Raw genomic sequence first — 89,406 nt, forward strand, 5'->3', positions numbered from 1 at the left:
TAGACTGTAACACTCACGTATCAGAATTCTAAATAACCACGTTGAAAAATACTCTGGATTTCGTAATTGACTTATTGAAAGAAACGCCTTACATGAAGTTTCCTGAATGGCATCTAGCGCATCTTCTTTTTTACCAACATAAGAAAGAGCTTTATAATATAGCATTTTTTCCTCTTGATATAGCAAATCTTCAAAAGCCCTAGCATCTCCATTAATGGCCCTTTTTACTATATGTAAATCATGTTTCATAGTGTAATCTCCCCCTCCTTTCACTATTTAGATTGATTTGGACATATAAAAAGTTTCAACTTATTCATTTTTTTGGATTTATTTTTTTGATTCTATTATGAAGGGTTACTATTTCTGTACTTAATATGTAAGCAAATACTTTTACACAAAAAATTGTTATACAAATTTTTTTTGCATTCAAAAGGGAAACACAGTGGTTTCCCTCTTCATAAGTCTTTTTGTTTTTTCCTTTATTTATAATACAGCTCAGCGTAGTTATTTTAAAAAAAAATGGACAAGCTTCTGTTTGCTCTGTCCATTTCCCTTAAAAAAAGTCATTATTATTGTAACTAATTACCATTACTTCTCTACCTTATAAACTAACCAATCCAAGAAGATCTAATAAAAATACAATTCCTGCTAGTGAATTGTTTAATATATGTACTAATATGGCATCTAATATATTTTTCCTTCTGTAATAAGCCAAGAAAAAAACGACACCCAAAAATCCATATAAAAGAAAAGAAACAATATCTGTTGGCGTATGCAATAGCCCAAAAATGGTTGAAGTAATGATTAAAGGTAACCAAAAGCTTTGCTTTTTAAATAATAGATTCGTACCTATTCCTCGGAAGGTTAATTCTTCGGTTATCGGCACAATGATGCTTATTGATAATATAAAAAGGACAGAAAAAAAGACAAAGGAATCTGCAGAAGGTCCCGTTAAAGCCATTAATGCTTCATCATTTGCTGTCATTTCTGAACCGTAAATCATTGTGATTAACAGTGTACCAACTATAGCTATGACCCGTGCGATTAAAAAGAATAAAAGGGCGAATCCTATGTCACGTAATCCTATCTTTTGAATCTTTTCTTTCGAATACTTTTTATACTTTTTCCATAAAAAAATAATAATAAAAACAGAGAGTACTATATACAGAACACCTAGTATACTATTCGTTAATGTTGAAAATTCACTTTGTATTCCTATTAATGTACCTACCATTAGCATAGGAGCAAGCGCTACTACCATAAATCCAATAAATTTTAATATGCTTACAAAAATTGATTTCTTATTTCTATCTTGTTCTAATTGATTGATTTCTTGTTCCATAATACATTTCTCCTATTCTATCGATGCCAATAACCGGTAGCAGTATAATACTTAGCTACCCTAGTAAAGCCATTTTTGTTTTTAATTTAACCATGATTCTGTAGATGGGAAAAATAGATTCCTAATCTTCCTTTTCAAGTTTATTTGAAATCTTAGTCAGAATGGCATTTCTTTCTCTTTGGATGTTAATAAAGCTAATCCCAAACCATACAACAAAAACGACTAAAGCCATATATATCTTGAACGGAAAAAACATAAATAGATAATGCCAAAGCCCCGTTAAATATAATGATAAACCCATTAAAAGAATCGCCCAACTATTGAAAGATACTTTATTTTCTCCTCCTTATCAGAAACCCTTCTCATTTCAATATAATATAACAATCATTTCAAATTGTGGTTGATTTTTCAATCATTTTTTTTAAGGTGTTGATTCATATCAACAACGAATTGACATTCCCTCCTGTATTAAGGAACGTCTTTTATTAACTACCATCATTGTTTTAATGCCTTTCTCTAATGAGATGAAGTATATAAACTTGTGTGTATTACTTTAAACCAATGGATATGTAACAATAAGAAAAACACCTTCAAGTTCTTTAGGTTAACAATAACCAATTTCTGCTTAAAGGTGTTTTATATTTGTCTCATTTTTTTGGATAAAATCTCAAAGGTGTATTTTCCCATGAATCAGAAATCGTATTTTATGAAGCTTACATATTCAGACTACCCGTCTAAATTAGTTCCGTTGCTCTTAATTACTTCTTTGTACCAATTAAAGCTTTTCTTTTTAGAACGTTCAAATGTTCCTTGACCTAAATCGTCAACATCGACATAAATAAATCCGTATCGTTTACTTACTTCAGAGGTTGAAACACTGATAATATCAATACATCCCCAGCTTGTGTATCCCATAACCTCCACACCATCTTCAATCGCTTCTCGCATTTGAATAAAGTGTTTACGTAAATAGTCAATTCGATAATCGTCTTCAATCTGACCATTTTCATTTATAGTATCGATAGCCCCTAGACCATTTTCTACTACAAATAAAGGTACTTGATAACGGTCATACAATTTATTTAACGTAACTCGTAAACCAATCGGATCAATTTGCCAGCCCCAATCAGATGATTCTAAATAAGGATTTTTCAAACCAGAAAATAAGTTTCCTGGAGCTCTTTCCCCTTGTGGTCCAGCACTTTCTACTAGCGACATATAGTAACTGAATGAAATGAAATCTACCGTATTCTCAAGTAAAATCTCTTCGTCACCAGGTTCAAGGTGCAGTGAAATACCGTTTTCTTTGAAGAACCTATTCATATAGTTAGGATATTTCCCTCTCACTTGAACATCTGTATAGAAGAAATTCATTTGTTCTGCTTGTAATGTTTTTAGTACATCTTCTGGGTTGCATGTCTCTGGATATGTCTCAAGTCTCGCTAGCATACAACCAATTTGTGCTCCTGGAATTATTTCACGACAAGCCTTTACTGTAAGGGCACTTGCAATGAATTGGTGATGCAGCGCCTGATAGATAGACTGTTCCATGTTCTCGTGGCGGTCGTGTAGCAAACCACCTGCATTATAAGGTGCCAACGCGATCGCATTAATTTCGTTAAAGGTTAACCAATATTTCACTTTATTTTTATATCGGTTAAAGACCGTTTCCGCATATTTAACAAAAAAATCAACTAAGCGGCGATCCGTCCAGCCATTATAGCGTTCGATAAGTGCAACTGGCATCTCGTAGTGAGAGAGCGTAACTACTGGTTCAATATTGTATTTTAGTAATTCATCAAAAACGGCGTCATAAAATGCAAGACCTTCTTCGTTTGGTGTTAAATCATCACCATTTGGAAAAATCCGTGGCCAAGATATAGATAGGCGGAATGATTTGAATCCCATTTCTCCAAATAGTGCAATATCTTCTTTATAACGGTGATAAAAATCCACTCCCCATCTCTTTGGGTAGTTCCCATTTGTAGGATCATTTAATGCTTGGTTATATTGCTCACTTGTAATATGAACGGAATTGTCTCCATCTCTTTCCTCTTTAGGAATATATGGAATCATATCAGATGTTGACAGTCCTTTTCCTCCAAGGTTAAATCCACCTTCTAATTGATTAGCTGCTGTAGCTCCACCCCATAAAAATCCTTCTGGAAACTCTTTAAACATACTTCTTCACTCCTTTTAATTGGTTAAATCTCTTCGCCTCTTTTGATAATGCCTGGCTCTCGGTTGAAATCTAATCCATCAAAATCATGGCTATTTGTAATAATGATTACTGTAACTAGGTTATATCCTTTTGCTTCAATTTCCTTTTGATCGAACTTAACTAAAAGTTCACCTTTATTAATTTTTTGTCCTTGCTCCACCATTGTTTCAAAATGCTCGCCTTCTAGGTTAACTGTTTCAAGACCGATATGAATTAAAACCTCCACACCTTGCTCTGAGCGAAGCCCAATAGCATGCTTAGTCGGATAAACCACTACTACCTCTCCACTAAATGGTGCAACCACTTCCCCATTTTCGGGCTGAATAGCAAGCGTTGGTCCCATAACAGCACTTGAGAATGTTTTATCTGGAACACTCTCTACGGGAACGATTTTCCCTTCAAGTGGGCTATATAGAATTTTCTCACCCGTCATCACTTTTTTTTCTACATCTTGGTTGGGAGCTTCTTCTTTTTTTCCTGCCTCTACGTTCGGGATATCTTCAAAACCTAGGATAAGAGTAGCAATAAAGGCAACAACAAAAGCAATTAAAACAGAAATGAGCGCGTATACTACGTTCATTGAATCACTTGGGTCAATATAGACAGGGATTGCCTGTAATCCTTGCGCAACTAGTCCAAAACATTTGACTGTAAAAAAGACGGCAAATCCTCCACTAATTGCTCCAGCAATCATGGTTGCATACATTGGTTTTCTTAGTCTTAAGTTCACACCAAAGAGTGCCGGTTCCGTTACACCTAATAAGGAAGATAACCCGGAAGAAACAGAGATTGATTTTAGCTTCTTATTTTTTGTACGTAAAGCTACCGCAAAAACGGCTCCAGCCTGTGCCAAGCTATTAATAAAGTTTAGAGGTAAAATGGCAATATCATATCCGTTTTTACCCATATTCTGAATAATGATTGGCAAAAAGCCGTAATGCATACCCGTTACGATAAAGACTGGTAAAAGGGCACCTAAAACAATACCAGCAAATGCTCCACCATGTTCAAATAACCATCCAATTCCAATTCCTACATAGTCCCCAACAATAAATCCGATTGGACCAGATACGATTAGTGCAAAAGGAATCATAATGAGTAAAACTAATGTTGGAGTTAAAATGATACGTAAGATGTTTGGAATGACTGCGTTAATGTATTTATAAACATAGCTTAAAATCCAAACGGTTATGATAACGGGGATTACGGTCCCACTATAAGCATAAAAAGGGATGTTTAATCCAAGAAATTGCAATCCCTCTGCACCACTTGCTAAACCCGCTGTCATAGTCGGATATAATAGGGATCCTGTGATAGCGAGTGCTAAAAATTCACTCACTTTAAATCTTCTAGCCGCCGATACTGCTAGTAAAAATGGTAAAAAGTAAAAAACAACATCTGATACAATCGTTAATACTTGATAGGCGTCACTTTCTACCGATATCCACCCTAGCACCTGTAGTAATGCCAGAATTCCTTTCATCATACCAGCACCAGCTATTGCAGGAATAACCGGTGAGAACACTCCTGAAATCATATCGAGAAAACGGCTGACTGGGCCTTTCTTTTCTTGTCCTTCCTCATTAGATGAATCAGATGATGATTCTATATTGCCAACAATGGCTTCTACTTCCTTAAATACATTTGCTACTTTGTTTCCAATAATGACTTGGAATTGTCCATTTTGGAATTGGGCACCATATACATCTGGTAGTTCCCTAATAGCTTCAATATCTACTTTTCCTTCACTCACAACATGAAAGCGAAGTCTTGTTACACAATGCCATGCACGTTTTATATTTTCTTTACCGCCCATTTTCTCAACGATAAATTGGGCTAATGATGCATTATCCATACTCTTTCCTCCTATTTGTAAAATCCCCTTTAATAGATGAAGCATTAAAAAAACCTAAACGCTTCCTAAAAAACATAGCGTAAATGTATGTCCTTTAGATAACGTTTAGGTTATGCCTGATTTAACAGTTACACCCTAAATCATTTCTTTGATATTAACCTCGATGTCATTCTTTGAATATGAAGGATCAGATAGGTCATTTCATCTTTAGATATTTTCCATCCGTATTCTACCTGTAAATATTTCTTAATTTTGACTACACATTGATAAATATCCGGATATTGCTTCGAAACTAAATTAAATATAGAACCAGCCGAATCCGTGGGAATCGCATTTTCATCTAGGTGCCTTAAAATGAAGTAACGCAAGTGGGTAATAAACCTAGAATAATTTAAAGAATCCTCATCCAGCTTCATCTGAAATTGATAAGAGATAATTTCAAGAATCTTATTGGTCGTCTCTGTTACTTTAATCGTTTCTGACATCTCTTCATTTTTCGATTGCGCATTGACAAAGTGCAGAGCAATGGAAGTAGCCTCTGACTCAGGCAACTCTTGCCCCGTTTGCTCAAAAATCAACTTAACGGCCGCTTCGCCAACTTTAAATTCTTTTTTGTATAGATTTTTCACTTCCCAATGAAGTGGGTTTTTCAGATATAACTTATTTCGTGCACTTTCTACTGTAAAATACAAATGATCAGATAGAGTAATAAGAAATGCTTCATTAAATTTCTTTCCTAGTATGTTCTCTCCTAAAGAGATAATCTTCGTCGTTAAGTAAATAATCTCAGGTGGTATCTCATTTAAAATATTTAGAATCGGATGCTCTTTTGAAGACGAATTTAAAGAATACACTTTATCAACCATCTCTTGATCGATTTCATCGTGCTTTTTTTTGTTAAATCCAATCCCTCTTCCCATCACGACAATCTCTTGACCACTTTGATCAACAGCTAGGACCACATTATTATTAAATGTTTGTAGTAATTTCATTTCCATCACCTACCTTTACCCGTTATCATTTAATTTTTCCAAATAACGAAAAAAAAACCAATTATAAATAATGAGGACATAATAATAGCATGGACTCATAATTTATAATTGGTTTCGCCTGATCGAATCAGTGACAATCCCTCTATTTGATACTATAGTACCACTATAAGTAAGCGTAGTCAATACAGTAAAGCGAATATCGATGTTGGTAAACATACCCTTTATAGCTTGTAAAATGCCCTTTCTCTTAGCTCAGCAAAAGATTTCATTCTCCCACTTCATCCTATTGGAGTCTCCGTGCCTTGTGTCCGCTAGCTTGCGCCATTCATAGGGAATCTATCCTTTCAAAAAACCCTCCTTTTAAGGAGGGTTCATGGTTCGTTCTTGATGTTTGTATTCATTACACATCATTTTAATTTTCTCTCATGTGGTGATTTTAAAACCGGTTTTATCCCGGTCTCCACATGATACAAGGGCAAACAAGCAACTATTTACTCATACGTACAAATCGTTTACAACCTACCTAATAATCAGATTAGCTATCTAAACCGTTACGTCTGTAAGCAAATACAAAAACCGTCGCTGCTCCTATTAACCAGCCAAAGAGGACAGTACTATCTAACAGATTCCATTGATAGTGACCATCAGCAAAGAGACTGCTTGCGAAATTAGTTAAGACACCTGTGTACGTGTAGTCAACGAGATAAGCTAAATCTTCCTTCAAGAACTTCAATACAGGAACCGATGTAAAAATAAGTGTAACTGGCATGGCCATAACAGCAGCCTGTGCTTGATTTTTTGATAAAATCCCTACTACATATCCAATTAATAAACTGATTATACTGGCTACCGTAGTCATAACAAGATAGCTTACGAACGGAACCTCACTAAATGCGACTCCACTTGCTGGGATCATGAGTATATTCGTAACAGTAAGAATCATAAGTGGTGGAATAACCGTCCCAATCATATATTCAACACCGTTGACAGATGATGTCATTAAGACACGTAACGTATTCTTCTCTTTTTCCTCTGCTAACGGGCTACTGCTCATCGAAATACCGGAAATCGCAATATTAAAAACCATACCAAAACTTAAAACAAAGGCACCCGTAGAAAAAAACATCCCCGCTTCATTGACATCAACCTCTGGCATCAGCCGCCTCATCGCAAAAGCAAAAACAAGCGCTAACACAGGGCCAATAATGACACCCGTATTATTTAAAATCGTCTGGAACTTCATACCAATAATTGCGTTGATTTTTCTTATTGAGATATTCATAGTAACTCCCTCCCTGTTACTTCTAGAAAGACCTTCTCTAACGTCGGTTCACATGAATGAATCGTCATTAGTTCGTCCTTTGCCATCCACACGCGAATCCTTTCCGTCGTTTCATTTGAGTGAGGTAAAACAAAGGCCTGACCATCCGTAAGTTGGATTTTATACTTTTTCTCCGAATGATATTTAAGACAAACTTCCTTTGGAGGCCCGTGCTCAACAATTAATCCCTCATTCAAAAGAGCAACTCGGTCACAGAGCTTCGTTGCCTCATCCATATTATGTGTCGTTAAAAATATCGCCGTACCATTCTTTCTTAATTCAAACAGAAGCTCATGAACAGCCAAAGCTGTACTTGGATCTAAACCACTCGTAGGTTCATCTAAGAAAAGTACCTTCGGTTGATGCAATAAAGCACGTGCTAACACTAAGCGTTGGCCCATTCCTTTCGATAATTGATTTGCAAGCTTATGTTTATGCTCTTCCAATCCGACTCTTTCTAAAAGTTCAGTGATCCGTTCTTTTTTTACATTGAGTATTTTTGCAAAAACCTTCAAATTGCTATAGACGGTCATCTTTTCATACAGACCGCTATTATCGGTAACAATTCCGACCTGCTCATAAATATTTTCATTAATCTGTTCGACAGGTTTCCCCAGTACATTGGCTTTCCCTGAGCTTTGGGCAAGCTGCCCAGTTAATATTTTAATGGTAGTTGTTTTTCCTGAGCCTGATGGACCAAGAAACCCAAAAATTTCACCTGCTTGAACCGAAAAAGAAAGGTCCTTTAAGGCCGTAGCTTCTTTAAATTTTTTTGAAAGGTGCTCTACTGCTATCACTTTCTGCTTTTCCATGTACGATTCACTCCTTCTATTATCTTTTTGATAGTTCATCAAACATTCTAAAAATAATTAAGTTCGAGTTGATTTAGCTTAGAATGTCTATCTGCCTCTAAGTTTAATGAGAAGTGAGGGAAAAGTCGTAAATATCCGTTGAATCGTACTGTAAAAGGCTCAATTGTAACGAAAAAAGGTTGAAATGTATGCATCTCAACCTGAATGGTACGCTAAAACGTAATTAAACTTTTCATTTCCTCTAACCGATTACGGGAAAGTGGCAGCTTGGCATGAGGATTTCCTTTCAAAATGAGCGTATAGCTATTTTTTGAATAACTGATTAACTCGGAAACACGTTGTAAGTTCACTAAATACGAACGATGACACCTGAAAAAACCAAAGGTTCTTAGCTTCTCCTCTAATTGATTCATCGTTAAATCGGTAGGGAAGGATTCGTTATCGATTCGAATATGACTGACACTATTTATGCTTTCAATATAATCAATTTCATCTGGACTAAAAAAAATCGTTTTATCAGCCATTTTGCAGGTCACTTTAAACACATTTTTTGGTTGATTGGTTTCATTTTCCGGCTTATCCTGAGAAGTAACATCCGACTCTTCGACATAATCGGTTTTTTCTAAGCCGATTAAATGATTATAACGATATATTTCACCGCTTAATAACAATAAATCCTCGACGTAATTTGAAGTAATCAACGTCGCAATTTGATTAGAGCGCAAATGTTCTAAGGCTTTTAAATACAACTCAATGCCTTCGTCCGTTAAATTGTTTAAAGGGTCTTCTAATAAAATAAGCTGAGGTGAAAATAAATAAAGTCTATATAAACTAACTCTTTTTCGCTGTTCTCTTGTTAGTCTTTTAATTTTTGTTTGCCAAACATCCGATAAAGAAAAAGTCGCAATATATTCTTCTAATGGCTTTGTAAAACCTGCGATTTTTTTATAAAATTTTAAGTAACTCTGTACCGTCAAGCTTTCATACAGACCATCATCACTTTTTTCACTTAGGATCGAATCAATCTCACGTTCAATTTCCCCACTCGAAGGAATTTGTTTGCCCTCTATTAAATCAAACAATATCTCGCTTTCTTCACCAGACATTTTAATCCCAATTCGAGCGCTCTCTTTCACCTCTAAATTGACATTCTTAATAATCGTGCGATTTCCTTCTTGTTTTAAGACATTCACTAGTTTAACTAAGGTCATCTTCTACACACTTTCCTGATTATTTAAGAGCATTGAACCCATTTCATCATTTCTATCTTTTAATGGTAACCGAGCGATTAGGTTTTTGATCTCCACTTTAGGTAGATGCTTTCCCAAGGGCTTGTCTTCAGCTAACTCTGACTACGCAGAGCTTCGTCAGAGTGGATCTTCAAACGGCGCTTATCCTTTGGGAGTCACTACCTACCGTTACAATCAACGAATTAATTCATATGAGCTTTCAGGACATTTTTATCATAATGGTTCAGTTTCGTTCACTTATAGAGAAATGATGAAATGAACTCACATTAAAAAATTATCATCCATTTATTTCTTTATATAGCCGTTTCGTATGATGAGACGAACTAGCGTTTCAAGGTTTTTTGGTAAACTAGGAACTATTCGGCTGTTTATTGATTCATATATGTATGATTTCTATCCAATCAATTGGGATTTCTACAAAAAATTTATTTCCCTTTTCTCCCTACTTCAAACCACTAAAAGATAGCTTCTTCATTATTTATAGTTACGACGTTATCTCTTCCTATTATACTAGCTACTACAGAGAAACAACAAAATTTGTGATAACAGCAATTACTTTAATGGATGAAATTTAAAGAAGGTGATGGTTCTTTTTTGTCATGGGAATTTTTATTCTTATTAACCCCTAAAAATTCATCACACTTGGAAAACGGTCACATAGCTTGTAAATGGTTCAAAGTGTCTTGCTTTTTGAAAATGAAAATGATGGCATGACAACACCCTTTCGCTCACACAAATCCCGGATTATTTCTCCGATACTCTTTTTGTATTTTCCATAAATTAATCTTTCTTCTGTCCTTTGTTGCAAACACTATGTGAAACTTACTATTCCATCTTATATGTGCTAAACTATTCATGTCCTTCAAGGGGCATTACTTCTTCTGTTGCGAGATGAAGTGGTCGGGAAACCAACTTTGTCCTACCATGTGAAGTGCGGATTTTTTAATACCTCGCTTGAAGCTTTTTAGAACCCCGGCATAACTAGGGGTTTTCAAAAACACAAAAAAGTAATCGCCTTTTGATGATTACTCCTAGTACTTTATTGATTAAATTCACCACATATACCACAACGACAGTACTCAATAAAATCTTTTTCTTGTCCTAAATAAATTGTCTTATCACACAATTTTTACATTCATAAGGAGAATATAAATCAATACCGTATTTATTATAAAACTCTGGAAGTTCTAAATAGGTTATCCATAAAACCCGCTCATAATCAGATTGACTTTCTAAAAAAATATCTATTTCTTTCTCCTTCATATTTTGAAAATCACACTTTTTCATCCTACATAACCCTCTTTAATAAATTCGATTCCACCTTAGTTTTCATACGTAGGTCCTTCTGTTTGTATCTAATAAAGCACCACCCAAGTAGTTAAAAAGTTCATAGTACTAGTTTCAAGGTTACTTTTTTCCAAAGTAACCTCAAAAACACTACGCCGTAACCCTTTGTAAAAGGACAAACGGCTTTTTCCTTTTTCAAATGCAAAGCCTTTCTTTCACTTTATAATACAAGAAATTAGCATATTAAATTTACGTTTTATAGAAAGAATATTTTTACTTATTCTTTTATACTACACGTGTTTCACAGACCTTTAGAATTCCCAACCATAACCCAAGAAATAAAATGATTGTTGAAAGAATATACGCGAATTAACGTTCGATTATCCTACCAATACCCATTTTACGTCCATCTATTAGTCAATACTTGAATACTTAAAATAAGTTTACCTGGTGAAATTTTAAATATACTTGCTGTTAAATAAAATATAAATACAACAGATTATATAAAATTAAATATAGTAGCAGATAATAAGTTTTTAAGGTCACCATGTGGTCTTGAAATATAAATTATAATATTAAACTATCACTGCAATTATAAACGATCTATAAAAAGTTGATGCAACTTTTATTCATAACCTGCAGGTTTATAAATCATATTGTTATCCTCCTTGTAATACATTTTTGCAAGAAAACCATTATTAATATAAGTATTTAGAGTAAGATTCATAATTTACTACAGTTTTCAAATAAGGTTTCTTTTCGTTTGAATGAATCAATAAAAAAACATATCTCTGCAAAAAATAAAAGAATTTTAATAAATTCCCATCATACTAAATCCACTCCATTAATTAATTGAAAGACTCCTGTTAACCCACTCTTAATAAAATTTAAAGAAAGATGAAAAGAAACCATCTATTTTTAAGCATTTATTTACCTTCAACCATTTAAATTTACAAAAAGTCCCTCAAAAAAATCCTTTTAGTGAGATTTTTGTATATTAATTACATAATTACGATTATAATAGATTTATCCCAAAAATAGAGGAGGCACATTTATGAAGAAATTAATAAGCACTATTACATGTTTATCACTCATTACAGTAGCACCATTAGGAGCTTTTGCTCAGTCGCAAGGGAAGGGAAATACAAATATTCAACCAACTGACCTTGAACTACTCTATTCAAATGAAGGTTATGATGAAGGCCATTTCTTTGGTAGTGAAGAGTTAGAAATTATTGAAGATACTACTGAGAGTTTGATTTACGAGTATGAAGAAGAAGGAATTAGGTATCATGTCATTGAAACAGAGACTCAAGAAGGTACTACTTTCATTATTAATACTCAAATCTATAAATATACTGATAATAATCTTGTATTAGTGGATGAAGTTGAAACTGCTATAGTAGAAGGCACTACTGAGGGTGAAATTATTATAATTCAAGACAATGACACTGAAATTATTGACACAAGTATACATGAGGAAGTAGAAGAAGAGCCTTCTTTCGGTATTATGAGTGGAACTCGAGGAGGATCATACTTGGCTCAGGTTAGATGGGTAGATTCAGGTAATAGTAAAAAGCAGGCTTGGGCAACTGTTTACCCAGGTAATCAAAAGAAAACCACATCGACAAATAGTAACTTCAAAACTTTTAAATCCCAAGCCAACACAGTTAAATCTAAGGAAAATAACTTAATTACGCTTGGTGGAAAAGAGATTATAAGTACAATAATTGGACTAGCTAATTCAGGCAAAATTATTAGTATGAAAACATTGCAGACCGCCCTCAAGTTAGTAAAAAGATCTATGCCTATTATTTCCATTGCATCTGCAGCTATTCAATATGGCAATGCTATAAAAAAAGCGCGTGCTACACACAAAAAAATATAATAACAATCTATTAAAGAAATCATCAATGTAGTTTTTTTATTGATGATTTCCAAAATTTACTTTTATCTAAAAGGATAAGGTAAATTTTGAAATCGACTTTGACTCCCATTAATATTTAAAACATCGATTCTCAACTGATTGATTACATATTAAACTTCATCATTATAATCGCGCTCAAGACAAAATATGTTTCTCAAGATATCAACATTAATGGTAAAGCAACATATTCTCTCTGATTAAGAATTAGATAAGATACACCATTAAATTCAGTGGCATCCCTAGCTTATCAAAACTAAAATATTAAACAATTAAACTAACATTTTGGGGGATAAATTTACTGTGGGAGAGAAATTACAAGTTGTTAAACCTATTTGCTATATAAATAAAGTGGTAATTTATAGTTATACTTTTATAATTATTATTACATATTTATCATAGAATGAAATTTACGTAATTTGTTATAGGCTATCTTCAATAGTAAAGTCAGATATACCCGATATTTGTCTATTAATATAGAATTTATTGAATAAAGTGTTACACTCTTAAAGTTATGTGTTTAGTGAGATAACTTAAGTGAAAATAAAAAAACACCCTATCGTGTTTTTCTGCAAATTGCTATAAATGCTTGATTGTTAGATGGCATATCTATAGAAACTTCTACTTTTAAAGGAATAACTTTATAAGGAGAAGTTTCGTCCCTTTTAGATCCTCTGTAATAAAGTTTATGGCGTGCTCTTTTGTAACAAATCTTTTTGCTTCTATCAGAGAGGTAGTGAGAAGGTATCCTCCCCAGTTATTTTTCCGATTCCATAAGACCATATCTCCATCATCATCTGGTATTAATTATTGTCTAATAGGTGCGATTTGCTACTGCAGATACTCTTCTTATCATCATCTTGTCCCCTTTAGGTTTTTATTACCTATTTATATGCAGTAATATCATTTAATAGAGTTAAATAATACCTATATAAGGAAGGAAAATGAAGCATATTTTTCTTTGGTACCACCGTTTAAAAATGACAAAGGGGTACCCAGCCGTTTCATGCCCCTTTTAATGGAGTAAGCTTGACTAACAGTGCGTCCCTTAACCTTTTACCCTCACTTATGATAAGGTTCCCCACCATTTATCCGAAACGCACGGTAGATTTGCTCTAATAGGATGAGCTTCATGAGCTGGTGCGGGAAGGTCATTTTTGAGAAGGATAGTTTTTCGTTTGCTTTTTGTAGGACGTTATTGGATAATCCTAGTGAGCCGCCGATAATAAATGTGACTTTGCTTTTGCCGTAGGTGGCGAGGCTGTCTAGCTGCTGGGCGAGCTGCTCGGAGGTGGGCATTTTCCCTTCAATGGCGAGGGCAATGATGTGGGAGTCATTCGGGATTTTGCTTAGAATTCGTTTGCCTTCCTTTTGCTTGACCTGCTCCTCTTGAGCTGGACTTAATGATTCGGGCGCTTTTTCGTCGGGTACTTCTATGAGATTCATTTTGGCGTAGGCACCAAGACGTTTTGTATATTCATCCATTCCTTGCTTTAAATATTTCTCTTTTAATTTTCCTACTGATATAATCGTAATATTCACAGTGTTGATAGCTCCTTAAAATAATTATCCACAATAGTTATCCACATATCAACAGCTCGATTTTAATTTTCCACACTAACGATGTATTTCGCTGGATTTTGACAAAATTCGCAGTCTGTGGATAAATCATGTTGGTTTGTTAATATTTCTATATTAGGTGCTGTCTCTTCTTCATCTATAATCATTTCCATCGCAAGCTCTACATGCTCGCTACATGCTATATGCTTCATCATTTGTTCTTCCCTTCTTTCTCATTTTTCCATTATAACATGTCTATTTTATGCTGTGGATAGCTTTTCTCACTTCTACTACTTTTGTTTATCCACAGGTCATCATTTAATGCTATTCCTTATATTTCGACTTTTATTAATCCGCTCTTCGTAGTATTAGCCTTTTACATAAATATATTTTTACATCCTCTAAACTTTGCCGTAAATATTTTGAAGAAAAGTAAAACATACTGGGTCAAAACTATTTTAGATATCCTCTTTAACGAAATTAGATGCAGCTGCATAAAAGACAACGCGAAAAGGACCTTCCTTCTTTTGATTAAGAAGGAGGGCTGTTGATTTTGAAGAACAGCTTTGTAATGACGTAACTTAGCGGACACAAGACACGGAGACTCCAGTGGGAAGTAGTGGCAATAACGAAATCCACTTTTAACTAAAAGTTAGTTCGGCAGCACCCCACCGGACGCGAAGTGCCTTGAGGGAGCGTTTTGTCACTGCCTCTAGACTCATTACCTGCTAAATTGTTGCACTTAAGATTGACGTTTTCTACAAAGTCGCTACTGTATCCCTTTTCAACTTTCATAACATCACCTAAGATACTTTTGCACCATCGGTAGCATTAAGTGGTCTGCTATATTTTCAATATATTGACGTTCATACGATTTGCGTAAGATGAACATTCGATAGATAAGTAGAGCTGGGCCGATGTCGGCTAGAAGGTCTAGTTTGTCTGATTCAATACGATGATTTTCCTTTAGGAACGGCTGAAGGATTAACGATAAAGCGGATCGATGCTTTTCGTAGAAATCACTATGAATTCCCTGCTCCAGCTCCTTATTATGTGGAAGGGCAGAGCCGATTGCGGTCATTGCCTGCTGATAAAGCTCGTGCTCATCCTGAAAGCTAAAACAAAGCAAATCAATGATTTGTTCGCGTAGGCCTTGGTCTTGGTTGATTTTATCAATAATCGTTTCAAAAGGGTTAATTGAGGATATTGCTTCAATGACGATTTTTTCCTTTGATGCCCAGCGTCGATAAATCGTTGCTTTCCCGACTTTAGCTCGTTTTGCAAGTGCCTCTATCGTTAAGGAATCAAATCCAACCTCTGCTAGCAGCTCTATTGTTTTTTCTATAATAATCTCGTTTCGAGATAAATCCAATGGTCTTCCACGCTTGGTCTCTTCATCATGGTAATCAATTACCTCACTCACTGCTGACCTCCCCCTTATCATCTAAACTGTTACTTTCATCTTATCAGTTTTTTTACAAAAATAAAATACGAAACGATTGCGTTTCATTTAAAGTGGTGTTAAGATACTTTAGGAAACGACACCGTTTCGTAAATGTAATGAATAGGAGGAATGTATGTGGAAGTAGGACATACAGAGCAAATAAATGCAAAAAAAGACATGCCAGAAATAAAAGTGGTGCCGCTTTTGGCTGTATTGCTTTCTGGTGCATTTGTTGCGATATTAAATGAAACGATTTTAAATGTCGCGTTAAACGCGATTACGAATGACCTTAACGTAGCATATAGTACGGTGCAGTGGCTCGTGACAGGATATATGTTAATCATTGGGACGCTGATTCCAATTTCCGCTTACTTTATGCAACGCTTTACAACTCGTCAGCTATTTATTACAGCGATGTCGTTGTTTACGATTGGGACGATTATTTCAGGAATCAGTCCTACCTTTACCGTTCTGTTAATAGGTCGACTTACTCAAGCTGTTGCCACAGCAATTATGATCCCATTATTAACGAACGTTATTTTATCGGTTATTCCGATTCAGCGCCGTGGTGCTGCGATGGGAATGGTTGGTCTTGTGATTATGTTTGCGCCAGCGATCGGACCGACGGTTTCGGGTTTAATCGTAGAAAATTTATCTTGGCGCTGGTTATTTTATTTAGTCATTCCGATTTCTATCATCTCCTTACTATTTGGGATTAAAATTTTAAAAAATGTCACCGAGGTTTCGAAGCCAAAGCTCGACATTCTTTCGTTTATTCTCTCAACACTTGGTTTTGGAGGAATTGTTTACGGATTTAGCGCAGCAGGAAAAGGCGATGCTAGCTTTACCGATCCAATTGTCTTAGCCTGTTTGATTGTTGGATTTGTTTCACTAGGATTATTTAGCTGGAGACAGCTCAAGCTAGATAAGCCAATGCTAGACATCCGAGTATTCCGTTATCCGATGTTTTTGGTTGGTTTGTTACTCGTGATGCTAGTGATGATGACGATGTTCGCTATGATGCTTGTATTACCAGTATATATGCAAGGCGCGCTCGCATTTACGGCTGTCGCAACTGGGTTAGTTATGCTACCTGGTGGATTAATTAATGGAGCGATGTCACCAGTTATGGGACGTCTTTTCGATAAATTTGGTCCACGCCCGATTTTAATTCCAGGAACGATTCTGTTAGCAGTGACGGTATTCACCTACCGCTTCTCTACGCCAGGAATACCTATGTGGGTCATTATTATTCAGCATGCATTGCTGATGATTTCTGTCGCTATGATTATGATGCCTGCACAAACGAATGGCTTAAATCAACTTCCGACTAAGCTTTATCCACATGGTACAGCGATTGCGAATACATTAATGCAGGTGTCTGGAGCGATTGGTGCTGCTTTATTTATAGCGATTATGGAAAACGGACAGCAAAACTTCCTATCGACGATTGCAAACCCAACCGAGCCTGATATGGTTGAAGCGATGACGGTTGGTTCACAGCTAAGCTTTTCAACTGGATTCTACTTTGCTATTGCAGCCGTTCTTTTGGCATTCCTTGTGCGAAGAAGTAAGCCTAGCAGTGATATGGATTAATGAAGTGAATAAAACAAAAAGCAGATACTTCGATTCTCCGAGGTACCTGCTTTTTTTGATGTGGTTTTCAATTAATCAACCTCAATAAAAAATCTTCATCGCCATTTTACCGGAGACGAAGAATTATTTTTTAAGACTTTGTGCTTTCATTAAAAGCTTTGCTGAGCCTCGAGGGTGATATTGACGGTTTCTTCACTTCCATCACGGTAATACGTAATCGTTACTTCCTGCCCGATTTCTCGTTCGGTGTAAAGGAATTTACGTAAATCATGGGTATCGCCAATTTCTTCCCCATCTATTGCCACAATGACATCATACTCGGCTATGCCTGCGCGGTCAGCTGAAGACATCGGAGCAATGCTCGTGACGACGACGCCACTTCTTACATCATTCGGCAGATTCAAGGTTTCCTGCCAATGATACGATTGAATTTGGTTGAGTGAAATAATGCCAACCCCTAGCTGTGGACGTCTTACCTCCGAATACATTTCTAAATCCTCAATAATGGGGAGAGCAATCGCAGTCGGGATCGCAAAGCCTATTCCTTCTACAGCTCCTTGAGCGATTTTCATCGAATTAATTCCAATCACTTGGCCCTCAATATTTAATAAAGCTCCACCACTATTTCCTGGATTAATAGCTGCATCTGTTTGTAGTACCTCTGCATGCCAATCGACCTGCCCATCTCCATCTATGTCGACGGGAATACTTCTTTCGGTACCACTAATGATTCCTTGTGTAACAGAGCTCGAGAATTCTAATCCAAGTGGATTACCAATCGCAATCGCTGGCTCTCCTACACGAAGCGTATTAGAATCGCCGAAGTCTGCTACCGTATCCACCTCGGCACCATCAATTTTAATGACGGCCAAATCGGTTAGTACATCCTCTCCAACAACCTCTGCTTCTACTCTTGTTCCGTCAGATAACGAAACCTCAATCTGGGTCGCTCCTTCAATCACATGCTGATTCGTCACCACATAGGCTTCGTCATCGGTGACTTTATAAACAACTCCTGACCCGGTTCCTTCACCAGACATTCCTAAAAAGCCTGATTGCTGAATGTTAATAACCCCGACCACTGCATCAGATACAGTGTCGACAATTTCAGTAATGTCTGTATTGACTGAATACGATACAGATTGTAAATCACTAGGCTCATTTGGGGTGACGATTTCATTTTCTACATTTGCTTGCTCGCCGCCTGATTCATAAGGCAGCCAGCCTTGATCCGCTAAAAAAGGCAAAGCAAGTAATACTGCCGCAGCTCCGACAACCGCTCCAATAAAAGCCGGTATTACCGAGCTACTTTTTCTTGGTGTTCGACTAGAACGCTCTGAGACATGTTCATCATAATAGCCCATGCCCTGACCTCCCTTTATATCAATCTCCTACTATTCTTAACATACAATAATCACTGAAAAAAAACGAAGAATTTGCTTCACGAATGATCGACAAAATGCTTCAACTTTTTTGAAATAAGTACGTAACTGTAAAGATACTACAAAAACGTTGAATATAAAGCGTTCATTACGTGTTTCCCTCATAATCGCTTATTCTATGTAACGCTTTCGCTCTTTTTCAGCTTACATAATGTTATTATTACCGTTTCTAATTTATTTCAAACTAGACAACGGTAAGTGCGGTTGGAATGATCGGGTCGGTATCATAGAGCTCAAATTGCTCATTGACAGCTTGATTTTGCTGTTGAAGCACCTGCTCACATGTTAAACGCGCTAAGTCCTTCATATTGTTATCCATACTAAGGTGCGCTAAATAAATTCGTTTCGTTTCATCGGTAATAACCTCGCTTAAGGCCATCGCGGCATCCTCATTGCTCACATGACCGACATCGCTGAGGATGCGTCTCTTTATGCTCCAAGGATATCGACCCATTTGCAGCATATTGATATCATGATTTGATTCAAACACAAACATATTTGAGCCTTTAATGGTTCCTTTAATTCGGTCACTAACATAGCCCATATCGGTTGCTAGTGTTAGCTTGCGACCTTGGTGGTGAAATACATAAAACATCGGCTCGGCCGCATCATGAGAGACGCCAAACGATTCGACCTCTAAATCACCGAAGCTTTTACTTTCACCGATTTCAAAATGGAACTTTTGGGCGGTTTCTATTTGGCCTAGATGTCCCTCCATTGCTTGCCACGTTTTTGCATTCGCATATATCGGTAGCTGATGCTTTCTCGCAAAAATACCGACCCCTTTTATATGATCACTATGCTCATGCGTGACGAGAATTCCATCTAGTTCCTTAGGGTCTCGATTAATTTGTGTAAACAGCTCATTCATTTTTTTTCCACTAAGACCAGCATCAATTAATAAACGATGCTGATCGGTTTCTACATACATAGCATTTCCTGTACTACCACTTGCTAGCACACTAAATCTTAGTGTCATACTTCCTCACTCCAGTTTCCTCACATAAGGCTATTAAGCGAACAGAATGTGTCACAGCTTATTTCTCTAGCGATTTCCCCTTTAGAGAACTATTCGTCTGCTTCTTCGTCTTCGCCTTCTATGATTTCCTCTATATCTTCGAGCTCTTCATCCTCTTCTGCACTGCTTAACTGCTGAACATCACTTTCGATCGCATGAACTAAATAAATATTTTCACCGATTTCAATTCGCCACATCGGTGCATAAACAAGGTCCTCATTTTCTAACGGAATGCTACTATAATAGCCATAATCGATATTTGTAATTGTATCATTCATTTTCAAAAATTGATTGTTCAAAAGTACCTCTAACGCTTTTAAATAGGAAATGACTTCGTTCTCGCTTCCTATTCGAGAGAATTCATTGAGGCGCTGCTGATAGCCTGTTATTTCTCTTTCCTCATTCAAATAAAGAATAAGAGGTTCATAGCTGTTTGAATAGGCGGTATGCTCTTTATAGGTTTGGAAAAGAAGAATTTCATTTTCCTCTTCCTCATAGCTTCCATAACGGTATTCAGCACTAGAAATGATAAAATTGGTTAAAAAATCTCGTAAATCGACCCCGAATTGATCCTCAGATAAATAATAGGGCTCATCGAGAACGGAATGAATAACCTTTTGTTCATCATCGATAAAAACGGCAGTTTGATTTTCTAACCGGCCTCGTAACGCATCGGAAATTTCTACGTTTTTGCCAATAATATGATAATCCTTACTACTGACCTCAGGTATTTCCCCTTCAATCGTAATGTTATTTCCTTTTAAGCGCTCTTGAATCGTCACCTCAGGAATGAGACTAATCGTATTCAAACGCTCTTTTTCAATGAGCTGATAGGTCAAAAATAGATTAAGAAAGAGGAAGGTAATAATTAGTATCGTTTTTGTTTTACTCCAATTCATTTCCTTCCTCCTCGTTTATAGCAGCTTCAGCTTCCTTTAAATCCGGCTTAAACCAGCGTCCATCATACTGAATAAACCATGCAGGGACGAGCGTTACATATGAGGTATCTCGCTTTCTCATATCATAACCGACCATCACCTTACTCACTTTTGAAAGATCAAAGGTCATCTGCTGATCCATAAATTGCTGGTGCATAACCTCTAGTAGCTCCTCACCTGAAAGAAGCTTCACTTCACTAGAGTGAATAATATTACTTGGCTGAGATTCAATCGCAAACAACGGCCTTGAATAGCCAACCGTTTGCCCACCCGTACGAGTGACCGTCAGCTTCATTAAATCCTCATCCATATATCGTAAAACAGGAAGGTGATTCACCATCATCCGGAAGACAGCTTCCTCTCGTCCATCTAGAGAGGTCCAGCTCCATAGGTGATAATCATCGGTAAAGCCACCGTGTCCATTGATATAATCAAAGCTTGATTCGACTATCTGTCTAGAGCTTGGCTCAGAGCTATCCGACAATACGGGATAATGGAAATCCATCATATCCTCCTGACGAGTGACCTCCAAAATACGACTTCCATCCGTATAAAAGGTTCCGCCCTCTTGAATGGTAGGATTCACAACCGATGGGTTTGGAAATAGTAATCTTTGAAAGAAATCGATCGAAATCGACCTCGTTGTGTAAGAATACGTTCGTGCCTTCACTCGCTCTGTTGGTATATAAATTTGCTCCGCATAATTGTCGGTTTCTAACAGGTCTTTAATCGGCTTGGCTGGCTCAAATCCGTCCATCGAATCTAGCACGATCGATTGGAACATATTGCCGTCTAAAGAGCTTCTTAATACATAGGTCATCGGACCATTAGTTGAATATAGCTGAATAAATAGTTGTCCTTCCTCTGTAAAAAGAAACATCCGGTCTACGGATTCTAATGGAATAAAAAGCTCTTCCTCTTCCTGACGAAATAAATCCGTGAACACATCAATCGGAATATTCGTTGGGAAAATAATCTCTAGGCCATCTTGGTCACGCATTGGAAAAAAATTAGAGTTTGTTGAAACTTCTCCCTCTATTAGCTCTTGAAAAATTCTCGGATAGATTTGCTGATATTCATCGCTTTCTATCGGAATCAAATAGTTTTCATTGTCATTGTGCACGACTAAGCTTTCAGGCTTAATAACCTCTCTTAGCTCTTTCTCTTCATTCGTTAAAGGTTCTGTAGGTGAAATGTTATTACTATTCAACCATTCAATATCCGGCTGAAACGTCCACATTTCCCAAGTTAGTAATAGACTTAGAGCAACTAGCCCTGTTAATAGCCAATTTTTTGTCTGTTCGTGGCTCACCTACTCCCCTCCTTTATAGTTGTGAAAGGTAGTGTAAAGAAGATGGTAGTCCCCTTCCCATACATGCTTTCTACCCAAATTTCACCTTGATGTGCCTGAACAAGCTCCTTAGCAATCGCTAAGCCAAGGCCTGTTCCGCCAATGCTTCTCGCTCTTGCCTTGTCCACTCGGTAAAAGCGGTCAAAGATTTTACTTTGACTTTCTCTAGGAATTCCCATTCCTTGGTCGGCAATGCTCACATGGACATTTTGACCAAGCTGCTCCATCCTAATCGTGACATTTCCTCCATCTGGCGAATATTTCATCGCATTGGAAATGATATTATCTAAAACCTGTGTTAGCTTATCACGGTCAATTTTGACATAGGCTAACTGAGCGGAAATCTCGCGAATAAAGTGAATGTTGCGCTTGGATGCAATCATATCAAAGCGATCGATCACCTCATGAAGATACATCGAAAAATCAACGGTGCTTAAGCTCAATTGATAATCACGGCTATCAATTTTCGATAATTGCAGCAGGTCGTTGACAAGTCGGATCATTCGCTCGGTTTCATTTTGTGTCACATTTAAAAAGCGTGGTGCCAGCTCTTTATCGTCAATTGCTCCGTCCTCTAATGCTTCTAAATAGCTTTTCATCGTCGTAAGAGGCGTCCGTAATTCGTGAGAAACATTGGCGACAAACTCGCGACGCTCCTGCTCGATTTGCTCCTGCTCGGTCACATCATGCAGGACAGTAATAATTCCGTTAATCGGCCCATCATCTTCTTGAATGACAGAGAAATTCGCTTGTAGCATATAATCCTTTTTTTCATCACTAAAATCCAATTTGAGCGATTCATCATGGTCAAATAAATCATTTACCTCATAGGAATCGGTTAGCTGCAGAACCTCTGTAATCGGCTTACGAATCACCTCATAGGTTGCTTTCCCTAATAGCTCCTCGGCTCTTTTGTTCATCAATATGACGACCCCAAATTCGTCCGTCGCAATCACACCATCAGTCATATGCCCAAGCACAGAGCTGAGCTTCTTTTGCTCTCGGTCTCTTGTGGTCGTTGCTTCATGCAGCTTTGAGGTTAAATCGTTAAAGGAAGTGGCTAGCTGACCAATTTCATCATGGCTATACACTTGAACCTTTCTCGAAAAATCACCGTGGCCCATTCTTAAGGTTTGCTTTCTCATATCAATGATCGGTGCTGTAATCGTTCTCGTCAGCATAATCATTAAAATGACCGTTATTCCTAGTGCAATAAAGGTACCCGTTAATAAAATCGTATTAATTTGCTGCATCTGGTCGTAAATATTTTCAATTGATGCTTCAATATAAATCGCCCCGATTGTCGCCCCATTCGCTATTCCTGGCTCTTGAATCGGTGCGGTCATTACTTGTACGCGATCACCTGTCTTCGGGTCTCTGAGCAGGTTTTCTCCAGAAGTGCTTCCGACCAATGCACGCTTAACTAGTACCTCTCCGCTCTGCTGCCCTACTAAATGCCTTTTTGATATATCAGAGGTTGCCAATACGACCTGATTGGCGTTGACGACCATTACCTCTGCATCCTCTGTCGTAAAAATATCTCGAAGCACTGAGTCAATTTCACTACCGATGCTGTCAGAGTCACCCTCGGTCATAATTTGCCCTAGATTATAGGAAAGAAAGCGCGCCTGCTCAGTAAGAGCATCAAAATGACTACTTCTTAACTGATCCTCTAGCTGCTTCGTAAAATAAACCCCCATAATCTGCATCGCAATGAGAATTAATAAGACATAAATAATGATTAATTTAAATTGGATCGATTTAAAAAAACCAACCTTTTGCTTCATTTAGGTTTGCTCCATCGGCTCCGGTGAGGCTAGATAATAGCCGACACCTCTTCTCGTAATAATCCAGGTCGGGTAGCTTGGATTGTCTTCCACCTTTTCTCTTAATCGTCTCACCGTTACATCGACGGTACGAACATCACCAAAATAATCATAGCCCCATACCGCTTGCAATAAATGCTCTCTCGTCATAACTTGTCCTAAATGCTTTGCTAGATAATGGATTAATTCAAACTCACGGTGAGTCAGCTCGATCGTTTCTCCACGTTTTTTCACCTGATAAGCATCTGGATAAATCGTTAAATCACCAATTGCTAGCTCTTTTTGGGTCGAGGTTTCATCTGCGCTTACCTTGTGACGGCGTAGGTTTGCCTTCACTCTCGCCAATAGCTCTCTTGTGCTAAAGGGCTTTGTCACATAATCGTCTGCTCCAAGCTCTAGCCCTAAAACCTTATCTATTTCTGAATCCTTTGCGGTTAACATAATAATCGGAACATCCGATTTCTTTCGGACCTCACGACATACCTCCATACCATCCTTATGCGGAAGCATAATATCAAGTAAAATAAGGTCGGGATCAAATGTATCTACCTGAGTTAAAGCGTCTACGCCATCATAGGCACAGACGACTTGAAATCCTTCTTTTTCTAAATTAAATTTTAATATATCTGCAATTGGACGTTCATCATCTACAACTAAAATTCGTTTATCCATCTTAATCAACGCTCCTATTCTAAGCTATTGTTCAGCCTTCATTCTTTTAGTTTATCACAATTTATGAAAATACTTCATGTATCGAAATCGCTTCCTCATCACTTCTTTATGAAACGACTTTTCACCTGCTAAAATTATCTCTTTTTCAGAGCTTTTTTGCCACTTTGAAAAAACGCCTCTGCTTTTATAAACAGAGACGATGATAGACGTTCTTCAATAAAATGTATATAGGCCGTGCTAGGTCATGACAGAATCGCTCGTCTATGATCGCTTATTTCAATCTTACAGCGAAGCTTTCGGCTATAATCTTTTCTATTTTAGCACGAAGCACTACCGAAGAGTGGCCCTTTCAGAAAATGACATCAAAATGTAAAATCATTACCAATATTTATCGGTTTTCATTGATATGCTAGTAAAAAAGAGCCCTCACGAGAGAGCCCTTAACTGAAATTCATTGTTATCCTTCCACAATTTGATAGTACTTTTGGAGCTCTCCATCTATTTCAACGAGTAAGACATCTTCTCTTTCCTTTGCTGAATACACCTTTGTACCGACAGGAAGCTTATTCGACGCACCGTCCTCGAAGTTTTGATACCTTTCATGCTGTTCGGTAATTTCAAAGAGTTCGGCATCCTTCGTTAAGTCTAATTCATCGACCCAACGAATATTCGTCTGATAAATAACCTCTTCATATTGAAAAATGTCGGCAGCTGGATCGCCTTCTAATACATCACTTGCTGTAATCTCCCCTGTTGATACCACTATCTCTTGGTCGCTGTTCAACGAGCAGTTTGACAAACTTAATAGCATCATAATTGATAATGACAAAACCTGTAACTTCACCCTTATTTCCCCCTTTTCCATATATAACGGGATTTCAATAAAAAAGGTTTCAAATGGATTGGAAATACATTCAATGATTGTGGATCCTTTAATTCAATGGGAGATACTTCTCCATAAGATAGATGTAAAAAGAAATTTAGACAATAAAAAAAGCATGCGTCTTATGCATACTGAGTAAAATTTCGCTATTTAACTGATACTTGTGAAAAAATGGTGGCTTGGGACGGAATCGAACCGCCGACACATGGATTTTCAGTCCATTGCTCTACCGACTGAGCTACCAAGCCTCAATATGTATTAAAGAAATCATGGCGGTCCGGACGGGACTCGAACCCGCGACCTCCTGCGTGACAGGCAGGCATTCTAACCAACTGAACTACCGGACCTTATGTATTTAATGGTGACCCGTACGGGATTCGAACCCGTGTTACCGCCGTGAAAGGGCGGTGTCTTAACCGCTTGACCAACGGGCCAATACACTTACTTCATAAGAGTAATGGTGAGCCATGAAGGACTTGAACCTTCGACCCTCTGATTAAAAGTCAGATGCTCTACCGACTGAGCTAATGGCTCATTAAACTAGCTTGTCTCTGTCTTAGCGACAAGATTTATAATAGCACAGACAATATTCGACTGCAAGTATTTTTATAAAATAATTTTAAGTTTTTTTCTGTCGAATTCATGCTGTCCCGATTTTCTCCATAAGCATATCGAAAACGATGCGAAAACGCAAGGATTTACTTGCGTTTTCGCGATCTTCTCTATTAAGCAAAAACTCCACGAACTAAATTCGTTTGGTTTCGATCTGGACCTACAGAGAATACCGTTAATGGAATCCCTGTAAGCTGAGAAACTCGCTCGATATAATGACGAGCATTAACTGGAAGCTCGTGAAGCGATTTAACACCTGTAATATCCTCTGTCCAACCAGGAAGCTCTTCATAGACAGGCTCACATTCGGAAAGTACCTTTAAGCTTGCTGGAAATTCCTCGATTACTTCTCCACGATATTTGTAGGCTGTACAAATTTTTAACGTTTCAATGCCCGTTAATACATCAATAGAATTTAGCGATAAATCGGTAATTCCACTCACTCGACGAGCATGACGAACAACAACACTATCAAACCAACCAACACGACGCGGTCGTCCTGTCGTCGTACCATACTCATTTCCTACTTCACGAATTTGCTGACCAATTTCATCATCTAATTCCGTTGGGAAAGGTCCATCTCCTACACGAGTCGTATAAGCCTTTGAAACACCAACCACATGATTAATTTTCGATGGTCCTACACCAGAACCAATCGTTACACCACCAGCGATTGGATTCGAGGACGTAACAAATGGGTATGTTCCTTGGTCAATATCAAGCATAACCCCTTGCGCGCCCTCAAATAATACACGGCGCCCATCGTCTAATGCATCATTTAAGACAACGGATGTATCACATACTAAATGAGCAATTTGTTGCCCATATTCATAATATTCATCAAGAATTTCTTCTTTTGTAAAACCACTCGTCTCATAATATTTCTCAAAAAGACGATTTTTTTCTTCTAAATTACGAATGAGTTTTTCTTCAAAAACCTCTTTATCTAATAAATCAGCAATTCGAATTCCAATACGAGCGGCTTTATCCATATAAGCTGGACCAATTCCTTTTTTCGTTGTTCCAATCTTATTGTCACCTTTACGCTCTTCTTCTACAATATCCTGTTTTAAGTGATACGGTAAAATCACATGTGCACGGTTTGAAATTCGTAAATTACTAGTATCAACATCACGTTCATGTAAATAAGCAAGCTCTTCTACAAGTGCCTTTGGATCAATGACCATTCCATTTCCAATTACACACGTTTTATCTTTATAAAAAATACCAGAAGGAATAAGATGTAGCTTGTACTTCACTCCATCAAAAACAATTGTATGTCCTGCATTATTCCCACCTTGATAGCGAGCGACAACCTCTGCTTTTTCAGAAAGGTAATCTGTAATCTTTCCTTTTCCTTCATCGCCCCATTGTGTACCAACTACAACAACTGATGCCATCTGCTCAACCTCCGCCCCGATGTCAAAACCGAGTAATTTTAAAAAACCATTGATAAGTATATCAATTCTCGCTATAGAAAGTCAATAAACCCGAACATTATTGTATATATTTTTTCATTTTGTTCGTATAGCGAACTTTCTCTTATTAACGGCTACTTGGTGATACAGTTTTTGAAATCGACCAGAAAAAGAAGCCTCTGAGACAGAACCACAGAGGCTTTTCAATCATATTCAGTCTTATCTATGCAGCACGTTTTTTCCTAATAAGGAAGATGCCTGCTCCAATCAGGGTCATACATATTCCAAGGACAAGCCACATGTACACATTTGTAGCGGTGCTAGGGAGGGTTCCATTTTTATCTTCAGAAGGAGATTCTCCCTTCTTCTCCCCTACGTTCGGTCCATTTACCTGTTTAGGTGGATTATTATCATTCTCACCTTGACCACCTCCTGGGCGTGGAGGTGTTCCTGTATTTCCATCGTCATCATTTGGATTTTCTGGAGTCGGATTACCTGGTAATTCTGGATCCTCAGGTGTTCCTGGTATCTCTGGACCTCCTGGCACTTCTGGATTTTCAGGTATTTCAGGTGTCTCTGGTCCTCCTGGAATTTCCGGTTCCACTGGTACTTCTGGAATTTCAGGGTCGATTTGTTCTTCTCCTTCATAGATGAAATCCCATATTGGTGAACGTGTTAGACCACCAAAATCATCTGCTACGGTTACATACCAATAATAACGGTTGCCTATCGTCAAATCTTCCCAAATGGTTTCGGCAATTTCACCATTTTTTACGCCAGTAACCACATCGATTTCCGTTTCTGAATAGACATTTACCGTAAAGGAATCGGTTGCCACTCTTTTTTCTTGTGGCTCTAGCCCGAGTGAAATCGTAAACTCATCTTTTCCAGGGTATACAACTGGGTCATAAAAATTATATTGATCTAAATAGGGTGAATAGGTTTTAACATGAATTTGGTTATTCACTGCATCGACATGTAGAAGACGAATAAAGCCCTGTCCTCCTTCAGGTCCACCTTGGTAATCAGCAAGAATTTGATAGACGGTTCGATCCGGCTCTCCATCTCCGTCATCATCAATCTCATCAATAACCATCTCTGAGCTATGATAATGTCCAGAAAGAACCATAACCACATTTGGATTTGGTTTGACCACCTCTTCAAATAATAAATCTCCTATCGGCGAACGAGTTCCTGTTGCGAGTAGGTATTCATGGAAATTTAAAATAGCGATTCGCTCTGGGTGGGCTTGGAGCACATCATTGACCCACTGAATTCCTTCCTCCTCTATACCCCAGCCTAAGTAAACCATGATATAGTCATTTCCACCTTCAGATATTAAATCATAATGTCCACGGTTATTTTGATAAGAGCCACCATAATAAGGTTGATCCTTAAATCGATCTTCGCCAAAATAGCGTCCGTATGCTTCGTAGTCCCAATCCTTGTTTCCGACATCATGATTTCCAGCAAGTACTCCATAAGGAATAGAAGCATCTTCTAACACACTCATATAGCGATCGACATTTTCCCACTGGTACTCTTCATAATGCTTATCAACTAAATCTCCTGTATGGAAGACATATTTTAAATTAAGCTCTTCCTTTGAAGCAGCTAACCAGTCTACCATACTGCTAAATATATGAGGATAGCTTTCTGAATAATATTGTGTATCAGACAACCAAGCAAACGTATAATCATATTGTGTCGTTGCTGCAATTTCATCCTGAACAAGAACATTTACTTCTTGATTCTCCACATACGATTTTGCTAAAACTTCTGCTCTTAGCTCAAAATCTTCTTCCTCTGCTATTTTGACTACCAATGCATCCCATTGATGATTCTCAATATTCCATGCATACATCGTTACTTTACGTCCTGGTAACGAAGCGCCATTCCATACAAGCTCGATTTGCGAATCATAGCTTACACTTTCATCTACCTGAATGGCAAAGCGATGATATGGAAATTGCTCTACTGAGTCTGTCGTGACATAGGACTGATCCATTTCTGAAGCGGCTTTTCTTTCCTCCTCTGTAAATGGAACCTCACCTTCTGGTGCTTTTTCATTTGGAGGCTCAATATCGACTGCATTTTTATAAGCTGACACATGCTCCTCATCAGCTAATGTGTAGCTAAAGCCTTCTTTAAAAGTAACGGTCATATCATCCTCTGTCGGATCACTTACTTGCACTCTCAAATGAGCTCCTTCACTAATTTGCTCTGGATCATTTGGATGTTCCTCTACAACAGAAAATACGACTTCTTTTTCCGCTTCATTTCCCACTAAATCTCTCGCGATTACCTTTAAAGTATGTTCACCCGGAGATAATTTTGCAGATGAAGCAGCATAAGGCGTTTCAATTTGTGTACCATCAAGGAACACGACAACTTGGTCGACTCCGGCAATAGCATCCTCCGCTTCTACATGTATCGTAAAAGCTCCTTTATACTCGCGTCCTTCTTCTATTGAGGTAGAAATAGTAGGTGCTGTGTTATCGGTTAAAATCGTGACCTCTGTCTTTTCATTACTTTGCGTGTTTTCAGCCTCGATTATATGTGGTCCATCCTCTAGAAGCGTAGTATCAAACGTATAACCTTGTGCGCCTAAGAATTCTTCACTAATTGTAAAGGTAAAATCTTCAAATGGTCTGTACGTACCATCATCACCTAAATCAATCAGCTCCTGAGGGTCTGAAAATACTGGATCTCTTAGTACCGTACCATCGGATAAAACGAGTCGAACATTTTTGACATCAAAATCGTTACGATTCTCTGGAGATTCTATATCAATCGGTGATGCTTTACTGCCTGAATAAATCGATATAACATTCTCTCCCATTTTCAATCGGTCGGCAGAGATCGGAATCAATAATGTCGTAAATTGACCATAACCATCATCAAAAATTTCTAAAATATCTCCGTCCATTACGACACCATTTTGGAAAAAGACATTTGTGCCTCTAACCTCAAAAGCAAAGTAAGCATCGTGCTCAATGACTCGGCTTGTTTCTAATAATGGTGTACCATCAACAGATATTGTTAAATCTTCAACTGAATCTTCTCTCTCTGCGGCTTTTAAATGATAAGTGCCGCTTAATACATCTCCCTCGTTTACATTTAAACGAAGCTCATCTGTCCAGTTACTTTCTACCTCGATCGTATACGTCTCACTTGTCGTCGTATTCGTCCCATCAGAAGCTACAAAGTAATACTCTAATGTTTTAGCTCCAATCAAGTTTGGTTTGACGATTTCGTATTCATACAGAGGTGCAATTTCATTCGTTAAATTAACCATCTGAAACTCACTATGGCGATCGGTTTTAAAATGGACCTCTGCTCGTTTAATCTGCTGATTATCGTCCATCTTCGCTATTAATGAAACCTGCTCTAATTCACTAACCTTTTCCACCGCTGTCTCATTTGAAATGGTCGGTTCTACCGTGTCCTCTTCAAGCTGAATCGCTTGGCGTGGCACTTGCCAGCTTTCCACAAAGCCCGGAGTTCCATTAACAATGGTCGAGCTCACTTTATCCATAAAATGAGTGCCATCCGTTGGGAATCGGTACACGACTCCTTTATCTGGGGCTGCATCTCGCTCACCATTGTCATTATAATAAGCAATAGAGATTAAATCTCCCGTTTTCGTCTTTATTCCCACACGACGCTCTGCTCCATTAGCCATCCCGCTATTGTGCATTCTAAATACTTTCTCATTCTCAACTAAATTTGTTCCGTAATTTCGATTAAAATCATCAATCGTTAAGTGTCCATTTGCTCCATTTATAATCCAAAAAACGATTGCCTCTTTTGGAGGAATGACGATGTCCTGATTTGCTGGATACCAATCTAAATAATTTCCAGCCGGATACTCATAATGGATTAAATAATCTTCAAAGGAAACCGGTTGATTGGTGTTATTATACACTTCGATAAACTCATAGGCATCAGAGGATCCGATATTGGCCGAATCAGGAACAAGCTCTGTCACAAGCAACTCTGGTACAGCGGTTGTATCTACTTCGTTCCCTGTTACCTCAAAGGAATACAGCTCTGTATTTGCTAGATTGACACCATCACTTGCTTCGATTTGATAATAGACAGATCCTGCTTCGAATACATACATCGGTAGTTCTACAGCATACTGGTCATCGCCTGTGCCGTTCATTTCCATTCTCGAAAAATCATCTGTATCACTTTGCTTATAAAGCAAATGAACCGATTGCACACGAACATTATCGGTTACCGTTGCCTCAAATTGGATGGAATCACTTTCACCGTCTACTTCTCCTACTATTGGTTCATGAATAATCGTCGGCGCTTCATTGTCCATTCCAACTTCAATCGCTTTCTTTGGAACTTGTCCTTCTTGAATTTGACCAGGAGTAGCCCTTTCATTCAAACCGACCTTTTTCATGCTAGTCGTGTTAGGAACGGCTTTATAGACAATACCTTTGTCAGGTATCGTATCATCAAATCCAGGCTCATCGAAATAAGTAGCTCTAGCTTGCTCTTCTCCACCTCTGTAAGAGATTGATAGCGCTCGTTCAGAGCTATTTGCCATTCCATCTGAATAGACAATGCTTAAATCTTCCAATTCTAGATTACTACCATAATGACGGTTAAAATCCTCAATTGATAGGTGATTATTTACGCCATTATGAATCCAAATCGTATGTGGTGATTGTGCTGGAATCGCTCCCTCAGAAGGAAGGCTCCATTCAACGACACGACCATTAGGATAGTGATAATCTAATTGTAATTGACTAAGCTGTATCGCTTCAGTCGTATTATTATAGATTTCAATAAACTCATAGGCATCAGATGATCCAATATTAGCCGAATCAGGAACCAGTTCAGTAATGAACAATTCATTAAACCTAGACGGATCCTCTTCTGGTGCTTCCACGACTGCTTCATACATTCCTTCAGCAGGGAACGTAGCATCGTTACCATCGATTGTTACCTGTATTCGATAGAAAAAGTCAGGAGACCAAAACAGATTCTGGTCAAGCACGGCTCCCCATGCTTCTCCTTCAATATGTACTAAGGCTATTTCTTGAACTTCCATCCCTTTACCAGTTTGAAAGAATAGTTTACCACTCTCTACTTGATTTCCCTCTGGAATATCAACAGAAATAGTAAGTGCATCCTCCGCATTTATAAGAGTGATGGGATCATGATGAATAGCTCCTTCCTCTGCTACTTCTAATTCCTGTGACTCGTCAGCTATGTCCGCTTCCAATTCTTGATGGTCGTCGCTCTCTTCATTTTCACTTTGCTCTTGCTCATCATTTAAAACAGGAGACGAAGTTGATTCATCATCAGTTTCTATCGTATTTTCTTCTTCTATTTCTACTACTGAATCATTGGAAAACATGAGTAATTGCTCGGTGTCTTTGCTCGTTATGATGGCTCCTTTAACATCAATCGGCTGTTCTTGGTTAATCTCAATCATTTCTAAATTTTGCTTGCCGATGAAGTTCACTAGCTCTTCTTGGTTTTTTTCTTGTTCATTAAGCCAAACTAGAACTTCTTCACCAACCCCGAGAGTACCTTCAGGAAATTCAATTTTGATTCGTTCCTCTGGGCTTTCCTCAAATAAACTTACATCTAGCTGTGATAAATCTGCGTTCTCATCCGTTTCATTACTTAAAATGAAATGCGTAAAGCCTTCTTCGAGATGTGTAGCTCCTTCTAAAATGGTGACTGTACCCGATTTTCCTTCCGCCTGTATGTAGTAATTAGGAAATGGGAAAAACAGTTGAAACATAAGGACAACTAATAATCCAATTGCTATTGTTTTCTTTTGGCCATTTTTTGGCATCTAATCCCCACCTTTGAGATAAAATTTCTTTCAACCTACAGCCTATCATCTCAAGTTACAGAAGCATTTTAACGAAGTGTTAAAAAATTGTGAAAATTCCACTTATAATCTTTACGTTACATAAAAAAAGCCCCCTGTGAATGTCTCCATCCAGAGGGGGGAACCGTCGTTATATTAGGCTCCAGGCGGCATGTCTCGTTCATCGTGTCGCCTGTCTAAGTTAACAAACTTATTATATTCCTTAACAAAAGCTAGCTCGACAGTTCCGACTGGACCATTTCGCTGCTTGGCAATAATAATCTCGATAATATTTTGATTTTCAGATTCTTTATCATAATAATCATCACGGTATAAAAAGGCGACAATATCAGCATCCTGCTCAATACTTCCTGATTCACGAATATCGGACATCATCGGCCGTTTATCTTGTCGGGATTCTACTCCACGAGAAAGCTGTGATAAGGCGATTACAGGTACCTCTAGCTCCCTAGCAATTGCTTTTAGTGTACGCGATATTTCCGATACCTCCTGCTGGCGGTTTTCACCGCTGCGACCATTTCCTTGGATGAGCTGAAGATAATCAATCATAATCATACCTAGTCCTCCACCTTCTTGCTTAAGGCGGCGACATTTCGCACGAATTTCACCAACCTTTATCCCTGGTGTATCGTCAATATAAATACCGGCTTTCGCTAAACTTCCCATCGCCATCGTCAGCTTTTGCCAATCCTCAGAGTTCAATGCACCGGTTCTCATGCGCTGCGCATCAATATTACCCTCCGCACAAAGCATACGCTGAACTAATTGACTTGCTCCCATCTCTAAGCTAAATATCGCAACATTTTCACTCGTTTTAGTAGCAACATTTTGAGCAATATTTAAGGCAAAGGCGGTTTTACCTACAGATGGACGGGCCGCAACAATGATTAAATCATTACGCTGAAAGCCTGCCGTCATTTTATCTAGCTCCATGAAACCAGTTGGAATTCCGGTAATATCACCTTTATGGTTTTGAAGCAATTCAATATTTTCATAGGTTTCTACTAGTACATCTTTAATCGATACAAAAGCGCCCGTATTTTTTCTCTGCGCAACATCTAAAATCGTCTTTTCTGCTTCATCTAAAATGGCATCGACTTCGTCCTCGCTCGTATATCCTTCCGCAGCAATATTAGTCGCAACACGAATCAAACGTCTTAGTACCGATTTTTCCTCTACGATTCGACTATAATATTCCACGTTCGCTGCAGTTGGTACGGCATTGGCCAAATCAGCTAAATAGGAGACACCTCCTATTTCATCTAACCATTTTCGATCCTGGAGCTCTGAAGTCGTTGTAATTAAATCTACTGGCTCTCCTTTTTCAGCTAGCTCAAGCATAATTTGATAGATTCTTTGGTGAGCAGCACGATAAAAGTCTTCAGGTTGCAGACGCTCAGAAGCCGTTACCAAAGCAGCATCCTCTAAAAAGATGGCTCCTAATACGGCTTGCTCTGCTTCTATATTTTGTGGAGGCGTTCGATCTGCAAATAAATCACTCATGCTACTCTTCCTTTCAACTTATGCATCTCACATATTCGTATTTATTGTTCAACAACATGAACCTTAACTGTAGCGACCACCTCTGGGTGGATTTTAATCGGTACATTCGTATATCCTAACGAACGAATCGGATCATCTAATTGAATTTTTCGTTTATCAACCTTTAAGCCCATATCAGCAAGTGTTTCAGCAATTTGTTTAGTAGAAACGGCACCGAATAAGCGACCACCATCACCAGATTTAGCGGTGATTTTCACATCTGCTGACTCTAGCTTTTCTTTATATTGATTGGCTTCTTCTAAAACTTCCTGTTCTTTCTTTTTGACACTTTTCTTTTGAGCCTCTAAGCCCTTCACATTGGAGTTTGTCGCCTCAACTGCTAAATTTTTTGGAAATAGGAAATTTCTAGCATAGCCCTCTGAAACGTTTTTAACTTCCCCTTTTTTGCCTTTTCCTTTTACATCACTTAAAAATATAACCTTCATTTTAAGTTCCTCCCTCTATCACTTCGTCAATGACACTATATAATTTTTCCTTGGCTTCTTCAATTGTAACATTTTCTAATTGTGTGGCTGCATTCGTTAAATGCCCGCCACCCTCTAGCTGCTCCATTATGAGCTGCACATTTACTTTTCCTAAAGAACGAGCACTAATACTCACTCGACCATCATGTCTTCTAGAAATAACAAAGGATGCTTCGACGCCCTTCATCGTTAATAGTGTGTCTGCAGCCTGAGCAATCGTCACCTGTGAAAAGACCTCATCCTCTTCGGCTCTCGCAATCGCATAGCCTTGACGATAATACTCCGTTTGTTCCACTAGCTGCGCTCGCTTTACATAAGAATCTAAATCTTCTTTAAGCAAATTTTGAACTAAGGTCGTATCTGCCCCATTCGTCCTCAAATAAGAGGCTGCATCAAAGGTTCTAGCTCCCGTACGATTCGCAAAGCTTTTCGTATCAACGACAATTCCCGCTAATAAAGCCGTTGCCTCTAAGCGGTCGAGCTTTAATTGCCTCGGCTGATACTCTAGCAATTCAGTCACAAGCTCTGCAGTCGATGAAGCATATGGCTCCATATAGACGAGTACCGGATCATCAATAAACTCCTCGCCTCGACGATGATGATCAAGAACGACAATTCTATCAACCTTGTCTAGTAGCTTTTCTTCAATGACCATACTTGGCTTATGTGTATCCACAATAACGAGCAAGGTTTTTTCAGAAACCACCTCTAATGCTTCTTGAGGAGTAATAAATTGTGACCATAAATGGTCGTGGACTTCGACTTCTTCCATTAAACGACCGACATCATGATTGACATCGCTAGGATCTAATACCACATATCCTTCTCGTTCATTAACATCGGCTATTTTAAGTACGCCAATCGCCGCTCCCACTGCATCCATATCTGGATTTTTATGTCCCATCACCATTACTTGATCACTATCAAGAACAAAGTCTCTTAATGCGTGAGATATGACTCGCGCTCTGACACGAGTTCTTTTTTCAACCGCATTTGATTTTCCACCATAAAAGCGGAACTTACCATTTTTTTGCTTAATCGCCACCTGATCACCACCACGCCCTAGCGCCAAATCTAAGCTTTGCTGAGCTAAATTCCCTAAATCGCGTAGTGAGGTGTCGCCCATTCCAATACCTAAACTAATCGTTAATGGTACACGCTCTTTTCCTGATATTTCTCGGATGTGATCGAGCAAATCAAATTTATTATTTTCTAATGTCTTTAACACTTTATAGTTCATAATGGCGACAAAGCGATCAGACGAGGTTCTTCTTAAGAAAATCTGGTGCTCGTGAGCCCACTGATTAATCGACTGCGTTACTTTACTCATTAACTGACTACGAACCTGTTCCTCTAAGCCTTGTGTGACTTCATCATAGTTATCTAATAGAAGATGAGCGACGACTGTCTGTGTATTAACAAACATCTCTCTTGTCTCTTCAATTTCCGTTACATCAATAAAGTAAAAAAGTCGTTCGTCCTTTTGCCTCATTGCATGGTAAAAGAATTCATTGATTCTAATGATTTCTTCATCAATATCGTCTTCAATCAACTTCGATAGCTTTTCGTGTACCTCGTGAATTTCCTTCCCCATTAAATCGCCCTCAAACATCCGATTAACAAATGGATTCACCCATTGAATTTTTAAATCTTCATTATATAAAAGCATTCCAACGGGCAGGTTCAACACCGCTTCTTCTCCAGCCTTTTGCACTCGATAAGAGAGGGTGGATACATATTCCTCAAGATCTTGGTTGTAGCGTTTTTTCGTATACCAAAAGAAAAAGGCAAGAGCGACCAATAGAAATGCACTGATTAGTCCTATTCTCCAGTTATAAAACATAGATACGGCTACAAGCATAGTCGAAAATACAAACATAGCGACTATAAAATAACCATACCACTGCTTTTTTATAAAATTCGGCATAAAATGGTCAGCTCCTATTTATTCTTCTTCGTAACATATGACCTCAAATCAAACCCAAGGTCGATAATTCCTAAAATCCTCACGATTTCTGATAAAGGGGTTAGAAAGGAGACGATTAAGATTAAAATGGGCAATGCGATTGATTGTTTCTTTATATGAAAATAATAAAAAATAAAGCTAAGGCCTTGGATAATCATAACAAAGCCAAACAATGGATATAAATTCGTTACGAATAAAAAGAGGGTCGAGCCTTCTTCAAATCCGATGAGCAATAAAAGCATCGTAATTAAATAATACCATATGAAAAACCGTGGAAATCTCCAATCTCGAAATGCTGGTAATTTTTCAAAAGGAATTCGTAACCTTTTTAAAATGGCTTGATTAACGATTACAGTTATGACCGCAATCGTACACCCCATAACGACGAGCATTAATGGAGCAAAATAATGAATCGTATCAATCATCTCATAAAAAGGCTGCAAATTGTCCGTGTTTTGTCCGATTGAACTAAGCATCGCTTCAGAAACATTTATTTGCTCTCTGAGCGATTCCTTAATAAAGGACATCGGGTTCTCTCCCATAATAAAGAAGGTGGCCACATAAAGACCTAACATCCCGACAGTGAAGGAAAGACTTGCGCCAATTAGCACTGAAAAGCTTCCTTTTTTACGACGATAAAGCTCTCCCATTACGACACCACTCGTTGCAAAGAAAAGAGCTAATAATAACCCTGATAATCCACCAAATATAAAAGCAAGAATACAAGAAACAAACCAAACGAGCAGATTTGCCTTAAGTGATGTTCGAATTCCGTACACGATAAAAGGTGTGGGTAAAAACCATAAGGTCAGGATAAACGCAAACGGAACGATCGTTGTAACTAAATAAATGACAATAAAAAGGGCCGCTATCATGGCTCCTTCTACCATCAAACGTGTTTGATTCACAAATTCACCTCATTTGTTATCGCAGAGGTTTTCATACATTTAGGCTTACAAGTTAAGCTTCTAAAAACCACTGATTTTCACATTACTGATTATTACCCATCAAATAAATCCTATTATTTAATGGATATTCACGATATTTATCAACTAGTATACCCATAGTCATTGATTTTTGGTCAAAGAACGATTCGTTTGTTTTAAATGAGTATACTAAACTCGTGCTTCTTCATTTTTATCTTTGTCTATTTTAGCTCATTTAAAGAAGAAGGGAAAGTGATCAAGCTATGACTACGGCTTCCAGGTTTTGCTTCCTCCTTTTTGAATGCTTTCCTTTTCTTTATAGACTTTTTTGCCATTGAGCTAACTCTTTATAGGTTGGTTGTAGAGCATTCGTCATTTGTTTGTAAAGCGAATACGTCTTTTGATAGACTTCATGCTTTATTTGATTTGGGTCGTGACGGTGTAGAGTTCCAACTATTTCCTTTACAGCATGTAGACTTTTTAAAGTTCCTTCTCCATATTGTCCTAAAATGACCGCGCCTAAGCACGAGCTTTCATAGCTTTCTGGAACGAGTACCTCTAAGCCAAAGATATCAGCAACTAGCTGTCTCCAAAAAGGGGAACGAGAAAAGCCTCCGGTCGCCTGTAAACAACGTGGTGTATCAATATGCTTCTCTAAGGTTTCGTAGACCATATATAAATTAAAGGTGATTCCTTCCAAGACCGCCCGAATCATATCAGCTTTTGTATGGTGAAGAGATAGCCCTACAAATGAACCTCGCGCATCGGCATCCCATAAAGGAGCTCTCTCACCGGTTAAATAAGGGAAAAACAATAAACCATTAGCACCAGGAGAAGATTGGCTAGCGATTTGAAGTAAATGATCATAAGGGTCTACTCCTAAGGTTACAGCCTCTTCCGCTACATCACGTGCTAGCTGCTCCTTCACCCACCTTAAGACGATTCCTCCATTATTCACCGGTCCACCTATTACCCAATAATCATCTACTAGCGTATAACAAAAGCTTTTTCCCTCATTATGAGTTAGGGGCTTGCGTACAACCGTCCTAAGCGCTCCACTAGTTCCTATTGTTAAAGCGAAAACACCTGGAGTAATCGCATTGACCCCTAAATTAGAAAGAACTCCATCTGTCGCCCCTATATAGAATGGGGTTTCCGCCGGTAGGCTCAATGCCTGCTCATATTGCTTATGAAAGGAGGTCAGTTTGTATGTAGTTGGAACGAGTCTTGATAGTTTGGAGGAGTCTATTTCACATACTGCTAAAGCTTCATCATCCCATTGACGGTTCTCCAAATGAAATAAGCCTGTTGTAGAAGCCATTGAATACTCAATCACATATTGACCAAATAACTTGTAAAAAATATATTCCTTAATCGATATAAATTTATCGGCCGATTGAAACATGTCTGGATATTCGTTCTTTAACCATCTTAATTTAATAAAAGGGGACATCGGATGAATCGGTGTGCCTGTTCTTTGATAGATTTGTAATGCTTCGTTTTCCTCTAAGCTGTCCATGACAGAAGATGCCCGTTGGTCCGCCCAGGTTATTAATCGAGTAAGTGGCTCCCCCTCTTTATCAACAGCCATTAAACTGTGCATCGCAGAGCTAAAGGAGACAAAGGATATCGTAATAAGCTGGTCACTATGTATTTGCTGACATTTTTTCATAACGTACTGAACTGCTCTAAAAATTTCCTTTGGATCTTGCTCAGCCATTCCGACCTTTGTAGAAAATAACGGATACTCAACCGTCGCTTGATTAATAGCGCTTCCATTTCCGTTAAATAAAACAGCCTTTGTACTTGTCGTGCCAATATCAACACCAATCATATAAGAATCTGTCACAATGTATCTCCCCCATTTATAGCAGGAAAAACCCCCAAAGCAACTGTTGAGAGTTTTTCACTGTCTATTTATTACGATTTTTTGAGTCTACCCAAAAATCCAGCAAGAATAAATCCGATCAAAAACATAATCATACATATTAGCCATTGGCCAAGTCCAACAGGAATTCCGGGAAAGATGACAAAAAGAGAACCGGCCACGCAGCCAATCATCACAGCATAGGTGGTTGTTCGATGATGCATAAAGAAATAGCGAACGAGCTTACTCGTAATTAGTAAACCGACTAACACACCAAGTCCCACGACAATTAGAACAGGAAAATGAAAGCTTGAAACAGCATCTAAAATAGTCACATATACACCAAAAATAAGAAAAACTAACGTACCGCTAATTCCAGGTAAAATTAAGGCAGAGCTTGCTAACCATCCTGATACAAAAAGCAATAAATAGGTTTGTGGTGTGATGTTTTCAATCACTTCCATTTGTCCTTCGCCAATAAACGCTGTAGAAGCAACAATTAATCCACCAACTAGTAACAAAAGATAATGCTTCCCTCGAAATCCTGATTTATAATCTACATCTTGTAATAAAGAAGGTATAATCGCTAACACTAACCCCATAATCATATAAAAGGTAGGTAAGGTATAATGAGTGATTAGCAGTTTAATTCCAAGAGCTCCAGCAACGATGGCGGTACCCATTCCTAGACCAACATTGATTAAAAAGAGAACATGCTTTTTCCATTCTTTTGTTGTAATTCCATGGATGCTATTAATTAATCGTTCGTATAATCCGATAAGCAAAGCCATTGTTCCACCGCTAAAGCCAGGAACAATCTCTGTAAAGCCAATGATCATTCCTTTAAAGTAAATTTTCCAATTCAACTATCGTCAAATCCTTCCTCATTGTGAATATGTACAAACCTCTCATTATTTTATCATAGTTATCATTGTATGAATGATTTAAAATCTAACGATTCTCGTCAAAAATAATGAATTTTATCCAAAAGCATAATCATCTATTTAACGTTTTTTCATTAAAAATCCTACCTCTTAGACCGATGAAAAATATAGAGAAGACGCTCTGCTGTATAAATAGAAGAAAAAGGTACGATAATGAGAAAACCACAAGTTTCATAGCTAATCATAGGTCGATGAAAAAAACTCATTATTATGAAAAAATGAAAGCTCCATTCTTTTCTTATCTACTATAAGACGTTATGATAGAAATAGGTTAATCTTTGTTCGAACTGATATGAAGGAGGCTTCACTCTTGAAAAAGGCACTGCCGATTAAAAAAATACTCATCGCTCTAGTGTGGATATTAATTGTCGTTTTATCTATTATTTATTTTTCACACTTAATGCCCATCCTTATCGCCCTGCTATGCGCTTTAATTGTTGAACCACTCGTAAGACTATTGCAAAAATGGTTAAAAACAGAAAAAAGGATACTTCCTGTTACGATTGTTTTTATTTTGTTTGTTTTAGTTTCAACATGGATTATTTATTTTATCATTACAAGGGTTTATAAATCATTCTATGAATTTTCCTTACAAATCCCTCAATATGCCTTAGAAATACAGAGATTCATTGATGGGATTATCATCAATATAAACGAACTTATTGAAGAGTTTCCACAAGCGAATGTGGTCATAAGAGAGTTAGAGAACTCTTCTGCTAATATTTTTGAAACAGCCGTACAATTAACATCGAAATTAGTCACCACTATCGGTGTTGGACTACAATCGATTCCTAATATCTTATTTGTATCATTGATTTTCTTAATTGTCTTTTTCTTAATCAGTCTTGACTTGCCGAGGCTTAAACAAACCTTCTTCCATTTATTCAAGCCGGAAATATCGAAAAAGCTTCAATATATATCACAAAAAATGGGTAAGGTCTTTTTAGGCTATTGGAAAGCTCAATTTATTTTAAGTGTAGGAGTATTTATTATTACATACATTGCTCTACGCTTTATCTCACCGGAGCTCGCGTTATTTATGTCCGCTATCATATGGGTCGTTGATATTATTCCTTTATATGTTGGCCCTGCTCTTATCCTCGTTCCTTGGGGAATTGTTGCCATGATTTTAGGGAATGTATCACAAGGAATTCAATTAATCGTTCTGGCATTCGTGCTGCTCATTATTCGTAGAATCATTGAACCGAAGGTATTAGGCGATTCGATTGGTCTTGCTGCCTTGCCAACGGTCATATCCATGTATTTTGGGTATATCTTTGCTGGAGTCATTGGTTTAATCATCGGGCCGTTCGTCTACATTGCCATTCGCTCAGCAATTGAAGCAGGATTATTCGATTTAGCTAAAGGAGAATTAGAGGAAAAAGAGATGAAGGACTCTCCTCAATAAACAACAAAAAAAACTGTTGCTTCGTTACTATACGAGCAGCAGTTTTTTTACGGTTGGTTTCTTTTCCAATAATAAATGGCTAGCTGAGTTCGATCACGAACCTCAAGTTTATCTAAAATAATCGATAAAACATTTCTAACCGTACCTACACTTAGAAATAATTGCTGGGCAATTTCTTGATTCGATAAGCCTTGAGCGATTAATTCAACCATATCATTTTCTCGCTCTGTTAATTGATTGAGTCTCTCTTTACTTGGCTCCATAATCGTTTTTAATACATCCGCATCTAGAACTGATGCACCCGCTTTCAATGCTCTAATTTGCTCCGCTATTTTTTCTATAGCAGAGGATTTTAATACATAGCCTTCCGCTCCAGCATTTAAAGCTAGCCTTATATTTTTTTCGTCCTTAAAGGTCGTTAGCATCATAACGAGAATCTCCGGCCATCTTCTTTTAATTTCACTCGTACTGTCAATTCCGTTTTTTACCGGCATTTGAATGTCCATTAAAATCATATCTGGAGCTTGCTGCTCACAAAACTGGATGGCTTTTTCGCCATTCTCAGTAATACCAAGCACCTCAAAGTCCTCTTCTTGCTGTAATAACAACTGAAGGCTTTGACAAACAAGAAAATCATCATCGACAATTAATAGCTTCAAGGTCTAAATCCTCCCTTCTATCGGCAATACACAAACGAGTAAGTATCCCTGTGACCGATTAACGGTTAGGCTTCCATTTAATGTGCGTGCTCGTATTTGTAGACTTCTAATCCCACTTCCATTTGAGTTAAATGGTTCATTATTGCCATTATCCTGAATTCTTAATCGCACAAGCTTGTCGGTAACATCTAATTCTACTTTTGTTTTTGTTGCATTACTATGGCGAGCCACATTCGTTAATGCCTCTTTTAAGCATGCTTCTAGCAATATCCACGCATGGATAGGGGTACGCTCCGTATTTCCTCGATAAGAAAAGCTAACGACAAGCGGTTTAGCTTCCTTTACAATCCGCTCCAGCCTTTCAATTCCTAATAAGGTGACAGGGGCCATATTATGAACGGTTTCCCGAAGTCTACTTGTGCTTCGCTCTAGCCTCTCCTTTACCTGCTGTAGCATGAGCTTGGCTTGGTCCTCATTCTTCGCTTTCTCAGCGGCCTGAAGAGCAAGAAAAGCTCCTGTTAAATCATGTCCGAGATGATCATGCAATTCTCTTGAAATTCGATTTCTTTCTTTTATTTCAGCAGCTTGTGCCACTTCATGATAAGCTTCTAATAAATCGGCTTTTACATGCTCTAATTCATATCTTGCCTTTCGTTCGATATCGGCTTCAAGCAAATATTGCTGACGATTTCCTATAAAGTAATATGACAAATAGCCAAAGAGGATGGCTAATAGCAAAAACCAAAAAAGAAGTCCGGTAAATTCAGCCATCAAAACGATGATTAACGCTATAGGGAGGAGCATATAAATGCCTTTTCCTTTTAAAGATGCTTCAAATAGAGGTAGAGAAAGACCAAGAGCATAAGCTGGGTCAATTGTAAGATAGAAGATACAAATAACAATATCGAAACCAAGTGACCAATCTGGTAAAACAAATCGATACCGAAGACTAACCATTAATCCTAAAAGAATGATAAAAACAAAGCCTACTAGTCCTTGATTACTAAGTAGCCAAAGGTGTGTAAGAGCTAATAAATTTAATAACCGCCAAATATTCACAAAGCGATGAGGATTATCTAACTTATTCATCACACACACCTCTATTTCTAATGAATTCTTTTTATACTTCCTACTATTAAAAAGATTAGCGCATATAACCATAGCATACCATTTATAAGGAGAAATTCCATAAGCTCCTCGCCGATTGCAATCCATGTCAAACCCTCTGATAACCAATAGGTTGGAAAAATAATAGCGATGTTTTGTAATAGCTCTGGCATCATATCTAGCGGTACGAGAATCCCTCCAAGTAGCGCTATTAAACTAATTAAGGAAATAAATATAAGAAAAGATGTCTCCTTGCTTCGATAAAACGAAATCCAAAATAATGCGAACGCAAGGGATGTAAGACTAAACGATAGAAAAAGGACCAATAAGAGATGTGGTTTAAAAAGCTCCTGTCCGTATAAAAGTCCACCGTAAACGATAACCACACACTGCACGATCATCAGCACAAAATAAGCTAACAGATTTTGCGATAAATATTGTAAATGTGTGATAGGCGCTACGGCTAGCCTTTTGACGACACCGCGTGAACGATCCTCTAGTATGATACTTGTTAAACGAATGCTCACAAACATCAGGAAGATTCCAAAATATTGATATCCAAAGGGCAACAAGGGCCAATAATCTGCAGCTGGCATGAACAGACATAGGATAGGCAGAAGCAGCAGAAAGATAAGATTTACTTTGTTAGCTAAGCTCCTTTTGAGCGCATATTGAAATAAAATCAATGAAACCTTCTCCTTCCTAAAAAATACATGATGATAAAGGTGGCTACAATCGCTCCAAATAAGATACTGACTGGAAACCATGCGCCCTGAATATCACCATTACGAACCTGTTCAATTGCCGCTACTGATAGAGATAATGGATTAACATAATCGTTAATAAAGGTAAAAATCGGCTGATCTGGCATCGGGAAAAATAGCCCTGCTAAAATAATAAACCCTACCCCATAGACTTCACTCAACCTCTCTGCCACTTTAATGTTGTTGACTGAAAACATGAAAATTAAGCAAACAATACTTGATAGAAGTGCCATCAAAGCTACTACAAAAACCGACCAAAGCCAGCTTCCCCAGTGTACGCCTAAAACTAAATCACTATAGATAATGAGTATCGTACCAAGCAAAATGGAATAAGCCGTTCCACACAGAGACAAAGAAAAAGCATAAAGCGAACGATTAAATGGAATAACCTGCATCCTCGCTTTTCGTTCTGAAAACAAATCATAATGAATATAGGACATAACAATTGCCCCACCAAATAATTGAAAAGCGAGTGTTAAAATCACAGCCTGCTCATCAATAATAAGACCACCATTTTCGGTTGTAGTATTACCAAAAATAAAAGAAAATACGGTTATTAAAAGTAGTGGTACGATTAATAATAAAATTAAAGAAATATAGTCTCGTAGCAATCTCAAAATAGTAAAAGGTACAGTGGATAAGACACGCATTACTGCTCGCCTCCATCTCTAAGCTTTTTACCAGTCAGTGTTAAGAAAACATCCTCTAAATTGGGCTTATCTGCCTGGATAGCTAATATCGCTGAGTGCTCCTTAATGATGGATAAAATACGGTCGAAATGTCCTGAGCCTGCTGTTGCAATAATCGTCATTTCATTTCCATCAGTCGTTACACTCTTCACTCCAGCCAAATCTTGGATGACCAGAATAGGAACCTGCTCTATATTCGTGACTTCAATTTTCATTTTTTCTTCATGCTGAATGTTTTTGATTAAATCCTTTACAGTCCCTTCGGTAATGATTTGACCTTGGTCTACGATTACCACTCTTGAAGCAATTGCCTGAACCTCTTCCATATAATGAGTCGTATACAAAATCGTCGTTCCTCGCCTTTGTAATTCTTTGACCGCCTCTAAAATATGGTTACGTGATTGTGGGTCGATACCAACTGTAGGTTCATCCATAATAAGAAAATCGGGACGATGAGTGAGTGCACAAGCAATATTTAAACGCCTTTGCATTCCTCCAGAGAATTTTGTCGGTAGCTTATTGGCATGCTCAGTTAAACCAACAAAGCTCAAGGCCTCCTCTACTCTTTGTTTCCGCAAAGCTCCTTTTATTCCATAAACACCTGCAAAAAATTTCAAATTTTCCTTTGCTGTTAGTTCTGGTAAAATCGTAATCTCCTGTGTAACGAGGCCGATTCTTTCCTTGTTTTTATTTTGAAACGGATTTTTTTCATCCTCAAAAAGAGCAATCGTCCCGCGATCAATTTTCTCCATTCCTGTTAAGCTTTTTATCAAGGTTGTCTTACCTGCTCCGTTCGGGCCCAGTAAGCCAATAATTTCTCCTTGCTGTATATCTAAATCAATATAATCTAATACGAGCTGATTTCCATACCTTTTAAGAACGCCTTTCATAGAAGCAATGGTCATAAACAAATCACCCTTTGTTTTTCATTTGTTGATTTTAGTATGCCAATTTCTAAAGGTGTCTCCTAGTTACATTTGTCATTACATTCAACTGGGGTTGTACGGGTAAAGGAAAATCGTTGATGTACGTTTAATTTTTACAAATAAAGGTATTTACTATTATATAGAATGAATGTAGGAGGAATACTGATGAGTCAGATTACGATTGATATGTTCATTTATTTCTTAATAGCCGTTGTTGCCTTTTCACTAATCATGTTTGCTTATACCTCCATTAAAAACAAGAAATAAAAGTAAGTTATGACTTAATCAAACATTTAGGAGAGAACATATGATAAAAAAACAGAAGTTACTTTCTTTATCGTTGATACTAGCTATATCTTTTTTAGTAGCTTGTAATAGTTCAACAGAGGATAATGCAGCTGAAACTGAAAGACCTGTTGATGAATCAGAGATTACGAGCGCACAAAGTCAATCTGAAGAGATAGAAGAGAGTAAAGAAGGTAATCCATCTTTAACAACTGAAGAAGTTCTAGAGGAAACGGTAAGCCAAATAAATACAAGTTTGCCTATATGGGCACCAGCTACAATGGAAATACCTGAAGGAAATCATCTCTCAGCAAAAACAAATACATCTAACGATTCGTATGAAGTGGAGTTATACGCATTAAATGAACCTATTCCTATTAATAATGAAGAATTGGGAGAGCAAGATTCTTTTATACTCTTTGGTGTGGCTGAATATGAGAGCAAGGAAGAAGCTATAGAGTATATACAGTCTGAGCTGGATGGCTATTTAACATTTCAAGGAGAGTCTGAGGAAATCAATTTAGGCTATAACATTCCGGGACAAATCCAAGCAGGAACTGGACACGCTGGCATTAGATGGAGTATTGGTAACTGGGAATTACGTTCTGTTGCTAATGGTGACCAAATTAAAGAGGCTGAACCTGTTGCAAAAGAAATGGTCGAATTACTCCAGGAAATTGTACTCCCAGCACCAGAAGAATTAGGGACGGTTTTTATAAATCAAGATCACGAAGAAGGCACAGTCACAGAGGTATATTATCAAGTGGGGTCCCATGTAATCAATGTCTATTCTGATTCATTGACACCAGATGAAGTATTAGAAACCGTTGCAAAAATGGAAGAATGGTAGGAAGCACAGAGGGGTTTTATTTTTTATAAAATCCTTTTGTAAATTCCACGATTCGGTGAGAATTTCCTTTTGATTTTAATCGATTTTTTGAAGGTCTTTCTATTTTGACCATGACTATAATTTCGTAAGAAGATTGATTCTATAAACAATTGCAATGGTAAAGACAGGTGTTAAAAATACTAGCCAGACGATTTTGTTTACTCCGATTATATGAGTCAAAATTGAAATTAAAATAATCCCTAAGCCAACAATGATTAAGAAAATGCCTGTTACCCATTTCATCATTCCTTTCTTTTAATGAAAACCGAACGATTAAGTTTTTGATTTCCACTTTAGGTAGATGCTTTCCAAAGGGCTTGTTTTCAGCTAACTCTGACTACGCAGAGCTTCGTCAGAGTGGATCTTCAAACGGCGCTCATCCTTTGGGAGTCACTACCTGCCGTTACAATCAACAAATGAATTCGCAAACACATTCAAAACCTTTTTAAATGTTCGGTTTTATTCACTTATAGAGCAATTATGAAATGGACTCATGTAATAAGGAGAACCTCCCATTTAAAAATTTTCCTTATTTTACATTGTACGTTATATAAGACACTAGGTTGCTTGAAAAAATAATAATAAACCAAAAAACCTTAAGCTCTAAAAATGAACTTAAGGTTTTCCTCTATTTTATTACAAAGCTCCTGACTCACAATCACTCATTAGATTTTGCATGATATCTTCTATAAATAATAAACAACCATATTCCTAATGCGATTGTAAACACACCTAAGAGCAAATAGTGATAAGACGATGAAGCTGTAAATGGAAGCTTATTTTTTTCATCTTCCATGTTCTCTTCATCCTTTTTATCTTCTTTCCCGTTATCTTCTTTTATTGGTTTAGAAGGCTCTGTTATTTGCTGCTCTTCTTCAAATTCTTCCTCATCTTTTTGGTCATTCTCTACCGGTTGTTCTTTTTCTGATGTAAAGATGGTTAGTGAATACTCAGTACTTGATCCGAAAGTATTTCTTGCGACAATGGTATAAGTATATTCCGTATTAGCGATTAATTCTTTATCTACAAAAGTAGTATGTTCACCCACATAAACGATTTCTCCATCACGGCTTAATTGATAAATCTCAGCATGTTCTACCTCAGTCCATGCGAATTGAATCGAAGTTTCAAAGATTTCTTCTACTTTTAACACTGGGGCTCTAGGAGCACTTCCCTCTTTTACTGCCCGATTCACTATCACCGTATACGTCTGCTCGTTTCCAGCCGGTGCCGTTACTTCGATCTCTATCACATTTTCTCCTACCGTAAGTGGAATCAAACCTACTTCACCAGCATTAACTCCATTTACCGTCATCGTACTATCAGGATCTACGGTGGTCGCTGTCACCGTTATTTCGTCAATTTCATAGGCTACACTTGCTCTATATTGATAGATATCTTGATCGAACTCAGGACTGAGCTCTCCTTCTGAGAAAGTTAATGAACTTAGGCTCGCTTCCGCACTTGCCGCTCGATTCACTATCACTGTATACGTCTGCTGATTCCCCGCTGGTGCAGTTACTTCGATTTCGATTACATTCTCTCCGACAGAGAGTGGGGTTGAGACATTTTCTCCATCGCTCTCGACTCCGTTAATGCTCATTGTGCTATCAGAATAAACAGCTGCGGATGTTACCATTATTTCTTCCACTTCATGGTCAACATCTGCTCTATATTGATAGATATCCCAATCGAACTCAGGACTGAGCTCTCCTTCTGATAAAGTTATCGAACTTAACCTCGCTTCAGGACTTGCCGCTCGAGTTATGCTCACCGTATACGTCTGCTGGTTTCCAGCCGGTGCCGTTACTTCGATCTCGATTACATTCTCGCCCACTGTGAGTGGGATCGAATCTACTTCATCAGCAGTAACTCCATTTATACTCATCGTGCTATCAGGATCGACGGTGCTCGCTGTCACGGTTATTTCGTTCATTTCATAAGCAACACTTGCACTATATTCATAAATATCTTGTTCGAAGTCAGGGCTGAGCTCTCCTTCTGAGAGAGAGAACGAGCTTAGTCTCGCTTCAGGACTCGCCGCTCGAGTTACGAGTACTGTATAGGTCTGCTCATTCCCGGCTGGGGCGGTCACTTCGATTTCGATCTCATTCTCTCCTACCGTAAGTGGGATCGAACCTACTTCTTCAGCATTAACTCCATTTACCGTCATCGAGCTATCAGGATCGACGGTGCTCGCTGTCACCGTTATTTCGTCCATTTCATAAGCAACACTTGCACTATATTCATAAATATCTTGGTCAAACTGTGGGCTCAGCTCTCCTTCTGATAGGGTTAATGAACTTAGGCTTGCTTCAGAACTCGCCGCTCGAGTTATGATTACTATATACGTCTGCTGGTTTCCAGCCGGTGCCGTTACTTCGATCTCGATCACATTCTCTCCTACCGTAAGTGGAATCAAACCTACTTCAGCAGCATTAACTCCATTTACTGTCATCGAGCTATCAGGATTTACGGTGCTCGCTGTCAACGTTACTTCTTCCACTTCATGGTCAACATCTGCTCTATATTGATAGATATCCCAATCGAACTTAGGACTGAGCTCTCCTTCTGATAAAGTTATCGAACTTAACCTCGCTTCAGGACTCGCCGCTCGAGTTACGAGTACTGTATAGGTCTGCTGGTTCCCGGCTGGGGCGATTACTTCGATTTCGATCTCATTCTCTCCTACCGTAAGTGGGATCGAATCTACTTCATCAGCAGTAACTCCATTTACCGTCATCGTACTATCAGGATCGACGGTGCTCGCTGTCACGGTTATTTCGTTCATTTCATAAGCAACACTTGCACTATATTCATAAATATCTTGGTCAAACTGTGGGCTCAGCTCTCCTTCTAATATATTTAAACTACTCAGGCTCGTGTTATAAGGAAGAACTATTGCTTCAACTTCATTAGATGAACCACTAACTCTATTCGGGTAGATAGCTTTGACTTTGTAGTAATAAGAAACATGTGTTGGTAAATCTGTCACTATATAGAATGAGTCTGAAACGGTTGCAATTTCAGTTCCTTCGGCTTCGTGAACTTCACTTTCATATATCGAGTATTCTATAGCTCCATTGACTGGAGTCCAAGATAAAGAAACCTCACCATTTTCTATATGAGCTGGATGCATAATGGGTACACTGGATAAACGAAAAACCTCGGCAGTAGTTCCACTCACTGTACCAAAAGGAATCATCCATATATTTAAGCCATCAAAGACGGCCGAATACCTGCCGTTATAATTATTTGGCTTATCAAAATCTTCCATCTCTCCAGTATGGGTGTCAATTCTATAAAATCGATTACTTCCATACTTTGTCCAAATATAGCGTCCGTCGTAAGCTCCAAGAGACAGGTTTGGATTCTCATCATAATTATGACCGCTCGGCCAATCATTGTAGCCTATCATCTCACCTGTATTTGGATCCAGCTTAATAATCATATTTGCTCCACTACTAGGAAGCATCCAGATGTATTCACCATCGAATAGTCCCTTTGCAAAGGAGTATCCACTTTTACTAAAACCATCTGGCCAGTTATTATATCCTGTCATCTCACCTGTTTCAGGATCCAGCTTTATTACTTGGTCGGCCAGAGAAGGAATTAACCATATATGTTTTCCATCATGTACGGCTCCATTAAAAGCATACTGTTCTTTTGTAAAACCATCTGGCCAATTATCATATCCTGTCATTGCACCTGATTTTGGGTCAATCTTAACCACCTTATTTGCCCTAGAAGGGGCCAACCATACATACTCACCGTCAAATACACCTTTATTAAAGTATGGCTTACTTTCCCCTTCACTAGAGTTAAAAAAGCCTGCAGGCCAATCGTAGCTTGTCATCTCTTCTGTCTCAATATCCATTTTCACTACTTGATCAGCAAGTGATGGAATCATCCAGATTGATTCATCATCAAACACCCCTCCGCTAAAAGCACCATTTGATTTTACGAATCCATCTGGCCAATTATCATAACCCGTCATTTCCCCTGTCACCGTATTCAACTTAACAACCTGATTCGTTTCCTGTGGAATCATCCAAATCTGACTTCGATTATCAAGTACAGCTTCTCCAAAGTAAGCAGAACTATTAGAAAACCCCTCTGGCCAATTGCTAAAGCTACTGATTTCAATTTCTGGTCCAAGATAAGTATCGTATTCTGTACTCTCACTGAAGGCACTCTGTGAAAACAGAATAGAGATAAAAAAAGTCATAGTTACTAATATGAAAAACCGTTTTATTTGTAGCATGATACATGATTCCTTCCTCTAATAATATCTCATTAAATAACAGATAATAAAAAAATTATTGCGAACTATGTTCTAAAAATAGCTTATTTTATCTTTATCACAAAATGTTTAAATAAGCTTTATTTCCACTATTTCTTAATCATATCACCACTTTCTTCAAATGGTTTTGATAACGGCAAAATGTGACTTTTTTCAAGATTTCCAACCAAAAATAATAGTTGAAAACTTTTTTTTTATGACTAGTATGACTCTCTCTATGACTTATTCTATGACTTATGTGAGACTTTTTTATTGTCTAGTAAAACAAAAAAAGACTGTATCTCAAAAGTTATTTTCATAACCCTTAAGAACAGTCTCTTTTAATTTGCCTCTATTTTGTACCAGTAGAGCCGTGTCCACCACGGTCTTCATTATTCAAATGCTTCACTTCGGTTAGCTCAACAACCGGCATCTTTTTCATGATTCGGAATTGACAAATACGGTCATTTTTTTCAATGACGGTATCTCTTAGTGCATATGCGGGAAAAAACCATTGATCTCCATCACCACAATAAGATTCGTCAATAACGCCCATTGAATTCGTTTGGATAATCCCAAAGTTTTTGAACGTACTTGAGCGTGGTACAACATGCCCTTCATAGCCTTTTGGTAATTGCATCGCTACTCCTAAAGGAATGAGCTTAAACTCGCCTTGCTTGAGTTCGACTTTTTGTGCCGCCCTTAAGTCAAGCCAATCACCTTGAGGAACTTTTTCTATCTTTATAAGGTCATCTTCAAAGTATTTTATCTTAATCTCAGTCATTACTATACTCGCTCCTTCAGATCCTGTAGCTCTGCTGTATTAATAGTCGTAATCTGATTCACTCATATCCTCTACTACAGAAAGCAGGTAGCCATTTCCAACCGTAGAGAAAAAGTCATGATTGGTTGTCCCTGTCGATAAGCCATTAATAACGATTGGATTAACATCATCTGCTGTATCCGGGAATAGAGGTGCTAGACCTAAATTCATTAAGGCTTTATTTGCATTATAACGAAGGAACACCTTCACATCCTCTGTCCATCCGACTTTATCATAGATAGATTCTGTATATTTCACTTCATTTTCATATAGCTTATAAAGTAGTGAGTACGTCCAAGTTTTGATTTCTTCTTTTTCTGAATCACTTAATTGATTAAAGCCTACCTTGAACTTATAACCAATATAGGCACCATGTGCGGACTCATCTCGAATAATTAATTTAATGACCTCAGCCACATTGATCAATTTAGCTCTTCCTAAATAATAAAGTGGCGTATAGAAACCAGAATAAAATAAAAAGGATTCTAAAAAGACACTTGCTACCTTTTTTTGTAAAGCCGAGCCATTACTATAAATATCATCGATTATTTGTGCTTTAATTTGTAAATAATCGTCCTCTCTTGCCCAACGAAAAATCTCTTCAATTTCCTTCTTCGTATTTAAGGTACTAAAGATAGAGGAGTAGCTTCTAGCATGCTCAGATTCCATAAATTGAATATTATTCAAGACAGCAATCTCATGCTGAGTTTTGGCATCTTTTCTTAATGCATCGATACCAGATTCAGATTGAAGCGTATCAAGCATCGTTAAACCACCAAATACCTTCTCTACTAAACGCTTCTCTTCCTCTGGTAGCTTTGTCCAATCTGAACGGTCCTTTGATACAGGCATACGGGTCGATAGCCAGAATTGCTCTGTTAATTTTTCATAGGTGATTTTATCGATCGCATCCTCAATATTATTCCAATTGACTGCTTCATAAGCTGCATATTTTGTCACCAATCAAAACCTCCTAAACACTGCACGATTCACAATAATTAGCGCCTACTTCGTTTCCATCATCTGTGTAGGTGCGGATATAATAGACGGACTTAATGCCCTTTTTCCATGCGTAGTTTCTCAAGATATTTAAATCTCTAGTTGTTTTTTTCGTAGGAAATTCACTATTTTCCTTCCATTCATAAATTCCAGCCGGTAATTCAGAACGTAGGAATAGAGTCATACTCATTCCTTGATCGACATGCTTTTGCGCGGTAGCATACGTATCAATAATTTTTCGCTGATCAATATCATAAGCCGATTCGTAGTGAGGAATCGTCTCTGTCGATAAGAACGGAGCCGGGTAATATACCTTCCCTCTTTTACCTTCGGTTCTTTCTTCAATTCTTTGAGTAATCGGGTGAATAGAGGCTGTTGCTTCATTCACATAGGAAATCGATCCTGTAGGAGCTACAGCAAGTCGATAGGCATTATAAAGACCATATTCCATTACTGACTGCTTTAGCTGCTCCCAATCCTCTTTTCTTGGAATAAAGATACCCTCGAATATCTCTTTTACTTTTTCATGCTGAAATTCAAATTCCACTTCATCCAAATATTTATCAAAATATTCACCAGACGCGTATTTTGATTTTTCAAATTCAGCGAATGTATTTCCGCTTTCTTTGGAGATGTTATTGCTCTCAACGAGCGTCCAGTAGTTTAATAATTTAAAATAGACATCTGTAAATTCAAGTGCCTCTGGCGAACCATAATAAAGCTGATTTTTTGCTAAAAATCCGTGTAAATTCATCGCACCTAAACCAACTGAGTGATACATCTCGTTTCCATTTTTAACAGACGGAACAACATCAATGCTTGAATGGTCGGTTACATAGGTTAAAGCTCGTAGCATAGTTCGAACGGATTTTCCAAAGTCAGGTGACTCCATTAAGTTCACGACATTTGTTGATCCTAGGTTACAGCTCACATCGTGACCTAATTCCATAAACGTTTGGTCATTGTGAATATTAGAATCTTTGTGTACCTGGAAAATCTCTGTACATAAATTAGACATGATAATATGTCCATGTATTGGATTCTCACGGTTCACTGTATCGATATTAATAATATAAGGATAGCCACTTTCATTTTGAAGGTTGCTTATTTCCGTTTCTATATCTCTTGCTTTAATTTTCGATTTACGAATATCAGGATTATCAACCATTCTGTCATATTCAGCTGTAATATCTATATAAGCAAATGGTTTGCCGTACACCTTTTCCACATCATGTGGTGAAAAAAGGTACATAAATTCATTTTTCTTCGTTAGCTCATAAAATTTATCTGGTACGACAAGACCAAGTGATAGCGTCTTAATCCTAACCTTCTCATCGGCATTTTCTTTTCTAACGGAAAGGAAATCGACGACATCAGGATGGAAAATATTCAAATAAACGACTCCGGCTCCATCTCGTGCTCCTCCTTGGTTTGCATAAGAGAAAGCATCTTCAAATAATTTCATGACAGGAACCACACCATCTGCAAGGCCATATACGCCTTTTATTGGGTCATTATTCGCACGAATATTAGATAAGCTAATTCCTACTCCTCCACCAAGCTTAGATAACTGTAGTGCAGAGTTAATACTGCGCCCAATTGAATTCATATCATCAGAAACGGTTAGAAGAAAACAGGATACCATTTCACCAGCCCGTTTTTTCCCTATATTTAAAAAGGTAGGTGTTGCTGGCTGATAACGTTGATGAATTAATTCCTCGGCAAGCTCCATCGCAAGCTCTTCATTTCCATCTGCAATAGAAAGAGCATTAAATGCTAAGCGATCTTCATAACGCTCTAAAAATCTCTGACCGTCGTCTGTTTTCATTGCATATTGGGAATAAAATTTATAAGCTCCCATAAACGAGCGGAATCGGAACTTTTTAGTATAAATTTGTTTAAATAGTTTTTTAACAAATGAAAAATCATATTTAGCCAAAAATTCTTCTTTAATATAATCGTTCTCTTTTAAATAATCGATTTTTTCAGCTAAAGAATGAAAAAAGACGGTATTCGGATTCACATATTCTAAAAAATATGCTTTCACCGCTTCCCGATCTTTATCGATTTGAATTTGACCATCCTTTGGGAGGTTTAGTAGATTATTCAGAGTAAAATAAGTATCTTCTTTTATTTTTTTACTTAATTCCGGCGCCTGCATATTGGTTCAATGCCTCCTTAAATTGATATACATCGTTAGGTGTACCACTAAATTCAAATGTATATAGTAAAGGTTTTTGGAAATTCTTCGCCAAATCCTTTGCGTTAAAGCAGTAATCATGATCGAAGTTTAAGTTTCCACTTCCAATAAAACCTAGTAAATTCTGTTCATTTGATCCGAATTGGACAAACAAAGAGACCTTTTCTGTAATCATTTCATCGTAGCTTGGCACAATCACAACAAACGGTTCTCCTACCTCTTCATAAGGACCATTATAATTTATTTCAATTGAGCTTAATCCTGTCTTTTCGACAAAGTCTCTAACATTACCTGTTAAAGATAGATAAGCAATTTTCACTTTAATTCAACACCAATTCTTTTAATTTATCTGGTTGGAAACCAGTAAAAGGCTCAGTTCCATCTGCAACAACAACAGGCATTTGTCTTAGATTTAGTGTATTGACGACATAATCAAACGCTTGCTCATCCTCTTCGATGTTTAATGCTTCAAAATCAATTCCTTCACCACTTAGGACAACCTTCGTCATTTCACATTGAGGACAACCATTTTTTGTATACACTGTAACTTTAGACATTTCAAGACCACCAATCTCATATATGTATTTAATATTTTCTTGTTCACACTAATTTGATCCAAAAATGTATGGTTCATTTTGGATCATCCTAGAAAGTTGTTTTATTCATTTTCATCAGCTATAATCATAAAAGTGTTTTAAAAAAAAGACTTGACTTTTGAATTCAAAACAACTATATATTGTTTCTACTCTATTATTTTAACACAATATATAGTGAATCGTAAACAAATTAAATTCGACTTCTCTATTAATTTTTCTAGTTCTTTTTTAGCATTACCCTCTCTCATACCCTAACATTCACGAGTTAAAACCATAAAGATGAACCGTTTCCCAAATCATTTTTTTCTACCCGATATTCCCTTTTAAAAGAGCCTTTATGAGCCATTATAAATGATTAATGTGAACAAAAAAGACGACACCCTATTATATGGTATCGTCCGTTTAAGGAAAAATCCCTACTAATCTAGAAATAATTACTACGAATAATAACGAATCTACATTTTTATCTAGTAAACGATCATCAGGCTTCCTTTACTGTGCTCTGACGGTCTTCCTTGAGACGCTTTTTACAGATATCAATAATCTCCTCTTCCAATAATGAATCTGCTTTATTTGGGTGCTGAGCTAGCAATTCGAGCGCCTCATTAAATAACGTCATAGCTTTGTCGTAATCTTGATCGATTTTCCAAGCGTACATTGCCTTGATGCGGGCATGAGAGACCATCTTTATTTTTAAATTTGCCTTCACATCTTTTTGATTATATAAAGCAATTACTTTATCCCGTTCTTGGTCTAAAAATAAATGGATAAACAGCCATTCTTTTGCTACTTCCATTCTGTAAAAATTTTTAGCATCAATTTTATCCCAAATATCATCGATTATCTCTTGAGCCGTTTGATAGTTTTTCTCTTCTAAAGCACACTGATAAGGAACAAGTAACGTCCAAATATGAAAGATATTCGAATAATCAACTGAAGCTGGCTTTTGAATCCATTCCTCCGGTAACTCAATAAATTTCGTTCCTACTGATGTTTCAGCATTTACCATGAGTTGATTATATAAGATATTTCGAATTTCAGGGTCTTTTTTAGCCTTGCTTAATGTACTTCCATCATTGAAAGAATAAGGGATAAGATTTACCATAGCCGTTAAAAGACCAGCTAATACAAAAGCCATCACATAAATAGAAGTCATGTCGAGTATAAGGGAAATGATTAGCACAATGAAGGCTATAATGATATTCATAAAGCCTCCACCTAATAAATACAGCTTAAATGGGAAATGACCATTTACCTTTTTTGGTGGAATCATTAAGCATTGGCCTAGCGTTCCGGGGATTGATAGTCTCTTGTATTCTAGTTTGCCATTATTCTTCACCCACATATGGGAAAAGATACGAAAGGACAGCATTTTATAGCCACTGAGCTTACCGAAAACGAGGTGACCAAATTCGTGTATAGTAAGATGTAATAAGAACGATACGAAAAAGGCCACTATTACAAGTCCAAAATCGAACCAGGTTAAATCAGAATCGATTAGATAATTAGCTCCAAAAAAGCCAAACGCTGCTCCAAAAAGCAGCATAGTGACCGTAAATAGGATTGATTTAATGATTTTCATGTTTAGTCTATTTCCTTTCTAAGATGAAGATGAGTATTTTTCTAATAGAAGAACTTCTCGCTAATCATTTTATTAGTTTCCTTTAGCAAGGGACTCTATATGTTTTTCAATTTCTTTCATCATGACGAAAGCACCGGAAGATTGATTAGAACAAACCGTCGATAGGATCGATTCTTTCGGATAATAAGCAGAATGAAAGCTGACTCCTGGATCATATCCCATTATATGATATTTATGAACTTCAGAATTTTTCGTATTTATCCATGTTCCATACCCATAGTAGCTATTTTCTTTACCTGTTCCGATATAGGGATTCAATAGCTTGTTCGTGAATTCCTCCTTTAATAATTGATGATTCAATAGCGCTTTCCAAATCTTGGACATATCATCAACTGTGACAAACGCTCCTCCATCTGAGCCACCTTTAACTGGTAAAGAATAGATATTTGTTTTCCATCCTCCATCAGGCGTATCAATATATCCTAATGCAATATGAGGAGGTAAACGGTCAAATTCAAAATAACCAGAATCTTTACAGCCTGCTACTTTAAAGATACATTGCTCAATATATTCGGAAAAAACGAAGCCTGAAGCCTCCTCAACAATTAATCCTAGGAGAATATAACCTGCATTATTATAATGAAACCTTTCTCCAACCTTTGATTTCATTTTATTATTCTGAAAAAGAGGGAGGAAATCCTTTAACTCTCTTATTTGATACATAGGATACGTTTTCCATAATTCCTCGAAGTCATCCATAAGTTCTTCATCGAAATAATCAGGAATTCCTGATGTATGCGTTAAAAGATGATGAACGGTTATATTCTCAGGAAAATTAGGAAATGAAACATTTAAGCAATCTTTTAATGAAGATGTAAAGGAGAGCTTATTTTCTTGTACAAGCTGACAAATAGCAATAGCCGTAAATAATTTGCAGCCTGAAGCAATTCCATATTTGGTGAAATTATGATTATTTAATTGCTCGGAACGGTTAGCAAAACCATAGCTTTCTCTCATCCAATCCTCGTCTTCTTTTTGAACTAGAAGACTTCCAGAAAACTGAACTTCTTTCTGAAGTTTCATCATATCTTTCTTTAATAAATTCATCGTTGATTTTGCTCCTTGCTTTAAAAGTCATTGAACTCTGCTATGTCTCATTCATTACCGTTGAGACGCTAGCCACTCACTTCTTAAAATCCCCATTTTAATCGCATCATAGTACTCACCATTCACTATTCTAGCCTCTCTTATTCTGGCTTCTTCTTTCATTCCTATTTTGTTGGCAACAGCAAGCATTCTTTTATTACCAGACCAACTAGACATCCCTATTCTATGTAAATGAGTATTTGTGAAAAGGTAGTTGATCCATAATTGATAAGATTCTGTGCCATAGCCTCCATTCCAGTAATCACTATCATAAATAACAATACCTGTTTCAAGCCAGTTCGTATTTCGATCGACCCAATAACAGCTAACATAACCAACTACTTTATTATTACATTTAATGACTAGTGAGGACGGAACTCCTGGTAACACTTCCTCTCTCCAGCTTTCTAAATATTTCTCCTTCGATACTTTCTCTTCTGGGATGTAAGGAGCATTCCACTTTTTTGCCTCTTGTTTTTTCTCTTCAAATTTCCAAAAATAGAGTTCATGGACATCACGATCGGATGCCTTCATTAATAATACTTTATCCCCAGCTATATTAATCACAAAAAACCTCCATATATATAAACCTTACTAATATTCACAGCGTTAGCTTATTTAAGTACCTAATAACAACTCTTTTAATTCAAATACGCTATCTACCATAAATGTTGGTTCCTCTGTTGCTAACTCGTTATATGAACCATATCCATAGGTCACAGCAATAGAATCTATTCCACAAAATTTGGCACCAATCATATCATGCTTCCGATCACCTATCATCACAAAATCTCTAAGTCGTTGCTTTTCATATCTATTCATAATATATTGTATAATTTCACTCTTTGATGTTCGAGTTCCATCTAATTGGCTTCCTACAATTAGGTCAAAATGTTGTTTAATGTTAAAATACTCTACTATTTGTTTAGCAAATACAGTTGGCTTAGAAGTCGCTACAACCAATATAAAACCCTGTTTTACAAGCTCCCTTAACAATTTATCAATGTTTGGATATAAATCATTTTCAAACATTCCCACCTTCTTAAATCTCTCCCTATATCTTTCAATAGCTTTATTTGTTTGCCTCTCATCAAATCCATAATATTCCTTAAAAGATTCTTGCAAGGGTGGTCCAATAAAGGAATCAAGTTTATGAAGGTCTTCCTCTACTATATTCATATATTCCAATGCATATTGAACAGATTTTGTAATCCCTTCTTTAGGGTCTGAAAGAGTTCCATCTAAATCGAACAGGATCACTTTATATTTATTCATATAAACACCCCTTTTTTCCTCTACCCAATCATTTTAACATACTAATAAATTCCAAAATACTTCAATCAATATTAATCAGATTATGCTCATCTCTAAATATTCAATGACCTAAAATGACATACTCCCTTACTATCTATTCAAATCTCCCTTATAGGTCAATAAAAAGGCATGTTAGAGAATACACTCTAACATGCCTTAGATGTTAATATTAGTTCACATCATTAACATATGGTAATAAAGCGATTTGACGAGAACGCTTAATTGCGATAGTTAATTGACGTTGATATTTAGCTGACGTTCCAGTTACACGACGAGGTAAAATTTTACCACGCTCTGAGATGAAACGTTTTAATAAGTCAATATCTTTGTAATCGATATGCGTAATTTTGTTTACTGTGAAGAAACAAACTTTACGGCGCTTTGGACGACCACGACGAGCCATTTTGCAGCACTCCTTTCTTCTTTTTATCTATTTTCCGTTTTTATTCATAGAGGTTTTGGGTTAAAACGGTAAATCATCATCTGATATATCAATAGGTTTTCCATCATTAGAAAATGGATCATCATTAAATCCACCAGATTGACGATTTGACTGCTGATTTCTTTGATTAGCAAAGTCATTACCCGCAGGTGCACCATAGAAATCCTGATTTCCTTGTCCTTGACCACTTTGGTTTGACCCTCGTGGCTCTAGGAATTGTACACTCTCTGCTACTATTTCTGTAATAAAGACACGACGGCCTTCATTATTATCATAGCTTCTCGTTTGGACTCTTCCATCAACACCAGCTAAGCTTCCTTTTTTTAAATAATTAGCTACATTTTCAGCTTGTTTACGCCAAATAACACAATTAATAAAGTCAGCTTCTCTTTCACCTTGTTGATTGGAAAATGCACGGTTCACTGCAAGTGTAAAGTTCGCAACCGCTACTCCGTTAGGTGTATAACGTAATTCTGGATCTTTTGTTAGGCGACCTACTAATACGACACGATTCAGCATCCGTACCCCTCCTCTTTAAAAATATCTATTACTGTTCGTCTTTTGTAACTAGGACACGAATAATGTTGTCGTTGATTTTCACAAGACGGTTAAATTCGTTAATCGCTTCAGAGTTAGCAGCAACGTTTAATAATACATAGAAACCTTCACGATAATCGTTGATTTCGTATGCTAAACGACGTTTACCCATCTCTTCAACCTTTTCGATTTCAGCACCATTTGATGTTAATACACCATTAAAGCGTTCGATAAGCTCTTTGTTTGCTGATTCTTCTAGGTTTGGAGCGATAATGTACATGATTTCGTACTTACGCATTCCGGACACCTCCTTTTGGTCTAAGCGGCTCCTCTAGGGAGCAAGGAGCAAAAACAACCTTATAGTCATTTTACTCGCATTATTAGAGTATATCAGATTCACTTGTCCTAATCAAGAACTTACGTGTTCATTTTATACATTAAATCGGAAATGAATGACATCTCCATCTTGAACGACATAATCCTTACCTTCAAGACGAACCTTTCCTTTTTCTTTTGCATTTGCCATTGAACCCGCATCGATTAAATCATCATAGGAAACAATCTCAGCACGAATAAATCCACGTTCAAAGTCTGAATGAATAATTCCAGCTGCCTGTGGAGCCTTTGTACCCTTTCGATAGGTCCATGCTCTAACTTCTTGCACACCAGCGGTAAAATAGGTTTGTAGGCCAAGTAAATGATAAGCAGCTCGAATCAACTGATCTAAGCCTGATTCTGAGATTCCTAATTCCTCTAGGAACATTTGCTTTTCATCGCCCTCTAGCTCTGCAATTTCCGATTCTATTTTTGCACAGACAACAATGACCTCACTATTTTCGCTTGTGGCAAATTCCTTTACCTTCTGCACATATTCATTATCTCCATCCGATAATAAATCCTCTTCACTAACGTTAGCCACATATAGAACGGGCTTACTCGTTAGTAAATGGAGCTGTTTCACAATCTTCAGCTGTTCCTCAGAAAAATCGATGCTACGAGCTGACTGCTCTGCTTCAAAGGCTTGTTGTAGCATTTCTAGTACTTCTAGCTCAGCAACCGCCTCTTTATCTTTTGTTTTAGCAAGCTTTGCTACTCTAGTAATTCTTTTCTCTACACTTTCAAGGTCTGCTAAGATTAATTCTAAATTGATTACTTCTATATCACGGATAGGATTAACACTGCCTGATACATGAGTAATATTCTCATCAGCAAAGCATCGAACTACATGTGAGATTGCATCTACTTGGCGAATGTGAGATAAGAATTTGTTCCCTAATCCCTCACCCTTACTAGCTCCTTCTACAATTCCTGCAATATCCGTAAATTCAAAGGCAGTTGGAATCGTTTTTTTAGGAACGACTAACTCTGTTAATTTTTGTAATCTTTCATCTGGTACTTCTACAATTCCTACATTAGGATCAATTGTACAGAATGGATAGTTCGCTGATTCTGCTCCTGCTTGTGTAATAGCATTAAATAAAGTTGATTTTCCAACGTTTGGAAGACCTACTATTCCTGTCGTTAAAGCCATTGTCTTCGTTCACTTCCTTTTTTTATCTATCATTTCTCTTTCCGAGCTTATCTTATTTCATCTTTTTTATTATAGAGTTCGTCCAACAAAAAAACAAGACAGATTGAGGGTTGACTCGATCTGTCCATTTATTTTTCCGCTGAAGATTCCAATACTTTTTTTATTTTTTTGCCAAATTCTTTCCTAGGAAGCATAACACTGTGCTGACATCCAAGGCATTTAATTCGAACGTCCATACCCATTCGAATAATTTTCCAACGATTTTCGCCGCACGGGTGTTGTTTTTTCATTTCGACAACGTCATGCAATGCAAACTCCTTCTCAGCCAACCGTTTCGCCCCTTTCAAAAACTATCATCCTCTTATATTATACACGAAAAAAGCAGATAGTAAAAAGGTTAGTGATTGATTTTATCTCTAATCGAACGATGATTTAAAATTGGATATAATAATATAGAAGCTAAAAGATAAAGGTTTAAAACTCCGTAGAGTGGATATAAGATACTTATTAAGGTTGAGAAGCCAAACATCGTTAACGGTGCCATAACCGCTACTAAAAATAAAGCTAGCAGCCATGAAGGAGATTGTACACTTTCTTTAATCCTTGAGATTAATCCAAAGACACCAGAGGCAGCTGTTGTATAGATGGCTACTGTTAATAAGCCACTCATTACTAGCACCATATAATAAGGATAATGGGTCATAATCGCAAACAAAGGAATTTCATATAAGACGAGTTCATTGGCGACTTCAACTAATGATTCATTATAAAAAAACGAAACGAGTCCTAAAATAAGCCCACTACCAATACTAGCAATCCAGATTTCTCCTTTATGAATAATCTTTTGTCCAACTGCTCCTATTACCGATACGAGTGGCAGTATATTCAAGGCTGTAAATGTGAGGGCTGATGGCCAATTACTTTGACCATCACTTATATTTTTAATCGGAAAACCATGTAGGGACTGAAATGCAAATAATACGCCTAATAAGGTGATAATGAGAATAGGTGTGATGAGTGCATGAATGGTTGTAATCCCCTTTACGTCCCAAATGAATAGGATTACGACAAAAAAGGCAATCAGAATAACCCCTGCCCAAAAAGGCAAATGAATGACCTCGAGGGTAGCTCCCCCACCTGCAAGCATAATAACGGTTGTTGAAAATAGATATAGAATAATCATCAAATCATACAATTTTGAGATTCTTTTTCCTAACAGCAAATGTAAAACAGGAAGGTAATGGACTGATTGAAACTGATGACTAATATTCATAATAACGTAGCAGCTAATCATAAATAAAACTGAAAACAATAAGATAGCTAGTCCGCTTTCAACACCAAAAAATTCCCAAATTTCACGACCAGAAGCATAGCCTGCTCCAATCATCGTTCCTATAATTAAAAACATCCATAGTAATCCGTTTCTCCACATACTGTTTCTCCTCTCACCTCATAACTTTTCTATTTCTATATGTATAGAACAGAAAAGATATCCGTATACTGTTACTACTATGGCGAAGGAGTCAAAAATATGAGTACAAACCATTGGTTTAACAAAAAATTGAATTCTTTTCGAATGCATATGGATTCAGATGAGCTTTATCCCGAATTTCTCAACGTATTGTTATCGTTCATTGAGAACCAAACAAAAAAGCCTTTAGTCATCGTATGTATTGGTACAGATCGTTCAACTGGTGATTCATTAGGACCACTTATTGGTTCAAAACTTGAATCTGCTAAACTAAAAAACTTTGATGTTTTTGGTACTTTAAAAGATCCTGTGCACGCTGTGAATATGAAAGAAAAGATGGATATCATTATGAGAAAATATGAAGAACCGTTTATTATTGCGATTGATGCATGCCTTGGAAAGATGAAGAATGTTGGAGAAATTACAATTAGTGATGGCCCTGTTAGGCCAGGAGCAGCGGTTAAAAAGGATTTACCATCTATTGGAGATATTCATATGACTGGCATTGTCAATATCGGAGGAATGATGGAATATTTTGTATTGCAAAATACGAGATTATTTACAGTTATGTCGATGGCAGATATGATAGCAAAGCTTTTGATAGAGGCTGATCAATGGATTGAGCAATCAGTATTACCATCTTATTCGAACACCTCTATCACGACTCATAAACAAGAAAAACGGTTGACGAGTGCTTTTCACTTTTTCAAGTCAGAAAAATTAAAATAACTCCATTTTATAATTCATAAAAAGACAAGACTCTACATAATTGTCCATTTTTAATTGGGTCAATCTAGTGTTGAGAGCTTGTCTTTTATTTTTAGCTATGAAAAGTTTGAAAAGAGAAGGACTAAAATACTAACCACTACGATACTAGGCAGCATATTCGCTACTTTAATTTTCGTTAACCCTAAAATATTAAGTCCTATAGCAACAATTAAAATGCCTCCAGTTCCTGTTAGCTCTATGATTAATAGATCTAGTAATTCCTCTGATATAAAAGCATTTATTTGAGTGGCTAATAAAGCAATCATTCCTTGATAGAGAATAACGGGAATAGCCGAAAATACGACACCTACTCCTAATGTTGAAGCAAAAATTAAAGAAGATACTCCGTCCAACATTGCTTTTGTATATAAAACAGAGTGATCGCCTCTTAAACCACTATCTAATGCCCCGATAATAGCCATTGCTCCTACTACATAAATTAACGTCGTCGTTACGAATGCTTTGGCTACTTTCCCTTCTTCCTTCGCTCCTATTTTTGACTCAATCCATAAACCTACTTGATTAAGACGATTTTCTAAGTTTAATTTTTCACCGATTACGGTTCCAATGACTAAGCTTGATATGACGATAAGAAATTGTTCACTTTTTAATCCCATTGAGATTCCTAAAATGATGACGGCTAATGCAATAGCTTGTAAAACAGTCGTTTTCATTTGTTCCGGGATATTTTTAATTTTCAATCCTATTAGCGCTGCTACTATAATCGCTAATCCATTGACAATTGTTCCTGTTAATACCATCTTTATTCCACTCTACTCTCCAGCCAATATAAAAGCTTCTCCAATAGCTTTCATTGCATTTATAAATTGTTTGACTTCCTCTTCTGTGTTGTATGGCCCAAAACTCACTCTTACTAACCCTGAATCAATGCTAGCTAAAGAATGATGAGTTTTTGGAGCACAATGCAATCCAGCACGAACAGCTATTTTATAATGTTCATCTAAAATAATCGCTAATTCTTGACTATCGAGCTGTTCCATACGAAATGAGATGACCGCTACTCTTTGCGTTAGGTCTCTTGTACCATATAGAGTTAATCCATTGATACTTTCTAATTCTTTCATACATAATTCTAATAGCTTTTTTTCATGCTCATGGATTTGCTCAATTCCCTGTTTTTTTATAAATTGCAAACCTGCATGAAGCCCGATAATTCCTGGAGCATTTAAAGTTCCAGCCTCATATCTCTCTGGCCAGTGACTAGGTTGACCAGGCAACTCTGAGTCTCCTCCAGTCCCACCTGTTATAATGGGCTCTAATGAAAAATCTTTTCTGCTTATTAAAACTGCTGTACCTTGTGGTCCAAGCATTCCTTTATGTCCGGCAAAAGCTAATAAGTCTACATCATCATTCTCCATATTAATAGGAATAATCCCTGCTGTTTGGGAGGCATCAACTAACAATACGATTCCTTTCGTTTTAGCGATAGCTGCTATCTTCCTTAACGGAACGATTGACCCCGTTACATTCGACGCGTGAGAAACCACAATCATTCTCGTTTTAGCCGTTATGACCATTTCAATTTCATTTTCAGTAATAAGTCCTTCTTCATTAGGTTCGACATAGGTCACATCAATTTTTTTCTGCTCCGTTAATCGATACAAGGGTCTTAACACCGAATTATGCTCGAATGCCGTAGTCACCACATGCTCTCCTTCTTGGAATGGAAAACCTAAAAGAGCTTGATTTAGAGCCATTGTAGCATTTTGATAAAACCAAACATGATTAGGTGAAGGCGCCCCAAACATTGTAGCCAATTCTTTCCTTGTTTCATTAATTTTTTGACTAGCGATCTGTGATAAGTGATGGCCACTTCTTCCAGGATTCGCACTATATTCATTTACAGCCTCCATCATGGCTTCAGCAACCTGTTTAGGTTTTGGATAAGAGGATGCGGCATGGTCAAAATAAATCATGGTTCAATCCTTTCCTACGATGCTTTTCAACTATTAGAGAAAAGAAGTCACCTTTTATTAGATGACTTCATAAAATTTCTTTATGAAATAGATTCTTCATTCGATTGATTCATTAGTTGTAGGATACGCTCAAGATCATCATCTGAGTAATAATCAATTTCGATTTTCCCTTTTTTCTTACCTGGCTTTATCGTAACCGCTGTACCAAAGTGAGCTTTTAGCAAATCCTGACGTTCCTTTAAGAATGGTGTAAGCGAAGATTCCTTCTTCTTTGTTTCACGTGAAACATTCGTATTAAGCTTTTGAACTAATTGCTCTACCTCTCTTACACTAAGTTTGTCCTGTAAAACCTTTTCTAAAAGAGGGGATATTTTTTGTTTATCCTTTAAACCTAATAATGCTCGTCCATGCCCCATTGATAGTTTCCCATCTGAAATGAATTGCTGAACGACTTTAGGCAAATGTAATAAACGAATATGATTGGCAATATGCGGACGACTCTTTCCAATACGCTTCGCTAATTGTTCTTGAGTCACCTTAAGGTGTTCCATTAGCTTTTCATAGGCAACCGCTTCTTCAATCGGATTGAGGTCTTCTCTTTGGAGATTTTCAATTAAAGCTAGCTCCATCATTTTTTCTTCGCTTAATTCTTTTATAATGACAGGAACCGTTTTTAAGGAAGCGACCTCTGCAGCTCTAAATCTACGCTCTCCAACAACAATTTCATAGCCTTTTATCGTTTTCCTTACTGTGATAGGCTGCAATATTCCATTTTCTTTAATTGATGTTGCTAATTCTTGAATAGATTCGTCTGAAAAGGTTTTTCGTGGTTGATATGGATTGGGACGTATTTCAGTTAAAGAAATTTCTTCCACCTTAGACTCCTGAGTTTCTTCTTCTCCAGGGAAAAAAGCATTTAAACCTTTACCTAACCTTTTTGCCACCTGCCACCACTTCCTTTGCTAATTCTACGTAAACTTCTGCACCACGAGATTTTGGATCATAAATAATAATCGGTTTCCCATGACTCGGCGCTTCTCCTAAACGTACATTTCTTGGAATGATTACATCAAAAACCTTTTCTCTGAAATATTTTTTCACTTCATCAATTACTTGAATACCTAAATTAGTCCTTGCATCGAGCATTGTTAGTAGGACACCTTCTATTTCTAATTCTGTATTTAAATGTTTTTGTACAAGTCTAACCGTATTTAATAACTGACTTAATCCTTCTAGTGCATAATATTCACATTGAACGGGAATTAAAACGGAATCAGCTGCTGTTAACGCATTAATCGTTAATAGACCTAATGAAGGAGGACAATCAATAAAAATATAATCATAGTCACTCGCAACAGATGCTAAGGCCCGTTTCAAACGTACTTCACGTGAAATCGTAGAAACAAGTTCGATTTCTGCACCAGATAATTGAATGGTAGCTGGAACCATATCAAGGTTTTCGACCGTTGTTTGCTTTATAACGGTTTTAGTGTCTACATCGTTTACAAGCATGTCATAAACACATTCCTCAACGTCACCCTTTTCAATTCCAGCTCCGCTTGTAGCGTTTCCTTGAGGATCAATATCAACAAGCAAAACCTTTTTCCCTATATATGCTAAACATGCACTTAGGTTTACAGACGTTGTTGTTTTCCCTACTCCGCCTTTTTGATTTGCTACAGCAATGATTTTAGCCATGCTGTCACCTACTTTCCGTTCAAACATTCGCATTTCCGTTTTTATTTTATCATAGTTTGTATAAAAAGAGTTTTACAAAGTTTCTGCAAAACTTAAAAAAAAGCGATTTTGCGTAAAAATAGTTATAAAGTCGAGGGTGTGTCGTTCATTTTATTTTTTAAAATTTGATTTCTTTGATCATAGAATCAATTTCATTATTCAAATCTTATAATGAAAACCGAACGATTAGGTTTTTGATTTCCAATTTAGGTAGATGCTTTCCCAAGGGATTTTCTTCAGCTAACTCTGACTACGCAGAGATTCGTCAAAGTGGATCTTCACACGGCGCTCATCCTTTGGGAGTCACTACCTACCGTTTCAATCAACAAACATTCAAGACATTTTTATAATAATTGTTCATTTTTATTCACTTATAGAGCAATTATGAAATTCACTCAATAAAAAAAACCTATCATGAATGATAGATTATTTTTTAGGTATTCGAATCGTAAATTGATAGAATTCCTCATGCTCCTCTTCATTTGTATCTACATGAAGACCACTTTTTAAGACCATATCAACAGATTGTCTAATCGTATTCATGGCAATTCTCATATCTTTAGAATATGATTTTCGTGTTGCTTTTTTCTTTTCTGGTTCACTCTCGTCTGCTTCTAATAACTGTTTTACTTTTTCTTCTGTTTGTTTAACATTTAATCCATCTTTTTCAATGGCTTCTAAAACTTGCAACTGAAGAGCTTCATCCTTTAATGCCAATAATGAACGAGCATGTCTTTCAGAAATGACTCTAGATAATATCGCATTTTGCACTACTTCTGGCAAATGCAACAACCTTAATTTATTGGCAATCGTTGATTGTCCTTTTCCTAGACGCTGAGCCAAACTTTCTTGGGTTAATCCATGTAAATCAATTAACTTCGCATATGCAATGGCTTCTTCAATTGCCGTTAGCCCTTCTCTCTGCAAATTTTCGATTAGAGCAATCGATGCAGTCTGAGAATCATTAAATTCTTTTACGATTGCTGGTATGTGTTCCCAGCCTAATGACGTAACCGCTCTCCAACGTCTCTCTCCTGCTATAATTTCATATTTACCATCACGTTTTCGAACGACGATTGGTTGAATGACTCCGTGAGTTCGTATTGTTTGTGCTAGCTCTTCAATTCTATCTTGATCAAAAACCGTTCGAGGTTGGAAGCGATTAGGCACAATGTCCGCGATCGCAATTTGCTTTACCTCTTCTTGGTTTGTTAATTCTTCTTCTATGATTTCTTCTTGTTTCTCATTAAAGCCAAATAGGCGTGAGAACGGCTGCTTCATCGCCTAACACCACCTTTGTAAATAACCATTCCTTTTATATTCGACAGAATTAAATTTAATCCTTCTTCCGCTCTGTAATCATTTAACACTTGTCTAAAATAATTATTCAAGTAGACCCCTCCACTAACAAAGATGATGTTTCACGTGAAACATTCAAACTTTCATATAAATTTGAAAAATAAATAAATGAAAGTGTTTATTTTTTATAAAACTATCCGTTTCCAACTTATAAACTATTACTCTCATTTTCTCATAAAAATGGTAAATACTAAACTCTTTTACTAGAATAAATGAAAGAGTTTAGCAGACACATTTTGTTTTTTCTATTACATAAATTTTTTTAGTTGTGTAAACTTTTATTTTGATAACGGCTGCTTGTTTGGAGTACCTGGCTTTCTTGGATACTTCTTTGCCGTTTTTTTTGCTTTTTTAATGACTACGATTGAACGTTCGCTTTCTTCTTCTGGCAATATGAAGCTATGATGCTTCGTTAAGCTACCACCGAGAGTTTTTATTGCATAGTTCGCTTCTACTATCTCTTCTTCTGCATTCGAGCCTTTTAATGCAATAAAATCTCCATCTATTTTTGCTAGTGGAAGACAGAGCTCAGATAAAACAGACATTCTCGCAACCGCTCTTGCCATTACAATATCATATTTTTCACGATGAATGACGTTTTGAGCAAATGTTTCAGCACGGTCATGAAAGAAAGAAACGTTTTCTAATTCAAGTTCAGATGCTAAATGTTCTAAAAATCCAATTCTTTTTTTCAAAGAATCGACAATGGAGACATTTAATTCTGGAAAAACAATTTTAAGTGGGATACTAGGAAATCCTGCTCCAGCACCAACATCAATTATTTTTTGCCCTTTTTCAAATGAATAATAAAAGCTAGGAGAAATCGAATCATAAAAATGCTTTAAATAAACATCTTCCTCGGAAGTAAGAGCTGTCAAATTCATTTTTTCATTCCACTCTACTAACACTTCATAATATCGTTGGAACTGCTGCTGTTGTTTTTCTGATAATGACCTTCCTTTTAATGATAATTCTTTTACAAAAGCCTCTTTATTCATTCGAATCCTCCAACTTTTTTAATCAATTTTCGCTAAACGCCCTTGTTCAATGTACACTAATAAAATGGAAATATCAGCAGGGTTAACACCAGCTACACGCGATGCTTGCCCAATAGATAGAGGACGAACTTGACTCAACTTTTGTTTCGCTTCTGTTGCTAGTCCGTTAATTGCAAAATAATCAAGGTTATCTGGTATTTTTTTACTATCTAATTTTTTTGCTTTTTCCACTTGCTGCCATTGTTTTTCGATGTAGCCTTCATATTTTATTTGGATTTCGACTTGCTCAGCTACTTCATCTGAAATAAGCTCTTCAGCTTCTGGAATAATCGTTATCACATCAGCATAGCTCATCTCAGGCCTTTTTAAAAATGCCGATGCTCTCACTGCCTCTTGCAAAGGTGTTGATTGTATTTTTTCTAATAATGTTGCTACTTTTTCAGATGGCTTAATGATAATGCCTTCTAGTCTTTTCTTCTCGTTTTCAATCAAATTCTTTTTCGACTGATAACGTTTATATCGTTCATCATGAATTAAACCAATTTGATATCCAATTTCCGTTAATCGAAGATCAGCATTATCATGACGCAGAAGCAGTCTATATTCTGCTCTAGAGGTCAATAATCGATAAGGCTCATTTGTACCCTTAGTGACTAAATCATCTATTAAAACGCCAATATAGGCTTCTGAGCGGTCTAAGATAATACCTTCTTTACCTTGTGCTTTACGTGCAGCATTAATACCAGCCATAATCCCTTGACCTGCAGCTTCCTCATACCCGGAAGTTCCGTTGATTTGACCTGCTGTAAATAAATTTTCGATTTTCTTTGTTTCCAAGGTCGGCCAAAGTTGCGTAGGCACAATTGCATCATATTCAATTGCATATCCAGGTCTCATCATTCGTACATTTTCTAGGCCTGGAATCGTTTTGAGCATATCCAATTGAACATCTTCAGGCAAGCTCGTTGAAAGACCTTGAACATATACTTCAGACGTATTACGACCTTCAGGCTCTAAGAAAATTTGATGCCTTGGCTTATCATTAAAGCGAACAATTTTATCTTCAATAGAAGGACAATACCTTGGTCCTGTTCCTTCAATCATACCTGAATACATCGGTGAACGTCCTAAATTTTGGTTAATTATTTGATGGGTCTCTTCACTTGTATAAGTCAACCAACAAGGTAATTGGTCTGTAATAAATTTAGTGGTTTCATAAGAAAACGCTCTAGGCACTTCATCGCCTGGTTGAATTTCGGTTTTGTCATAATCGATAGAACTTCCATTTACTCTTGGAGGTGTACCTGTTTTAAATCGAACAAGATCAAATCCAAGCTCCTTAAGATGATCCGATAATTTAATAGAAGGCTGCATATTGTTTGGACCACTTTCGTATGAAAGCTCACCTAATATAATTTTTCCTCTTAAATACGTGCCTGTCGTTACGATAACCGACTTACTACGATACTCCGCCCCAGTATTTGTAATGACTCCTTTACAAGCCCCATCCTCTATAATTAAAGAGTCGACCATCCCCTGGCGTAGCAATAAATTGTCCTGCTCTTCTATGGTTTTTTTCATTTCATGCTGATATAGAAACTTATCTGCCTGTGCTCTTAATGCACGAACAGCTGGGCCTTTTCCAGTATTTAGCATACGCATTTGTATATGGGTTTTATCGATATTACGCCCCATTTCACCACCAAGCGCATCAATTTCACGAACGACAATTCCTTTTGCCGGTCCTCCAACAGATGGATTACACGGCATGAAGGCGACTGCATCTAAATTTAATGTCAGCATTAATGTATTAGCCCCCATTCGAGCCGCGGCAAGTCCAGCTTCCACTCCTGCATGCCCCGCACCAATTACAATAACATCAAATTCACCACCTTGATATTGCATGATGTTACCTCCTTTTAAAAATAAGATTGAATTTATTTCATTCATTCGATTAAACGAACGCTATTTATTTACCTAAACAGAATTGGGAGAATAGTTGATCTAATAAACTTTCTTGAACAGAATCTCCAATAATCTCACCTAATAATTCCCATGTTTTCGTTATATCTATCTGCACTAAGTCAATTGGAACCCCATCTTCAATCGCCTGAACCGCATCTTCAATCGTGCTTTTAGCTAGTTCTAATAAAGCGATATGACGGGAGTTAGATACATACGTAACATCCTCTGCTTCTAACCTTCCAGCAAAAAATAAATCTGAAATCGCTTGTTCTAGCTCCTCGACACCTTTATCTTCAATGAGAGCTGTCGTTATAACAGGTTTTGATGCTGCTAGCTGATAAACCTTCTCCATGTCTATTTTCTGCTCTTGGTCTGTTTTATTGACTATGACAATCACATTCATTTTTTCTACAACTTCAAAAAGCGCCTCATCCTCTTTCGAGAGTTCCTCGCCATAATTAAGGACAAGCAAAAGTAATTCTGCGTCTTTTAACACTTGTCTCGAACGCTCAACCCCTATTCGTTCAACGATATCTTCCGTTTCACGAATTCCAGCCGTATCTACTAATCGTAGTGGAACACCTCTGACATTCACATATTCTTCGATAACATCTCTTGTTGTACCAGGTATATCTGTAACAATCGCTTTATTTTCATGAACTAGGCTATTTAATAATGAAGATTTTCCTACATTCGGTCGCCCTATAATAACGGTAGACAAACCTTCTCTCACTATTTTTCCTTGTTCAGCTGTTTGTAATAATGAATTTATTTCTTCTATAACAAAGCTCGCCTTTGATTTAAGCAGCTCATGAGTCATGGTTTCCGCATCATATTCAGGATAATCTATATTTACTTCAACATTAGCAACGGTTTCTAATAAAGCCTGGCGCAAAATGGAGATTTTTTTGGATAATCTCCCTTCTACTTGATTCAATGCAATATTCATGGCCTTATCCGTTTTAGCTCTGATTAAATCCATAACTCCTTCTGCTTGAGAGAGGTCTATTCTTCCATTTAAAAAGGCCCTTTTTGTAAACTCCCCTGGCTCAGCTAGCCTCGCCCCATTTGTCAATGTTAACTGCAGAACGCGGTTTACAGACATAATACCGCCATGGCAATTTATTTCTACTACATCTTCTCTCGTAAAGGTTTTAGGTGCTCTTAAGACCGATACCATCGCTTCTTCTACCCTTTGGTTGGTCTTTGGATCAATCAAATGCCCATAAACAATAGTGTGTGATGGGGTTTCTTTTAATGTATTCTTTCCTTTATAAATTCGATCAGCTATTTCAATCGCTTGGTCACCACTTAGACGAACAATGCCAATCGCTCCTTCTCCTAGTGCCGTTGATACAGCTGATATAGTATCAAATTCCATTCTTTCTTCACTCCAAACTATATTTGCCCCTCTATTATAAACGCTTCAGGCTGCAAATATTTGTCGAAATACAAGATCAATTAAGAAAATGTTATTTCTTCATAGACCATCTATCTTATTTTACATGATTATTTCAAATAATGCTTGTTTTCCATTTTACAATACTACTTCTATATTCTATCCTTGTTGTCTGTTTTTAACCTTATACACATGTGGATAATCGATATCTAGTAAACTTATCCACACAAGCCTCCAACTATCTAGAATACCATATCACGTGATAATTGAAAAGAATGTAACTAAGCTTAGTTAAGAGATATAAATGGACATAAAAAAACCGAGAAAGATTTCTCTTTCCCGGCTCATTGATGATTGATTACTTAGGGGCTATAACAATATGACGATTTTTTCCTCTGCCTTGCGAGTAGGTTTCTACCCCTTCTATATCTTGCAGGGAGGTATGAATCACTTTTCGTTCTTTAGCACTCATTGGCTCTAAAACTACTTTATGTCTTCTTTTTAGAACTTTTTGACTCACTCTATGAGCTAGATTCTCTAACGCCTCTTGTCTTTTTGCACGATAGTTCTCCGCATCAAGTTGAATTCTAACAAAATCATCATCCAATCGGTTGGCTACTAAATTGGTTAAATATTCTAATGAATCAAGAGTTTGACCTCTTTTTCCAATCAATCGACCGATGTCTTCATTACCTACTAATTCAAAAAGTACAGTATCTTCTAAACGCTTTTCTTCTATTGTTACAGTAAATCCCATGTTCTCAATCGTTTCTTTAAGAAAATGGTAACCTTCTTCAACGGCATCAGGCTTAACATGAGCTGTTATTTTTGCGGGTTTTGTGCCGAGAATACCTAGAAAGCCTTTTTGTGGTTTCTCTACCACTTCATATACTAGACGTTCTTTCGTTGCTCCCAGTTCAATAAGCGCCTTCGAAACTGCTTCTTCAATTGTTTTGCCTGACACAGTTATTTTGGTCACTTTTTCTTCCCTCCTGTTTTTGCTTCAACACGAGCTTCTTTTCTCTTATTCGCACCTGGTCCTGTAATAAAGTATGTTTGTGCAATCATAAAGAGGTTACCAACTACCCAGTATAAAGCTAGTGCTGCTGGGAAGAAGAAAGCAAATACCCCAATCATAATTGGCATGATGTACAACAAAATCTTCATTTGAGGATTGGTTTGGTCAACCATCATCATTTTTTGCTGAATAAACGTAGTTAAAGCAGCAATAATTGGTAGGATATAATCTGGACGGTCCAATGCGAACCATAAGAATTGATCGCCACCGATCTCACGCGTTCTCATAATCGCATGATAAAGTGCAAGTAAAATAGGCATTTGTACAAAAATCGGTAAACATCCCGCTAGTGGATTGACTCCTCTTTCTTGCCATAAACCCATCATTTCCTGCTGTAGCTTTTGCTGAGTTTTTTGGTCCTTAGCACTATATTTTTCTTGCAATTTCTTAATCTCAGGTTGAATTTCCTGCATCGCTTTTGTACTTTTTGTCTGTTTTATCATTAGAGGTAGTACTAAAAACCTCAATAATACAGTAACTGCGACAATGGCCAAACCATAGCTGCCACTAAAAAAATCGGCTAAATAAATAATCAGCCAAGATAATGGATATACAAAAATCGTATTCCAAATCCCTTCACTTTCACTTGTAATTGGTTGGTCAATCTCAAAACATCCCGTTAATAAAACGAGGGTTCCAACCAATACAGCTGCAAGGCTAAACTTCTTGAGCACGAGCTCTCCTCCTTGTCCCTCTTTAATTATTTATTCCAAACTGCAACAAACCTGTTTGTCGCAGAGGTTTACTAGACTAAATATATTTAAGATTTTTCTTGTTTTCTCTTTTGAAAATAGCGACCTTTTCTCAACACATGATTAAGACTGCTTTCTACCTCAGAATATGTCATGTTTGACACTGGTTTCCGTGCAATCACAACATAATCATAATGACTATGTAGACGCTCTCTATTCTCTTGGAAAAAAGCTCGAATCATTCTTTTCACTCTATTTCTCGTTACTGCATTACCTACTTTTTTACTAACAGATAAGCCCAATCGAAACAGTTCTTGTCCCTCTTTTGATAATGCATAAATAACAAATTGGCGATTCGCTATCGAAACCCCTTCATTAAAAACGAGCGAGAATTCATCATTCTTTTTGATCCGTTGCTCTTTTTTCATTCTTTTACACCTCAAAACGCAAATGTATGATTCTTTTTGCGCTCAACATTTACCTTATTACTTATCTAGTACTCCATAGAAATCAAATATCGGAAAAAGACCACTGATAACCAGTGGTCTATGCAGATAACACTTTTCTTCCTTTACGACGACGACGAGCTAAAACTTTTCTTCCGTTTTTTGTGCTCATACGCGCACGGAATCCGTGTACCTTTTTACGTTTACGATTATTAGGTTGAAATGTTGGTTTTCCCATTTATTACACCTCCCTCGAGGATATTAAGAAAAGCGCAAAGCGCCTATTATTTAGCAATAGCAAATGTCCTTATAAAATTTCCATAAGATTTCTCGTCTTTATACCTCTATCATAGACGAATTAGCCTTGCTCATAAACCTCTTGCGCTAGACATCCATATTTAAATCTTTCTTTTTCCGAAATGCTTGATAAAAGACATTCTTGTAAATTATACGGAACATAAGGCTATGTTGTCAAGAATCGATTTGTTCGATCATTCTTTTATTTATTTTTTCACTTCCGTATTACTTTCTCCTCCGTTGTGGATAACCATTTATCGACAGCATTCGTGCTGTCCCCAAACTTATCGACAGATTATGCACATATCTTGTGTTGTGGACAAAAGGTAACCACAACATACTGTGCTATGTGGATAAAGTAATATAACCGTTGCGGTACAAGCTTTTTTTTGCTATGATTATTATGTTTTCACTCGTGGACATTAAAGATTATCATAAAGCCTGTCCACAGGCTGTGGGTAAGGTTGTGGACAGGCTTTAATTATTGTGAATTTTTTCATCCACAGAAGTGTGTGATCGTTTATAATGACGTTTTTCTACTATATTATATCTTACTACACATTTTTATCACATTTTATATTTATGCACCTCTATTCAATTACTTATACAAAACTTATACACTCGTTATTTTACTTACACTCTGTGATCTTTTTTTACCTAGATACCAGAGGTTTTTAAGTTTGCAAGCTTTTGAAGAGGATGCTCATCAGGTTATTTAAATACTGAAAGGAAAAGGAGGTTTATCTCTTGGAAAATATTCATGATTTGTGGGAGCGGGTATTAGCTGAAATAGAGAAAAAAGTTAGTAAACCTAGCTATGAAACTTGGTTAAAATCTACAAAAGCCAATGATATCCAAAATGATTCTATTATTATTACAGCACCAAATGAGTTTGCCCGCGATTGGTTAGAAGACCACTATTCTGAATTAACATCAGAAACGATAGAGCATATAACTGGTTCTCGTTTAACACCAAAATTTGTCATACCAGAGCATAAATCGGACAATGATTTATTTTTAGAGCCTATCCCCAAAAAACCGCCAGAGTCTCAAGATCAATCTACAAGTTCCTTTACAAAATCAATGCTAAATGAGAAATATACGTTTAATACATTTGTCATTGGTTCAGGGAACCGTTTTGCCCATGCAGCTTCACTTGCTGTAGCTGAAGCACCAGCAAAAGCTTATAACCCTTTGTTTATTTATGGTGGAGTTGGATTAGGTAAAACTCACTTGATGCATGCAATTGGACATTATGTGACCGATCATAATCCAAATGCTAAAGTGGTCTATCTTTCTTCAGAAAAATTTACAAATGAATTTATTAATGCGATTCGTGATAATAAAGCGATTGATTTTCGTAATAAATATCGAAAAGTCGACGTTCTTTTAATAGATGATATTCAATTTTTAGCTGGAAAAGAATCAACTCAGGAAGAATTTTTCCATACTTTTAATGCTTTACATGAAGAATCAAAACAAATCGTTATTTCAAGTGACCGACCTCCAAAAGAGATTCCTACTCTTGAGGATCGATTACGTTCTAGATTTGAGTGGGGTCTGATTACAGACATTACTCCACCAGATTTAGAGACAAGGATTGCGATTTTGAGAAAAAAAGCAAAAGCAGAAAACTTAGATATACCTAACGAAGTCATGCTCTATATCGCCAATCAAATCGATACGAATATTCGTGAATTAGAAGGTGCTTTAATAAGAGTTGTCGCTTATTCTTCGCTCATTAATCAAGATATGAATGCCGATTTAGCAGCTGAAGCACTTAAGGATATTATTCCAAATGCTAAGCCTAAAATGATTACCATTGTCGATATTCAACGAATTGTTGGTGAGCACTTCCAAGTAAAGCTAGAAGATTTTAAAGCGAAAAAGAGAACAAAGTCCGTTGCTTTTCCACGACAAATTGCTATGTATTTGTCCAGAGAATTAACCGACTCCTCGCTCCCTAAAATAGGAAGTGAATTCGGGGGACGTGACCATACGACTGTCATTCATGCTCACGAAAAAATCTCAAAGCTATTAGCTAGTGATCAAGATTTACAAAAGAAGCTTCAGGAAATTAGTGAACAAATTCGTTCTTAGTGAATAGTGTGCATAACATGGCCTTATTCACCCACAGATTATTAACATGTGAATAACAACTTAACACTAAGAAAATCTGAGTTATCCACATATTAACAAGCCCTATTACTATTACTACTATATTTTTAAAAGATCTATATAATTAAAAGGAGTTACAAGTATGCATCTAATAATCGAACGCAATCGCTTTGTTCATGACGTTCAAAGAGTAGCCAAGGCTGTTTCTTCAAGAACAACCATCCCCATTTTAACGGGAATAAAAATCGTTGCTAATAATCAAGGTATCACTTTAACAGGTAGTGATTCAGATATTTCTATCGAAACGTTTATTCCAAAAGAAGAAGAAGGTAGCGAAATTATATCGATTAAAGATCCAGGAAGTATTGTTTTACAAGCAAAATATTTTGCTGAGATTGTAAAGAAATTATCTGGAGATACGATTGAATTAAGTGTGCAAGATCAATTTGCAACCACCATTAAATCAGGTTCTGCTATTTTTAACTTAAATGGGCTCGATCCTGAGGAATATCCTAGATTACCACAGGTAGAAGAAGAATTAGTTTTTCGTCTACCGCAGGATATTTTAAGAAATACGATCAGACAGACCGTATTCGCTGTGTCCACTCAGGAAACACGCCCGGTATTGACAGGTGTAAACCTAGAAACAAACGAGGAGCAGCTAATCTGTACTGCAACAGATAGTCACCGTTTGGCTATGAGAAAAACTAAGGTTGTTCGTAATGATGAACAACTAACCTTTGAAAATGTTGTCATTCCAGGGAAGAGTTTGAATGAGTTAAGCAAAATTATTGATGAGAGTAACGAGGATATTGAAATTGTTGTTACGGATAATCAAATTCTTTTTAAATTAAAAAATCTACTTTTCTTTTCAAGGTTATTAGAAGGGAAATACCCAGTTACTAAAAATATGATTCCTAATCACTATAAAACAACGATGCAGGTTAAAACGAAATCTTTTCTACAAACATTAGAGCGTGCTTTGTTGCTTTCTAGGGAAGCCAAAAATAATGTAGTTAATTTAAAAACATTAGAGGATGGACTCATTGAAATTACCTCAATATCTCCGGAAATCGGAAAAGTAACAGAAAGAATACAAAGTGAAGGCTTTGATGGAGAGGATATGAGAATTTCCTTTAACGGTAAGAATGTTATAGATGCCCTGAAGGTTATTGATAGTGATGATATTAGTGTGGAATTTACTGGGGCCATGAGTCCTTTTGTCATTAAACCGATCGAACAAGACCATTATTTACATTTGTTTTCTCCTGTTAGAACTTACTAATATGAAGAGTTCGTTTGATTTTTTTGAATCAGACTTGGCGAGAACGATTTACTTTAGTACAATATAAAGAGATAAATAAAAAGCGGCTAGATGAGACAGCATTTCACCAACTGATTTGCTGTCTTGCGTTTGATAAGGGAATTCTTAAAAGGACGGAAAGAAGTGAGATGAATTGGAGTACATTAAAATTTCAACTGAATATATAACACTTGGACAGCTATTAAAAGAAGTAGGTGAGATAGATACAGGTGGTATGGCAAAATGGTATTTATCTGAGCATGAGGTCTATGTGAATAATGAATTGGAAAACCGAAGAGGTAGAAAGCTTTATATTGGAAATGTCGTTCAATTAGCGAACGGTCAAAAATATGAAATTATCTCTTAATTAGAGGTTAAATTGAATGTATATTAAATCACTTTCTGTCAAATATTTTAGAAACTATCAACAAGCAAGTTTGAGCTTTGATCCAAGGGTGAATGTATGTATTGGTGAAAATGCTCAAGGAAAAACCAATTTAATTGAGGCTATTTATGTCCTAGCTTTAGCTAAGTCACACCGGACAAGCAATGACAAGGAATTAATAAGCTGGGATGAAGAGTTTGCTCGTATACAAGGGGAGATTGTAAAAGAGACTTCGACGATTAAATTGGATGTTGTGATTTCTACAAAAGGAAAAAAGGCTAAAATAAATGGGTTGGAGCAGAGGAAGTTAAGTGAGTATGTAGGAGCGGTTAATGTGGTAATGTTTGCTCCGGAGGATTTAAACCTAGTCAAGGGTAGTCCGCAAATTAGAAGAAGGTTTATTGACCGGGAGTTAGGGCAAATTAATCCTCTTTATTTATATCATTTAAGCCTGTATCAAAAGGTGCTTCAACAAAGGAATCAATTGTTAAAGCAATTTCAATTAAAAAAAGGCTCTCCAGAGATGCTTGATATATTAACTGACCAGCTTATTCCATTAGCTGCAGAGGTTATTAAGAAGCGATTTCAATTTGTGAAACAGCTTCAGGGATGGGCTGAAGCTATTCATACTGATATTAGTAGAGGAAAAGAAAAGCTAGAATTAACCTATTTAGCTTCATCTAACGTATCAGAACAACTAGATTTGACGAAAATAAAAGAAGAATTCTATCAAACCTATCAAGCAAAAAAACAAAAAGAAATACAAAGAGGTGTGACGCTTTTTGGACCTCATCGTGATGATTTAGGATTTAAAGTAAATGGCAAGGATGTACAAACATATGGGTCTCAAGGCCAACAAAGAACAACTGCCTTAGCCATTAAACTAGCTGAAATTGAGTTAATAAATTCAGAAATTGGAGAGTATCCCATTTTATTACTAGATGATGTCCTCTCAGAGCTTGATGATCATAGACAATCTCATCTTATTGAGACTATCCAGAAAAAAGTACAGACATTTGTGACAACAACAAACCTTGCTGGTGTCCATCAAGAAGCGTTAAAACAATCAGCAATATTTGAGGTAGAACAAGGTACGATTCGTCAAACTTAGTAAGGTGGTGATCCATTGTTTATTCATTTAGGTGGAGATATGGTCGTTCGAGCTAGAGAAATCATTGCTATTTTAAGTCGTGATGTTCAAGAGTTATCGGCAGTAACAAGTGCCTATTTGGAACAGGAAGAATTACGTAAATCAGTTGTAACGATCAGTGAGGATTTTATAAAATCTATTGTTATAACCGATCGTACTATTTATTATTCCCCTGTATCGTCCAATACGTTGAAGCGAAGAGCCTCGATGAATGTGGACCTTGATTTGCAAATCGAGCAAGAATGAACATTGAATGAGAGATGGTAAGGGAAAGAAGTCAATCTTTGATAGAGAAAGTATAGAGAATGAAGGTGAAGAGCGTGTCGAATGAACAACATTCTGAACAACAATCCTATGATGCGGATCAAATACAGGTTTTAGAAGGATTAGAAGCTGTAAGAAAAAGACCAGGTATGTATATTGGCTCAACAAGTGTTCGAGGCCTACATCATCTTGTTTGGGAGATCGTTGATAATAGTATTGATGAAGCGATGGCTGGTTTCTGTGATCAAATTAATGTGTTAATTGAAGAAGATAATAGTATTACGGTCATCGATAATGGTCGTGGAATTCCTGTAGGCATTCATGAAAAGATGGGTCGTCCTGCGGTTGAAGTTATTATGACTGTCCTGCATGCAGGTGGTAAATTTGGTGGCGGAGGCTATAAAGTTTCTGGCGGACTGCATGGTGTGGGAGCTTCGGTCGTAAATGCTCTTTCTACTTCACTAGAGGTAGAAATCCAACGTGATGGTCATGTATATTATCAGCAATATCATAAAGGTGTTCCTGCAGCTGATTTAGCGATTATTGGTTCAAGCGATAACACGGGTACGAAAACGACCTTTAAGCCTGATCCTGAAATTTTCCAAGAATCGATAGAATATGTTTACGATACTTTAGCTCATCGTTTAAGAGAGTTGGCTTTCTTAAATAAAGGCTTGACGATTACTATTTCAGATAAACGTGAAGATGGCAAAACTGATAAGTATTATTATGAAGGCGGTATTGCTTCCTTTGTTAAACATTTAAACAGAAACAGAGAAGTTCTGCATGAAGATCCGATTCATATTGAAGGTGAGAAAGATGGCCTTAATGTTGAGGTCGCTGTTCAATATAATGATGGATACGTTGGTAGTCTTTTCTCTTTTGCTAATAATATTAGTACCCACGAAGGTGGAACCCATGAATCTGGTTTTAAAACAGGATTAACACGTGTGATTAATGATTATGCAAGGAAAAATAATCTCATTAAGGAAAATGACCCAAATTTAACGGGTGATGATGTTCGTGAAGGTTTAACCGCTATTATCTCGGTAAAAATTCCAGATCCACAATTTGAAGGTCAAACCAAAACGAAATTAGGAAACAGTGAAGCCAGAACGATTACAGATTCTTTATTTTCTGAGCATTTTGCAAGATTTTTAATTGAAAATCCTCAAGTCGGTAGGAAAATTATAGAAAAAGGACTTATGGCTTCAAGAGCTAGAGAGGCTGCTAAAAAAGCACGTGAGTTAACTCGCCGTAAAAGTGCTCTAGAAGTTAGTTCTTTACCTGGTAAGTTAGCAGACTGTGCCTCAAAGGATGCATCTATTAGTGAAATTTATATCGTTGAGGGTGATTCGGCGGGTGGTTCAGCTAAACAAGGGCGCGATAGACACTTCCAAGCTATTTTGCCTTTAAGAGGGAAAATTATTAATGTTGAAAAAGCTCGTCTTGATAAAATTTTAGCTAATAATGAAATTAGAGCGATGATTACAGCCTTTGGTACAGGTGTTGGTGGAGATTTTGATATCGAAAAAGCTAGATATCACAAAATTATTATTATGACCGATGCAGATGTAGATGGTGCCCATATTAGAACGTTATTATTAACCTTCTTCTATCGTTATATGAGACCACTTCTAGAGTATGGGTATATATATATTGCTCAGCCACCATTATATAAAGTAAGTCATGGTAAAGAAATTAAGTATGCTTATGTACAAAAAGAACTGGATCCGATTCTAAAATCTTACCCTGAAGGGGCAAAATTAGGTATTCAAAGATACAAAGGTCTTGGTGAAATGAATCCTACTCAACTGTGGGAAACAACAATGGACCCAGAGCATCGTACGTTACTCCAGGTAACTTTAGAAGATGCAATAAAAGCGGATGAAATATTTGAAATACTAATGGGTGACCGTGTAGAACCACGTCGTGACTTTATTCAGGAAAATGCCCAATACGTTGAGAATCTTGATATCTAGTTGGAGGTCTAAGGAATGGCGGAACAGGAACAATCAAAGATTAAAGAAATTAATATAGCCAATGAGATGAAGACATCGTTTATGGATTACGCGATGAGTGTTATCGTTAGTCGTGCGTTGCCAGATGCTCGCGATGGTCTTAAACCAGTTCACCGTCGTATTTTATATGCGATGAATGATTTAGGGATGACGGCAGATAAGGCTTTTAAAAAATCTGCACGTATCGTTGGTGAGGTAATAGGTAAATACCATCCACACGGTGACTCAGCCGTTTATGAAACGATGGTAAGGATGGCTCAAGATTTTAGTTATCGCTATATGCTCGTAAATGGACATGGTAATTTCGGTTCGATTGATGGTGACTCAGCAGCTGCAATGCGTTATACGGAAGCCAAAATGTCGAAAATATCAATGGAACTTTTACGTGATATTAATAAAGACACGATTGATTATACGGATAACTATGATGGATCGGAACGAGAACCTGTCGTTCTGCCCGCGCGTTTTCCTAATTTATTAGTAAATGGAACATCAGGTATTGCTGTAGGTATGGCTACTAATATCCCGCCTCATCAATTAGGTGAGGTCATAGATGGAGTTTTAGCTCTATCAGAAAATCCGGATATTGATGTGGCTGAATTAATGGAACATATTCCAGGACCTGACTTTCCAACCGGTGCAGAAATACTTGGGCGTTCAGGAATTAGAAAAGCCTATCAAACGGGGCGTGGCTCTATTACACTAAGAGCCAAATCGGAAATAGAAGAGCATAATGGTAAGCCACGAATTATTGTCTCTGAAATTCCTTATCAAGTAAATAAAGCAAGGTTAATTGAAAAGATTGCCGAACTTGTACGAGATAAGAAAATCGAGGGAATTACAGATTTAAGGGATGAATCTGACCGCGAAGGATTAAGGATTGTGATTGAGCTTCGCAGAGATGTGAATGCTAATGTTCTATTAAACAATCTCTACAAACAAACCTCTTTGCAAACTAGCTTTGGTATCAATTTGCTAGCGCTTGTTGATGGCCGACCGAAGGTATTAAATTTAAAAGAAGCGCTCGAACAATATTTAAAGCATCAAGTAGAAGTAATTCGTCGTCGTACCTCTTTTGAATTAAGAAAAGCGGAGGCACGTGCGCATATTTTAGAAGGTTTACGAATTGCTCTTGATCATATTGATGAAATAATTAGCTTAATTCGCTCTTCACAAACAACAGATATCGCTCGAAATGGGTTAATGGAAAATTATGAATTAAGCTATGAGCAAGCTCAAGCTATTCTTGATATGAGACTTCAACGTTTGACAGGTCTAGAAAGAGATAAAATTGAGAGTGAATACAAGGAGTTATTAGCTAGAATCGCTGAGCTAAAAGCTATTTTGGCTGATGAACAAAAGGTTTTAGCTATTATTACTGAAGAACTATTAGAAATTAAGAGTAAGTATAATGATGAGAGAAGAACGATCATCTCAATGAATGAAGAACAATTTGAGGATGAGGATTTAATTCCACGTCAAAATATCGTTATTACCCTTACTCATAATGGTTATATAAAACGTCTGCCGATTTCAACTTACCGAAGTCAACGGCGAGGTGGACGAGGAATTCAAGGGATGGGGACAAATGATAATGATTTCGTCTCCCACCTATTCACAACGAATACGCACCATACGATTCTCTTTTTCTCTAACAAAGGAAAGGTTTATCGCTTAAAAGGATATGAAATTCCTGAGTTAGGTAGAACGGCAAAAGGAATCCCGATTATTAACCTTCTGCAAATTGAACCAGGAGAGTTTATTAGTACGGTAATACCGATCGAAGAATTTAAGGACGATCAATACCTTTTCTTCTTAACGAAGCATGGTATTTCGAAAAGAACTCAGCTATCTTCATTTGCTAATATTCGTAAAGGCGGCTTATTTGCGATAAATATTCGCGAAGATGACGAGCTGCATGGTGTAAGGTTAACCAACGGAGAGCGTGAGATCATCATTGGTACGAAAAATGGTATGGCTATTCGTTTTCACGAAAATGATGTTCGATTAATGGGCCGTACAGCTGGTGGGGTTAAAGGAATTTCACTTAAGAATGATGATTTTGTTGTAGGTATGGATATTATCGAAGAAGACCATCAAGTTTTAATCGTAACCGAAAAAGGTTATGGAAAACGTACTCCAATACAGGAGTATCGAGTTCAAAATCGCGGTGGAAAAGGTATAAAAACATCAAATATTACAGATAAGAACGGTTCTTTAGTTGCTTTGAAGATAGTATCTGATCAGCACGATATTATGATAATCACTGTTGCTGGAACGATTATTCGTACTCATGTTGAAGGTATTTCTATTACGGGACGAAACACTCAGGGTGTTAAAGTTATTCGTATAGATGAGGGAGAAGAAGTAGCAACAGTTGCTAGAGTTGAGATTAATGAAGATGATTTAGATGAAACATCGTCTGGAGAAGAAGATTTAGAAAATCAAGAGAATCCAACTGAAACGAGCGATTTAGAAAACGAGTCTGAGTAAGACCTTATAGACTTACCACATGCTTTATATGTGGTAAGTCTTTTTGTTATAAATTATATTTAATAAAAGTTAGTAGAATTTTAAATGGGAAATCACTTTTTATGAAATTTCTATTGCATTATATAGAAAATCTATGTTATATTATGTCTCATACCCTTCTAAAATATCTAAAAGTATTATTTATATGTTTTTACTTTTTTCAAAAAAAGTTATTGACTCTACTTTTGATAAATGATATATTAGATAGGTCGCAAAAAAAGCGATATAAGTTCTTTGAAAACTGAACAAAAGCCAAGCGAATTAAAGAGATACAAGGTATCTCGTCAATKGTTAGTCATTGAGAAATCAATGCAAAATGGAACATCGATGAAAATCGAGGCCAGCAAATTATGAGCGAATCAGCTTATCCTTTAACGGAGAGTTTGATCCTGGCTCAGGACGAACGCTGGCGGCGTGCCTAATACATGCAAGTCGAGCGGACAGAAGGGAGCTTGCTCCTGGAAGTCAGCGGCGGACGGGTGAGTAACACGTGGGCAACCTGCCCTGTAGACTGGGATAACATCGAGAAATCGGTGCTAATACCGGATAATCGAAGAAACCGCATGGTTTCTTTGTAAAAGATGGCTCCGGCTATCACTACGGGATGGGCCCGCGGCGCATTAGCTAGTTGGTGGGGTAGAGGCTCACCAAGGCRACGATGCGTAGCCGACCTGAGAGGGTGATCGGCCACACTGGGACTGAGACACGGCCCAGACTCCTACGGGAGGCAGCAGTAGGGAATCTTCCGCAATGGACGAAAGTCTGACGGAGCAACGCCGCGTGAGTGATGAAGGTTTTCGGATCGTAAAGCTCTGTTGTTAGGGAAGAACAAGTGCCATTCAAATAGGGTGGCACCTTGACGGTACCTAACCAGAAAGCCACGGCTAACTACGTGCCAGCAGCCGCGGTAATACGTAGGTGGCAAGCGTTGTCCGGAATTATTGGGCGTAAAGCGCGCGCAGGCGGTCTTTTAAGTCTGATGTGAAAGATCGGGGCTCAACCCCGAGAGGTCATTGGAAACTGGGAGACTTGAGTACAGAAGAGGAGAGTGGAATTCCACGTGTAGCGGTGAAATGCGTAGATATGTGGAGGAACACCAGTGGCGAAGGCGACTCTCTGGTCTGTAACTGACGCTGAGGCGCGAAAGCGTGGGGAGCAAACAGGATTAGATACCCTGGTAGTCCACGCCGTAAACGATGAGTGCTAGGTGTTAGGGGTTTCGATGCCCTTAGTGCCGAAGTTAACACATTAAGCACTCCGCCTGGGGAGTACGGCCGCAAGGCTGAAACTCAAAGGAATTGACGGGGGCCCGCACAAGCAGTGGAGCATGTGGTTTAATTCGAAGCAACGCGAAGAACCTTACCAGGTCTTGACATCCTTTGACCACCCTAGAGATAGGGCTTTCCCCTTCGGGGGACAAAGTGACAGGTGGTGCATGGTTGTCGTCAGCTCGTGTCGTGAGATGTTGGGTTAAGTCCCGCAACGAGCGCAACCCTTGATCTTAGTTGCCAGCATTTAGTTGGGCACTCTAAGGTGACTGCCGGTGACAAACCGGAGGAAGGTGGGGATGACGTCAAATCATCATGCCCCTTATGACCTGGGCTACACACGTGCTACAATGGATGGTACAAAGGGCAGCAAAACCGCGAGGTCGAGCCAATCCCATAAAGCCATTCTCAGTTCGGATTGTAGGCTGCAACTCGCCTACATGAAGCCGGAATTGCTAGTAATCGCGGATCAGCATGCCGCGGTGAATACGTTCCCGGGCCTTGTACACACCGCCCGTCACACCACGAGAGTTTGTAACACCCGAAGTCGGTGAGGTAACCTTTTGGAGCCAGCCGCCTAAGGTGGGACAGATGATTGGGGTGAAGTCGTAACAAGGTAGCCGTATCGGAAGGTGCGGCTGGATCACCTCCTTTCTATGGAGTTTTAACTCTAGTCGAC

The 89,406-nt window shown here is 37.4% G+C and carries 74 protein-coding genes, 4 tRNA genes, 1 rRNA gene and 1 pseudogene (1 of these 80 cut by a window edge); 13 read left to right on the forward strand and 67 right to left on the reverse strand.

Annotation, left to right across the window (positions count from 1 at the left end; genetic code table 11):
• The 11 genes and pseudogenes from AZF04_RS14795 to AZF04_RS14840 form a co-directional block, all read right to left on the reverse strand.
• Positions 1 to 249 carry the beginning of a sigma-70 family RNA polymerase sigma factor gene (locus tag AZF04_RS14795; protein ID WP_061949401.1) on the reverse strand. It extends 294 nt beyond the left edge of the window, so only the first 249 of its 543 coding nucleotides appear in the window; it begins with the start codon at positions 247 to 249; its stop codon lies off the left edge, out of view.
• Between the two features lie 352 nt (positions 250 to 601).
• Positions 602 to 1,342 (reverse strand): CPBP family intramembrane glutamic endopeptidase, encoded by a 741-nt coding sequence (locus AZF04_RS14800; RefSeq protein WP_061949402.1) that lies wholly within the window; start codon positions 1,340 to 1,342, stop codon positions 602 to 604.
• A 121-nt stretch (positions 1,343 to 1,463) separates the two neighbouring features.
• Positions 1,464 to 1,643, reverse strand: coding sequence for a hypothetical protein (locus AZF04_RS14805; protein ID WP_061949403.1), 180 nt, complete (start codon positions 1,641 to 1,643; stop codon positions 1,464 to 1,466).
• Positions 1,644 to 2,068: 425 nt separating this feature from the next.
• Positions 2,069 to 3,523 (reverse strand): glycoside hydrolase family 1 protein, encoded by a 1,455-nt coding sequence (locus AZF04_RS14810; protein WP_061949404.1) that lies wholly within the window; start codon positions 3,521 to 3,523, stop codon positions 2,069 to 2,071.
• Between the two features lie 23 nt (positions 3,524 to 3,546).
• A complete protein-coding gene (locus AZF04_RS14815) occupies positions 3,547 to 5,418 on the reverse strand; it encodes a beta-glucoside-specific PTS transporter subunit IIABC (protein ID WP_061949405.1) in 1,872 nt (623 codons plus the stop codon).
• A gap of 140 nt (positions 5,419 to 5,558) precedes the next feature.
• A complete protein-coding gene (licT, locus tag AZF04_RS14820) occupies positions 5,559 to 6,410 on the reverse strand; it encodes a BglG family transcription antiterminator LicT (RefSeq protein ID WP_061949406.1) in 852 nt (283 codons plus the stop codon).
• A 535-nt stretch (positions 6,411 to 6,945) separates the two neighbouring features.
• A complete protein-coding gene (locus AZF04_RS14825; RefSeq protein WP_061949407.1) occupies positions 6,946 to 7,692 on the reverse strand; it encodes an ABC transporter permease in 747 nt (248 codons plus the stop codon).
• Positions 7,689 to 8,543: an ABC transporter ATP-binding protein gene (locus AZF04_RS14830; RefSeq protein WP_061949408.1), complete on the reverse strand. Its 855-nt coding sequence runs from the start codon at positions 8,541 to 8,543 to the stop codon at positions 7,689 to 7,691. Before AZF04_RS14830 ends, AZF04_RS14825 begins: the two co-directional genes overlap by 4 nt.
• 212 nt (positions 8,544 to 8,755) lie before the next feature.
• Positions 8,756 to 9,754: a LytTR family transcriptional regulator DNA-binding domain-containing protein gene (locus AZF04_RS14835; protein ID WP_061949409.1), complete on the reverse strand. Its 999-nt coding sequence runs from the start codon at positions 9,752 to 9,754 to the stop codon at positions 8,756 to 8,758.
• Positions 9,755 to 10,508: 754 nt separating this feature from the next.
• Positions 10,509 to 10,659 (reverse strand): annotated as a pseudogene (locus tag AZF04_RS20755) (transposase); the annotation flags it as partial.
• Positions 10,660 to 10,894: 235 nt separating this feature from the next.
• A complete protein-coding gene (locus AZF04_RS14840) occupies positions 10,895 to 11,080 on the reverse strand; it encodes a hypothetical protein (protein ID WP_061949410.1) in 186 nt (61 codons plus the stop codon).
• Positions 11,081 to 12,134: 1,054 nt separating this feature from the next.
• Here AZF04_RS14840 and AZF04_RS14845 point away from each other — a divergent pair.
• Positions 12,135 to 12,968, forward strand: coding sequence for a hypothetical protein (locus tag AZF04_RS14845; protein ID WP_061949411.1), 834 nt, complete (start codon positions 12,135 to 12,137; stop codon positions 12,966 to 12,968).
• 1,098 nt (positions 12,969 to 14,066) lie between these two features.
• Here the strand turns inward: AZF04_RS14845 and rlmH are convergent.
• From rlmH to AZF04_RS14855, 3 genes are all read right to left on the reverse strand, one after another.
• A complete protein-coding gene (gene rlmH / locus AZF04_RS14850) occupies positions 14,067 to 14,546 on the reverse strand; it encodes a 23S rRNA (pseudouridine(1915)-N(3))-methyltransferase RlmH (protein WP_061949412.1) in 480 nt (159 codons plus the stop codon).
• Positions 14,547 to 14,608: 62 nt separating this feature from the next.
• The gene (locus tag AZF04_RS20440; RefSeq protein ID WP_412459210.1) at positions 14,609 to 14,779 is read right to left on the reverse strand and encodes a CxxH/CxxC protein; all 171 of its coding nucleotides are present in this window, start codon (positions 14,777 to 14,779) and stop codon (positions 14,609 to 14,611) included.
• 584 nt (positions 14,780 to 15,363) lie between these two features.
• Complete coding sequence (locus AZF04_RS14855) at positions 15,364 to 15,987, reverse strand: TetR/AcrR family transcriptional regulator (RefSeq protein ID WP_061949413.1); 624 nt, start codon at positions 15,985 to 15,987, stop codon at positions 15,364 to 15,366.
• 156 nt (positions 15,988 to 16,143) lie between these two features.
• Here AZF04_RS14855 and AZF04_RS14860 point away from each other — a divergent pair, with 156 nt between their 5' ends.
• A complete protein-coding gene (locus AZF04_RS14860) occupies positions 16,144 to 17,604 on the forward strand; it encodes an MDR family MFS transporter (protein ID WP_412459211.1) in 1,461 nt (486 codons plus the stop codon).
• A gap of 149 nt (positions 17,605 to 17,753) precedes the next feature.
• Here AZF04_RS14860 and AZF04_RS14865 read toward each other — a convergent pair whose 3' ends face one another.
• The 19 genes from AZF04_RS14865 to AZF04_RS14955 all read right to left on the reverse strand — a co-directional run bounded on the left by AZF04_RS14865 (position 17,754) and on the right by AZF04_RS14955 (position 41,282).
• Positions 17,754 to 18,968, reverse strand: a complete 1,215-nt coding sequence (locus AZF04_RS14865; protein WP_061949415.1) for a S1C family serine protease — start codon at positions 18,966 to 18,968, stop codon at positions 17,754 to 17,756.
• Positions 18,969 to 19,230: 262 nt separating this feature from the next.
• Positions 19,231 to 20,025 carry an MBL fold metallo-hydrolase gene (locus tag AZF04_RS14870; protein WP_045487303.1) on the reverse strand — a complete coding sequence of 265 codons (795 nt, stop codon included), beginning with the start codon at positions 20,023 to 20,025 and terminating at the stop codon, positions 19,231 to 19,233.
• An 89-nt stretch (positions 20,026 to 20,114) separates the two neighbouring features.
• Positions 20,115 to 20,963 (reverse strand): two-component system regulatory protein YycI, encoded by an 849-nt coding sequence (locus AZF04_RS14875; RefSeq protein WP_061949416.1) that lies wholly within the window; start codon positions 20,961 to 20,963, stop codon positions 20,115 to 20,117.
• The gene (locus AZF04_RS14880) at positions 20,950 to 22,314 is read right to left on the reverse strand and encodes a YycH family regulatory protein (RefSeq protein WP_061949417.1); all 1,365 of its coding nucleotides are present in this window, start codon (positions 22,312 to 22,314) and stop codon (positions 20,950 to 20,952) included. Before AZF04_RS14880 ends, AZF04_RS14875 begins: the two co-directional genes overlap by 14 nt.
• Positions 22,311 to 24,140, reverse strand: coding sequence for a cell wall metabolism sensor histidine kinase WalK (walK, locus tag AZF04_RS14885; protein ID WP_061949418.1), 1,830 nt, complete (start codon positions 24,138 to 24,140; stop codon positions 22,311 to 22,313). The genes AZF04_RS14880 and walK overlap by 4 nt, the downstream gene beginning before the upstream one ends.
• The gene (gene yycF, locus AZF04_RS14890) at positions 24,141 to 24,851 is read right to left on the reverse strand and encodes a response regulator YycF (RefSeq protein ID WP_045487289.1); all 711 of its coding nucleotides are present in this window, start codon (positions 24,849 to 24,851) and stop codon (positions 24,141 to 24,143) included.
• A 457-nt stretch (positions 24,852 to 25,308) separates the two neighbouring features.
• Positions 25,309 to 25,695, reverse strand: a complete 387-nt coding sequence (locus tag AZF04_RS14895; RefSeq protein WP_052340195.1) for a hypothetical protein — start codon at positions 25,693 to 25,695, stop codon at positions 25,309 to 25,311.
• Between the two features lie 211 nt (positions 25,696 to 25,906).
• A tRNA-Phe gene (locus AZF04_RS14900) sits at positions 25,907 to 25,982 on the reverse strand.
• 22 nt (positions 25,983 to 26,004) lie between these two features.
• A tRNA-Asp gene (locus tag AZF04_RS14905) sits at positions 26,005 to 26,081 on the reverse strand.
• A 12-nt stretch (positions 26,082 to 26,093) separates the two neighbouring features.
• Positions 26,094 to 26,168 (reverse strand) — tRNA-Glu (locus AZF04_RS14910).
• A gap of 24 nt (positions 26,169 to 26,192) precedes the next feature.
• Positions 26,193 to 26,268 (reverse strand) — tRNA-Lys (locus tag AZF04_RS14915).
• Positions 26,269 to 26,459: 191 nt separating this feature from the next.
• Entirely contained in the window at positions 26,460 to 27,746 is a 1,287-nt protein-coding gene (locus tag AZF04_RS14920) for an adenylosuccinate synthase (RefSeq protein ID WP_045487286.1), read from the reverse strand.
• A gap of 241 nt (positions 27,747 to 27,987) precedes the next feature.
• Positions 27,988 to 33,591: a metallophosphoesterase gene (locus AZF04_RS14925; RefSeq protein ID WP_061949419.1), complete on the reverse strand. Its 5,604-nt coding sequence runs from the start codon at positions 33,589 to 33,591 to the stop codon at positions 27,988 to 27,990.
• A 174-nt stretch (positions 33,592 to 33,765) separates the two neighbouring features.
• Complete coding sequence (gene dnaB / locus AZF04_RS14930; protein ID WP_045487283.1) at positions 33,766 to 35,133, reverse strand: replicative DNA helicase; 1,368 nt, start codon at positions 35,131 to 35,133, stop codon at positions 33,766 to 33,768.
• Positions 35,134 to 35,174: 41 nt separating this feature from the next.
• A complete protein-coding gene (gene rplI, locus AZF04_RS14935) occupies positions 35,175 to 35,618 on the reverse strand; it encodes a 50S ribosomal protein L9 (RefSeq protein ID WP_061949420.1) in 444 nt (147 codons plus the stop codon).
• Position 35,619: 1 nt separating this feature from the next.
• Positions 35,620 to 37,584 carry a DHH family phosphoesterase gene (locus AZF04_RS14940; RefSeq protein WP_061949421.1) on the reverse strand — a complete coding sequence of 655 codons (1,965 nt, stop codon included), beginning with the start codon at positions 37,582 to 37,584 and terminating at the stop codon, positions 35,620 to 35,622.
• Between the two features lie 14 nt (positions 37,585 to 37,598).
• A complete protein-coding gene (locus AZF04_RS14945) occupies positions 37,599 to 38,531 on the reverse strand; it encodes a YybS family protein (protein WP_061949422.1) in 933 nt (310 codons plus the stop codon).
• 334 nt (positions 38,532 to 38,865) lie between these two features.
• Positions 38,866 to 40,401: a gluconokinase gene (gene gntK, locus AZF04_RS14950; RefSeq protein ID WP_174522662.1), complete on the reverse strand. Its 1,536-nt coding sequence runs from the start codon at positions 40,399 to 40,401 to the stop codon at positions 38,866 to 38,868.
• A 68-nt stretch (positions 40,402 to 40,469) separates the two neighbouring features.
• Positions 40,470 to 41,282: a DUF368 domain-containing protein gene (locus AZF04_RS14955; protein WP_235599997.1), complete on the reverse strand. Its 813-nt coding sequence runs from the start codon at positions 41,280 to 41,282 to the stop codon at positions 40,470 to 40,472.
• A 388-nt stretch (positions 41,283 to 41,670) separates the two neighbouring features.
• On the opposite strand from AZF04_RS14955, the gene ytvI reads away from it, so the two are divergent.
• The gene (gene ytvI / locus AZF04_RS14960) at positions 41,671 to 42,768 is read left to right on the forward strand and encodes a sporulation integral membrane protein YtvI (protein ID WP_082795347.1); all 1,098 of its coding nucleotides are present in this window, start codon (positions 41,671 to 41,673) and stop codon (positions 42,766 to 42,768) included.
• Positions 42,769 to 42,815: 47 nt separating this feature from the next.
• Here the strand turns inward: ytvI and AZF04_RS14965 are convergent, their stop codons facing one another.
• Genes AZF04_RS14965 through AZF04_RS14985 form a run of 5 tightly spaced genes read right to left on the reverse strand, consistent with a single transcriptional unit; the run spans position 42,816 to position 46,892 of the window.
• Positions 42,816 to 43,427: a response regulator transcription factor gene (locus tag AZF04_RS14965; RefSeq protein ID WP_061949425.1), complete on the reverse strand. Its 612-nt coding sequence runs from the start codon at positions 43,425 to 43,427 to the stop codon at positions 42,816 to 42,818.
• 3 nt (positions 43,428 to 43,430) lie between these two features.
• The gene (locus AZF04_RS14970) at positions 43,431 to 44,516 is read right to left on the reverse strand and encodes a sensor histidine kinase (RefSeq protein ID WP_061949426.1); all 1,086 of its coding nucleotides are present in this window, start codon (positions 44,514 to 44,516) and stop codon (positions 43,431 to 43,433) included.
• 17 nt (positions 44,517 to 44,533) lie between these two features.
• Positions 44,534 to 45,220 (reverse strand): ABC transporter permease, encoded by a 687-nt coding sequence (locus tag AZF04_RS14975; protein ID WP_061949427.1) that lies wholly within the window; start codon positions 45,218 to 45,220, stop codon positions 44,534 to 44,536.
• On the reverse strand, positions 45,217 to 45,948 hold the full coding sequence (locus AZF04_RS14980) for an ABC transporter permease (protein ID WP_061949428.1): 732 nt from the start codon (positions 45,946 to 45,948) through the stop codon (positions 45,217 to 45,219). Before AZF04_RS14980 ends, AZF04_RS14975 begins: the two co-directional genes overlap by 4 nt.
• Positions 45,948 to 46,892, reverse strand: coding sequence for an ABC transporter ATP-binding protein (locus tag AZF04_RS14985; protein ID WP_061949429.1), 945 nt, complete (start codon positions 46,890 to 46,892; stop codon positions 45,948 to 45,950). The genes AZF04_RS14980 and AZF04_RS14985 overlap by 1 nt, the downstream gene beginning before the upstream one ends.
• A gap of 328 nt (positions 46,893 to 47,220) precedes the next feature.
• On the opposite strand from AZF04_RS14985, the gene AZF04_RS14990 reads away from it, so the two are divergent.
• Entirely contained in the window at positions 47,221 to 48,048 is an 828-nt protein-coding gene (locus AZF04_RS14990) for a hypothetical protein (RefSeq protein ID WP_061949430.1), read from the forward strand.
• A gap of 114 nt (positions 48,049 to 48,162) precedes the next feature.
• Here the strand turns inward: AZF04_RS14990 and AZF04_RS21250 are convergent, their stop codons facing one another.
• From AZF04_RS21250 to AZF04_RS15070, 17 genes are all read right to left on the reverse strand, one after another.
• Positions 48,163 to 48,333, reverse strand: a complete 171-nt coding sequence (locus tag AZF04_RS21250; protein WP_156479533.1) for a hypothetical protein — start codon at positions 48,331 to 48,333, stop codon at positions 48,163 to 48,165.
• A 412-nt stretch (positions 48,334 to 48,745) separates the two neighbouring features.
• Positions 48,746 to 52,351: a cadherin-like beta sandwich domain-containing protein gene (locus tag AZF04_RS14995; RefSeq protein ID WP_061949431.1), complete on the reverse strand. Its 3,606-nt coding sequence runs from the start codon at positions 52,349 to 52,351 to the stop codon at positions 48,746 to 48,748.
• A gap of 370 nt (positions 52,352 to 52,721) precedes the next feature.
• Positions 52,722 to 53,153 (reverse strand): dUTP diphosphatase, encoded by a 432-nt coding sequence (locus AZF04_RS15000; RefSeq protein ID WP_061949432.1) that lies wholly within the window; start codon positions 53,151 to 53,153, stop codon positions 52,722 to 52,724.
• A 39-nt stretch (positions 53,154 to 53,192) separates the two neighbouring features.
• On the reverse strand, positions 53,193 to 54,152 hold the full coding sequence (gene nrdF / locus AZF04_RS15005; RefSeq protein ID WP_061949433.1) for a class 1b ribonucleoside-diphosphate reductase subunit beta: 960 nt from the start codon (positions 54,150 to 54,152) through the stop codon (positions 53,193 to 53,195).
• A 13-nt stretch (positions 54,153 to 54,165) separates the two neighbouring features.
• A complete protein-coding gene (nrdE, locus tag AZF04_RS15010; protein WP_045487235.1) occupies positions 54,166 to 56,352 on the reverse strand; it encodes a class 1b ribonucleoside-diphosphate reductase subunit alpha in 2,187 nt (728 codons plus the stop codon).
• Positions 56,330 to 56,710, reverse strand: coding sequence for a class Ib ribonucleoside-diphosphate reductase assembly flavoprotein NrdI (gene nrdI, locus AZF04_RS15015; protein WP_061949434.1), 381 nt, complete (start codon positions 56,708 to 56,710; stop codon positions 56,330 to 56,332). Before nrdI ends, nrdE begins: the two co-directional genes overlap by 23 nt.
• A 1-nt stretch (position 56,711) precedes the next feature.
• A complete protein-coding gene (locus AZF04_RS15020) occupies positions 56,712 to 56,948 on the reverse strand; it encodes a glutaredoxin domain-containing protein (RefSeq protein WP_045487230.1) in 237 nt (78 codons plus the stop codon).
• 520 nt (positions 56,949 to 57,468) lie between these two features.
• Complete coding sequence (locus tag AZF04_RS15025; protein ID WP_061949435.1) at positions 57,469 to 58,569, reverse strand: zinc metalloprotease; 1,101 nt, start codon at positions 58,567 to 58,569, stop codon at positions 57,469 to 57,471.
• A 72-nt stretch (positions 58,570 to 58,641) separates the two neighbouring features.
• Positions 58,642 to 59,676 carry a serine hydrolase domain-containing protein gene (locus AZF04_RS15030; RefSeq protein ID WP_061949436.1) on the reverse strand — a complete coding sequence of 345 codons (1,035 nt, stop codon included), beginning with the start codon at positions 59,674 to 59,676 and terminating at the stop codon, positions 58,642 to 58,644.
• A gap of 54 nt (positions 59,677 to 59,730) precedes the next feature.
• Positions 59,731 to 60,282 (reverse strand): GNAT family N-acetyltransferase, encoded by a 552-nt coding sequence (locus AZF04_RS15035; RefSeq protein WP_061949437.1) that lies wholly within the window; start codon positions 60,280 to 60,282, stop codon positions 59,731 to 59,733.
• Positions 60,283 to 60,333: 51 nt separating this feature from the next.
• Positions 60,334 to 60,990 carry an HAD family hydrolase gene (locus AZF04_RS15040; protein WP_061949438.1) on the reverse strand — a complete coding sequence of 219 codons (657 nt, stop codon included), beginning with the start codon at positions 60,988 to 60,990 and terminating at the stop codon, positions 60,334 to 60,336.
• A 208-nt stretch (positions 60,991 to 61,198) separates the two neighbouring features.
• Complete coding sequence (rpsR, locus tag AZF04_RS15045) at positions 61,199 to 61,432, reverse strand: 30S ribosomal protein S18 (RefSeq protein ID WP_045487220.1); 234 nt, start codon at positions 61,430 to 61,432, stop codon at positions 61,199 to 61,201.
• A gap of 60 nt (positions 61,433 to 61,492) precedes the next feature.
• On the reverse strand, positions 61,493 to 61,990 hold the full coding sequence (ssb, locus tag AZF04_RS15050; RefSeq protein WP_061949439.1) for a single-stranded DNA-binding protein: 498 nt from the start codon (positions 61,988 to 61,990) through the stop codon (positions 61,493 to 61,495).
• Positions 61,991 to 62,018: 28 nt separating this feature from the next.
• Positions 62,019 to 62,306 carry a 30S ribosomal protein S6 gene (gene rpsF, locus AZF04_RS15055; protein WP_045487214.1) on the reverse strand — a complete coding sequence of 96 codons (288 nt, stop codon included), beginning with the start codon at positions 62,304 to 62,306 and terminating at the stop codon, positions 62,019 to 62,021.
• A gap of 132 nt (positions 62,307 to 62,438) precedes the next feature.
• Positions 62,439 to 63,539, reverse strand: coding sequence for a redox-regulated ATPase YchF (ychF, locus tag AZF04_RS15060; protein ID WP_061949440.1), 1,101 nt, complete (start codon positions 63,537 to 63,539; stop codon positions 62,439 to 62,441).
• A 128-nt stretch (positions 63,540 to 63,667) separates the two neighbouring features.
• Positions 63,668 to 63,868: a DUF951 domain-containing protein gene (locus AZF04_RS15065; protein WP_045487311.1), complete on the reverse strand. Its 201-nt coding sequence runs from the start codon at positions 63,866 to 63,868 to the stop codon at positions 63,668 to 63,670.
• Between the two features lie 68 nt (positions 63,869 to 63,936).
• Positions 63,937 to 64,971: a YkvI family membrane protein gene (locus AZF04_RS15070; protein WP_061949441.1), complete on the reverse strand. Its 1,035-nt coding sequence runs from the start codon at positions 64,969 to 64,971 to the stop codon at positions 63,937 to 63,939.
• Between the two features lie 99 nt (positions 64,972 to 65,070).
• On the opposite strand from AZF04_RS15070, the gene yyaC reads away from it, so the two are divergent.
• Positions 65,071 to 65,739, forward strand: a complete 669-nt coding sequence (gene yyaC, locus AZF04_RS15075) for a spore protease YyaC (protein ID WP_061949442.1) — start codon at positions 65,071 to 65,073, stop codon at positions 65,737 to 65,739.
• 95 nt (positions 65,740 to 65,834) lie between these two features.
• Here yyaC and AZF04_RS15080 read toward each other — a convergent pair whose 3' ends face one another.
• The 12 genes from AZF04_RS15080 to rpmH form a co-directional block, all read right to left on the reverse strand.
• Positions 65,835 to 66,539 (reverse strand): DUF554 domain-containing protein, encoded by a 705-nt coding sequence (locus AZF04_RS15080; protein WP_061949443.1) that lies wholly within the window; start codon positions 66,537 to 66,539, stop codon positions 65,835 to 65,837.
• A 12-nt stretch (positions 66,540 to 66,551) separates the two neighbouring features.
• Positions 66,552 to 67,715, reverse strand: a complete 1,164-nt coding sequence (locus AZF04_RS15085) for an aminotransferase class V-fold PLP-dependent enzyme (protein ID WP_061949444.1) — start codon at positions 67,713 to 67,715, stop codon at positions 66,552 to 66,554.
• A gap of 80 nt (positions 67,716 to 67,795) precedes the next feature.
• The gene (locus AZF04_RS15090) at positions 67,796 to 68,659 is read right to left on the reverse strand and encodes a ParB/RepB/Spo0J family partition protein (protein ID WP_061949445.1); all 864 of its coding nucleotides are present in this window, start codon (positions 68,657 to 68,659) and stop codon (positions 67,796 to 67,798) included.
• Positions 68,640 to 69,413, reverse strand: coding sequence for a ParA family protein (locus AZF04_RS15095; protein WP_045487191.1), 774 nt, complete (start codon positions 69,411 to 69,413; stop codon positions 68,640 to 68,642). The genes AZF04_RS15090 and AZF04_RS15095 overlap by 20 nt, the downstream gene beginning before the upstream one ends.
• A 465-nt stretch (positions 69,414 to 69,878) precedes the next feature.
• Complete coding sequence (gene noc / locus AZF04_RS15100; RefSeq protein ID WP_061949446.1) at positions 69,879 to 70,733, reverse strand: nucleoid occlusion protein; 855 nt, start codon at positions 70,731 to 70,733, stop codon at positions 69,879 to 69,881.
• 356 nt (positions 70,734 to 71,089) lie between these two features.
• Complete coding sequence (rsmG, locus tag AZF04_RS15105) at positions 71,090 to 71,809, reverse strand: 16S rRNA (guanine(527)-N(7))-methyltransferase RsmG (protein WP_061949447.1); 720 nt, start codon at positions 71,807 to 71,809, stop codon at positions 71,090 to 71,092.
• 18 nt (positions 71,810 to 71,827) lie between these two features.
• Positions 71,828 to 73,714, reverse strand: a complete 1,887-nt coding sequence (gene mnmG, locus AZF04_RS15110; RefSeq protein WP_061949448.1) for a tRNA uridine-5-carboxymethylaminomethyl(34) synthesis enzyme MnmG — start codon at positions 73,712 to 73,714, stop codon at positions 71,828 to 71,830.
• Positions 73,715 to 73,778: 64 nt separating this feature from the next.
• Positions 73,779 to 75,155: a tRNA uridine-5-carboxymethylaminomethyl(34) synthesis GTPase MnmE gene (mnmE, locus tag AZF04_RS15115; RefSeq protein ID WP_061949449.1), complete on the reverse strand. Its 1,377-nt coding sequence runs from the start codon at positions 75,153 to 75,155 to the stop codon at positions 73,779 to 73,781.
• A gap of 376 nt (positions 75,156 to 75,531) precedes the next feature.
• Positions 75,532 to 76,152 carry an RNA-binding cell elongation regulator Jag/EloR gene (jag, locus tag AZF04_RS15120; protein ID WP_061949450.1) on the reverse strand — a complete coding sequence of 207 codons (621 nt, stop codon included), beginning with the start codon at positions 76,150 to 76,152 and terminating at the stop codon, positions 75,532 to 75,534.
• A complete protein-coding gene (gene spoIIIJ, locus AZF04_RS15125; RefSeq protein ID WP_061949451.1) occupies positions 76,149 to 76,925 on the reverse strand; it encodes a YidC family membrane integrase SpoIIIJ in 777 nt (258 codons plus the stop codon). The genes jag and spoIIIJ overlap by 4 nt, the downstream gene beginning before the upstream one ends.
• A gap of 86 nt (positions 76,926 to 77,011) precedes the next feature.
• Positions 77,012 to 77,371 (reverse strand): ribonuclease P protein component, encoded by a 360-nt coding sequence (rnpA, locus tag AZF04_RS15130; RefSeq protein ID WP_061949452.1) that lies wholly within the window; start codon positions 77,369 to 77,371, stop codon positions 77,012 to 77,014.
• A 118-nt stretch (positions 77,372 to 77,489) separates the two neighbouring features.
• A complete protein-coding gene (rpmH, locus tag AZF04_RS15135) occupies positions 77,490 to 77,627 on the reverse strand; it encodes a 50S ribosomal protein L34 (protein WP_003323480.1) in 138 nt (45 codons plus the stop codon).
• Between the two features lie 806 nt (positions 77,628 to 78,433).
• On the opposite strand from rpmH, the gene dnaA reads away from it, so the two are divergent.
• From dnaA to AZF04_RS15175, 8 genes are all read left to right on the forward strand, one after another.
• Positions 78,434 to 79,786, forward strand: a complete 1,353-nt coding sequence (gene dnaA, locus AZF04_RS15140) for a chromosomal replication initiator protein DnaA (RefSeq protein WP_061949453.1) — start codon at positions 78,434 to 78,436, stop codon at positions 79,784 to 79,786.
• Between the two features lie 160 nt (positions 79,787 to 79,946).
• Positions 79,947 to 81,089, forward strand: a complete 1,143-nt coding sequence (gene dnaN / locus AZF04_RS15145) for a DNA polymerase III subunit beta (RefSeq protein ID WP_045487162.1) — start codon at positions 79,947 to 79,949, stop codon at positions 81,087 to 81,089.
• 172 nt (positions 81,090 to 81,261) lie between these two features.
• Positions 81,262 to 81,474 carry a S4 domain-containing protein YaaA gene (gene yaaA, locus AZF04_RS15150; RefSeq protein WP_061949454.1) on the forward strand — a complete coding sequence of 71 codons (213 nt, stop codon included), beginning with the start codon at positions 81,262 to 81,264 and terminating at the stop codon, positions 81,472 to 81,474.
• Between the two features lie 16 nt (positions 81,475 to 81,490).
• Positions 81,491 to 82,603: a DNA replication/repair protein RecF gene (gene recF, locus AZF04_RS15155; protein ID WP_061949455.1), complete on the forward strand. Its 1,113-nt coding sequence runs from the start codon at positions 81,491 to 81,493 to the stop codon at positions 82,601 to 82,603.
• Positions 82,604 to 82,618: 15 nt separating this feature from the next.
• Entirely contained in the window at positions 82,619 to 82,888 is a 270-nt protein-coding gene (remB, locus tag AZF04_RS15160) for an extracellular matrix regulator RemB (protein WP_045487152.1), read from the forward strand.
• A 59-nt stretch (positions 82,889 to 82,947) separates the two neighbouring features.
• Positions 82,948 to 84,888, forward strand: coding sequence for a DNA topoisomerase (ATP-hydrolyzing) subunit B (gene gyrB / locus AZF04_RS15165; RefSeq protein WP_045487150.1), 1,941 nt, complete (start codon positions 82,948 to 82,950; stop codon positions 84,886 to 84,888).
• 15 nt (positions 84,889 to 84,903) lie between these two features.
• The gene (gene gyrA / locus AZF04_RS15170) at positions 84,904 to 87,420 is read left to right on the forward strand and encodes a DNA gyrase subunit A (RefSeq protein ID WP_061949456.1); all 2,517 of its coding nucleotides are present in this window, start codon (positions 84,904 to 84,906) and stop codon (positions 87,418 to 87,420) included.
• Between the two features lie 410 nt (positions 87,421 to 87,830).
• Positions 87,831 to 89,381, forward strand: a 16S ribosomal RNA gene (locus AZF04_RS15175).
• The last annotated feature ends 25 nt before the right edge of the window (positions 89,382 to 89,406 follow it).

The organism is Alkalihalobacillus trypoxylicola (genome assembly GCF_001590785.1).
Taxonomy (GTDB): Bacteria; Bacillota; Bacilli; order Bacillales; family Bacillaceae_D; genus Alkalihalobacillus; species Alkalihalobacillus trypoxylicola.

Bases quoted from the DNA above. Each gene is read 5' to 3' on its own strand.
- AZF04_RS14800 (WP_061949402.1), bottom strand. From the start codon at position 1,342: ATGGAACAAGAAATCAATCAATTAGAACAAGATAGAAATAAGAAATCA.
- AZF04_RS14805 (WP_061949403.1), bottom strand. From the start codon at position 1,643: ATGGGTTTATCATTATATTTAACGGGGCTTTGGCATTATCTATTTATG.
- AZF04_RS14810 (WP_061949404.1), bottom strand. From the start codon at position 3,523: ATGTTTAAAGAGTTTCCAGAAGGATTTTTATGGGGTGGAGCTACAGCA.
- AZF04_RS14815 (WP_061949405.1), bottom strand. From the start codon at position 5,418: ATGGATAATGCATCATTAGCCCAATTTATCGTTGAGAAAATGGGCGGT.
- licT (WP_061949406.1), bottom strand. From the start codon at position 6,410: ATGAAATTACTACAAACATTTAATAATAATGTGGTCCTAGCTGTTGAT.
- AZF04_RS14825 (WP_061949407.1), bottom strand. From the start codon at position 7,692: ATGAATATCTCAATAAGAAAAATCAACGCAATTATTGGTATGAAGTTC.
- AZF04_RS14830 (WP_061949408.1), bottom strand. From the start codon at position 8,543: ATGGAAAAGCAGAAAGTGATAGCAGTAGAGCACCTTTCAAAAAAATTT.
- AZF04_RS14835 (WP_061949409.1), bottom strand. From the start codon at position 9,754: ATGACCTTAGTTAAACTAGTGAATGTCTTAAAACAAGAAGGAAATCGC.
- AZF04_RS14840 (WP_061949410.1), bottom strand. From the start codon at position 11,080: ATGAAAAAGTGTGATTTTCAAAATATGAAGGAGAAAGAAATAGATATT.
- AZF04_RS14845 (WP_061949411.1), top strand. From the start codon at position 12,135: ATGAAGAAATTAATAAGCACTATTACATGTTTATCACTCATTACAGTA.
- AZF04_RS20440 (WP_412459210.1), bottom strand. From the start codon at position 14,779: ATGATGAAGCATATAGCATGTAGCGAGCATGTAGAGCTTGCGATGGAA.
- AZF04_RS14865 (WP_061949415.1), bottom strand. From the start codon at position 18,968: ATGGGCTATTATGATGAACATGTCTCAGAGCGTTCTAGTCGAACACCA.
- AZF04_RS14870 (WP_045487303.1), bottom strand. From the start codon at position 20,025: ATGACACTAAGATTTAGTGTGCTAGCAAGTGGTAGTACAGGAAATGCT.
- AZF04_RS14875 (WP_061949416.1), bottom strand. From the start codon at position 20,963: ATGAATTGGAGTAAAACAAAAACGATACTAATTATTACCTTCCTCTTT.
- walK (WP_061949418.1), bottom strand. From the start codon at position 24,140: ATGAAGCAAAAGGTTGGTTTTTTTAAATCGATCCAATTTAAATTAATC.
- yycF (WP_045487289.1), bottom strand. From the start codon at position 24,851: ATGGATAAACGAATTTTAGTTGTAGATGATGAACGTCCAATTGCAGAT.
- AZF04_RS14920 (WP_045487286.1), bottom strand. From the start codon at position 27,746: ATGGCATCAGTTGTTGTAGTTGGTACACAATGGGGCGATGAAGGAAAA.
- AZF04_RS14925 (WP_061949419.1), bottom strand. From the start codon at position 33,591: ATGCCAAAAAATGGCCAAAAGAAAACAATAGCAATTGGATTATTAGTT.
- dnaB (WP_045487283.1), bottom strand. From the start codon at position 35,133: ATGAGTGATTTATTTGCAGATCGAACGCCTCCACAAAATATAGAAGCA.
- rplI (WP_061949420.1), bottom strand. From the start codon at position 35,618: ATGAAGGTTATATTTTTAAGTGATGTAAAAGGAAAAGGCAAAAAAGGG.
- AZF04_RS14940 (WP_061949421.1), bottom strand. From the start codon at position 37,584: ATGCCGAATTTTATAAAAAAGCAGTGGTATGGTTATTTTATAGTCGCT.
- AZF04_RS14970 (WP_061949426.1), bottom strand. From the start codon at position 44,516: ATGAATAAGTTAGATAATCCTCATCGCTTTGTGAATATTTGGCGGTTA.
- AZF04_RS14980 (WP_061949428.1), bottom strand. From the start codon at position 45,948: ATGCGTGTCTTATCCACTGTACCTTTTACTATTTTGAGATTGCTACGA.
- AZF04_RS14985 (WP_061949429.1), bottom strand. From the start codon at position 46,892: ATGACCATTGCTTCTATGAAAGGCGTTCTTAAAAGGTATGGAAATCAG.
- AZF04_RS14990 (WP_061949430.1), top strand. From the start codon at position 47,221: ATGATAAAAAAACAGAAGTTACTTTCTTTATCGTTGATACTAGCTATA.
- AZF04_RS21250 (WP_156479533.1), bottom strand. From the start codon at position 48,333: ATGATGAAATGGGTAACAGGCATTTTCTTAATCATTGTTGGCTTAGGG.
- AZF04_RS14995 (WP_061949431.1), bottom strand. From the start codon at position 52,351: ATGCTACAAATAAAACGGTTTTTCATATTAGTAACTATGACTTTTTTT.
- AZF04_RS15000 (WP_061949432.1), bottom strand. From the start codon at position 53,153: ATGACTGAGATTAAGATAAAATACTTTGAAGATGACCTTATAAAGATA.
- nrdE (WP_045487235.1), bottom strand. From the start codon at position 56,352: ATGCAGGCGCCGGAATTAAGTAAAAAAATAAAAGAAGATACTTATTTT.
- AZF04_RS15020 (WP_045487230.1), bottom strand. From the start codon at position 56,948: ATGTCTAAAGTTACAGTGTATACAAAAAATGGTTGTCCTCAATGTGAA.
- AZF04_RS15025 (WP_061949435.1), bottom strand. From the start codon at position 58,569: ATGAAAATCATTAAATCAATCCTATTTACGGTCACTATGCTGCTTTTT.
- AZF04_RS15030 (WP_061949436.1), bottom strand. From the start codon at position 59,676: ATGAATTTATTAAAGAAAGATATGATGAAACTTCAGAAAGAAGTTCAG.
- AZF04_RS15040 (WP_061949438.1), bottom strand. From the start codon at position 60,990: ATGAATAAATATAAAGTGATCCTGTTCGATTTAGATGGAACTCTTTCA.
- rpsR (WP_045487220.1), bottom strand. From the start codon at position 61,432: ATGGCTCGTCGTGGTCGTCCAAAGCGCCGTAAAGTTTGTTTCTTCACA.
- ssb (WP_061949439.1), bottom strand. From the start codon at position 61,990: ATGCTGAATCGTGTCGTATTAGTAGGTCGCCTAACAAAAGATCCAGAA.
- rpsF (WP_045487214.1), bottom strand. From the start codon at position 62,306: ATGCGTAAGTACGAAATCATGTACATTATCGCTCCAAACCTAGAAGAA.
- ychF (WP_061949440.1), bottom strand. From the start codon at position 63,539: ATGGCTTTAACGACAGGAATAGTAGGTCTTCCAAACGTTGGAAAATCA.
- AZF04_RS15070 (WP_061949441.1), bottom strand. From the start codon at position 64,971: ATGTGGAGAAACGGATTACTATGGATGTTTTTAATTATAGGAACGATG.
- yyaC (WP_061949442.1), top strand. From the start codon at position 65,071: ATGAGTACAAACCATTGGTTTAACAAAAAATTGAATTCTTTTCGAATG.
- AZF04_RS15080 (WP_061949443.1), bottom strand. From the start codon at position 66,539: ATGGTATTAACAGGAACAATTGTCAATGGATTAGCGATTATAGTAGCA.
- AZF04_RS15085 (WP_061949444.1), bottom strand. From the start codon at position 67,715: ATGATTTATTTTGACCATGCCGCATCCTCTTATCCAAAACCTAAACAG.
- AZF04_RS15095 (WP_045487191.1), bottom strand. From the start codon at position 69,413: ATGGCTAAAATCATTGCTGTAGCAAATCAAAAAGGCGGAGTAGGGAAA.
- noc (WP_061949446.1), bottom strand. From the start codon at position 70,733: ATGAAGCAGCCGTTCTCACGCCTATTTGGCTTTAATGAGAAACAAGAA.
- rsmG (WP_061949447.1), bottom strand. From the start codon at position 71,809: ATGAATAAAGAGGCTTTTGTAAAAGAATTATCATTAAAAGGAAGGTCA.
- mnmG (WP_061949448.1), bottom strand. From the start codon at position 73,714: ATGCAATATCAAGGTGGTGAATTTGATGTTATTGTAATTGGTGCGGGG.
- mnmE (WP_061949449.1), bottom strand. From the start codon at position 75,155: ATGGAATTTGATACTATATCAGCTGTATCAACGGCACTAGGAGAAGGA.
- rnpA (WP_061949452.1), bottom strand. From the start codon at position 77,371: ATGAAAAAAGAGCAACGGATCAAAAAGAATGATGAATTCTCGCTCGTT.
- rpmH (WP_003323480.1), bottom strand. From the start codon at position 77,627: ATGGGAAAACCAACATTTCAACCTAATAATCGTAAACGTAAAAAGGTA.
- dnaN (WP_045487162.1), top strand. From the start codon at position 79,947: ATGCATCTAATAATCGAACGCAATCGCTTTGTTCATGACGTTCAAAGA.
- recF (WP_061949455.1), top strand. From the start codon at position 81,491: ATGTATATTAAATCACTTTCTGTCAAATATTTTAGAAACTATCAACAA.
- gyrB (WP_045487150.1), top strand. From the start codon at position 82,948: ATGAAGGTGAAGAGCGTGTCGAATGAACAACATTCTGAACAACAATCC.
- gyrA (WP_061949456.1), top strand. From the start codon at position 84,904: ATGGCGGAACAGGAACAATCAAAGATTAAAGAAATTAATATAGCCAAT.